Genomic DNA, 106460 nt, shown 5'->3' on the forward strand with positions numbered 1-106460 from the left:
CCCAAGGGCACCGACCTGAGCGTCCACAGTCCCGAAGACCTCGAACACGTCGCCCAGGAACTCAACGGCCGCCCACGCAAAACGCTCGACTGGGATACCCCAGCCGAGCGTCTACGTGATCTACTCACCACCTGAAACCAGGCGGTGTTGCGACGACCCCTTGAACCCAAGGACCGGCCGGGGCCCCTTCGCGCGCGGTCGTGCCCGCGGTCTAGCCGAGCGGGTGCATCCAGCCGTGGGTGTCCTCGGCGCGGCCCGTCTGCAGGTCCAGCAGGGCCTTGCGGAGCTTCATCGTGACCTCGCCGGGCTCGCCGTCGCCCTGGGTCCAGTCGGCGCGCGCGGACTTGACGGAGCCGACGGGGGTGATGACGGCGGCGGTGCCGCAGGCGAACACCTCGGTCAGGGTGCCGTTCTCGTTGTCGCGCTTCCAGTCCTCGGTGGAGATGCGCCCCTCCTCGGCCGTGTAGCCGAGGTCGCGGGCGATGGCGAGGAGCGAGTCGCGGGTGATGCCCGGCAGCAGCGAACCGGTCAGCTCGGGGGTGACGATGCGGTCGCCGTACACGAAGTACAGGTTCATGCCGCCCATTTCCTCGATCCAGCGGTGCTCGACGGCGTCCAGCCAGACCACCTGGTCGCAGCCGTGCGAGGCGGCCTGCGCCTGGGCGACGAGGGAGGCGGCGTAGTTGCCGCCGGTCTTGGCGGCGCCGGTGCCGCCCTTGACCGCGCGCACGTACTCCTCGGAGAGCCAGACGGAGACGGGCTTGACGCCGCCGGCGAAGTAGGCGCCGGCGGGCGAGGCGATGACCATGAAGAGGAACTCGTTGGCCGGGCGGACGCCGAGGCCGACCTCGGTGGCGAACATGAACGGCCGCAGGTAGAGGGAGGCCTCGCCGGAGGAGGGCACCCACGCGCTGTCCTGCTTGATGAGCGCGTCGCAGGCCGCGATGAACAGCTCGGTCGGCAGCTCCGGCATCGCCATGCGGCGGGCGGAGGCCTGGAAGCGCTCGGCGTTGGCCTCCGGGCGGAAGGTGGCGACGCTGCCGTCGGGCTGGCGGTAGGCCTTGAGCCCCTCGAAGATCGTCTGCGCGTAGTGCAGGGTCATGTTCGCCGGGTCCATGGACAGCGGTGCGTACGGGACCAGCTCTGCGTCGTGCCAGCCACGGCCCTCGGTCCACTTGATCGTCACCATGTGGTCGGTGAAGTGGCGGCCGAAGCCGGGGGCGGCCAGGATCGCTTCGCGCTCCGCGTCGGACAGCGGGTTCGAGGAGGGCTTGAGCTCGATCGTGGGCATCGTCATGAGTGCATGTCCTTCACCGGTTGTGTATGGCGGACCGCGCTCACGGCGTACAGGACGTCCGAGCTTCCCCGCATTCCGCGGTCTCGCGTTCGATTATCGCGCGCGAGCCGTCCGCGGTGAAGCGGGGAGTGTGCGGCCCAGGGGAGATGGTGGCACCCGGGGCCGCACAGGAAAAGCCGCCGGGTGCGTCGGTCGCGCGACCCGGCGGCTTCCTGGGTGGAGCTGCCGGGTCAGCCGGCTACTCGTGCGGCGATCGCGTCGCCGATCTGGTCGGTCGTGCGGAAGGTGTCGTCGCGCTCCGCGAGATCGGCGGAGACGGCGTCCTCGATACGGGCGGCCCGCTCCTCGTGGCCGAGGTGGCGCAGCAGGAGGGCGACGGAGAGGATCGTCGCGGTCGGGTCGGCCTTGCCGGTGCCGGCGATGTCCGGGGCGGAGCCGTGGACGGGCTCGAACATGGACGGGAAGGCGCCGGTCGGGTTGATGTTCCCGGAGGCGGCCAGGCCGATCCCGCCGGTCACGGCGGCGGCGAGGTCGGTGAGGATGTCGCCGAAGAGGTTGTCCGTGACGATGACGTCGAAGCGCTCGGGCTGGGTGACGAAGAAGATCGTCGCGGCGTCGACGTGCAGGTAGTCGGTGGTGACCCCGGGGTACTCCCGGGCGACCTTGTCGAAGGTGTTCTTCCACAGGTGGCCCGCGTACACGAGGACGTTGTTCTTGTGCACCAGCGTCAGCTTCTTGCGCGGGCGGGCGTTGGCCCGCTCGAAGGCGTCGCGGACGACGCGCTCGACACCGTACGCGGTGTTGACGCTGACCTCGGTGGCCACCTCGGCGGGGGTGCCGGTGCGCAGGCTGCCGCCGTTGCCGGTGTACGGACCCTCGGTGCCCTCGCGGACCACGACGAAGTCGATCTCCGGGCGGCCGGCGAGCGGGGTGGCCGTGTTCGGGAAGAGCTTCGAGGGGCGCAGGTTGATGAAGTGGTCGAAGGCGAACCGGAGTTTGAGCAGCAGGCCGCGCTCCAGCACGCCGGACGGCACCGACGGGTCGCCGATGGCGCCGAGCAGGATCGCGTCGTGCTGCTTGAGCTCCTCCAGCTCCGCGTCCGGGAGGGTCTCACCGGTGCGGTGCCAGCGGCGGGCGCCGAGGTCGTACTCCTTGGTCTCCAGCTTCACATCCTGCGGCAGGACCGCGGTAAGGACCTTGAGGCCCTGAGCCACGACTTCCTGGCCGATGCCATCACCGGGGATCACTGCGAGATTGATGCTGGTCGACATGTCGGAACCGTACTCCCTGTCCCAAGCTTCAGACATATTGCGTCCACCATGTGGACGCAATACGCCCCCGCCCGGATGGGTCCGCCGGGGTCGTCTCAGTGGCCGGTCGAGCCGCCGTTGTCGCGGCGGTCGAGGGCGCGCTGCAGGGCGGCGGCGGCGTTCTTGCGGTCGGCGTCGGCCGTGGTGGAGCGGCGGACGCGGCGGACGGAGGCGGGGGAGGTCTTCGTCATGGTGATCGACTCCTTGAGATCGCGGCACGAGGGGGCCGCACGAGGGATTCCTTCAAGGCGCCGGAAAGGGCGGGGGCGCTGCGCCGCAGGGGTTGCCTGCCGGGGGCGCGCGTCGTCGGCCGCCATTCGCCTGATCAGCGAGACGTTCGGCTCCTACAACGCTAGGGCAGGTCCCGCTGGATGTCTCCGCAATTACTCGGACTTCCTACTATCTGAGACGCGCACCCCCGTGAAAGGATCTCCTCGGGCATCCGGTTTCAGGCCTTCTCGGAGCGGAGTTCCCTGATCAGAGCCCTTACAGCGACAGTGGCAGCGGATTCCGGGGCAGTGACGTATCCCACGTGCCTCACCGGCCTCGACGGGCCCAGATCGGTGATGCCGACGCAGTCGTCCGCCTCGCGCAGCGACAGCTCGGGCATGATCGCCATGCCGAGCCCGCGCCCCACCATCGTGAGGACCATCCCGTCGTCCTCCGCCTTGACCGTGGCGCAGGGGATCCAGTCCTGGGCCCGCCACCACGCACGGGTGTACGAGCCGCAGTTCTCGTCCCAGTCCAGCAGGGGCAACGACCTCGGGTCGGCGTGGCCCGCCGGATGGACCAGGGCGTACGCCTCCTCCACCAGCACCCCGCTCAGCAGGCCCGGCGGCAGCCCGGAGCCGTCCGCGTTCAGCGTGGCGACGGCCAGGTCGGCGCGGCCGGCCGCCACCTCCCCCGCGGTGCCGGCGCCGAGCTCGCGCACCACCCGCACCTCCGGGCGGATGCCGGGGTACCGGGCCGTGAGCCGGTCAAGGGCGGGCGGCAGCAGGTGCAGGGCCGCACTGCGGAAGGCCGCGATGCGCAGCACCCCCCGCAGGGCGCCGGGGTCGACGCCGCCGGCGGCCCCCACCGCCGCCCGCACCTCGGAGCCGAGGCTCTCGTACAGCCGGAGGATCCGCCGGGCGAGGGCCACGGCCCGCTCCCCCGCGGCCGTGGGCGAGGCGCCGGCCCGCCCGCGCTCGAAGAGGACTGCGCCGAGCTTCGCCTCGCTGCCGCGCACCGAGTGCGAAACGGCCGACTGGGTGAGGCCGAGGCGTACGGCGGCGGCGGAGAAGCCGCCGGTCTCGGCGACGGCGACCAGGACCCGCAGTTCGCGCGGGGCGAGTTCGGCCGGTCCGGCTGCTGTCATGGGGGCTCCCACCTCGTCGTATGAGCAGGTTTCATGGATCTGCGGCTTACATGATCGCAACCCTCTGCCGGGCCCCGGGATTCCTCCGTACGGTCCTTCCCATGACCGAGAACACCGCTTACGCCGTGCACCAGACCGCCCGCCCCACCGGCTTTCCCACCGCCTCCGACTTCACGCTCGTCCGCACCGCGGTCCCGGAACCGGCCCCGGGCACCGCGCTGGTGCAGAACCTGCTGCTCTCCGTGGACCCGTACCACCGCGGGCTGATGGACGGCGGCGAGGGCGGCTTCGAGCTCGGCACCCCGCTGGAGGGCCGCTCGGTGGGCCGGGTGCTCGCCTCCCGCGACCCGGGGCTGCGCGAGGGCGACCTGGTCTTCCACCGCCAGGGCTGGCGAACCCACGCGCTCGTCACCCTCGGGGTCGAGGGCACCCGCCTGCTGCGCCGGTACGAAGGGGTCCCGCTGGAGGCGTACCTGAGCATCCTCGGCGGCACCGGCCTGACGGCGTACGCCGCCCTCACCCGGACCGCGGCCCTGCGCGCGGGCGAGGACCTCTTCGTCTCGGCCGCGGCGGGCGGCGTCGGCACCGCGGTCGGGCACCTCGCCCGGCTGATGGGCGCCCGCCGGATCATCGGCAGCGCGGGCTCCGCGGCGAAGGTCCGCCACCTCACCGAGGTGCTCGGCTTCGACACGGCCTTCGACTACCACGACGGGCCGGTCGGCGAGCAGCTGGCGAAGGCGGCGCCCGACGGCATCGACGTCTACGTGGACAACGTGGGCGGGGAGCACCTGGAGGGCGCGATCGGGTCGCTGCGCGAGTTCGGGCGGATCGCCTGGGTCGGCGCCATCTCCACGTACAACGGCGACCGCTCGCCCGCCGCACCGCGCAACCTCTTCGAGGTGGTGCACAAGTCGTTGCGCCTCGAAGGGGTATTGGTCAGCCACCACACCAATCTCCAGGAGGAGCTGGAAGAGTTCGTCGTCCCGCACCTGCGCAGCGGCCGCATCGGCACGGACACCACCGTTGTCCAGGGCATCGAGCGCACGGTGGAGGCTTTCCTGGGGATGCTGCACGGGGACAACACGGGCAAGATGCTGGTCCGTCTCGACAGCTGAGACCGCTCGCCCGGATGTTCACCGACTGATTGCCGCACGGCTGTGGACCTTTGGCGCGGCCGCCGCCACCCTGTCCGTCGATGTGCCGACGGGGCACGGGAGTTGGAGGCGGGGAGCCAGTGACACCGATCAGCCGCAGAGGGTTCGTGGGTATCGGCGCCGGGCTGGTGGCCGGGGCGGCCCTGCCCTCGGCCGTTCCGGCGACGGCGGCCGCGGCCGCGGCGACCGGCACGATCACCGATGTGAAGCACGTGGTGGTCCTGATGCAGGAGAACCGCAGCTTCGACCACTATTTCGGCAGGCTGAAGGGGGTCCGCGGGTTCGGCGACCGCGCGGCCGGCAACATCCCGGGCGGCTGGGGCACCTTCAACCAGCCCCACTGGGTCGGCCGCCAGTACCCGTGGAAGCTCAGCGCCACACCGCCCGCCGGCGGTGTGGACGGCGAGACCCTCGCCCAGTGCAACGGAGACCTCCCGCACAGTTGGACCTCGCAGCACGCCGCCTGGAACAAGGGCCGGATGGACGGGTGGGTGACCGGGGTCGGCAACGTCCGCACCCTGGGCTACCTGGACCGCGGCGACATCCCCTTCCACCACGCCCTCGCCGACGCGTACACGATCTGCGACGCGTACTTCTGTTCGGCGCTCAGCGCGACCGGCCCGAACCGCACCTTCCTGTGGAGCGGGAAGATCGACGCGTCCAGCAAGGACGGCGGCGAGGAGTCCGGCCTGACCTGGGAGACGTACGCGGAGGCCCTCCAGCGGGCCGGCATGAGCTGGAAGGTCTACCAGAACGCCCAGGACAACTACGGGGACAACGGTCTGGCCTATTTCAAGCGGTTCACCGACGCCCGGCCCGGCGACCCGCTGTGGGACCGCGGCATGGGCTCCGTCCCCAAGGTCACCGGCTCCACCCCGGACGACATCGCCGCCGCCCTCCGCGCCGACGTCGTCGCCGGCACCCTGCCGCAGGTCTCCTGGGTCGTGGCCAGCGAGGCCTTCTCCGAGCACCCGTACGCCCCGCCCGGGGACGGCGCGCACTTCGTGGACCTGGTCTACCGGGCGCTGGCAGCCGATCCCGAGGTCTTCGACTCCACCGTGCTGTTCCTCAACTACGACGAGAACGACGGCTTCTTCGACCACGTCGCGCCGCCCGTGGCCCCGCCGGGGACCCCGGGCGAGTACCTCGACGGCGTGCCGATCGGGCTCGGCTTCCGGGTGCCGATGCTGGTCATGTCCCCGTGGACCCGCGGCGGCTGGGTGAGCTCGGAGGTCTTCGACCACACCTCCGTCCTGCGCTTCATGGAGACGTGGACGACCGCGCTGGGCACCCCGGCCCTCTGCCCGAACATCAGCGACTGGCGCCGCAAGGTGACCGGCGACCTCACCGGCGTCTTCGACTTCGCCCGCCCGGTCCGCGGGGTCCCCTCCGGTCTTCCCGCGACCACGAAGGTGATCGGCCAGCAGACCTGCGGCCCGCTGCCCAACCCGGTCCCGCAGGACAACGCGCAGCCCTCGCAGGAGCCGGGGACCCGGCCGGCGCGGGCGCTCCCGTACCAGGTGAACGGCAACCTGGACCGGTTCGAGTTCGGCCCGGCCGGCCAGATCCTCGCCTGGTTCTCGATGGCCAACCAGGGCGCGCAGGCCAAGCGGGCCGCGCACTTCTCGATCCACCCGCACCAGCACCGGGACACGGCGCCCTGGCAGTACACGGTCGACCCGGGCACCACCGCCACCGACTGGTTCAACATCGGCCTCGGCAACGGCCTCGGCACGTACGACATCTCCATGTACGGGCCGAACCGCTTCCTGCGCCGCTTCATCGGCGACGCGTCGAAGGCGGGCCGGGCGATCGAGGTCGCGGCCCGCTTCGCGGTCGAGAAGGGCACCGGCAAGACGGCCGTCTGGTTCAAGATGACCAACACCTCCGCAGCGCCGGTCACCTTCACCATCCGGGCCAACGCCTACCGCACGGACGGCCCGTGGACGTACACCGTCCCGGCGAACTCCTCCCGCGAGGACTTCTTCAACGCGGTGGCGTACTCGGGCGGCTGGTACGACTTCACCATCCTCGCGGACGTCGACGGCACCTGGTCGCGCCGCTACACCGGCCACATCGAGACCGGCGCCCCCAGCGTCTCGGGCAGCTAGCGCTGTGGCCGGACCGGGCGATCGGGCGGAACGGGCCGGGCGGTCAGAGCACGTCCCCGTCCCGCCAGTCGAACCACAGTCCCTCGGCGGGGTCCGGCAGGGCCCCGCCCCCGGGCGTCCACACGTACGTCGAGCCCTCCTCCTCGGCGAGGCGGACCGGCCCGTCGGGCGAGAGCGCCCCGAGCCGCCCGGCCCACACCGTCCAGCCGCGGCCCGCGTACAGCGCGGCCCCCTCGTCGGAGGCGGAGAGGGCACCGAGCACGTACGCCCGGGCGATCACCTCCTCCAGCGCCGCCATGACGGCGCCGCCCAGGCCCCGCCGCCGCGCCCCGGGGCGCACGGCCACGGCCTCGACGTAGCCGCAGCGCAGCGCACGCCCGGCATGCAGCACCCGCCGCTGGACGACGCTGCCGTGCGCGAGGAGCTCCCCGCCCGGGCCGTGCGCCAGGGCGTGCATGCCGCCGAGCGCGTGCTCGAAGTCGTCCGCGCCGAAGTCCCCGTCGAAGGCTTCGCGGAGCAGTTCCCTGATCGCGTCGAGCTCGGTCTCCCCCAACTGCGAGGTGTGCGCGAGCCGTACCGGCGTATCGCTCATCCCCCCAGTCTCCGGCACAACCGCAGCAACGCGGGCGTGCTCAGGCCACCCGCGCGCAGGTACGGCTCGGGGTCGAGCCACCGCGCGGAGTCGAGGGCGAGCCGGTGCACGGTCGTCCCGAGTCCGGCGACGTACTCCTCGATCTCGGTGCTGTCGTACGAGCGCCCCCGCGCGGCGTACAGCGCACGGACCCGGGGCTCGCTCAGTCCGTGGTCGTCGGCGATCTCCTCGGGGCCCGCGCCCATCAGGCGCAGCAGCACGAGGGCGACGATGCCGGTGCGGTCGCGGCCCAGGCCGCAGTGGAAGACCACACCGCCGGGCGGGGCGTCGGCGACGGCCTCCGCGACGGCGGCGACGCGCTCGGGGAAGCGGGACAGGAAAGGCCGGAAATAGGCGGGGGTGCCGAAACCCGGCCGCCCCCACCACCGGTCCCAGAACTCCCGGTCCTCGATCCCGTCGAGCGGGATGCGGACGGTCCGCAGCCCGGCCGGGCGCGGTGCGCGGTCCGCTTCCGCCTCGCCGTCGTTGCGCAGGTCGACGACGGTGCGCACCCCGTGGTCGGCCAGTGCGGTCCAGCCGCGGGCAGTGAGCCGGTCCGGGGCGTCGGCCCGGACCGCCCGGCCCGGCGCCACCTCCCCCAGCCCGCCCAGCTCGCGGACGTTGAAACAGCCTTCCCAGTCCAGGAAACGGCCGGTGCTCGTCACCGCCAATACCCCCCTGTCGCCACACAACGGACAATCGACCGGGACGCGGACCTGGCCCGTGCGGTTCCCCGCTCGGCACACTCGCCCCATGTCACCTACCGCCCAGCAGTGGACCCCGACCCACGGCGAGCCGTACCGGCCCGTCGCCTACCGGCCCGAGCGGATGCCGAGCAGCGAATCGCTGGCACGCGCCGCCGAGTTGCGCACCCGGATGGACGAGCGGCGCACCGTGCGCCGGTTCTCCTGCGACCCGGTGCCCGAGCAGGTCGTCCGCGACGCCATTGCCTGCGCCGCGACGGCGCCGTCCGGGGCGCACCAGCAGCCGTGGACCTTCGTCCTGGTCAGGGATCCGGCGGTGCGCCGGCAGATCCGGGCCGCGGCCGAGCAGGAGGAGGAGATCTCCTACGACGGTCGCCTCGGCGACGAGTGGCTGGCGGCCCTGCGTCCCCTCGGGACGGACGCGGTCAAGACCCACCTCACCGATGCCCCCGCCCTGATCGTCGTCTTCCAGCAGCGCTACTGGCTCGGCCCCGACGGTGCGAAGCGCAAGCACTACTACGTGGACGAGTCGGTCGGCATCGCGGTCGGCATGCTCCTGACCGCCCTGCACCTGTCGGGGCTGGCCGCCCTGATCCACACGCCGAGCCCGATGCGCTTCCTGTCCCACGTACTGGGCCGCCCGGAGAACGAGAAGGCGTTCGCCGTGATCCCGGTCGGCTATCCCGCCGACGACTGCGAGGTCCCCGACCTGATCCGCAAGTCCCTGCCCCAGGTCCTGGTCGAGGTCTGAACCCGCCACGGCCCGGCGGGCGGGCCCGGAAATGGATACCGCCCCCGCTCCGGGCTTGGGGGTACCGGAGCGGGGGCGGGAGTTCAGCGGGGCGGTAGGCCCTGCCGAGGACGGTCAGCCCATGTGGGGGTAGCCGTACTCGGTCGGCGGGACCAGGGTCTCCTTGATGGAGCGGGTCGAGACCCAGCGCTGGAGGTTGCTCGCGGCGCCCGCCTTGTCGTTGGTGCCGGAGGCGCGGCCGCCGCCGAAGGGCTGCTGGCCGACGACGGCGCCGGTGGACTTGTCGTTGATGTAGAAGTTGCCCGCGGCGAAGCGGAGCTTCTCCATCGCGTCGGCGGCGGCGTAGCGGTCGCCGGCGATGATCGAGCCGGTCAGCGCGTAGGCGGACACCGACTCCATCTGGGCGAGCATCTCGTCGAACCTGTCGTCCTCGTAGACGTGCACGGCGAGGATCGGGCCGAAGTACTCGGTCGTGAAGACCTCGTTCTCCGGGTCGGTGCACTCGATGACGGTCGGGCGGACGAAGTAGCCCTCGGAGTCGTCGTAGGTGCCGCCCGCGACGATCGTGCAGGTCGGGTCGGCCTTGGCGCGGTCGATCGCGGCCTTGTTCTTCGCGAAGGAGCGCTCGTCGATGACGGCGCCGATGAAGTTGGTCAGGTCGCGGACGTCACCCATGGCGATGCCGTCGACCTCCGCCGCGAAGGCCTCCTTGAAGCCGTCGTTCCAGATGGAGGCCGGGACGTAGGCGCGGGAGGACGCCGAGCACTTCTGGCCCTGGAACTCGAAGGAGCCGCGGGTCAGGGCGGTCTTCAGGACGGCGCGGTCCGCGGAGGGGTGCGCGACGACGAAGTCCTTGCCGCCGGTCTCGCCGACCAGGCGCGGGTAGGACCGGTAGTTCTCGATGTTGTTGCCGACCGTCTTCCACAGGTACTGGAAGGTCTTGGTCGAGCCGGTGAAGTGGATGCCGGCGAGCTCGGGGTGGTTCAGGGCCACCTCGGAGACGGCGATGCCGTCGCCCGTCACCAGGTTGATGACGCCCTTCGGCAGGCCGGCCTCTTCCAGGAGCTCCATGAGGAGGACCGCGGAGTGGGTCTGCGTCGGGGACGGCTTCCAGACGACCACGTTGCCCATGAGGGCGGGGGCGGTCGGCAGGTTGCCGGCGATGGCGGTGAAGTTGAACGGGGTGATCGCGTACACGAAGCCCTCGAGCGGGCGGTGGTCGCTGCGGTTCCACACACCGGCGGAGTTCGCGACGGGCTGCTCGGCCAGGATCTGGCGGGCGAAGTGCACGTTGAAGCGCCAGAAGTCGACGAGCTCGCAGGGGGTGTCGATCTCGGCCTGCTGGGCGGTCTTCGACTGGCCCAGCATGGTGGACGCGGCCATCTTCTCTCGCCAGGGGCCGGCCAGCAGCTCGGCGGCGCGCAGGATGATCGCGGCGCGGTCGTCGAAGGACATCGCGCGCCAGGCCGGGGCGGCGGCCAGGGCGGCGTCGACGGCCTCCTGGGCGTCGGCCCGGGTGGCGTTGGCGAAGGTGCCGATCACCGACTTGTGGTCGTGCGGCTGGACCACGTCGAAGCGCTCGCCGCCGCCCATCCGCTTGACGCCGTTGATCGTCATCGGCAGGTCGATCGGGTTCTCGGACAGCTGCTTGAGCTGGGTCTCGAGACGCGCGCGCTCGGCGCTGCCGGGGGCGTACGAGTGAACCGGCTCGTTGACCGGCGCGGGGACCTGGGTCACAGCATCCATGGGTCTGGTAACTCCTTGACCTAGTTCTTGGTGATCATCGAGCGGAGGAAGAAGAGCAGGTTGGCGGGCTTCTCCGCCAGGCGGCGCATGAAGTAGCCGTACCAGTCCGTGCCGTACGCGGTGTAGACGCGCATGCGGTGGCCCTCGGCGGCGAGCCGCAGGTGCTCCTCGCTGCGGATGCCGTACAGCATCTGGAATTCGTACTCGTCCAGCTTGCGCCCGGCCGCCCAGGCGAGTTCCTGCGCGATGGCGATCAGACGCGGGTCGTGCGACCCGATCATCGGGTAGCCCTCGCCCTCCATCAGGGTCTTCAGGATGCGGACGTACGCCTTGTCGATCTCGGCCTTGTCCTGGTACGCGACCTCGGCGGGCTCCTTGTAGGCGCCCTTGACGATCCGGACGCGGCTGCCGTTGGCGGCCAGGCGCCGGGCGTCGGCCTCGGTGCGGAAGAGGTAGGCCTGGATGACGCAGCCGGTCTGCGGGAAGTCCTTCCGCAGCTCCTCGTGGATGGCGAACATCGAGTCGAGGGTGGTGTGGTCCTCGGCGTCGAGGGTGACGGTGGTGCCGATCGCGGCGGCGGCCTCGACGACCGGCCGGACGTTGGCGAGGGCGAGCTCGTGGCCGCCCTCCAGCGCCTGGCCGAACATGGAGAGCTTGACCGACATCTCGGCCCGCTCGCCCAGCTCCAGCTCCTTCAGCCGGCCGATGAGCTCCAGGTAGGCGTCACGGGCGGCGTAGGACTGCTCCACCGTGGTGATGTCCTCGCCGACGACGTCGAGGGTGACCTCGAGCCCCTTGCGCGCCAGGTCCTCGACGATCGGGATGACCTGGTCGACCGTCTCGCCGGGGATGAACCGGGTCACCACGGGCTTGGTCACCGGGGCGGCAGAGACGATTCGGCGCATCTTGTCGCTGCGCGAAGCGGCGAGGATCGCGGGACCCAGCACGGGGCACCTCCAACAGGTGGCAGAAGCAGGCGTCCGCCACCCGGTCGGATGGGCGCGGAGGCCGTCAGGAAAACGCAAGTGAAACCACCGTGAAACCTAAGGATGGACCCGATCCTCGGCCATCGACAGCTGTCACGCATCCGTGGCCGCGATCTCATACATGTGTCTGAAGACCGTGGTCTGTGGTGGGAGAATGTCCGGGTGAAAGGCGATTACCAGGACCTGGTGGACGAGATCTCCGAGCTGCTCGGCGCCCCGGCAACACTGGAGAACCGGGACTTCCGTCTGATCGCCTTCGGTGCGCACGACAGCGACGACGACCTCGCCATGGACCCGGTGCGCACCCGCTCGATCCTGACCCGCCAGTCGACGGCGGCCGTGCGGTCCTGGTTCGAGGGCTTCGGCATCGCCCGGGCCACGGGCCCGGTGCGGATCCCGGCGGCGCCGGACGCGGGCGTCTTCCGGGGCCGGATCTGCCTGCCGGTCCGCTACCGCGGGATCGTCCAGGGCTACGTGTGGCTGCTGGACCGGGAGCCCGGCCCGGGGCCGGACGCGCTGGCCGCCGCCATGGAGGTGGCCGACCGGATCGGGATCCTGCTCGCGCGGGAGGCGAAGGCCGGGGCGGACCTGTCCCGGGAGTTCCTGACGGTCCTGACGGCCGGGCGGGGCTGGCCGCAGGACATGGCGGTGGCCGCGCTGCGGACGGCACTGGGGCCCGCCGCGGAGGGGCCGCACGCGGTGGTGTGCGTGACCCCGTGGTCCGGCGAGGCCCCGACCTCGGTGCCGGGCGCGGCCGCGGTGTGCGTGGTTCCGGGGCGGGGGCCGGGCCAGGGGGCTCCCCCGGCGGGGGCCGCCGACCAGGCGCTGGCGGTACTGGTCCGGCTGCGCTCGGCGGACGTCCTCGCCCCGGCCGAGGCGGTGGCGGCCCGGCTGCTCCCGCCCGGGACCGGTCCGGGGAGCGGCGGGGGCGGTCGTACTGCCGCGGCTCCGGCCGGGGCGAGGACGGCGGCGGCTGCGCACGCGACCGCCTCCGCCGCGGCGCGGACGCCCGCACCGGAGCGGGGGGCGCAGGGTACGCGTACCGCGGGGGGCGTGGGAGCCGCGGGGGGCGTGGGAGCCGCGGGGGGCGCGGGCGCGTCCCCGGCCGCCGTGTCCGGACCGGCGGCCGGGATCGCCGAGCCGGTGGCGGCGCTGGCCCGGCTGGCCGAGGGCTGGGAGCAGGCCGCGGCGGCGGCCCGGGCGGCTGCGGCCCAGCCGCGGTTCGGGCCGGTGGCCCGGTGGTCGCAGATCGGCCCGTACCGGATGCTGTCCGCGCTGGCGGCCGCGGAGCCGGGGGAGGACCCGGCGGCACGCGCCCTGCTCGCCCCGACCCACGCGGAGTTGGCCCGCACCGCCGAGGTGTTCCTGGACTGCGCCGGGCAGGCGGGCCGGGCGGCGGCCGCGCTGGGCATCCACCGCCAGACCCTCTACTACCGGCTGTCCCGCGTGGAGCAGCTGACCGGGCTCGACCTGGACGAGGGCGAGGACCGGCTGCTGCTCCACATGGCCCTCAAGACGGCCCGCCTGCACGGCGACCGGGCCGCGCGGCCGCCCCGGCGGTGAACCCGCGCTGACGGCCCCGGCCGGTACGACGCCGGCCGCGCGGCGGGAGCTGCGGACCCCGGTCGCTCCGGCCGACGACCCGTCAGCCCTCGCCGTCGGCGCGACTCTTGGCGCCGGTTGCGTTCTTGCCGCCCCCGGCGGCCCTGGCGCCCAGCAGGCCTTCCGCCACCCGCCGCATCGCCTCGGTCAGCTCCTCCGCTGTGGGCGCGCCCTCGGGGTCGTACAGCCACTGCGTCATGACCCCGGTCAGCAGGGCCTGGTACAGCCCGCCGAGGGTGCGCACGTCGCGCTCGTCGAGCTCGTCCTCCGGGATCCCGGTGAACATCGAGGCCAGCCCCTTGCGGCCTTCCGGCTCCGAGGCCAGGAGCGTCTCGCGCAGCTCCGGCAGCGCGTCGCGGCTGAGCGCGATCTCCATGCTGGCCGCCCACATCGGGGCCGCCTGCTCGCGCCGGCCGAGGATGCCGTCCCAGACCGAGCGGAAGCGCTCCAGCGATCCGCCCTCGCCCGTGACGTCCGGCCGGAAGGCGTCGCCCCACTCCTGGGCGAGGTCGACGAACGCCTGCGTCAGCAGGGCGTCCTTGGAGCCGTAGTGGTAGCCGATCGACGCGAGGTTCGCGCCCGAAGCGTTGACGATGTCCCGCGCGGTCGTCCGCACGAAACCCTTTTCGGCCAGGCACTTCTTGGCGCCCTCAAGGAGGTCTTCACGGTGTCCCATGGGCCCACGGTAGCAAGACGATCGTCCCAGACAACCGATCCACACGAACGTCCTACACAAACGTCCATGCGGGACGGGGGAACGTGGACGCGCAGAAGGGCCCGGGGACGCCCCCGGGCCCTTCCGTAGGACTTCCCGATCAGCCGACCAGGTTCACCGAGCGGGCCGACGTGGCGCCGATCTCCTCCGCGATGTCCGTGAGCATGTCCTGCGGGACGGTGTCGTCGACGGTGAGGACGGCGAGCGCCTCGCCGTGCTCCTCCGCCCGGGCCACCTGCATGCCGGCGATGTTCAGCCCGCCCTCGCCCAGGATCCGGCCGACGGTGCCGACGACGCCGGGGCGGTCGGTGTAGCGCAGGACGACCATGTGGTCGGCGAACGCGAGGTCCACGTCGTACTCGCCGACGCCGACGATCTTCTGGAGGTGCTTGGGGCCGGCCAGCGTGCCGGACACGGCGACTTCCTGACCGTCCGACAGGGTGCCGCGCACGGTCACCACGTTGCGGTGGTCCGGGGACTCCGAGCTGGTGGTCAGGCGCACCTCGACCCCGCGCTCCTGCGCGAACAGCGGGGCGTTGACGTAGGACACGGTCTCGTCGACGACGTCCTCGAACACACCCTTGAGGGCGGACAGTTCCAGCACCTTGACGTCGTGCTGGGTGATCTCGCCGCGGACCTCGACGTCGAGGCGGACCGCGACCTCGCCCGCGAGGGCGGTGAAGATGCGGCCGAGCTTCTCGGCGAGCGGCAGGCCCGGGCGGACGTCCTCGGCGATGACACCGCCCTGGACGTTGACCGCGTCCGGTACGAGCTCGCCGGCGAGCGCGAGGCGCACCGACTTGGCGACCGCGATACCGGCCTTCTCCTGGGCCTCGTCGGTGGACGCGCCGAGGTGGGGGGTGCAGACGACCTCGTCGAGCTCGAAGAGCGGGGAGTCCGTGCAGGGCTCCTTCGCGTACACGTCGAGACCGGCGCCGGCGACGCGGCCCTCCTTCAGCGCCGCGTACAGGGCGGCCTCGTCCACGATCCCGCCGCGCGCGGCGTTGACGATGCGGACGGACGGCTTCACCTTGTGCAGGGCCTCGTCCCCGATGAGACCGATCGTCTCGGGGGTCTTCGGCAGGTGCACCGTGATGAAGTCGGCGACCTCCAGCAGCTCGTCCAGCGTCAGCATCTTGACGCCCATCTGGGCGGCGCGCGCGGGCTGCACGTACGGGTCGTACGCGACGACCTTCATGCCGAAGGCGGACATCCGCTGGGCGACCAGGACGCCGATGCGGCCGAGACCGACGACGCCGAGGGTCTTCTCGCTGAGCTCGACACCGGTGTACTTGCTGCGCTTCCACTCGCCGTTCTTCAGGGCCGTGTTGGCCTGCGGGATGTGGCGGGCGCTGGCGATGAGCAGGCCGCAGGCGAGCTCGGCGGCGGTGACGATGTTGGAGGTCGGGGCGTTCACGACCATCACGCCGGCCTTGGTGGCGGCGGCGACGTCGACGTTGTCGAGGCCGACACCGGCGCGGGCGACGACCTTCAGCTTCCGCGCGGCGGCGATGGCCTCCGCGTCGACCTTCGTCGCCGAGCGCACGAGGATGGCGTCGACGTCGGCGATCGCGGGGAGCAGCTCGGCGCGGTCGGCGCCGTTGCAGTGTCGGATCTCGAAGTCCGGGCCGAGCGCCTCGACGGTGGCGGGCGACAGCTCTTCGGCGATGAGTACGACAGGTTTCGAGCTCACGTGGGTCCTCACAAGTCCAGTGCGGACGGCCGTCCCGACGGCCGCAGGCGGTGGAGGGGGTAGCCGCGTGGAAGACGCACGACACTGTGGGCCTGACGCGTTGTGTTGAGCAGTGTAGTGGCGGATGCGGACCGGATTTCCGCCTGCGCGGAAGGATCACCCGTCCGGGGTTGGCCGGGGTGGACAAGGCGTACTGCAGGATCTCTCCCTTGCAGCGTACCGGGGATGCGGCGCGGGGCCGGGACGACGGGCGTCCCGGCCCCGCGGGCGATCAGTTGTCCTCGCTGTCGACCCAGCTCATCAGCTTGCGCAGCTTCTTGCCGGTGGTCTCCAGCAGGTGCTCCTCGTCGGCCTTCTTGTACTCGTTGTACTTGGGCAGACCGGCCTTGTACTCGGCCATCCAGGTGTTCGCGAACTCGCCGCTGCGGATCTCGTCGAGGACCTTCTTCATCTCGGCCTTGGTGGCGTCGGTGATGATGCGGGGGCCGGTGATGTAGTCGCCCCACTCGGCGGTCTCGGAGACGGACCAGCGCATCTTCTCCAGGCCGCCCTCGTACATGAGGTCGACGATGAGCTTCAGCTCGTGCAGGCACTCGAAGTACGCGATCTCCGGCTGGTAGCCGGCCTCGGTCAGGGTCTCGAAACCGGCCTTGACCAGGGCGGATGCGCCACCGCAGAGGACGGCCTGCTCACCGAACAGGTCGGTCTCGGTCTCCTCGGTGAAGGTGGTCTTGATGACGCCGGCGCGGGTGCCGCCGATGCCGGCCGCGTAGGAGAGCGCGAGGGCGAAGGCCTGGCCCGAGGCGTCCTGCTCGACGGCGGCGATGCACGGAACGCCGCGGCCCTCCTCGTACTGGCGGCGGACCAGGTGGCCCGGGCCCTTCGGGGCGACGAGGGCGACGTCCACGTTGGCCGGGGGCTTGATGAAGCCGTAGCGGACGTTGAAGCCGTGGCCGAAGAAGAGCGCGTCGCCCTCCTTCAGGTGGTCCTTGATGGACTCCTCGTAGATCTCGGCCTGGAGCGGGTCCGGCGTCAGGATCATGATGAGGTTCGCCCACTCGGCGGCCTCCGCCACGGGCAGGACCTTCAGGCCCTGCTCCTCGGCCTTGGCCTTGGACTTCGAGCCCTCCTTCAGGCCGACGACGACGTCGACGCCGGAGTCGCGCAGCGACAGCGCGTGGGCGTGGCCCTGGCTGCCGTAGCCGATGACCGCGACCTTGCGGCCCTGAATGATGGACAGGTCGGCGTCGTTCTCGTAGAACAGCTCGGCCACTGGGATATCTCCTTGGTGCGCTGGTGTTGCTCCCACCGTACGGCGGGGAACGTGGACGAAGTTTCCTGGTCTCGCCATGCGAGAGGCAAAGAGGCGCGGGCCTCCGGGCCGGTCAGGCGCTGCGCTCGAGCGCGCGCAGGCTGCGGTCCGTGATGGACCGTCCGCCGCGCCCTATGGCGATCGTGCCCGACTGGACGAGCTCCTTGATGCCGAACGGCTCCAGCATCTTGAGCATGGCGCCCAGCTTGTCGGCGCCGCCGGTCGCCTCGATGGTGACCGCCTCGGGCGAGACGTCGACCGTCTTGGCACGGAACAGCTGGACGATCTCGATGATCTGGGACCGGGTCTCGTTGTCGGCCCGGACCTTCACCAGCACGAGTTCGCGCTCGATGGCGTTGGACGGCTCCAGCTCCACGATCTTGAGCACGTTGACCAGCTTGTTCAGCTGCTTGGTCACCTGCTCCAGCGGGAGGTCCTCGACGTTCACGACGATGGTGATCCGCGAGATGTCGGGGTGTTCGGTGACGCCGACCGCGAGGGAGTCGATGTTGAACCCGCGGCGGGAGAACAGGGCGGCGATCCGGGCGAGGATGCCGGGCGTGTTCTCGACCAGGACGGAGAGCGTGTGCTTGGACATGTGAGGCGTTCTCTCTCTCGGCTCTCTCGGCTCAGTCGTCTTCGTTGTCGCCGAAGTCGGGACGGACGCCCCGGGCGGCCATGACCTCGTCGTTGGAGGTGCCGGCGGCCACCATCGGCCACACCATGGCGTCCTCGTGGACGATGAAGTCGATCACGACGGTCCGGTCGTTGATGGCGTTGGCCTCGGCGATGACCTTGTCCAGGTCCGCCGGGTCCTCGCAGCGCAGCGCCACGCAGCCCATGGCCTCGGACAGCTTGACGAAGTCCGGGACGCGGGTGCCCTTGCGGGGGGCGGTGGACTCACCGAGCTGGGAGCCGACCGTGTCGTGGCCGGTGTCGTCGGCGTGCAGCACGGTGTTGGAGTAACGCTGGTTGTAGAACAGGGTCTGCCACTGGCGGACCATGCCCAGCGCGCCGTTGTTGATGATCGCGACCTTGATCGGGATGTTGTTCAGCGCACAGGTGACCAGCTCCTGATTGGTCATCTGGAAGCAGCCGTCACCGTCGATCGCCCAGACGGTGCGCTCCGGCGCGCCCACCTTGGCACCCATCGCGGCGGGGACCGCGTAGCCCATCGTGCCGGCGCCGCCGGAGTTCAGCCAGGTGCGGGGCTCCTCGTAGTCGATGAAGTGCGAGGCCCACATCTGGTGCTGGCCGACGCCCGCCGCGAAGACGGTGTGGGCCGGGGCGAGTTCGCCGATGCGCTGGATGACCTGCTGCGGGGAGAGCATGCCGTCGGCGGGGGTCTCGTAGCCCAGCGGGTAGGTCTCGCGCCAGCGGTTGAGGTCCTTCCACCAGGCGGAGTAGTCACCGGCGTTGCCCTCGGTGTGCTCGGCCTGGATCGCCTGGATCAGGTCGGCGATGACCTCGCGGGCGTCGCCCACGATCGGGACGTCGACCTCGCGGTTCTTGCCGATCTCGGCGGGGTCGATGTCCGCGTGGATGACCTTGGCGTAGGGGGCGAAGCTGTCGAGCTTGCCGGTGACGCGGTCGTCGAAGCGGGTGCCGAGGGCGATCAGCAGGTCGGACTTCTGCAGGGCGGTGACGGCGGTGACCGAGCCGTGCATGCCGGGCATGCCGACGTGCAGCGGGTGGCTGTCGGGGAACGAGCCCAGGGCCATCAGGGTGGTGGTGACCGGGACGCCGGACAGCTCGGCGAGGACCTTCAGCTCGGCGGTCGCGCCGGACTTCATCACGCCGCCGCCGACGTACAGGACGGGGCGCTTGGCCTGGCAGATGAGCTTGGCGGCCTCGCGGATCTGCTTGGCGTGCGGCTTGGTGACCGGCCGGTAGCCGGGCAGGTCCAGGCTCGGGGGCCAGGAGAAGGTGGTCTTCGCCTGGAGCGCGTCCTTGGCGATGTCGACGAGGACGGGGCCGGGCCGGCCGGTGGCGGCGATGTGGAACGCCTCGGCGATCGTCTTCGGGATGTCCTCGGCCTTGGTGACCAGGAAGTTGTGCTTGGTGATCGGCATGGTGATGCCGACGATGTCCGCCTCCTGGAAGGCGTCGGTGCCGATCGCCTTGGAGGAGACCTGGCCGGTGATCGCGACGAGCGGGACGGAGTCCATGTGGGCGTCGGCGATCGGGGTGACCAGGTTGGTGGCGCCGGGGCCGGAGGTCGCCATGCAGACGCCCACCTTGCCGGTGGCCTGGGCGTAGCCCGTCGCGGCGTGGCCGGCGCCCTGCTCGTGCCGGACCAGGATGTGGCGGACCTTGGCGCTGTCCATCATCGGGTCGTACGCCGGGAGGATCGCTCCGCCCGGGATGCCGAAAACGGTGTCGCACCCCACTTCTTCGAGCGAGCGGATGAGGGACTGTGCACCCGTGACGTGCTCAACTGCGGCGGGCTGCGCTCCGCCGGAACGGGGCCGCGGCTGCGGATGCTGGGCCCCGGAGGCCTGCTCGGTCATCGGCATTCTCTTCTCGAAGCTGAGGGTTTTACGACGGTTCGAAGGTGTGCCAGTGCAACAAAAAACCCCTCGTGCCGGATGGCAAGCGAGGGGAGCGCGTCGGGTGCACGGAGCGGGGACAGAGAGGTCCCGGCTTCAGCCGACGCGCTTTCCAAGTACGAGAATTCGGGTGCGCATGGCACAGACCCTCCCTCCGGCGGGAGGGGGATGTCAAGTGGGTGGGACGGGCGTCTCATTATGTGAGCCTCTACGGATGGCCATCGAGCCCCCGGACGAACCACCGGCCAAGGCGGGCTGGACCGCCCCGCCCGGTACTGGGAACGTACCGCGCACGAGCGCCCGGCGCAGCCTGTACTCGTCGAGCGGGCCGGAAAACGCCAGTCCCCGGCCGTGGGTGCATCCCATGGCGCGCAGGGCCAGGACCTGCTCGGGCAGGTCAACCCCCTCGGCCACCGACCGCATGCCCAGGTCGTTCGCGATGCGCAGCAGGCCGGCGGTGATCTTGCGGAGGCGGGCGGATTCCACCACGCCTTCGACCAGGCCCCGGTCCAGCTTCAGGATGTCCACGGGCAGCCGCCGCAGCGCGCTGATGGCGGCGTAGCCGCTGCCGAAGCCGTCGAGGGCCACCAGGACGCCGAGGCGGCGCAGGGCGGCGAGGCGCCGCTCCAGCTCGTCGAAGGGGACCCTGGGGTCACTGTCGGCCAGTTCGATCACCAGGGCGCCCGGTGGCAGCCCGTGCCGGCCGAGCAGCGCTTCCACGAAGCCCGGGGACATCGCCCCGTCGGCCGCGCCCGGTGGCGCCCCCGGGTCGAGCAGCCGCTGGGCGCTCGTCCGCACGGCCACCGGGACGTCGTGTCCGGCCCGGTGCCGCTCGGCGGCCTGGCCGACGGCCTGCTCCAGCAGCCAGCGCCCGAGCTCCTCGGCGCGGGCGGGGGCGGCGGCCGCGCCAGCGCCCGCGCCTCCGGGGCCGTCCGGCCGGGAGGGCACCGGGCCGGAGCCCTCCCGGTGCTCGGCGATCCGGAAGAACTCGGCCGGGGTGAAGAGGATCCCGCGGGCGGAGCGCCAGCGGGCCAGCGCCGCCGCGGCCGTGACCTCTCCGGTCTCCAGGGAGACCACGGGCTGGTGCAAGAGGGCGAACTCGCCGTCATGGAGTGCGGTGCGCAGCCGGCCCGCCAGCTCCGCCTTCCGTACGACCTCGGCCTGCATCTGGGGGACGTACAGCTCGACCCGGTCCTTGCCGCCCGCCTTGGCCCGGTACATCGCGAGATCCGCGTTGCGCATCAGGTCCGACGGGGTGATGCCGGGGTCGGCGAAGGCCACGCCGATGCTGGCGGCGACCCGGACCTCGCTGCCGCCGATCCGGTACGGCCGCGAGAGCGTGGTGCGCAGCCGGTCCGCGATCTCGTGGACCTGGTACTCACGGGCGCTGCGGTCGCGGCTGCCGTCGCCCAGGATGAGGGCCGCGAACTCGTCGCCGCCGAGGCGGGCCGCGGTGTCCCCGGCGCGGACGGAGTCCTGGAGCCGGCGCGCGGCCTCGACCAGCAGTTCGTCGCCGGCCTGGTGGCCGATGGAGTCGTTGACCGCCTTGAATCCGTCGAGGTCGATGAAGAGCACGGCGGTGCTGTGGTCCCCGGCGCGCCGGCCGCTGAGCGCCTGGCGGACCCGGCGGGTGAACAGGGCCCGGTTGGGCAGGTCGGTCAGCGGATCGTGCTCGGCGCTGTGCTGGAGCTGTGCCTGGAGGCGGACCCGCTCGGTGACGTCGCGGCTGTTGAGGATGAGGCCGCCCTGGTGCCGGTTGACGGTGGACTCCACGTTGAGCCACTCGCCGCTGCCCGACTTGAACCGGCACTCGATGCGCGTGGTGGGCTCCTCGGCGGGAGGCGAGGCGAGGAAGCGGCGCACCTCGTGGACGACGCGGCCGAGGTCGTGCGGATGGATGAGGCTGGCGAGCTCGGTGCCGACGAGCTGCTCCGCGTCGCGGCCGTACACCCCCGCTGCGGCGGGGCTGACGTAGCGCAGCGTGCCGGTGGGGGCGGCGATCATGATGACGTCGCTGGAGCCCTGGACCAGGGAGCGGAAGTGGTTCTCCTTCTGGGCCAGCTCCTGGGTCAGCGCGATGTTGTCGAGGAGCATGATGCCCTGCCGGATGACGAGGGCGAGCACGACGGTGCAGCCGGTGAGGACGACCACCCGGTCGACCTTCCGGCCGTCGACCACGTTGTACAGGATCCCCAGGGTGCAGACGGCTGCCGCGAGGTAGGGCGTCAGGGCGGGCAGCGAGCCGGTGATGGGGCGGCTGACGGACCGCTCGGTGCGCGCGGGGCCGGGGGTGCCGGGCGCCGCGGGCAGGCGCCGGGCGCCCCAGGGCGCGTACGCGAGGAGCAGCGAGCCGGCGAACCAGCCGGCGTCGAGCAGCTGCCCGGACTGGTAGGCGGCGCTCAGCAGCGGCGAGGTGAACAGGGCGTCGCTGAGCACGGTCAGTGCGAGGGCGGCGATGGCGGTGTTGACGGCGGAGCGGTTGATCTCGGAGCGCCGGAAGTGCAGGACGAGCACCATCGAGACGAGGGCGATGTCGAGCAGCGGGTAGGCGAGGGAGAACGCGGCCTGCGGGACGCTGCCGACGGCGCCGGACTCGGTGGCGGTCCGCGCGGCGTTCGCGAGGGCCAGGCTCCAGGACAGGGTGAGCAGGGAGCCGCCGATGAGCCAGGAGTCGAGCGCGAGGCAGACCCAGCCGGCCCGGGTGACGGGCCTTTTGGCGAGCACGAGCAGGCCGACGATGGCGGGCGGGGCGAAGCACAGGAAGGCGACGTCGGCGAGCGAGGGTTTCGGCATGGGCACGGCGAGGATCACCTCGTACCAGCCCCAGATCGCGTTGCCGCAGGCGCCCATGAGGGAGGAGAAGGCGAACAGCAGCCAGGCGGGGCGCTCGCGGCTGTCGATCGTCCGTGCGTAGGTGTAGCAGGAGACGGCGGCGAGCATCGCGGCCGCGCTGAGCCCGAAGTCGCCCATGATCTCGGCGAGTTCCTCGGAGCCCCAGCCCAGGGCGGCCCCTACGGCGTAGGCGGCGCTGACGGCGGCGAGGAACAGCTGCATCGCCAGGCCCCTGCCCCCGCCCGAGGCGGCCTGCCGGATCGGCAGGGCCGCCCCCTGGGCAGTCACCGCTCCCCCTCGCCGGCTGGTTCCGGCGCACCCCATCGTCGCCCCCGGCGGCTGTGCCGCTTCGGATCCTTCGTCCATTGGCCGTGCATCGCCCGTCGCCCCCCAAAGTGTCCGATCACCCCAGCGCCAGACGTTCGTGGCGCAGCCCCTTGTTCCGGACGATACACCACTTTCGTCACTCAGGGACATAGGTGCTCTACTCTCCGTGACCACATGGGGAGTTGATGCCACTGTGCGCATCCGGACGGATGCGGAGCGTGTCGATCGGTGGGTCAGCCGGTGATCAGGACCGTGTTCTCCAGGGGCTCCCCCGCGGCGAACCGGGTGAGCTGGCGGGCCACCAGTCGCTTGGCCCGCGGCTCGAAGGCCGAGCTGCTGCCGCCGACGTGGGGCGTGATCAGGACGTTCGGAGCATGCCACAGCGGATGGCCGGCGGGCAGCGGTTCCGGGTCGGTGACGTCGAGGGCGGCGCGCAGCCGGCCCGACTGCAGTTCGGCCAGCAGGGCGGGGGTGTCCACGACGGGGCCGCGGGCCACGTTCACGAGCAGGGCGCCGTCCTTCATGCGCCGCAGGAAGTCGGCGCCGACCAGGCCGCGGGTCTCGTCGGTCAGCGGGGTGGAGAGGATCACCACGTCGGCCTGCGGGAGGAGCCGCGGCAGCTCGCCGAGCGCCTCCACCGGACCGCGCACGGTGGTGCGCGCCGAGCGTGCGACCCGTGCGATCCGCGCGCACTCGAAGACCGCGAGCCGGTCCTCGACGGCCGCGCCGATGGACCCGTAGCCGACGATGAGGACGGACTTGTCGGCGAGGGCCTCGTAGAAGCCGGAGAGCCACTGCTCGGCGTCCTGGCCGCGCACCATGCCGGGGATGCCGCGCAGGGAGGCGAGGGCCAGGGTGACCGCCAGCTCGGCGGTGCTCGCCTCGTGGACACCGCGGGCGTTGCACAGCCGGACGCCCGGGCGCAGCAGGTCGAGGCCGCCGAGGACGTGGTCGACGCCGGCGGTGAGGGTCTGCACGACCTCCACGTCGGGCATGGCCGCCAGCGGGCGCAGGGTGACCTCGTCGGACTTCATGTAGGGGGTGACGTAGAAGGCGCAGGCGGCCGGGTCGGCCGGGAAGGTCTCCTCGCCGTCCCAGTGACGGTAGCGGAAGGTGTCGGGGAGTCCTTCGACCTGCTCCGCGGGGAACGGGAGCCACACGTCCGGGGTCTTTGCAGTCATGATCACGAGGCTATGCCAAGGGATCCTGATCAACCCGTTACTTTGATGGCCGGATGTGGAGGGGGACACACGGGTGGAGCGCAGGTCTATCGGGGCGGGGGCGCTGGCGGTGGGCGCCGTCGGGCTCGGGTGCATGCCGATGAGCTGGGCGTACGCGCCCTCGCGACGCCGCGGCGAGGAGTCGGTGGCCACGGTGCACACGGCCCTGGACCTGGGGGCGAGCCTGCTCGACACGGCGGACCTGTACGGGCCCTTCACCAACGAGCTGCTGTTGGGGCGCGTGCTGCGCGAGCGCCGGTCCGAGGCGTTCGTGTCGGCCAAGGTGGGGCTGCGGGCCGGCGAGCAGCACGTGGTGGCCTGCGGGCGGCCCGAGTACCTGCGGCGGGCCTGTGACGCGTCGTTGCGGCGGCTGCGGACGGACGTGATCGACCTCTACCAGCTGCACCGGGTGGACCCGGAGGTCCCGGTGGAGGAGACCTGGGGGGCGATGGCGGAGCTGGTGGCCGCCGGGAAGGTACGGGCGCTGGGGTTCTGCGCGCTGGGTGCGGGAGCCGGGCCGGGAGCGGGGCGGCGGGGGGACCGGGAGTACCGGACGACGCTGCGCCACCTGGAGCGGGTGCAGCAGGTGTTCCCGGTCAGCGCCGTGCAGGCGGAGCTGTCCGTGTGGTCCCCGGAGGCGGCGCGGCAGCTGCTGCCGTGGTGCGCGGCGCGCGGGGTGGGCTTCCTGGCCGCGATGCCGCTGGGCAGCGGGTTCCTGACCGGGACCCTGACTCCCGGGGAGGGCTTCGAGTGGGAGGACGTCCGGGCCCGGCACCCGCGGTTCACGGCGGAGGCGATGGCGACGAACCAGGTGCTGATCGCGGGGCTGCGGCGGGTGGCCCGGCGGCACGGGCCCCCGGTGACGGCGGCGCAGGTGGCACTGGCGTGGGTGCTGGCGCAGGGACCGCAGGTGGTGCCGGTGCCGGGGGCGGACCGGGCGCACTGGGCGGCGGAGAACGTCGCGGCGGCCGGGCTGCGGCTGACGGCGGCGGACCTGGCGGAGATCGCCGGGCTGCCGGCGGCGGTGGGGGCCTGGGACTGAGCCCACTACCACTCGATCGGGTGTACGAGTGGTGGAACTTCGGGGGCCGTGCCGTCTGTTGAGACGGATGACGGGCACGATCGCGGGTGTGGCGGTCGCGGCGGACCGGAGGGGAGCAGGGCGATGCGACAGCGTGTGAAGGACGGACGCGGGCTCGGCCGGGTGTACGGCGGGTCGTACGGCGACGGACCCGGTCGCGGGGCCGGTGGCGGGGCCGGTGGCGGGGTGTTCGGGCGGGGCCGCGGGGTGCCTGGGGGTGCGCTGCTGGCGGGGTGCGCGGTCCTGCTGGCGGCGGGGTGCGCTCCGGCGGGCGGTCCCGGGGCCGCGCCGGGCAGCTCGCCGCCGCGGGCGGCGCCCAGTGCGTCCGGGTCGGGGTCGCCGGGCGGGGCGTCCGGGGCGGCGCAGCGTCCGGTGGCGCCGGCGAAGGGATCGGTGACGGTGACGGGCGAGATCGCCAAGGACCTCGCCTCGCCGTGGGGGGTGGCCGTGCTGCCCGACGGGGACCTGCTGGTCGCCTCGCGGGACAAGGGCGCGATCAGCAGGGTGGCTCCGGGCACGGGGAAGGTGACGCAGATCGGGGAGGTGCCGGGGGTGGACCCCGGCGGTGAGGGAGGCCTGCTGGGCCTCGCGGTGTCCCCGTCGTACGCCTCGGACCGGATGGTGTACGCGTACTTCACCACGGCGTCGGACAACCGGATCGCCCGCATGCGGTACGACGAGCACCGGGACCCCGGGCAGCAACTGGGCGCGCCGGACACCGTGCTGCGCGGCATCCCCAAGGGCGTGTTCCACAACGGCGGCCGGATCGCGTTCGGCCCGGACCGGATGCTGTACGCGGGGACGGGCGAGACGGGTGACCCCGGGCTCGCGCAGGACAAGAAGTCGCTGGGCGGGAAGATCCTGCGGATGACGCCGGACGGGCAGCCGGTGCACGGCAATCCCGAGGCCGACTCGGTCGTCTACTCGTACGGCCACCGCAATGTGCAGGGCCTCGCCTGGGACCAGGACAAGCGGTTGTGGGCCTCCGAGTTCGGCCAGAACACCTGGGACGAGCTGAACCTGATCGAGCCCGGCGGGAACTACGGCTGGCCCGAGGCCGAGGGCAAGGCGGGCAGACCGGGCTTCCGCGATCCGGTGGCGGTGTGGCGGCCCGACGAGGCCTCGCCGAGCGGGATCGCCTGGGCGCAGGGCTCGGTGTGGATGGCCGGACTGAAGGGTGAGCGGCTGTGGCGGATCCCGATGGCGGGGGCGGTTCCGGTGGCCGCGCCCGAGGCCTTCCTGGAGGGGAAGTACGGCCGGCTGCGCTCGGTGATCGCCCTCGGCGGTGACAGGCTGCTGCTGGTCACGAGCGAGACGGACGGGCGCGGATCGCCGCAGCCCGGCGACGACAGGATCCTGACACTGACGGTGCAGTGACGCACGGCCTCCGGGGAGGGGGCGGAAGGCGGGGTGGGCACGGTGTTCAACATGATCGAGGAGCTCTTCAACCCGGGGCGCAGGCACACGGACGAGGAGCGCAAGCGGCTGGAACTGTCGCGGACCGACGTGACCGACGGCGATCCGGGGCGCGGGCCCATAGACCTGGACTCCGGCAAGGTGCTCATACGCGTCGAGGAGGAGCCCCCGCCTCGACCGTGACCGGCCCGAACAGGCGCAGCCGGTGGGCGAGGGCGGCCGCCTCGCCGCGGCCGGCGACACCCAGCTTGGCCAGGATGTTCGAGACGTGCACGCTGGCCGTCTTCGGGGAGATGAACAGCTCCTCGGCGATCCGGCGGTTGCTGTGGCCGGCCGCGACCAGGCGCAGGACGTCGCGTTCGCGGCTGGTCAGGCCCAGTGCCTCGACCGGGTCGGTGTCCGGGGTGGCTTCGGCCGCCGGGGTGTCGGTCCCGGTGAGCGGGAGCCGGGCGCGCTGGGCGAGCAGGGACAGGTCCTCGCGCAGCCGGCGGGCGCCGAGCCGTCCGGCGGTGGCGTAGGCCTCGCGGAGCAGGGCGGCCGCGGGCTCCCGGTCGCCGCCGGTGGCCAGCACCGCCTCGGCGAGCCGGTGGCGGGCGCGGGCCAGCAGGTACGGGCGCTCCAACGGGCGGACGGCCTCCTCGACGCCGGCCCAGTCGGCGACGGTGTCCCGGGTCTCGGCGCGGAGCAGTTCGGCGCGGAGGAACTCGGCGTGCGCGGTCCACACGGGCGCGGGCGCGGCCAGGGTGCGGGCGGCTGCGCGCAGGGCCGCCAGCGCGGGCCCGCGGCCGGCGTCGGCGACAGGAAGCCCTCGGGTGTCCGCCTCGGCGGAGGCGGAGGCGAGCAGCAGCGGCCAGGCGTAGCGGTGCTGTCCGAGCGGGAAGCCGTAGTCGATCGCGGCGGTGGTCTCCGCGCGGACGTCGGCGATGCGCCCCTCCCCCGCGGCGATACCGACGGCGAGGCGGAACAGCGGTATGCGGTGCTGGGGCTGCATGTCGTGGGTTCCGAAGTGGGTGTGGGCCGCGGCGAGTCGCGCGGCCGCCTCGGTGAGTTCGCCGCGTGCGAGGGCGAGGTAGGACAGCCGGGCGGAGGCGGATCCGCGCGGTGCCGCGCTCTGGCCCACGCGCAGGGTGCGTCGGGCGGCTTCGGCGGCCTCGTCCCAGCGGCCGAGGCTGTAGAGGCTCTCCGCCATGTTGCCGCAGAGCCACGCCTCGGTGTCCAGCAGGCGTGGCTTCCTGACCAGGTCGGCCCCCTGTTCGGCCAGTTCCACGGCCTCGCGGGAACGGCCCATCCCTTCCAGCTGAGAGGAGAGGTTGATATGTGCACGTCCCATCAGCATGCCGAGGCCGAGTCGGGCGGCGCGTTCCTTGACCGCGTGCATCTCGGCGAGGCCTCGGTCGGGGTCTCCGGAGTCGGTGAGCAGGGCCCCGACGGTGATCCGGGCGTTGAGCTCGATCTCCTCGGCCCCGATCATGCGGGCGTAGGCGACGGCGCGTTCGGCGGCGTCGAGGTTGTCGGGGCCGGGGCTGTGGAGCATGCCCCAGCCCGCGGCCCGGACCAGGACTTCGGCGTGCACCTGGGACGGGGGCAGCCCCTTGACGAGCTCCTGGGCCTTGGCGAGTTCCGCCCAGCCGTCGCCGCGGGCCAGGCTGGAGACCAGCCGGGAGCGCTCGGTCCAGAACCAGGCGGCGCGCAGCGGGTCCGGGTCCTCCTCCAGCAGCCGCAGCGCCGTCTTGGTGATCTTCAGGGCGCGTTCGCGTTCGCCGCCGAAGCGGGCGGCGACGGCGGCCTCGGCGAGCAGGTCGAGCCGTCGGAGCGGGGTGGTCGCCGGGTCGCAGCCGCAGGGCGGGTAGACCTCGGTGTAGTCGGCGGGGCGGAGGTTCTCGCGGACCTCCTCCGGGGCGCTCTCCCAGAGGTCGAGGGCCCGCTCCAGCAGCCGCAGCTGCTCGGAGTAGGCGTGCCGGCGGCGGGCGGCGACCGAGGCGGCGAGCACGGCGGGCAGGGCCCGGGCGGGGTCGTTGGCGTAGTACCAGTAGCTGGCGAGCCGGATGACCCGCTCCTCGGCGCGGATCAGCGTGTCGTCGGCTTCCAGGGCCTCGGCGTAGCGCCGGTTCACACGGGCGCGCTCGCCGGGCAGCAGGTCGTCGCTGACGGCCTCGCGGACCAGCGAGTGCCGGAAGCGGTAGCCGTCCCCGTCGGTGCTGGCGAGGAGGATGTTGGCGCCGACGGCGGCCCTCAGGGCCTCGATGAGCTCGTCCTCACTGAGCCCGGCAACGGCGAGCAGCAGGGCGTATTCCACGGTGGAGCCGCCCTCGGCGACGGTGCGGACCATGCGCTGGGCATCGTCGGGCAGCACCTCGACGCGAACGAGCAGCAGGTCGCGCAGGGACTCGGTCAGGCCGGCCGGGCAGGCGCTGCCCCGGCAGGCGACGAGTTCCTCGACGAAGAAGGCGTTGCCGTCGGAGCGGTCGAACACCGAGTCCACGAAGGCCTCGTCGGGTTCCTGGGCGAGGATCCCGGCGAGTTGGCGGCGCACCTCGGCCCGGTTGAAGCGGGCCAGTTCGATGCGCTGGACGGTGCGCAGCCGGTCCAGTTCGGCGAGCAGGGGGCGCAGCGGGTGGCGCCGGTGGACGTCGTCCGCCCGGTAGGTGGCGACGAGGACCAGGCGGCCGCTGGTGAGCGTGCGGAAGAGGTAGGAGAGCAGGTGCCGGGTGGAGGTGTCGGCCCAGTGCAGGTCCTCCAGGACGAGGACGAGGGTGCGGTCGGCGGCGAGCCGCTCCAGCATGCGGGCCGTCAACTCGAAGAGCCGGGCGGTGCTTTCCTCGTCGTGGGGGCCGCGGGGGGTGTCGCCGAGTTCTGGCAGGATCCGGGCGAGTTCGTCCTCCTGGCCGGCGGCTGCTGCCGCCAACTCCCCGGGCAGCAGGCGGTGCAGGGTCCGCAGGGCCGTGGAGAACGGGGCGAAGGGAAGTCCCTCCGCCCCGATCTCGACGCACCCTCCGACGGCGACCACGGCGCCACTGCGGGCCGCCTCGCCGAGGAACTCCTCGGTGAGGCGGGTCTTGCCGACTCCGGCCTCTCCCCCGATGAGCAGCGCCTGGGGCTCCCGGCCGGCGGCGCGCCCCAATGCGTCGGTGAGGACGGCCAGTTCGTCGGCGCGGCCGACGAACACCGGGCTGACGGTTCTGCTCTCCACGCCGCCGAGCATCGCACAGGACTCCCGGCCGGCGGCACCCGATATCGCCGCGCCGCCCCCACCGTGCCGGCCGTCGTGGAGCTCCGCGCCGGTCATGCGGCGCGGGTGAAGCGGTTCCGGTTCCCCCTCACCGGCCCTTCGGGGTCCTGGCTGCGGGAGGAGGCGCGGTTCGCTTCCCTGGCCTCGCGGATCCGCCGGTACCGGTCGGCCTCGCGGATCAGGTCGGCGCTGCGGGCGGCGGCCATCTCGTACTCGAACATCTCGTTCCCCCTGGTGGCTTCTGCGGACACGTCGTCCGGTGTGATCCGAGCTTCGCGTCCCAGGGGGTGCCGGCGCATCGGGCGCATGCCGCATCTGCGGGGGCGGGGGGTCCTTAGGGCGGCGGCGGGGGGCCTCATGCAGCGCCGGGGCCCGCTCGGGCCGGGGGCCGGGCCGGGTGTGCGCGGGCGGGGAGGGCCCGGGTCAGGCGGCGGGGGCCGGGGGCCACTCGTGGGCGAGGACCGCCCAGACCTCGGTGTCCTGGCGGACCCCGCGGTGGGGTTGGTTCTGCCGCAGGACGCCCTCGCGGGTCATCCCGAGCCGTTCGGCGACGGCGAGGCTCTTCTTGTTGGCGGCGGAGGCGTACCACTCGGCGCGGTGCATGCCGCGCTCGTGGAAGGCCCAGTCGAGCAGGATGCGGCAGGCCTTGGTCACCAGGCCCCGACCGGCGGCGGCCGGCTCCAGCCAGCAGCCGACCTCGCAGGTGCCGGACCGGGTGTCGAAGGTGCGGAACAGCACGCCTCCGACGAGGGTGCCCGCGACCCGGATGCCGTAGATGCGTCCGCCGTCGGCGGCCGTCTTCTGCGCGTAGGTGGTCAGGAACCCGCGCGCCGATTCGGAGTCGGTGACGACGTCGGCCAGGACGATGTGCTCCCCGATGTACTCCCGGCCGCGGTCCATGTGGGACAGGAACTCCTCGGCGTGCCAGGGCTCCAGGGGGAACAGGTGGGCGTCGTCGGCGAGGGCTATCGAGAACATGCGGCTACGTCCTTGGGTCTCGTGCGGCGGGTTGCCGGATCACCGGGAGGGTGCGGCGGGAGCGGCGCCGTCCTCGCTCGTGGCGGCTTCGGTGCCGGTGCGCTGCGCCGGAAGTGTCGCATGCGGGAGGGAGTCCGGCGGCTCGATGCTGATCTTGGGCAGCCGGCGGTCCAGCCAGGCGGGCAGCCACCAGTTGGCGCCGCCGAGCAGGTGCATCAGCGCGGGCACGAGGAGGGTGCGCAGGACGAACGCGTCGAGTGCCACGGCCGCGGCGAGCGCGATGCCGAACATCGCGATGATCCGGTCCCCGCTGAGCACAAAGGCCAGGAACACGGAGATCATGATCACGGCGGCCGAGTTGATGACCCGACTGGTCTCGGCGAGGCCGACGCGGACGGCCCGCCGGTTGTCGCCGGTCTCCAGCCACTCCTCGTACATCCGGCTGACCAGGAAGACCTGGTAGTCCATGGAGAGCCCGAAGAGGACCGACACCATGATCACCGGCAGGAAGGGCTCGATGGGGCCGGCGCTGCCCAGGCCCATGGGCTCGCTCCCCCAGCCCCACTGGAAGACGGCGACGACGACGCCGAAGGAGGAGGCGACCGCGGCGACGTTCATGGCCGCGGCCTTGAGGGGTATGCCGATGGACCGGAAGGCCAGCAGGAGCAGGACGCAGCCGAGGGCGATGACCACTCCGACGAAGAGCGGCAGCTTGCCGACGATGACGTCGGCGAAGTCGTCGTAGCCGGCGGTCACACCGCCGACGTGGACCTTCATGGTGCTGCCGCGCGCGGCGCGCGGGATGACCTCCTCGCGCAGGTCGGCGACGAGGTCGCTGGTGGCCCGGGACTGCGGGGCCGAGTCGGGTACGACCGTCACGAAGGCGGTGTCGCCGCTGCGGTTGAAGACCGCGGGCCCGGCGGAGGCGACGCCGTCGGCCGAGCGGAGCGATGCGGCCAGGTTCTCCACGGCGAGCCGGTCGCCGGCCCCGTCGAGCCGGGCGACGACCGTGAGCGGGCCGTTCACACCGGGTCCGAAGCCGTCGGCGAGGAGGTCGTAGGCCTGCCGGGTGGTGGAGGTGCGCGGGTTGTTGCCCTGGTCGGAGGTGCCCAGGTGGAGCGAGAGGGTGGGCAGCGCCAGCCCGGCCATGACCAGGGCGGCCACCAGACCGAGGAGCTTGGGGTGCCGTTCGACGAAGGCGGACCAGCGGGCGGCGAAGCCGGTGGGCAGCTCGGGCTGCGGGCCGTGCTCGGCGAGCTTGCGGCGCTCGCGGCGCGAGAGGGCGCGCATGCCGATGTACGACAGCAGGGCGGGCAGCAGCGTCACCGACGCGGTGACGGTGAGGACCACGGTGAGGGAGGCGGCTATCGCGACGCCGTTCAGGAAGTTCAGTCGCAGGACCAGCATGCCGAGCAGGGCGATGCAGACGGTCGCGCCGGCGAAGACGACGGCCCGGCCGGTGGTGGCGACCGCCTGCTCGGCCGCCTCGTGGACGGCGAGGCCCCGTTTGAGGGCCTTGCGGTGCCGGGTGACGATGAACAGCGCGTAGTCGATGCCGACGCCGAGTCCGACGAGGGTGCCGAGCATCGGGGCGAAGTCGGCGACCGCCATGGCGTGCCCGAGCAGGGTGATGCCGAAGTAGGCGGTGCCGACGCTGACCAGGGCGGTCGCGATGGGCAGGGTGCTCGCTGCGAGGGAGCCGAAGGCGAGGAAGAGGACGAGGGCGGCGACGGCCACGCCGATGACCTCGGCGAGGTGGGCGGTGGGCGCCTCGGTCAGGCCGACGGCCCGGCCGCCGAGTTCGACCCGGAGGCCGTCCGCCTCGGTGGCCGGGTTCTTGGCGGCGTCGACCACGGCCTTCGCCTGTGCCTTGGGTACGGAGTCGGCGGGCAGGTCGAAGGTCACCACGGCGTACGCGGTGCGCCCGTCGGCGCTGATCCGGGCCGCGCTGTCGGGGCCGTGGCCGTACGGGCCGGCGACCGATCCGACGCCGGGCAGTTCGGCGATGGCGGCGAGGGCCCGGGTCATGCGTTGCTCGACACCGGGGGTGCGGGCCGTCTGGTGCTCCGGCGTCCGCCAGACCACGGTGTCGGTGTCACCGCCCTGGCCGGGGAAGCCCTGGCGCAGCAGGGCGTGGGCGCGGCTGGACTCGGTGCCGGGGACCTCGTAGTCGTTGGAGAACGCCGTTCCGGCGGTGACGGCTGCGGTGGCGGTCCCGCCGAGGGCGAGCAGCCAGATCAGGACGGCCGCCAGTCGGTGCCGCATGCACCACCGTGCGATTGCTGCCAAGGGACGTGCTCCCTGAGGGTTCGGTTCTTGACCGGGAGGCCGCCCGACGCAAGGAACGCCGGAACTCGTGAAGGCACGGCCGAGGGCCCGGGAGGGTCGCTCCGGGCTGGGGCCGAGATGGTCTGCGACGCCACGATCGCAGCGTTTCGTGATCGTTGGCCCGTTTCGTGTGCATCGTCACAACGGCGGACGGCAGCGCGCCGGCGGGTGGAGGCCCCGTCAGACGGCGGGCGGGCCGGCCGGTTCGTCGACGCGGTAGCCGGGGACGGAGGGCCAGCGGACCGTGAGGACCACCGACTCCTCCTCCGCGTACCAGGAGTGGTCGACGCCCCGGCCCCAGACCACGTAGTCCCCCTGCTCGTCGAGGACGACGCTGCGGCCCGGGAAGTCCATCCGGAAGCGGCCGCTGATGAGGACCAGGAGGGCGGTGCGCTCCTCCCCGGCCGTCCACCGGGCCCGCTCGTCGCCCTTGGGGTGGACGCCCCACTTGATCTCCACGTCCTTGCTGTGGCGCGGGTCGGCGGGGTCCTTGAAGTGGCCGAGGAGCCAGCCGCGGTCGGCGGCGGCGTCGGGGGTGGCCTTGCCGGTGTGGATGTAAACGTCGGTCACGGGGTGAGGCTAATGCAGTTGCGCGGGCCCCCAGGCCGGTGGTCGGCTGCCGCCATGGCGATGGATCATGACGAACTGGTGCGGGTGCGGTCGGAGTACGACCGGGAGCTGCGGCGTGACGCGGCGCCGGACACGGCGGCGGCCCGGGTGGAGCGGGCGGGTGCCGTGGTGCGCCAGACCACACCCGGGGAGGGCTGGAACGGGGTGCTCTGGTCGGACCTCGCCGAGGACACCGCGGATGCGGAGATCGCGGCGCAGGTGGCGTACTTCGAGGGCCTCGGCTCCGGGTTCGAGTGGAAGCTGTACGACCACGACCGGCCGGCGGACCTCGCCGAGCGGCTGCGGGCGGCGGGCTTCGTGCCGGAGCCGGCCGAGACCGTGCTGGTGGGTCGGGCGCAGGAGCTGGCCGCGCTGCCGGTCGAGCCGCCGGAGGGGATCACCCTGCGCGCGGTGGAGGACGAGGCCGGGGTGGAGCTGATGATGGACGTCCACGCGAAGGCCTTCGGCACGCACCGGCCCCGCATCCGGCAGCTGCTGCTCACGCTGCTGCGCGACGAGCCGGAGACGGTGGCGGCGGTGGTGGCGATGGCCGGGGACACTCCGGTCAGCGCGGCCCGGATGGAGATGCGCCCGGGCTGCTCGTTCGCCGGCCTGTGGGGCGGCGGCACCCTTCCCGAGTGGCGGGGCAAGGGCCTGTACCGCCTGCTGGTCGCCCACCGGGCCCGGATCGCCGCCGAGCGGGGGATCCGCTACCTCCACGTGGACGCGTCCGACGACAGCCGCCCGATCCTGCAGCGCCTGGGCTTCGATGCGCTGGGCCGCACCGTCCCGTACGCATGGGAGCCCGGACGGGACGCAGGGCCCGTATAACCGCGGCCCAACCCGCAACCCGGGACGCCTTCCCCCCTGGACGCCCTTCCCCCTGGACGCCCTTCCCCCGGGCGCCCTTCCCCGCGGGCCCGCAAAGCGAAAGGATCACTGCATGGAACGCACCGACCCTCCTCTGACCGGCGGCGAGCGGGAGACCCTGCGCGCCTACCTCGACTACCACCGCGCCACCCTCGCCCGGAAGTGCGAGGGGCTGACGGACGAGGAGCTGCGCCGCCCCTCGATGCCGCCGTCCACGTTGTCCCTGCTGGGCCTGGTCCGGCACATGGCCGAGGTGGAGCGCCACTGGTTCCGGCGCACCCTGGCCGGCGAGGACCTCCCCCACCTCTGGTCCGACCGGCACGACTTCCAGGCCGCGTACGACGCCGCCGGCGCCACCCGCGAAGAGGCCTTCGCCGCCTGGGAGGCCGAGATCGGGCACGCCCGGCGCATCGAGGTCGCCGCGGAGTCCCTCGACATGACGGCGTACGTGGCGAGCTGGCGGGAGGAGGCCTCGCTGCGCCTGGTGATGCTGCACCTGATCCACGAGTACGCCCGCCACAACGGCCACGCGGACTTCCTGCGGGAGGCCATCGACGGGGTCACCGGCGCCTGACGCCCCCGCCCGGTCGGCCCCACACCCCCCACCCCCTATAGTTAGGGCAGCCTAACCTAATCATTTGGGGAAGAGTGTGAGCCTGTGACCGACGCGGACGACTTCGAGCTGTACCGGGACGACTGGGGCATCCCGCACCTGCGCGCCCCCGACGCCCTCCGCCTGGCCTACGCCCAGGGCCGCGCCACCGCCCTGGACCGGGCCTGGCAGCTGGAGGTCGAACGGCACCGCTCCCAGGGCTCCAGCGCCGCGTTCCTCGGCCCGGAGTCCGTCGCCTGGGACCGGTTCGCCCGGCAGAGCCGCCTCGACGACACGGCCCGCCGCTGCCACGAGGCACTGGACCCGCAGACCGCGGCCTGGGTCGGGGCGTACGTCGACGGCGTCAACGACGGCCTGGCCGCCGGCGCCGCCCGCGACGAGCGCTTCGCCCGCACCGGCCACACCCCGGCGCCCTGGGAGCCGTGGGTCCCGCTCGGCATCTGGATCGCCACGCACATCCTGTTCGCCGGTTTCGCCACCAAGCTGTGGCGCGAGCGCGCGGCCCGCGCCCTCGGGCCGGAGGCCACCACCCTGTTCGCCACCGACGGCCCCGGCACCGCCGGCAGCAACGGCTGGCTCGTCCCCGGCGACCGCACCGCCACCGGCGCCGCGATCATCGCGGGCGACCCGCACCGCTTCATCGAGGACCCGGGCGTCTACCAGCAGATACGCCTGTCCTGCCCCGAGTACGACGTCCTCGGCCTCGCCGTCCCGGGCATCCCCGGCCTGGCCCACTTCGGCCACACCGGCAGCGCCGCCTGGGCGATCACCAACGCCATGGCCGACTACCAGGACCTGTACGTCGAGCAGCTGCGCACCGCCGCGGACGGCGTGTCCGTGGAGGCCCTGGGCCCCGACGGCGCCTGGGAGCCGGTCCACCGGCACACCGAGACCATCGCGGTCGCCGGGGCCGAGCCCGTCGAGGTGGAGGTCCTGGAGACCGCCCGCGGCCCGGTGGTCACCCGCGAGGAGACCGCGGACCAGACGCTCTCCCTGCGCTACCCGCCCCGCGTCCGCCGCGACCTGGGCTTCGCGGTCCTGCCGGCCCTGCTGCGGGCCCGTACCGTCGCCGACATCGACCGGGCCCTCGACGGCTGGGCCGAGCCCGTCAACGTCGTCCACGCCGCCGACACCGAGGGCGGCCTGCTGCACCGCGTCGCCGGCGCGGTCCCGCTGCGCGACCCGGCCAACCGGCTGCGCCCCGTGCCCGCGTGGGACGCCCGGCACGCCTGGCGGGGCTGGGCCGAGACCCCGGCCGAGCCGGTGCAGGGCTTCGCCGTCATGGCGAACGCGCGCGGCATCGCCTCGCCGCTGGGCGTGGAGTTCGCGCCGCCGCACCGCGCCGACCGGATCCGTGCGCTGCTGTCCGGCTCGGCGGACTGGTCCCCCGGCGCGATGGCGGACGTACACCGGGACACCCACCTGGCCTCGGCCGAGCCGCTGCTGGCCCTGCTGCCCGGGCTGGAGGGGCTGTCGCCGGCCGCGCAGGCGCTGCGCACCCGGCTGCTGGCCTGGGACCGGCACATGGAGGCGCAGAGCACGGACGCGACGGTCTTCTCCGCGCTGCGGACGGCCACCGTGCGCCGTCTCGCCGCCGACCCCGCCCTCGCCGCCCTGGCGGGCGCACCGACCGGCCCCGAGGTGTTCCACCCCTGGCTGTACCTGGTGCCGCGGGTCGGTTACGCCCTCGAAGGGCTGCTGGCCACGGACCTGCTGCCGGACCTGGACCGGGTGGGGCACGTACGGGCCGCGCTGGAGGAGACGGCCGCGGCCGGCGCCCCCGACGTCCCGTGGTCGCAGGTGCACCGCCTCGTCCCCTGGTCGGCGCTCCCGGACCCGGACGCCGAGTGGCCGGGCCTCGGCGGCGACCACGACTGCGTGAACGCCACCTCCTCCGTCCCCGGCTTCACCGATCTGACCGCCCGGGCGTCCGCGGCCCGCTACGTCTGGGACCTCGGCCGCCGCGAGGACAGCCTGTGGGCGGTCCCGCTCGGCGCGGACGGCGTCGCCGGCGCCCCCCACCACCGCGACCAGCTCCCGCTGTGGGCGCGGTGCGAGCTCGCCCCCGTCGTCACCGACTGGGCCCGCCTGACCCGGGAGTCCGTGTGACCGGCCCCGCCGCCGGGGCGCGGCAGCCCGTGTTCACCCGTGCCGTCGAGGGCTTCGGCACGGTGACCCTGTCCCCGGTCGACCCGGCCGCCGACGCCGCGCTGATCCACAGCTGGGTGAGACAGGAGCGAGCCCGCTTCTGGGGCATGACCGGGGCGGGCCCGGACCTGGTCCGGGAGATCTACGAGGACGTCGACCGGCGCACCACGCACCACGCGTTCCTCGCCCGCCGCGACGGGGTGCCCGTCGGGCTCTTCCAGACGTACGAGTGCGCCGCGGACCGGGTCTCCGAGTGCTACGAGGCCCAGCCCGGCGACACCGGTGTGCACGTGCTGCTCGCCCCGGCCGGGGCCGGCGCCGGGGCGGAGCACGGCTTCAGCGCGGTGCTGATCGGACTCTTCCTGGCGTTCGTGCGCTCGGACGGCTCCACGCGCCGGATCGTCGCGGAGCCGGACGCCCGCAACACCAAGGCGATCGCCCGACTGGAGCGCAGCGGCTTCACCCTCGGCCCGGAGGTCGAGCTGCCGGAGATCGACCTGCCCGAGGTCCACCTCCCGGCGAAGCGGGCCCGACTGGCCTTCCTCACCGGGCCCCTGCCGGAAAGCCGGTGACCAGGACCGGTCCGCCGGTCCGACCCGGCCGGTGACCGCCCGCGCGGGCGGAACGCCGAACGGCCCGCCCCCCTCGCGGGGTGCGGGCCGTTCGGCGTTCGTGAGCTGCGGGAGCCGGTAAGCCGCCCGGGCGGCCCGGCAGCCGGGCGGCTCCTACTCGGAGACGCCCAGCTTCTCCAGGATGAGCTCCTTGACGCGGGCCGCGTCGGCCTGGCCGCGGGTGGCCTTCATGACCGCGCCGACCAGGGCGCCGACGGCGGCGACCTTGCCGCCGCGGATCTTGTCGGCGATGGCCGCGTTGCCGGCGATGGCCTCGTCCACGGCGGTGCCGAGCGCGCCCTCGTCGGAGACGACCTTCAGGCCGCGCTTCTCGACGACCTCGTCCGGGGTGCCCTCGCCGGCGAGGACGCCCTCGATGACCTGGCGGGCCAGCTTGTCGTTGAGCGAGCCGTCCGCGACCAGGGCCGCCACCCGGGCCACCTGGGCCGGGGTGATCGGCAGCTCGTCGACGACGACGCCCTGCTCGTTGGCGTTGCGGGCCAGCTCGCCCATCCACCACTTGCGGGCCGCGGTCGAGTCGGCGCCCTCCTCGATGGTGGCGACGATGGAGTCCACCGCGCCCGCGTTGAGGATCGACTGCATGTCGTGCTCGCTCACACCCCACTCCTCGCGGAGGCGGTTGCGGCGCACGCGCGGCATCTCGGGCAGGGCCGCGCGCAGCTCCTCGACCCACGCGCGGGCCGGGGCCACGGGGACGAGGTCGGGCTCCGGGAAGTACCGGTAGTCCTCGGCGTTGTCCTTGATGCGGCCGGAGGTGGTGGAGCCGTCCTCCTCGTGGAAGTGACGGGTCTCCTGCACGATCGTGCCGCCGGAGGACAGCACGGCCGCGTGGCGCTGGATCTCGAAGCGCGCCGCGCGCTCGACGGAGCGCAGCGAGTTGACGTTCTTCGTCTCCGAGCGGGTGCCGAACTCCTTCGTCCCGTTCGGGCGCAGCGACAGGTTCACGTCGCAGCGCATCTGGCCCTTGTCCATCCGGGCCTCGGAGACGCCGAGGGCCTTGATGACCTCGCGGAGCTCGGCCACGTACGCCTTGGCGACCTCGGGGGCCCGCTCGCCCGCGCCCTCGATGGGCTTGGTGACGATCTCGATGAGCGGGATGCCGGCGCGGTTGTAGTCCAGCAGGGAGTGGGAGGCGCCGTGGATACGGCCGGTGGCACCGCCGACGTGCAGCGACTTGCCGGTGTCCTCCTCCATGTGGGCGCGCTCGATCTCCACGCGGAAGACCTCGCCGTCCTCCAGCTGGACGTCCAGGTAGCCGTTGAAGGCGATGGGCTCGTCGTACTGGGAGGTCTGGAAGTTCTTCGGCATGTCCGGATAGAAGTAGTTCTTCCGGGCGAAGCGGCACCACTCGGCGATCTCGCAGTTCAGGGCGAGACCGATCTTGATCGCGGACTCGACGCCGGTCGCGTTGACGACCGGGAGCGAGCCGGGCAGGCCGAGACAGGTGGGGCAGGTCTGCGAGTTGGGCTCGGCGCCCAGCTCGGTGGAGCAGCCGCAGAACATCTTGGTCCTGGTGCCGAGCTCGACATGGACCTCCAGGCCCATGACGGGGTCGTACGACGCGAGGGCGTCCTCGTACGACAGCAGTTCGGTGACGGTCACAGTGAAACTTCCCTCTCAGCCCAGCAGGACGTCGTCGTCGCCGAGGCGCTTCAGCTCGCGGTACAGGATGGCGAGCCCGGTGACGATGGCGGCGGCGGACACGACGGCGTCGACCAGCTGGAGCGTGTCGTGCTCGGTGCGGGCCCTCTTGGCCTGCTTGATCACGCTGATGGCGCCGAAAGCGGTGGTCGCGATCGACAGGTAGGTGCCGGACTTCGACTTCTTGAAGCCCTTGGCCTTGGACAGTGCGCTCACAGGGACGGAGCCTCCTCAAGCAGGGGGTGGCCCCAGCGCTCGACGAAGGCGGCCTCGACGGCGGCACCGACCTTGTACAGCCGGTCGTCCTTCATCGCCGGGGCGATGATCTGCAGTCCGACCGGGAGTCCGTCCTCCGGCGCCAGGCCGCAGGGGAGCGACATGGCGGCGTTGCCGGCCAGGTTGGTCGGGATGGTGCACAGGTCCGCGAGGTACATGGCGAGCGGGTCGTCGGTGCGCTCGCCGATCGCGAAGGCGGTGGTCGGGGTCGTCGGGGAGACGATCACGTCGACCTGTTCGAAGGCCTTGTCGAAGTCCCGGCTGATGAGGGTGCGGACCTTCTGGGCCGAGCCGTAGTAGGCGTCGTAGTAGCCGGAGCTGAGGGCGTACGTGCCGAGGATGACGCGGCGCTTGACCTCGTCGCCGAAGCCGGCGTCGCGGGTGAGCGCGGTGACCTCCTCGGCGGACTTGGTGCCGTCGTCGCCGACGCGCAGGCCGTAGCGCATGGCGTCGAAGCGGGCCAGGTTCGAGGAGCACTCGGACGGCGCGATCAGGTAGTACGCGGCCATCGCGAGGTCGAAGGACGGGCAGTCCAGCTCGACGATCTCGGCGCCGAGCTCCTTGAGCAGCTCGACGGACTCGTCGAAGCGCTGCACGACGCCGGCCTGGTAGCCCTCGCCCCGGAACTGCTTGACGACGCCGACGCGCATGCCGGCGACGGAGCCGTTGCGGGCCGCCTCGACCACCGGCGGGACCGGCGCGTCGACGGAGGTGGAGTCCAGCGGGTCGTGGCCGGCGATGACCTCGTGCAGCAGCGCCGCGTCCAGGACCGTACGGGCGCACGGGCCGCCCTGGTCGAGGGAGGAGGAGAAGGCGACCATGCCGTAGCGGGAGACGCCGCCGTAGGTGGGCTTCACGCCGACGGTGCCGGTGACGGCGGCGGGCTGGCGGATGGAGCCGCCCGTGTCGGTGCCGATGGCCAGGGGCGCCTGGAAGGCGGCCAGCGCGGCCGCGGAGCCGCCGCCGGAGCCGCCGGGGATGCGGGTGAGGTCCCACGGGTTGCCGGTGGGGCCGTAGGCGCTGTTCTCGGTGGAGGAGCCCATGGCGAACTCGTCCATGTTGGTCTTGCCGAGGATGACGACGTCGGCTTCCTTCAGCTTGCGCGTCAGGGTGGCGTCGTACGGCGGGATCCAACCTTCGAGGATCTTCGAACCGACGGTGGTCGGGACCCCGACGGTGGTGAAGATGTCCTTGAGGGCGAGCGGGACGCCGGCCAGCGGGCCGAGCTCCTCGCCGCGCTCGCGCTTGGCGTCGACGGCGCGGGCCTGGGCCAGGGCGCCCTCGCGGTCGACGTGGAGGAAGGCGTGGACCTTCTCGTCGGTCGCGTCGATGCGGGCCAGGTGGGCCTCGGTGACCTCGACGGCCGTGAGCTCGCCCGAGGCGATCTTCTCGGCGGTCTGGGCGGCCGTGAGCTTGATGATGTGGGTGTCAGCCATGGTGATTAGTCCTCCCCCAGGATCTGCGGCACCTTGAAACGCTGCTGCTCCTGGGCGGGGGCGCCGGAGAGCGCCTGCGCGGGGGTGAGCGACGGTCGGACCTCGTCCGCGCGCATGACGTTCGTCAGCGGCAGCGGGTGCGAGGTCGGCGGCACGTCTTGGTCGGCGACCTCGGACACGCGGGCTACCGCGCCGATGATGTCGTCGAGCTGTCCGGCGAAGTGATCGAGCTCTTCGTCGGACAGTTCCATACGTGCCAGCCGAGCGAGGTGGGCGACCTCCTCGCGCGAAATGCCAGGCATGCAGCGATCCTCTGGGGGTGGTGAGTGAGTGGTTTCCTGCCCAATCCTATGGGGCCGGGCCCCTGAGCCACGAAACCGTTTCCACCCGGGAGGGCCGCGGGTCCCGGCGGGGCGGCCGTCCCGCCGGAACTACGGGGCCGGGGACTCCGCCGTGGCCGGAGCCGACGACAGCTCCCGGGTGATGTCCGCGGGCCGGCGCCAGCCGCGCTCGCCGCGGGCCAGCAGCCAGGCCGTGGCCTCCTGCGGGGGCATGGCGGCTGCGACCAGCCAGCCCTGGACGGCGTCGCAGCCCAGATCCCGCAGCCGCTCCCAGGTCTCGTCGTCCTCCACGCCCTCGGCCACCACGAGCAGGCCCAGGGAGTGCGCGAGGTCCACGGTGCAGCGGACGATCTCCGCGTCCTGGGCGTCGACCGCGAGCCGCGCCACGAAGGAGCGGTCGATCTTCAGCTCGCTCACCGGCAGCCGGCGCAGGTGGACCAGGGAGGAGTAGCCGGTGCCGAAGTCGTCCAGGGACATCTTCACGCCGTGGCCGGTCAGCCCCGCCATGGTGTCCGCGGCCCGCTGGGGGTCCTCCAGCAGCACGTGTTCCGTTATCTCCAGCTGGAGGCCGCTCGCCGGGACGCCGTGCCGGGCGAGGCGGGCCGCGACGGCGCCGGCGAAGCCGGGGGTGTGGACGTCGCGCGGCGAGACGTTGACCGCCACCGGGACCTTCAGACCCTGCTTGCGCCACCGGGCGACCTGGGCGAGGGCGGTCTCCAGCACGTACTCGGTGAGGTGGGGCATCAAACCCGAGGTCTCGGCGATCGCGATGAACTCGTCCGGGGAGACGCGTCCGCGCTCGGGGTGCACCCAGCGCACCAGTGCCTCCAGCCCGGCCACCTGCCCGTCGAAGCGGACCTTGGGCTGGTAGTGGAGCTCCACCTCGCCGGCGTCCAGGGCCCGGCGCAGGTCGCCGAGGAGGCCGAGCCGGTCGGGGGTGTTGCTGTCGCGCTTGGACTCGTACACCTCCACGCCCGTGCGGTCGCGCTTGGCCTGGTACATGGCGACGTCGGCACGCCGCAGCAGCCCCTCCGCGTCCAGCGCGTGGTCGGGGAAGACGGCGAGGCCGGCACTGGCCTCCAGGACGAGGGTGAGGCCGTCCAGGTCGAGCGGCGAACTGAGCTCGGCGACCAGGTGGCGGGCGACCCGCTGGGCGCTGGTGGTGGAGTCGGCGACGGGCAGGAGGACGGCGAACTCGTCGCCGCCGAGGCGTGCGGCCTCGGCCTCCTCGGGCAGGGCCTGCCGCAGCCGGTCGGCGATCTGGAGCAGCAGCCGGTCGCCGGCGAGGTGACCGAGGGTGTCGTTGACCGCCCGGAACCGGTCCAGGTCGATCAGCACCAGGGCCGAGCGCGTGCCCAGGCGTTCTGCCTCGTCCAGTGCGGACCAGGCCCGCTCCAGCAGCCACTGCCGGTTCGGCAGCCCGGTCAGCGGGTCCCGCAGCTGTTCCTCGGCCCGCGCCCGGGCGATCCACAGGGTGGAGTCCAGGGCGATCAGCGGTACGGCGAACAGCGGCAGGAGCACCGGCTGCGCGATCGCCACCACGCAGATCAGCGGGGCGATGCCGAGCAGCGCGACGGCCACTAAGGCCTGACGGATCAGGGCCGTGCGGGCGGCGGTGCGCAGGCCCCCGCCGCGCGGCGTCAGCGCGAGCCACAGCAGCAGCCGGCTCGCCAGCAGGTAGGCCACGGCGACCAGGACGACCTCGGGGGCGGCCGCCAGCCCCCAGTCGGTGGGCCGCCAGGGCGATTCCACGGTCGGCGCCTGTCCGAAGGCGGCGAGGACGAGGGCCCCCGCGCCGATCCCGAGGATGTCGGCGGCGCCGTGCAGCAGCCCCTGTCGCCAGCGGTGCCGGCGCGCGGCCCCGACCAGGGTGACCACGGCGAGGGAGACCAGCCCGGCGGGCACCCAGCCGTAGAGGAGGAGCACGCCGAGGGTGAGGGCCGCGCCGGATCCGGTGCCGCCCCACCAGCGGTCCCGGCCGAGGGCGACGAGGTGGCCCACGATGATGCCGGTCAGCAGCGCGAGCGCCCAGCCGACCGTGCCGCCGGGGAACAGGGCGTGACGGTCGGTCAGCGTGGCGGCGATGCCCGCCACGAGGACCACGGCGGCCAGGCCCACGACGGTGAAGGGCAGCACGGTGCGCTGCTTCGCCCCGGCCGCTCCCGCTCCGGTGTCGAGCGGGCGCCCGTCCCGTGTCCTGGCACGCAGGACTCCGGGCCGTCCCGTCCGCATGGGCGGGATCTCCCCGCCGAAATCAGGTGACGGGTCGGCGCTTTCGGTGGGTTTCATGCCCGTCCCTCTCACAGCCGGCACTGCCGATGCCACGCGATGGCCCCGATGTCATGCCATCACGGCTGGAATCGCATCACGCAGCCGTGCACGACAGGCGCACCCCTCAACAGTAGGACGCGAGAGGCTCCCAGGGGCACCGGTCGGCGGCGGTTGCCCGAATGCGCCCCAGCCATCCTCATCAGTACGGTATCCGCCGAACAGGTGAGTTTGGACCAGGACCCCCGGGTCGCCCATCCGATGATCTGACAGCCAACTGCCCCGGGAACAGCCCTGTACCAGCCGTTTACCACCGTCTGTTGCGCCGGGCGTGCGCCCGCTCGTACGGCCGCACGCCACGCATCCGTCCGCCTTTCCCGGTTCCCCGGGCGGGGCTGTCCGGCCGTGCTATTCCGCCGCGGCGGCGCCGTCCAGCGGGAGGGCCGCCCCGCGCGCCGCGTCGGGGCCCTGCTCCAGCAGCACCGCGAAGCCCGCCTCGTCGAGAATGGCCAGCTTCAGCTGCACCGCCTTGTCGTACTTCGAGCCGGGGTTGTCGCCGACCACGACGAAGTCGGTCTTCTTGGAGACCGATCCGGTCACCTTGGCGCCCCGGCTCTGCAGGGCGTCCTTGGCGCCGTCCCGGGTGTGGTCCTGCAGGGTGCCGGTGACGACGACGGTGAGGCCCTCCAGGGGGCGCGGCCCCTCCTCCTCGCCGGAACCTTCCTCCTCCATCCGGACGCCGGCCGCCCGCCACTTGCGCAGGATCTCCTGGTGCCAGTCGACGGCGAACCACTCCTTGAGGGAGGCGGCGATGATCGGGCCGACCCCCTCGGTCGCGGCGAGCTCCTCCTCGGTGGCCCGCTCGATCCGCTCGACGGAGCGGAACTCGCGGGCCAGCGCCTCGGCGGCCACCGGGCCGACGTGACGGATCGACAGGCCGTTGATGACGCGGGCGAGCGGGCGGTCCTTGGCCGCGGCGATGTTCTCCAGCATCGCCAGGGTGTTCTTCTTCGGTTCGCCCTTCTGGTTGGCGAAGACCGTGACGATCTTCTCCTCGCCGGTCTTCGGGTCGCGTCTGGGCAGCCCGCTGTCGGGGTCGAGGACGTACGCCTTGATGGGCAGCAGCTGCTCGATCGTCAGGTCGAACAGGTCGCCCTCGTCGACCACCGGCGGCTCGGCCGGCTCCAGCGGCCGGGTGAGGGCGGCCGCGGCCACCGCGCCGAAGTTCTCGATGTCCAGGCACTGGCGGCCGCCCAGGTAGAACAGCCGCTCGCGCAGCTGCGCCGGGCAGGTCTGTCCGTTCGGGCAGCGGAGGTCGATGTCGCCCTCCTTCATCGGGCGCAGCGGGGTACCGCACTCGGGGCATTCGGCGGGCATCACGAACTCCCGCTCGGTGCCGTCGCGCAGGTCGACCACGGGGCCGAGGATCTCCGGGATGACGTCCCCGGCCTTGCGCAGCACCACCGTGTCCCCGATGAGGACGCCCTTGGCCTTGACCACGTCCTGGTTGTGCAGGGTGGCGAACTCGACCTCGGAGCCGGCCACCGTCACCGGCTCCACCTGGGCGTACGGGGTCACGCGCCCGGTGCGGCCGACGCCGACCTTGATGTCCACCAGCTTGGTGTTGACCTCTTCCGGCGCGTACTTCCAGGCGATGGCCCAGCGCGGGGCGCGTGCCGTGGAGCCCAGTCGGCCCTGCAGCGGGATCTCGTCGAGTTTGACGACGACGCCGTCGATCTCGTGCTCCACGGAGTGCCGGTTCTCACCGAACCGGGCGATGAACGCCTGGACTTCCTTCAGGCTGCCCACGACCTCGTTGTGCCGGGCGGTGGGCAGCCCCCACTCGTGCAGCAGGGCGTACGCCTCGGACAGCCGGCCGATCTCGAAGCCCTCGCGGGCGCCGAGGCCGTGCACCACCATGTGCAGCGGGCGGGTGGCGGTGACCTTCGGGTCCTTCTGGCGCAGCGAACCGGCGGCGGCGTTGCGCGGGTTGGCGAAGGGCTTGTCCCCGGCCGCGACCAGCCGGGCGTTGAGCTCCTCGAACTTCTCCATGGGGAAGAAGACCTCGCCGCGGATCTCCACCAGCGCCGGGATCCGGTCGCCCTTGAGCCGGTCCGGGATCTCCGCGATGGTCCGCACGTTCGGGGTGATGTCCTCGCCGGTGCGGCCGTCGCCTCGGGTGGCGGCCCGGGTGAGGCGCCCGTGCTCGTACGTGAGGTTGACGGCGAGGCCGTCGACCTTGAGCTCGCACAGGTAGTGGAACTGCGAGGAGCCCACGTCGCGGGCGACCCGGTCGGCCCAGGCCGAGAGCTCCGCGTCGTCGAAGGCGTTGTCGAGGGACATCATGCGCTCGCGGTGCTCGACGGAGGCGAAGTCCGTCTCGTACGACCCGGCCACCTTCTGGGTCGGCGAGTCGGGCGTGCGCAGCTCCGGGTACTGCTCCTCCAGCGCCTCCAGGGAACGCAGCAGCTGGTCGAACTCGGCGTCGCTGATGACCGGCTGGTCCTTCACGTAGTACCGGAAGCGGTGCTCCTCGACCTGCTCGGCGAGCAGCTGGTGCTGCTCGCGCACCTCCGCCGGTACCGCCGCGTCCTGCTGTTCGGCTGCCATGCCGTGTCCTCCCGTGCCCCGTCTCGGTCCGTCACTCAGGGTTGTCGGCGAGCGATCTCGCCGCCCTGACGCAGTGCGCCTGCACCGCGCGGGCGTAGGCGGGCGAGGCGCCCGCCAGACCGCACGCCGGGGTGACCACGACGGACTCCGCCAGAGTCCCCGGAGCCAGCCCCAGCCTGCGCCAGAGCTTCCTGACACCCATGACGCTACCGCCCGGGTCCGACAACGGGGCATCGGTCCCCGGCACCACTCCGGCGAAGAGTTTCATGCCGCTCTCGACGGCTTCGCCGAGGGCGTCGTCCTCGCGCTCCGTGAGCAGGGAGAAATCGAACGAGACCCCGGCGGCGCCGGCGCGCCGGAGCATGTCGAAGGGGACCTCGGGCGCGCAGGAGTGCACGACCACCTCCCCGTCGTGCACGGCGAACAGCTCGCGCAGGGTCCCCTCGACCACCTGCCGGTCCACGGCCCGGTAGGTGCGGTACCCGCTGGCCGTGCGCACGCGGCCGCGCAGCACCGCGGTCAGCGACGGCTCGTCGAACTGGAGGACGATCTCGGCGCCGGGGATCCGCTTGCGCACCTCGGCGAGGTGTCCGCGCAGCCCCTCGGCGAGCGAGGCGGCCAGGTCGCGGCAGGCGCCGGCGTCCCGGACCACAGCCTCGCCGCTGTGCAGCTCCAGGGCGGCGGCCAGCGTCCACGGGCCGACGGCCTGGACCTTGAGCTTGCCCTCGTAGCCCTGGGTGAACTCCTCCAGGGCGTCCAGGTCCTCGCCGAGCCAGGACCGGGAGCGCCGGGTGTCGCGGCCGGGCCGGTCGCTGAGCCGCCAGCCGCTGGGCTCGACGTGCGCGTACAGGTCCACGAGCAGCCCGAGCGAGCGGCCGATCATGTCGGCGCCGGGCCCGCGGGCGGGCAGCTCGGCCAGGTACGGGAAGTCCTCGAAGGAGCCGGTGGCGGTCTTGGCGGCCTCGCGGGCGTCGCCGCCGGGCAGGGAGCCGACGCCGGTGGCGCTCGCGGTCACCGGCCGGGCCTCACGGTCAGGTCGTTGACCTCGGCGTCACGGGGCAGGTCGAGGGCCATCAGGATCGTGGTCGCCACGGACTCCGGGTCGATCCAGGCGGACGGGTCGTACTCCTTGCCCTCCTGGGAGTGCACCTTGGCCTGCATCGCGGTGGCGGTGCGGCCCGGGTAGACGGAGGTGACGCGGATGCCGTTGGCCCGCTCCTCGGCGCGCAGCGAGTCGGCGAGCGCCTTGAGGCCGTGCTTGGAGGCGGCGTACGCGCTCCAGTCGGCGTGGGCGGTCAGGCCGGCGCCGGAGTTCACGAAGACGACGGTGGCCTTGGAGACGCGCAGGGTCGGCAGCAGCAGCCGGGTGACCTCCGCGGGGGCGACCAGGTTCACGTTGAGCTGCTCGTGCCAGGTCTTGGGGCCGAGCTCCCCCACCGGCCCGAGGTCGACGATCCCGGCGATGTGCAGCAGGGAGTCGATCCGGTCGGGGACGGTCTGGTGGGAGAAGGCCCAGGACAGCCGGTCGGGGTCGGCGAGGTCCCCGACGAGCGTGCGGGCGCCGGGGTAGCGCTCGACGAGCTGCCGGGCCCGGCCGGCGTCGCGGGCGAGCAGGACCAGGTCGTCGCCGCGGGCGTGCAGCCGGTCCGCGACGGCGGCGCCGATGCCGGCACCGGCCCCGGTGATCAGATGAGTAGCCATACCGCCCATGCTCGCACCCCGAAGCCCCACCCCCGCTCCCCGGCCCGCACGCCGGGGCACGGCGGCGTCACAGGCCGGCGGACTCGCGGAGCTTCGCGGCGGTGCGGGTGGCGTCGTAGGTGGGCGGGACGCCCTCGGCGAGGAAGATGTCGGCTTCGATGTGGCGGGTGCGCAGGGGGAGGATCTCCTGGTAGGCCTCCGAGGCGTACCAGGCGCGGGCGTGCTCCATGTCCGGGAAGGCGATGATCACGAGGCCGCTGGTGAAGGAACCCTCCAGGACTTCGACCGGGCCGCCGCCGTGGACGAGGAAGCGGCCCCCGAAGGGGTCCATCGTGGCCTGGATGGTCTCGATGTAGCGGAGGATGTCCTCGTTCATCGTCTCGGGGCGGATGTGGCCGATGGCGTAGGCGGTCATGGTGTTCCCCCAACTTCCTGCAGCCGGCTGTTGGGGTCATCGTCGCAAGGGGTGGGCGGGCGCGTCGATTACCTGTGGGGTCATGCCGCGGCGGCGGCCGGGCGGAACGCGCGGCGGTAGGCGATCGGTGAGGTGCCGAGCGAGCTGCGCATGTGCTGGCGCAGGGAGTTGGCGGAGCCGAAGCCGGAGCGGTGCGCGACGAGGTCCACGGGCAGGTCGCTGGATTCCAGCAACTGGCGTGCCAGGTCGAGGCGTTGTGCGGTCAGCCATTGCACCGGGGTCATGCCGACCTCGTCGCGGAAACGCCGGGTGAAGGTGCGCAGGCTCATCCGCGCCTGCTCGGCGAGCTGGCCCAGGGTGAGCGGCTCGTCGAGGTGCTCCATGGCCCAGGCGCGGGCCTCGGTGGTGGTGGCGACGGTGGGTTCCGGGACGGGCCGGTCGATGTACTGGGCCTGGCCGCCGTCGCGCCACGGCGGTACGACGCACAGCCGGGCGGCGCGGTTGGCGACCGCGGTGCCGTGGTCGGCGCGCACCAGGTAGAGGCACAGGTCGATGCCGGCGGCGACGCCGGCCGAGGTGAGGACGTCGCCGTCGTCGACGAAGAGGACGTCCTCGTCGAGCCTGACCCGGGGAAAGGCCCGCCGGAACTCCGGCGCGTGCACCCAGTGGGTGGTGGCGGTGCGCCCGTCGAGCAGCCCGGCGGCGGCGAGGACCTCGGAGCCGGTGCAGATGGAGACGGTCCGGGTGCCGGGGCGGATCCCGGCCAGCGCCTCGGCGAGCGGCTGCGGCAGCGGCTCGCCGCGCAGCAGGCCGGGCATGCCGTGGGTGGGCGGGACGATCACGGTGTCGGCGGCGGCGAGGGCCTCGGGCCCGGCGGTGACGCCGATGGTGAAGCCGGCGTCACTGGCCACGGGACGGCCGTCGGCGGTGCAGACGGTGACCTCGTACAGGGGGCTGCCGTCCTCGGTGACGGCGTTCCCGAAGACCCGCGAGGGCATTCCGAGCTCGAAGGGGGCGACGCCCTCCAGGGCGAGTACGGCTACACGGTGCATGGCCAGATTCTGTCACATGGTGGCCATCCGGCCACCACCACGAGGGTCCGCGGCGGTCCAAGCTGGTGGCACGGCCGGGAAAACCGGCACAGATCATCAGCAAGGAGACATTCATGCGTGCCGTCGTCGTCAGCGAGTGGGGCGGTCCCGAGGTCCTCACCGAGGTCGAGACGGCCCGGCCGGAGCCGGGCCTGAACGAGATCCTGGTGCGGGTCCACGCGGCCGGCGTGAACCCGGTGGACTGGAAGACCCGGGCCAGCGGCGCCCTGATCGGCTGGGGCGAGGTCCCGATCGTGGGCTGGGACGTCTCGGGCACCGTCGAGGCGGTCGGTCCGGGCGTGACGCTGTACCGCCCGGGCGACGAGGTGTACGGCATGCCGCACTTCCCGCGGCAGGCGGGCGGGTACGCCGAGTACGTGGCCGCCCCGGCCCGGCACTTCGCCCGCAAGCCGGCCTCGCTGGACCACGTCGAGGCGGCCGCGCTGCCGCTGGCGGCGCTGACCGCGTGGCAGGCCCTGGTGGACGGCGCGGACGTCCGGCCGGGCGAGCGCGTCCTGGTCCACGCGGCGGCCGGCGGCGTCGGCCACCTCGCCGTGCAGATCGCCAAGGCCCGCGGGGCGTACGTGATCGGCACCGCGAGCGCCGCCAAGCACGGGGTGCTGCGCGAGCTGGGCGCCGACGAGGTCGTCGACTACCGGTCGCAGGACTTCGCCGAGGTCGTCGCGGACGTGGACGTGGTGCTCGACACCCTGGGCGGCGAGGTCGCGCAGCGGTCGCTGGAGGTGCTGAAGCCGGGCGGGCGCCTGGTGTCCCTGCCGGGGCCGGACGACGTCCCGGCCGGGGCCGCGGAGCGCGGGGTGCACGCGGCCTGGACGCTGGTCGAGCCGGACCGCAAGGGCCTGGAGGAGATCGCCGCCCTGGCCGACCGGGGGCTGCTCAGGCCGCTGGTCGAGACGGTGCTGCCGCTGGAGCTGGCCGCGAAGGCCCACGAGATCGGCGAGCAGGGCCGCACCACCGGCAAGATCGTCCTGACGGTGGCCTGACGGCTCCCTCCGGCCCGCCGGGCCTAACGGGGCCCGGCGGCCTGCCGGGGCTGCCGGGCCCGAGGGCTCAGACGGACGCGGCGGCGGTCCGGGTGGTCGTCGCGATGGTGGCGGAGCCGACGACGCGGGTGCCGTCGTACAGCACGATCGCCTGACCGGGGGCCACGCCGCGGACCGGCTCGGTGAAGCGCACCCGCAGCTCGCCGTCCACCACCTCGGCGAAGACCTCGGTCTCGCCGCCGTGGGCGCGCAGCTGCGCGGTGTACGTGCCCGGGGCGGCGGGCGTGGAGCCGCACCAGCGGGGGCGGATCGCGGTGAGGGCTCCGACGTCGAGGGACTCGGCGGGGCCGACGGTGACCGTGTTGTTCACCGGGGAGATGTCGAGGACGTAGCGCGGCTTGCCGTCGGGGGCCGGGTGGCCGATGCGCAGGCCCTTGCGCTGGCCGATGGTGAAGCCGAACGCACCGTCGTGGCTGCCGACCTTGGCGCCGGACTCGTCGACGATGTCGCCCTCGGCCTTGCCGAGGCGCTTCGCGAGGAAGCCCTGGGTGTCGCCGTCGGCGATGAAGCAGATGTCGTGGCTGTCGGGCTTCTTCGCGACGGCGAGGCCGCGGCGCTCCGCCTCGGCGCGGATCTCCTCCTTGGTGGTGATCGTGTCACCGAGCGGGAAGAGGGCGTGGGCGAGCTGCTGCTCGTCGAGGACGCCGAGGACGTACGACTGGTCCTTGGCCATGTCGGAGGCGCGGTGCAGCTCACGGGAGCCGTCCTCGTTGACCACGATCGTCGCGTAGTGGCCGGTGCAGACGGCGTCGAAACCGAGGGCGAGGGCCTTGTCCAGCAGCGCCGCGAACTTGATCTTCTCGTTGCAGCGCAGGCAGGGGTTCGGGGTGCGCCCGGCCTCGTACTCGGCGATGAAGTCCTCGACGACGTCCTCACGGAAGCGCTCGGCGAGGTCCCAGCAGTAGAACGGGATGCCGATGACGTCGGCGGCACGGCGGGCGTCGCGGGAGTCCTCGATGGTGCAGCAGCCGCGCGCGCCGGTCCGGAAGGACTGCGGGTTCGCGGAAAGTGCCAGGTGGACCCCGGTCACGTCGTGCCCGGCTTCGACCGCGCGGGCTGCGGCGACGGCGGAGTCCACGCCGCCGGACATGGCGGCCAGGACGCGGAGGGGACGGGCGGTGCGCTGCGGGTTCTCAGTCATAGCGCCTTCCAGAGTACGGGGGAACCGTCCGGGGTCACAGCGCGTTGTCGGGTGCAGGGGGTGGATCACATGGCGGACAAGGGTGCGACGACGGGGGCGGCGGCCGGGGCGCGGAAGAGCAGGACCCGCCGGGCGGTGCTGTTCGGGGGCCTCGGGCTCCTCGCGGTGGCGGGGGTGGCCGGGGCCGACGAGGCGCGGCGGCTGTGGTGGCTGCTGCCCGGGGTGTCCAAGCCGCGCAAGGAGGGCGAGCTGGACTACGCGGGCGCGGGCTGGACCGCGGCCTCGCCGGCGAACTGGCGGCTGGCGGACCGGCCGGACGACTACCGGGTGGACCGCATCGTGGTGCATGTGACGCAGGGCGGCTTCGCGTCCTCGGTGGACGCCTTCAAGAACCCGTGGCACCGGGCCTCGGCGCACTACATAGTCCGCCAGGACGGCCATGTCGAGCAGATGGTGCGGGAGCTGGACGTCGCCTTCCACTCCGGGAACCGCTCGATGAACGAGCGCAGCATCGGCATCGAGCACGTGGGCTTCGTGGAGCGGCCGCAGGACTTCACCGACGCGATGTACGCGGCCTCGGCCCGTCTGGCCGCCGACATCTGCCGGAGGTACCGAATACCCGCCGACCGCAAGCACGTCCTGGCGCACTCCGAGGTGCCGGGCACCGACCACACGGACCCGGGGCCGCACTGGGACTGGGAGAAGTACCTGCGCCTGGTGCGGGCCGAGCTCGACCGGAACGGCTCCGGCTGAGCCGGGCGGCCGGGCCGGGGCTGCGGAGCCCGCCCGTCCGGCCTACGCTGATCTTGTGGCCTGCCCCGCGTCGGAGGTGAGGCGATGTCCAGGCTCGCGATGGTCGTGGCGGCGGCCGGCACCCTGCTGGTGGGGACGGCCGCGTCGGACGGGAACGGCATCGAGGCGAAGCCCGCCCACGTGATCGCGGAGACGGGCCGGCAGTCGCTCCTCACGGCCCGCTCCCTGCACTGGCAGGGGCAGACCAAGGACGCGAGCGGCACGTACGCCGTGGACTTCCGCCTCGACCGGGACGGCAACTGCGTCGGCACCGTCGAAGTGGTCCCGAAGGGGGGCCGCCTGGAGATCATCAAGCGCGGGCAGGACGTCTGGATGAAACCGGACGCGACGTTCATGAAGGTCCAGGTCCCGGAGGAGACCGGCAGGGCGACGAGCGAGGCGCTGCGGGGCCGGTGGATGCACGGCCGCGCCGACGACTCCTCGCTGCGCGAGTTCTCCGCCGCCTGCAACGTCTCCCACCTCCAGCGCTCGTACATGCCGGAGCCGTTCGCCGAGGACGATGTGGAGAAGGGCGCGAAGGCCATCGTCAAGGGCACGCCCGCGATCGCGGTCACCGGCCGCTCCGGGGGCGACTGGGCCACGTTCTACGTCGCCACCGAGGGCAGGCCCTATCTGCTGCGGATCGAGGGGCAGATCGGCGGCGTGCAGGGCGAGGCCGACTTCTCCGGGTACGACGAGCCGGTCCCGTCCAAGACGCCGCCGCCGGCCGAGACCCTCGACGTGTCCGAGCTGCGGCAGCCGGAAGGTACCGCCTAGTGCTGCCGTGACCGCGCTGGTGCTCCGGTCACCGAACTAGCTCAGGCCGGCCGTGCGGGCGCGCTCCACCGCCGGGCCGATGGCCGCGGCCAGGGCGGCGACGTCCTGCGCGGTGGAGGTGTGGCCGAGGGAGAAGCGCAGGGTGCCGCGGGCGAGCTGCGGGTCGGTGCCGGTGGCGAGGAGGACGTGGCTGGGTTGGGCCACGCCCGCGGTGCAGGCGGATCCGGTGGAGCACTCGATGCCCTGGGCGTCCAGCAGGAGCAGCAGGGAGTCGCCCTCGCAGCCGGGGAAGCTGAAGTGGGCGTTGGCCGGGAGCCGGTTGTCGGGGTCCCCGCCGAGGACGGCGTCGGGTACGGCCGCGAGCACGGCGCGGACCAGGTCGTCCCGCAGCTGCCCGACCTCGGCGGCGAACCGCTCGCGCCGCTCGGCGGCGAGGACGGCGGCCACCGAGAAGGCGGCGATGGCGGGGACGTCGAGGGTGCCGGAGCGGACGTGCCGCTCCTGGCCGCCGCCGTGCAGGACGGGCACGGGGGTCTGGTCGCGGCCGAGGAGCAGTGCGCCGATGCCGTACGGGCCGCCGATCTTGTGGCCGCTGACGGTCATCGCGGCGAGCCCGCTGTCGCCGAAGCGGACGTCGAGCTGACCCACGGCCTGCACCGCGTCGGAGTGCAGCGGAACACCGAATTCGCGGGCCACGGCGGCCAGTTCGTGCACCGGCATGACGGTGCCGATCTCGTTGTTGGCCCACATCACGGTGGCGAGGGCGACGTCCTCGGGGTTGCGGGCGATGGCCGCGCGCAGGTCTGCGGGGTCGATGCGGCCGTAGCGGTCCACCGGGAGGTATTCGACCCGTGCGCCCTCGTGCTCGGCGAGCCAGTGGACGGCGTCGAGGACGGCGTGGTGCTCGACGGGGCTCGCGAGCACCCGGGTGCGGGCGGGGTCCTGGCTGCGGCGGGCCCAGTACAGGCCCTTGACGGCGAGGTTGTCGGCCTCGGTGCCGCCGGCGGTGAAGACCACCTCGCTGGGGCGGGCGCCGAGCGCCTCGGCGAGTGCCTCGCGGGCCTCCTCGACGGTGCGGCGGGCACGGCGGCCGGCGGCGTGCAGGGAGGACGCGTTCCCCGTGACGGCGAACTGCGCGGTCATCGCCGCAGCGGCCTCCGGGAGCATCGGGGTGGTGGCGGCGTGGTCGAGGTAGGCCATGATCCCCTGATTCTACGAGCCCCCCGGCGCCCGCAGCCCACGGCGCCCCTGCCTCCTCGACCGCCGCTCCACCGCCCGCGGGACCGGCACGCCCCCGGGCCCGCGGACGGCCCGCCCCCAGCCGCGTGGAAACGGCCCGGCCCCGACCCCCGCGAAGGGGGCCGGGGCCGGAAGCCGTACGGGGCCGGGGCGCGGTGTCACGGCACAGCCGGGCAGCCGAGCAGTCGGGGCGGCCGGGCAGCCGAGCAGCCCTGCAGCCGTGCGCCGCCTGCCGCGGAACCGGCCGTGCCGACGGGTCAGGGGCGCGGGGCGCGGGCCAGCTGGCGGGACTGTGCCACCAGCCGGTCCTCGGAGTCCCAGATCTCGGCGTCCTCCTCCAGGAAGCCGCCGGCCAGGTTCCGCGTGGTGATCGCGACCCGCAGCGGGCCGGGCGCCGGCCGGCGGCGGATGTGCGTGGTCAGCTCCACGGTCGGGCTCCAGCCCATCAGGCCCAGGTCGAAGCAGGTCGGCGGGAGGGCGTCGACCGCGAGCAGCAGGGAGAGCGGGTCCGCGTCGCGGCCGTCGGCCAGCTCGAACCAGGCCCGCATCTCGCCCCTGCCGGAGGGTGCGCCGAGCGCCCAGCCGGCGGTCGCCGGGTCCAGGCGCAGCCGGAGCCGGTCGACGATCGCGGTGCTGCCGGGGATGGGGGCCGGGCCGGCCTCCGGGCCGAGGCAGGCCTCGTACGGCGGGATCGCCGGCGGCAGGGCCGTGGTGCGGACGTCGTCCGGGAGCGAGGCGAGGTCGCCGTAGGAGGCGACGACGCGGATCCGCTCGACCTCGGCGCCGTTCTCGTCGAACTGGAACAGGGAGGCCTGGCCGGTGGACAGGGTCCGGCCGATCCGGACGACCTCGGTGCGGATCACCGCGGGGCCGGGCTCGGAGGAGGTGAGGTAGTGGGCGGAGACGGTGAAGGGGTCCGGGTGCGGCAGGGCCGCCGACAGGGCCCGGCCGACCAGGGCCAGCAGATAGCCGCCGTTGACGGCGGTGATGATCGTCCAGCCGGCGGAGAGCTCCGCGTCGTACACCCCGGGCTCGCCCGCGCGCGCGGTGATGGTGGTGTCGCGGTCGAACTCGCTGTCGCCGATGGAGGCCTGGGCCGCTGCGTATGCCATGGAATTGAGCCTACAACGCGAAGCTACTAAGCGGTAGCTTTTCAGAGTGACGTGCAGGTTACGGCTCTTCGGCGACCGAGGAACGGCGGTTCCAGGCCAGCGGGGCCCGCCAGTGGAACTGCATGGCGAGCAGCCGCAGCAGGAAGGTGGTGACGATGGCGACGGCCGTCGTCAGCGCGTTGAGGGCGCCGAGGCCGATGGAGATGGCCACCATCGCGGCGCCGACGGTGGCGGGCACGGCGTACATCTCGCGGTCGCGCAGCAGCGAGGGCACCTCGTTGGCGAGGACGTCGCGCAGGACGCCGCCGCCGACGGCCGTGGCCAGGCCCAGCGCGGCGGACGCGGTCAGCCCCAGGCCGTACTCGTACGCCTTCGTCGTGCCGGTGACGCAGAAGAGGGCGAGGCCGGCGGCGTCGAAGACGTTGATGGCGCGGTTGATCCGCTGCACCTCGGGGTGCAGGAAGAAGACGAAGGCCGCGGCGATCAGCGGGGTGACGAAGAAGCTGAGCTCGCCGAAGGCGGCCGGCGGGACGGCGCCGATGACCAGGTCGCGGAAGAGGCCGCCGCCCAGCGCCGTGACCTCGGCGAGGACGGCGATGCCGAAGACGTCGAAGTTCTTGCGTACGGCGAGCAGGGCGCCCGCGGTGGCGAAGACGAAGATGCCCGCGAGGTCCAGGGCGTGCTGGACGTCGGGCGGGAAGAGATCGTGGAGCACCGCCCCATTGTCACTGGGAATCACCGGTGGCCCGGTCACCGACCGCTACTCGGTGACCGGACCACCGGACGTATCGTGCCCAGGCGGGCCCGGACCTAGTCCGCGACCTTGACCAGCGCCTCCGCGGCCCCCGGCAGGGCGGGGTCGCCCGGCGCCTGGTCGGGTGCGTTCTCGGGGTGGTGGCAGGCCACCTGGTGGCCGGTGGCCGGCGCGACCATCGGCGGCTCCTTCGCGGCGCAGATCTGCGTGGCCTTCCAGCAGCGGGTGTGGAAGCGGCAGCCGCTCGGCGGGGAGATCGGCGAGGGCACGTCGCCCTTGAGCAGGATGCGACCGCTCTTCGCACCGCGCCGGCGCGGGTCCGGCACCGGCACGGCTGACAGCAGCGCCTTGGTGTAGGGGTGCATCGGGCTGGTGTAGAGCGAGGTCCGGTCGGCCAACTCCACGATCTTGCCGAGGTACATCACCGCGATGCGGTCCGAGACGTGCCGGATGACCGACAGGTCGTGCGCGATGATCACGTACGTGAGGCCCAGTTCCTCCTGGAGGTCGTCCAGCAGGTTCACCACCTGGGCCTGGATCGACACGTCCAGCGCCGAGACCGGCTCGTCGGCGACGACCAGCTTCGGCTTCAGGGCCAGGGCCCGGGCGATGCCGATGCGCTGGCGCTGGCCGCCGGAGAACTCGTGCGGGTAGCGGTTGTAGTGCTCGGGGTTGAGGCCCACCAGCGACAGCAGCCGCTGCACCTCCGCCTTGAGCCCGCCCTCCGGCTCCACGCCCTGGAGCTTGAAGGGGGCGCTGACGATCGTGCCGACCGTGTGCCGCGGGTTCAGGGAGCCGTACGGGTCCTGGAAGATCATCTGGACGTCGCGGCGCAGCGGGCGCATCCCGGCGACCCCGAGGTGCGTGATGTCCCGCCCCTCGAACTCGACCCTGCCGCCCGTCGGCTCCAGCAGCCGGGTGATCAGCCGGCCCATGGTCGACTTGCCGCAGCCGGACTCGCCGACCACGCCGAGCGTCTCACCGCGCCGGACCTCGAAGTCGATCCCGTCGACGGCCTTGACCGCGCCGACCTGGCGGCGCAGCAGCCCCTTGTTGATGGGGAAGTGCTTGACCAGGCCGGTCACCTTGAGCAGCGGCTCGCCGGCCGGTGCCTGCGCGTCCGCGGCGGGCTCGCCCGCCTTCTTCTTCATGTCGGTCACAGCTTCGGCGCAATCTCTTCGGTCCAGATCCGGGTCCGCTCCTCCTGCGACATGTGGCAGGCGGACCAGTGCCCGCCGCCGTCCTCGGTCAGCTCGGGCCGCCGGGTGCGGGTGATGCCGCCCTTGGGGACGTCGGCGTACGGGCAGCGCGGGTTGAAGGCGCAGCCGCTCGGGATGTTGATGAGGCTGGGCGGCGAGCCCTTGACCGGGATGAGGCGCTCGGTCTGCTCGCGGTCGATGCGCGGCATGGAGCCGAGCAGCCCCCAGGTGTAGGGGTGGCGGGGCTCGTAGAAGACCTTGTCGGCGGTGCCGCGCTCGACGCACCGGCCTCCGTACATCACGAGGATGTCGTCGGCCATCTCGGCGACCACGCCCAGGTCGTGCGTGATCATGATGACGGCGGAGCCGAACTCCCGCTGCAGGTCGCGGATCAGGTCGAGGATCTGCGCCTGGACGGTGACGTCCAGGGCGGTGGTCGGCTCGTCCGCGATCAGCAGCTCGGGGTTGTTGACCAGCGCCATCGCGATCATCGCGCGCTGGCGCATGCCGCCGGAGAACTCGTGCGGGTAGGCGTCCACGCGCCGGTGGGGCTCGGGGATGCCGACCCGGTCGAGCATCTCGACGGCGCGCCGCCGGGCGGCCTTCTTGTCCACGTCGTGGTGGGTGCGGTAGGCCTCGACGATCTGCTTGCCGACCGTGTAGTAGGGGTGCATCGCGGACAGCGGGTCCTGGAAGACCATCGCCATCTTGCGCCCGCGCAGCTTGCGCACGTGGTCGGCGTCGGCCTTGACGAGGTCCTCGCCGTCGAGGACGACCTCGCCGGAGATGTGCGGGCGGCTGCGCGCGTTGCCGGTGCGGTGCAGGCCCATGATGGCGAGCGAGGTCACCGACTTGCCTGAGCCGGACTCGCCGACGATGCCGAGGGTCTTGCCGCGCTCCAGGTCGAAGGAGAGCCCGTCCACCGACTTGACCAGACCGTCGTCGGTCGGGAAGTGGACCTTGAGGTCGCGTACGGAGAGGAAGGCGCCGCTGCCGCGGGGGCCGGCCTGCTCGGGGACGAACGCGGGACCTTCGGCGAGCGTCTCGCCGGAGCCGGAGCCGGGTCCGGGTCCGGCGGCCGCGCGGGAAGTGGGGTGGTTCTCGGTCACGTCAGCCTCACGCGCGGGTCGATGACGGCGTACAGCAGGTCCACGATCAGGTTGGCCATCACCACGAAGAGCGCGGCGAGCAGGGTGACTCCCATGATCACGGGGAGGTCGCCCTGACCGATGGCGGCGACGGCCGCCGTCCCGAGCCCCTGGAAGTTGAAGGTGGTCTCGGTGAGCACCGCGCCGCCGAGGAGCCCGCCGAGGTCGAGGCCGAACATCGTGACGATCGGGGTGAGGGTGGAGCGCAGGGCGTGCTTGCGGATGACCACGCCCTCCTTGAGGCCCTTGGCCCGGGCGGTGCGGATGTAGTCCTCGCCGAGGACCTCCAGCATCGTGGCGCGCGTGATGCGGGCGTACGTGGCGGCGAACAGGAAGGCGAGGGTGACCCACGGCAGGATCAGGGCGTTCAGCCAGGCCCCGGGATCCTCCGTGAGGGGCTTGTAGTTGGACACGTCCAGCCAGCCGAGGCTGTAGACGAAGATCGCGGGGGCCACCATGCCGGTGAAGAAGATGGGGAGGGAGACGCCGGCGAGGGCGCCGACCATGACGGTGCGGTCGATGGCGGTCCGGCGTTTGAGCGCCGAGATCACACCGGTCGCCACGCCGGCGAGCACCCAGATGACCGCCGCGCCGAGGGCGAGCGAGAGGGTGACCGGCATGCGGTCCACCATGGTGTCCCACACGGGCGCCTCGGTCTTGAACGAGTAGCCGAAGCACGGCGCGTCGCAGTGGGTGACCTCGGTGCCGCCGTCGTAGTCGCGGCCGACGAAGATGCCCTTGACGAAGGTCAGGTACTGCTCGGAGATGGGCTTGTCGAAGCCCATCTTCACGCGGATGCCCGCCAGGGCGGTCTCGTTGGTCTCGCGGCCGGCGTACATGAGGGCCGGATCGCTGCCCGTGATCTTCGGGACCGCGAAGAAGATGCCGAAGGTGACCACGGAGACCACCAGCAGCGTGGCGACGACGTTGAACAGTCGCCGTATGAGGTAGACGAGCACTGCAGTCGGCCGCCCGGGGCGGGCGGCTGCCGTCCCTCGTGGGGACGGCAGCCGCCGCCTGCGGCCTTCACCTGCCCTTCGGACTAGCGCATGTGCGGTGAAGGCACTTGCCTGTTGTTACGTGGCGACTGGCCTACGGGATCACTTGCCGACGCCGATGACGGCGAGGTCGATCTTGCCGAGGGAGTCGTTGAAGTAGACGTTCGTCAGCCGCGGGTTGTGGTAGACGAAGGCCTTGTCGAAATTGATGGGAAGGTAGAGCGCCTTCTCCATGACCTTCTTGTTGATCTCCGTGTAGAACGGGGCGGCGGCTTCCGGCGTGGCGGCCGCGGCGGCCTTGTCGAACAGGCCGTTGACCTCGGGGTCGTTCAGCTCGGTGTAGTTGTTGTTGGCGTTCGGCTGGATGAACGAGCCGTCGACCAGCGGCTGGAGGAAGCCCGAGCCGGAGTTGTAGTCGGCGCCCCAGCCCATGACGATGATGCCGTAACCCTTCTTCTTCACGTTCTCGGGCGAACCGATCGTGGAGGAGGAGAGCTTGCCGTCGTACTGGTCGATGGTGGCCTTGATGCCGACCTTGGCGAGCGAGGCCTGGAGGGACTCGGCCGTCTTCACCTCGGGGGCGCGGTTGTTGCGGACCGCGATGACGGTCTCGAAGCCGTCCGGCTTGCCGCAGGCCTTGAGGGCCTCCTTGGCCTTGGCCTCCTGCGGCTGGCCCTTGGTCAGGCCGAACGGGTCGTAGGACTTGTCGGAGCCGGGGATGCCGGGCGGCAGCATGTTGGCGCCGAGGTCACCGCTGGTCGGGCCGCCGCGGGCGGTCTGCAGGGACTTCGGGTCGGCCGCGTAGATGACGGCCTTGCGGCACTCGATGTTGTCGAACGGCGCGACGGTCTGCGGGAAGGCGAAGTAGCGGATGTAGCCCGTGAACGGGTTGTCCGCGTTCTGCTTGAGCTTCTCGTCCTTGAGGATCTTGTTCTTCGCGGCCTGCTGCACACCGGTGCCGTCGACGGCGAGGTCGATGTCGCCGGACAGCAGACGGGCGTCCATGTCGTCCGGGTTGGTGGTGACCGTGAAGGTGACCTTGTCCGGCAGGCCCGTGCGGATCGGGTCCGTCTTCGGGTCCCAGTTCTCGTTGCGGACGAAGGTCGCGCCCTTGCTGGCGGTGAAGCTCTCCACCTTGTACGGGCCGGTGGAGACCGGCTTGTTGGTGTAGGTGGCGCCGGTGTCCTTGCCCGCCGGGACCGGCGAGGAGGACGGCATGGCCAGCAGGTAGCTGAAGTCGGAGTTGGCGCTCGCCAGGTTGAAGACGATCGTCTTGTCGTCCGGCGTCTCGACGGACTTCAGACCCATCTTGTTGGGGTCGGTGTCCTTGTACGGGCCGGGGTACTTCTGGCCCTGGTCGAGCAGGTCGATCAGGTAGGTGGGACCGCCGGACAGCACGTCCTGCGCGAAGACGCGCTCGACGCCGTACTTGATGTCCTTCGAGGTGATCGGCGTGCCGTCCTCGAACTTCACGCCGTCCTTGATCTTGAGGGTGTACGTCTTGCCCTCGTTGCTGAGCACGGGCAGGGCCTCGGCGAGGTCCGGGACCAGCTTGGTGCCCGCCTCGCCCGGCTTGCTGTCGTACGCCAGCAGCTGGCGGACGTAGAGCCGCTGCATGTTCCACACGAAGCCGTAGTAGGCACGCGCCGGGTCGAGGTAGTCGACGTCCTGCGGCGACCAGAGCTTGAGCTCGCCGCCCTTCTCGGTGGACGGGTTCACGATGCCGGTGGTGGCGGCGTTGAAGGCGGCGCCGCCGGCGCCCTTGCCCTCGGTCTTCTTGTCGCCGTCGTTGCCGCCGCACGCGGCGGTCAGCGACAGCGCGGCGATCACGGCGGTGATCGCGAGGGCCTGCTTTCTGCGGATCACGTTGGTCCAACCTCCAGAGGTGGGTGAATCGGTGGAGCGGTTCAGCTGCCCTTGGGGTCGAGTGCGTCACGCAGCCCGTCCCCGAAGAGGTTGAACGCCAGGACGGTGATGAAGATCGTCATACCCGGGACCACCATGTACATGGGGTCGTCCTGGTAGATGGGGACGGCGTCGGAGAGCATCTTTCCCCAGGACGCGGTCGGCGGCTTGACGCCGGCGCCGAGGAAGCTGAGGGCCGCCTCCGTCAGGATGTTGGTCGGAATGATCAGCGTCGCGTAGACCAGGATCGGCGCGACCAGGTTGGGCAGCAGCTCCTTGACCAGGATGTAGCCGCGGCCGGCGCCGAGGCTGCGCGCCGCCTCCACGTACTCGCGTTCGCGCAGCGAGATCGTCTGGCCGCGGACGATACGGCCGATGTACGGCCATCCGAAGAAGCCGATCACAACGATCAGCACGCCCATCCGGACGCCCGAACCCTCGAACCCCCAGAGGGAGTTGGGGACGACCGAGACCAGTGCGATGGTGAACAGCAGCTGCGGGAAGGCCAGCAGCAGGTCCATCAGGCGGCTGATGACGCCGTCCACCCAGCCGCCGAGGAACCCGGCGAGGGCGCCGAGCAGGCTGCCGATGGCGACCGAGACGAAGGCGGCCAGGAAGGCGACGACCAGCGAGATGCGGGCGCCGTAGACGATCCGGCTGAACACGTCGCGCCCGTTGGTGGGTTCGACGCCCAGCAGGAAGTCGGAGCTGATGCCGCCCCAGGAACCGAGCGGCGTGCCGAGGTCCGGGTCGATCATGTCCTCGTGGAACTCGTTGGGCGGGTGGCCCAGCAGGCTCACGATCTGCGGTGCGAACACCGCCACGAGGATCAGGAGGATCACGACCACGCCGCCGGTGAGCGCGACCTTGTCGCGCTTGAGCCGCATCCAGGCGATACGGCCGGGCGAGCGGCCTTCGATGGCCTTCGCAGGGACGTCGGCTACGGCCACGGGTGCGGTTGGTTCCGCGCTCGCGTCGTGCAGTGGTGCCGTCATCGTGGTGGGACCCCTCTCGGCCGACGGGTTGCCGGCCCATGCCCGCCGCTGTGGCGGCGTTGGTGCGGAGTGGCGCTCTTGTGCGTGGTGACACGCAGGACTGAAAAAGGTGCGGAAGGTGCAGGAAGTACAGGAAGTGCGGAAGGTGCAGGAAGTGCGGGAGGTGCAGTGGTGCTCGGTGCGTTTTCGGGCATGCCCGGCCACGCTCGGAGCGGTGCTGCTGCGGTGCGGATGAGGTGCGGGTGCCGTGCGGAAAGCCGTGCGGAAGTACGCGAGAAGCGGTGCGGAACGACAAGCGACGTGCAGGGAGCCGAACCGTTTCCGCGGGGACCCGGCGGCTCTTGGGTGGGGAGTCTTCATCGGCGCCGCGATCAGCCGCCAGACCCGCAGATGAATGGATGCGCAACCGTGATGTGAGGGTCGGGTTCCCGTTATCCGGACTGCGGAGTCGGCTCAGCGGAGCAACACCGTCCGTTCGGTGCACAATCGGACAACGCGCCCAACTCGCGGTAGGTGTAGGTCTTTTGGGTACGCATCAGCGAAGAAATCCGGACAAGAAGAAGGCCGCGGGGAACGGTGCGTTCCCCGCGGCCGGAGTGTCGTGCGGCGCGGTCGTCTCAGCTGCCGGTCAGTAGGCCGGGGCCTGCCCCTCGCGGTCGTAGAACGGGCGCGTCTGTGACCGGAGCCACATCGCGACGGGGTCGTGCTCGTCGGCCAGCGCCACCGTGCACACGGGCACCCCCTCGGGCACCGCGCCGACGGACTGGCGCATCATCTCCCGTACGGACTGCAGCGCGGGCGCGGAGGCGTCGTACAGGTCGAGCCCGACGGCGAGGTACGGCGACCCCAGGGCGGGCTGCACCCAGGCGCGGCGCAGCGACCGGACGGCCGGCGTGCGGTGCGCGTGCTGGGTCAGCAGCCCGTAGAACTGCGGGAGCTCCAGCGCGGGCTCGGACAGCCGCAGCGGACCCGCCGGCATCCGGTCCAGGCCGGTGGCGATCCGGCGCAGGTCGGCCCAGGGAATGCCGAGACCGCCGCCCTGGGCGTGCGGATTGAGCCACAGGCCCCAGCGGTCGGGGTACAGGGCGCGGGCGATGTCCCGGCCGGTGACCACCTCGTAGCCGCGGTTCCAGCCGCTGGCGGCCAGTTCCTGCGGGGAGGTCACACAGGGCGCGTAGCCGAGGCCCTCCAGCTCCATGCCGCCGTACTGGGCGTCCGGTGAGCCGGGGCTGCCCTGCCAGAGCAGCATCCACAGCCGGCCCTCGGCGAGGGCCTGCAGAAGTGACTCGTAGGTCTCGTAGCGCCCGGGAGTCACTTGACGCATGATGTGCTCGACCTGCCCGGCCGCGGCAGTGCCTGACGCACTCACCGGTACCCCTCCTCGTCCGCACGCGTGTCCAGGCCACCCGTGCGGCCAGGAGATGTCACCAGCTTAAGCGTCACTAGGGCACGTAGAAGGGGCGTACGCGCGTAACGATGAAGTCGACCACCGGGTCCTCGGCCGAGTCCAGCAGGACCAGCTGCACCGGCCAGGGCGAAGGAACCCGGGTCAGGGCCCGGGCGAGGGCCTCGCGCGGGGCGTCCTGCGCGGCCGGATCCCGTCTCGACAGGCGGACACCGATGCAGAGCTCCGGGTCCCCGCCCTCGACGCTGGCGAGGCAGCGGTGCGCGGCCACGACCAGGCCGGTGGTCCGGAACTCCTCGGCCGCCGCGGCCAGGAAGTCCACCGGGTCGTCCTGCCAGTCGGGCTCGAAGAGGCGGACGCGGCCACCGCTGGCGGGCCCGTCGAGCTCGGTCCGGCCGATCCGGCACAGCTGGGCGACGGCGGGCGGGGGCAGCGGCACGCCGACGGCGCCCTCCGGGTTGACGGCGATGCCCAGCTGCGGGGGCAGGCCGCGGGCGAACTCGACGGCGGGGGCCACGGCGAAGTCCATGGCGGGGCCGACGCAGGCGCGGAACTGGGCCTCGGAGCTGTAGACGGGGACGTACGCCGCCCCGTCGATCTCCATGGTGGGCAGGGTCAGGGAGGGGCTGTCCGGGCCGCCCCCGCCGGGCAGCGGGACCCACACCCGGCTCCGGCCCAGCACCTCGACGATCCTCGGGCCGGCGTCGGGCACGCCCAGGGCCGCTCCGAGCACCTGCTCCAGCTCGTTCTCCGGCCAACCGCCGCCGTGCATCTCCGCCTCCGCTTGTCGCGCCGTGTACCGGCGAGCGTAGCCGCCCGGGCCGGGCCCCCGAACCGGGCCCGCCCCGCCCCGCCCCGCCAGAGTTCAGGCCCCGCCGGCCTCCGCGGGCCGGAAGGCTATACGGGTGAGCCGCGCGGCCGCGGCCCGGTCCAGCAGCACCACGGAGGCGCAACCCGCCGGCAGCGGGCCCGACTCCGCGGCCCGCACCAGCCGGCGCACCGCGGCCCGGTGCCGGGCGAAGGCGTACGCCGACACGCCGCGGCCCCGCGCCGCCTGGCCGGACAGGGCCTCGTGCGGGGTGGCGTCCAGGATCACCAGGTGCAGGCCCCGCCCGCGGCGCCGCGCGGTCGCCGCCAGCAGCCCGCGCACCCAGCGCTGCGTTCCGCAGTCGTGGACGACGACCGAGGCACCGGAGCGCAGGACCGACCACAGCCCCCAGTAGTGCGCGATCCGCACCAGCGGGCGGTAGACGGCGTACGGCAGGGTCGCGGGCATGCGCCGCTCCCAGCGCTCGCGCACGTCCTGGGAGTCGATGCCGCCGCCCTCGGCGGCCCGCTTGATCAGCGTGCTCTTGCCACCGCCGGGCAGGCCGGACACCACGACGATGTCCCCCTCGGAGAAGCCGAGCCGGCACGGCCCGAGGTCGCCCCGACCGCGCAGGTCGCGCACCGGTCCGTGGTGCTCGCGGGCCCGCTGGGCGGGCACCCCGTCCGCGGTCCCGGCGGTCGCCAGAACTCCGAATCTCCGCACAAGATCGCCTCCCCCGTGTCGGGCCTCGAAGACCCCATGCCCACTGAGTGTAAAGAGACGGTAATTCCCAGGGACCGGTTCCGGCCGCCCTGTCCGACCACCGGACACCGCGGGCCGGGGCGGCGAATGAGCGAATGACACAGTCTTTCGGTCCCACCCACCCGATTCGCGCAGCGGCGTGCAATGATGTGCGCCATCTGGACCAACTGCATACCGGCCGCTTGAATCCGCGCGGGAGAGTCCCGGCAGGCCGCGAGGCCTCGTCCGGGCGCCGAAGGAGCAAGTACCTCCCTTGAATCTCTCAGGCCCCGTACCGCGTGGATGAGGCAGATCTGAAAAGCGAGCCGCGCCCTTACCGTCCCCCGCGACGGACCGGGGCGTGCTCCACCCAAGGTGCAAGTCGGCGTTCCCGTTCCCGCGGGACTCTCGGCGAACCTCTCAGGTTCCGATGACAGATGGGGAGGAACGTCCTCGTCATGTCATGCCCTGGGACCCGGGAGCCACACCCATGAGCACTGCCCCCCGCCTGACCGCCCTCGATGCGCTGCACCGCTCGCTCGGTGCGACCATGACCGACTTCGCGGGCTGGGACATGCCGCTGCGGTACGGCAGCGAGCGCGACGAACACAACGCCGTGCGCACCAAGGCCGGCCTCTTCGACCTCTCCCACATGGGCGAGATCACCGTGACCGGTCCGCAGGCCGTGCAGCTCCTGGACTACGCCCTGGTCGGCAACATCTCCACCGTCGGCGTCGGTCGCGCCCGCTACACGCACATCTGCCAGGAGGACGGCGGGATCCTCGACGACCTGATCGTCTACCGCCTGGCCGAGACCGAGTACATGGTCGTCGCCAACGCCTCCAACGCCCAGGTCGTCCTGGACGCCCTCACCGGGCGTGCCGACGGCTTCGACGCCGAGGTCCGCGACGACCGCGACGCGTACGCGCTGATCGCCGTCCAGGGCCCGGAGTCCCCCGGCATCCTGGCCTCGCTCACCGACGCCGACCTGGACAACCTGAAGTACTACGCCGGCCTGCCGGGCACGGTCGCGGGCGTCCCCGCCCTGATCGCGCGGACGGGCTACACCGGCGAGGACGGCTTCGAGCTGTTCGTCTCCCCCGAGCACGCCGTCAAGCTGTGGCAGGCGCTGACCGAGGCGGGCGCGGGCGCCGGCCTGGTGCCCTGCGGCCTGTCCTGCCGCGACACGCTGCGCCTGGAGGCGGGCATGCCGCTGTACGGGCACGAGCTGACCACCGCCCTGACCCCGTTCGACGCGGGTCTGGGCCGGGTCGTGAAGTTCGAGAAGGAGGGCGACTTCGTGGGCCGCGCCGCCTTGGAGGCCGCCGCCGAGCGCGCCGCCACCAAGCCGCCGCGCAAGCTGGTCGGGCTGGTCGCCGAGGGCCGCCGCGTCCCGCGCGCCGGGTTCCCGGTCGTGGCCGGCGGGGAGGTCATCGGCGAGGTCACCTCCGGCGCCCCGTCCCCGACGCTGGGCAAGCCGATCGCGATGGCGTACGTGGACGCGGCCCACGCCGCGCCCGGCACCTCCGGCGTCGGCGTGGACATCCGCGGTACGCATGAGCCGTACGAGGTCGTCGCCCTGCCCTTCTACAAGCGGCAGAAGTAGCGCCCGTGCGGCGGCGGCCGCCGGCCGCCGTCCGACGCGTCTCACCACGCAAGACCACTGTTCGTTCGCACTCCCCCGCATCCAGGAGAATCAGGTCATGAGCAACCCCCAGCAGCTGCGTTTCAGCAAGGAGCACGAGTGGCTGTCGGCCGCCGAGGACGGCGTCGCCACGGTCGGCATCACGGAGTTCGCGGCCAACGCGCTCGGTGACGTCGTCTACGCCCAGCTCCCCGCGGTCGGCGACACCGTGTCCGCGGGCGAGACCTGCGGCGAGCTGGAGTCGACCAAGTCGGTCAGCGACCTGTACTCCCCCGTCACCGGCGAGGTCGTCGAGGCGAACCAGGACGTCGTGGACGACCCGAGCCTCGTGAACAGCGCTCCGTTCGAGGGCGGCTGGCTGTTCAAGGTCCGCGTCTCGGAGGAGCCGGCCGACCTGCTCTCCGCCGACGAGTACGACCAGCTCACCGCCGGTAAGTAACTGACCACAGGGGATCCTGATGTCCGTTCTGAACACCCCTCTGCACGAACTCGACCCGGACGTCGCCGCCGCCGTCGACGCCGAGCTCGTGCGCCAGCAGTCCACCCTGGAAATGATCGCGTCGGAGAACTTCGCTCCGGTCGCCGTCATGGAGGCCCAGGGCTCGGTCCTGACCAACAAGTACGCCGAGGGCTACCCGGGCCGCCGCTACTACGGCGGCTGCGAGCACGTCGACGTCGTCGAGCAGATCGCGATCGACCGGATCAAGGCGCTGTTCGGCGCCGAGGCCGCGAACGTCCAGCCGCACTCGGGTGCGCAGGCCAACGCCGCCGCGATGTTCGCGCTGCTGAAGCCGGGCGACACGATCATGGGCCTGAACCTGGCCCACGGCGGTCACCTGACCCACGGCATGAAGATCAACTTCTCCGGCAAGCTCTACAACGTGGTCCCGTACCACGTCGGCGAGGACGGCCAGGTCGACATGGCCGAGGTCGAGCGCCTCGCCAAGGAGACCAAGCCGCAGCTGATCGTCGCCGGCTGGTCGGCGTACCCGCGCCAGCTGGACTTCGCCGCCTTCCGCCGGATCGCGGACGAGGTCGGCGCGTACCTGATGGTCGACATGGCCCACTTCGCGGGCCTGGTCGCCGCGGGCCTGCACCCGAACCCGGTGCCGCACGCCCACGTCGTGACCACCACCACGCACAAGACCCTGGGCGGTCCGCGCGGTGGCGTGATCCTCTCCACCCAGGAGCTGGCCAAGAAGATCAACTCCGCGGTCTTCCCCGGCCAGCAGGGCGGTCCGCTGGAGCACGTGATCGCCGCCAAGGCGGTCTCCTTCAAGGTCGCGGCCTCGCCCGAGTTCAAGGAGCGCCAGGAGCGCACCCTGACCGGCGCGCGGATCATCGCCGAGCGCCTGGTCCAGGACGACGTCAAGGCCGTGGGCGTGGACGTGCTCACCGGCGGCACCGACGTGCACCTGGTCCTGGTGGACCTGCGCAACTCGGAGCTGGACGGCCAGCAGGCCGAGGACCGCCTCCACGAGATCGGCATCACGGTCAACCGCAACGCCATCCCGAACGACCCGCGGCCCCCGATGGTCACCTCGGGCCTGCGGATCGGCACGCCGGCCCTGGCCACCCGCGGTTTCGGCGCCGAGGACTTCACCGAGGTCGCCGACATCATCGCGGAGGCCCTGAAGCCGGCGTACGACGGCGAGGCCCTCAAGGCGCGCGTCTCGGCGCTCGCCGCGAAGTTCCCGCTGTACCCGTCGCTGTAGGCCACGGCTCGAAAGGCCCGGCCTTGTGTCACACAGGGCCGGGCCTTTCTCATGGCCCGGGGTCGCGGTCCGGTGCGTCGGGACCGCGACAGCCCCCGTACAGGCCGGCGTAACCACCGCACCCACGAACTGACGTACGCTGATGAACCGGGCACGGGCGCCCACGAGGTGATCTTTGCCCGCATTCCCCTGCAAGATCCGCCCCCTCCGTCGGCCGCCTCGACACGCTGCGAGACCGGCAGGACGGTCCGCTCCCCGCCACCGCGGGGGTGAAAAACTCCCAGGAGTCCGCCACCGTGGCCATTTCGGTTTTCGATCTCTTCTCGATCGGCATCGGTCCGTCCAGCTCGCACACCGTGGGTCCGATGCGCGCCGCCCGCATGTTCGTCGCGCGGCTGAAGAAGGACGGTGTGCTCGCGCAGACCGCCTCCGTCCGGGCGGAGCTGTACGGCTCGCTCGGTGCGACCGGCCATGGCCACGGCACCCCGAAGGCGGTGCTGCTCGGCCTGGAGGGGCACTCCCCGCGCACCGTGGACGTGGAGACCGCCGACGACGAGGTGGAGCGGATCCGCAAGACGGGCCGGCTGCGCCTGCTCGGCACGGAGATAGGGAGCGCGCACGAGATCGCGTTCGACGAGCCGAGCCAGCTGATCCTGCACCGCCGCCGGGCCCTGCCGTACCACGCGAACGGCATGACCCTCTTCGCGTACGACGCCTCGGGCGCCCCGCTGCTGGAGAAGACGTACTACTCGGTCGGCGGCGGCTTCGTGGTGGACGAGGACGCGGTCGGCGAGGACCGGATCAAGCTCGACGACACGGTGCTGAAGTACCCCTTCCGCTCCGGTGACGAGATGCTGCGCCTGGCGAAGGAGACCGGCCTGTCGATCTCCTCGCTGATGCTGGAGAACGAGAAGGCCTGGCGCACGGAGGAGGAGATCCGCGAGGGTCTGCTGGAGATCTGGCGGGTCATGCAGGCCTGCGTCTCGCGCGGCATGTCCCGCGAGGGCATCCTCCCCGGCGGCCTGCGGGTCAAGCGCCGCGCGGCGGCCACGGCGCGCCAGCTGCGCACCGAGGGCGACCCGCTGCTGCACCGCAGCGAGTGGACGACGATCTACGCGATGGCGGTGAACGAGGAGAACGCGGCGGGCGGCCGCGTCGTCACGGCCCCCACGAACGGCGCCGCGGGCGTCCTCCCGGCCGTCCTGCACTACTACGTGAACTTCGTGCCCGGCGCGGACGAGGACGGCGTGGTCCGCTTCCTGCTCGCCGCGGGCGCGATCGGCATGCTGTTCAAGGAGAACGCCTCGATCTCCGGCGCCGAGGTCGGCTGCCAGGGCGAGGTCGGCTCCGCCTGCTCGATGGCGGCGGGCGCCCTGGCCGAGGTCCTGGGCGGCACCCCGGAGCAGGTCGAGAACGCGGCCGAGATCGGCATGGAGCACAACCTGGGCCTGACCTGCGACCCGGTCGGCGGCCTGGTCCAGATCCCGTGCATCGAGCGCAACGGCATGGCGGCGGTCAAGGCGGTCACGGCCGCGAGGATGGCCATGCGCGGCGACGGCAGCCACAAGGTCTCCCTGGACAAGGTCATCAAGACCATGAAGGAGACCGGCGCCGACATGAAGGTCAAGTACAAGGAGACGGCCCGCGGCGGCCTCGCCGTCAACGTCATCGAGTGCTGACCTGACCCGGTCTCCGTACGGACGGGACCCCGGGCGCCGCGGCGCCCGGGGTCCCGTGCGTTGCCCGGCGGCCACTCGCCCGACCTGCGGCAACCGCCCGGATTTTCCCGGACGTCGAGGTTTGGCGTGGATTGATCACGCTTCAGGGCGAACCGTGGGGGCTGGGGGTGGTACGGGATGATCCCGGTGCGCAAGGGTGATCACGTGACGTCGCGGCCACACCCCGGCGGCCGGCCAACCGCCGTGGACCGCAGCCCTTTCTCGTACGGAGGACCTCACCCTCACCATGGCAAGCACCCGTAGCGCCCGCGCGATCGCCGCGCTCGCCGCGCTCCCCCTCGCCGCCCTGCTCTGCTCGGGCACCGCCCAGGCCGACAGCGGGGCCGGGGCGGGGATCTCGTCGAACGCGGCCGCCGCCGAGATCTTCGGCAGCGGCGTCTTCGGTTCGAACGCCGGCAACTCCTCGACCACCCAGCAGGTCGCCACCGGCTCCGGGGCGACCAACCAGAGCAACGGCGTCCAGCTGGGCGGAACCGACTCCGCGACCGTCGGACAGAGCAACGGGAACGTTCCGCTCGTCGTCGCGCCCGTCCCGGTCGAGCCCGTTCCGTAGCCGCCCGGTGACCCTGCGGGCCCGCCCTCCGGCCGGAGGGCGGGCCCTTCCCGTTCCTGTGCGAGGACGGGTCCGGGGACCCCCGGACCCGGGACTTTCGACCCGGTGGTGCGGGCCCGGAGGTGGACTAGCTTCACGAGTGTCCCCCGTCACACCCCGAAGAGAGGGGAACCGGCCGTGGCCGTCATCGAGCACCGCGTCCTCCCCATCCGCCTGGAGGCCGCCCCCGAGCCCGTCCCGCTGCAGGCGGCCTTCACGTACCGCTGCGACCGGCCCTGGGAGCTCGCCCTGGACTTCCAGGGGGCGGGCCGGCACCTGGCGCGCTGGGTGTTCTCCCGGGACCTCCTGCTCGACGGGGAGGCCTGCGCCACCGGCGCGGGCGACATCCGGGTCTGGCCCCGCCGGCGCCGCAGCGAGCCGCGGGTGTACCTGGCCTTCAGCAACGGGGAGCAGAGCTGCGTGGTCTCCGCCCGGGCCAAGGACGTCCGGGCGCTGTGCCGGCGACTGGTGGAGCTGGTGCCCCGGGGCGAGGAGCAGCGGCACTACGACCTCGACGCGGAGCTGGACGGCCTCCTGATCCGGTGACGCGTCGGCCGCGCGTCGGCGAGGTGCCGGTTCGGGCGATTTCGACGGAATAAGAAATTTAGTCGATTTTGCCGCAACCATCGACGCGCAGCGGGTGTCTCCGGCAGTGACACAGGTCCCCGTCTCTTGAGAACCAGGGGGGACGTCATGAACCACCTCCGCCGCCGGCAGACCGTGGCCCTTGCCACGGGGGCCCTCCTCACCGCCGGAATCGCCCTCGCCGCGCCCGCCTCCACCGCCCCGGCCCCGGCCGCCGCGGCCTCCGGGCGCGCCACCGTCCCGCTCGTCGTGAACGCCCGCTGGGCCGGGCACTGCGCGTACGACCGGATCGTCGTCGACCTGCGGGGACGCGTCCCCGACGTCGAGGTCACCCGCGTCCCGCGGCTGTACCGGGACGGGTCCGGCGAGCCCGTCCCGCTGGCCGGGAAGCACTTCCTCCAGATCCGTCTGCACCCCGCCGACGCACACCTGCGCTCCGGCGAGAGCACCTACCGCGGGCCGAAGCTCGCCACGATCGACCTGCCCGCCCTGAAGGGCTTCGCCATGACGGGCGACTTCGAGGGGTACGTCACCTTCGGCGCCGCCTTCGACAGCAAGCCGTCGTACACCTCGTTCACCCTGCGCTCGCCCGACCGGTTCGTGCTGGACGTCGCGCACCGCAACGTGTGCTGCGGCTGAGCCGAGCCCCCGTACGGCCGGACGGCCCTGCGACCGTCCGGTCGTACGGCCCGGGCCGTCAGCGGTGCTCGGGGTTGGGGAAGTCGAAGCGGCAGCCGGCGTCCCAGGCCGAGCGCTGGTTGCCGTGGGCGGGGATGCCGCCGGAGTGCTTGAGCAGGGCCGCCAGGTGCATCAGGTTCCACGACATGAACGTCGTGTTCCGGTTGGTGAAGTCGTTCTCCGGTCCGCCCGAGCCCGGGTCAAGGTACGAGGGGCCCGGACCGGCCTCGCCGATCCAGCCGGCGTCGGCCTGCGGTGGGATCGCGTACCCGAGGTGCTGGAGGCTGTAGAGGACGTTCATGGCGCAGTGCTTCACGCCGTCCTCGTTGCCGGTGATCAGCGCACCGCCGACGCGCCCGTAGTAGGCGTACTGGCCGTGCTCGTTCAGGATCGAGGAGCAGGCGTAGAGCCGCTCGACGACCTGCTTCATGACGGAGCTGTTGTCGCCGAGCCAGATCGGCCCGCACAGGACGAGGATGTCGGCGTCCATGATCTGGCTGTACAGGACCGGCCACTGGTCGGTTTCCCAGCCGTGCTCGGTCATGTCCGGCCAGACTCCGGTGGCGATGTCGTGGTCGACGGCGCGGATCAGGGAGGTCCGGGCGCCGGCCGCCTCCATGACGGCCCGGCTGCGCGCGATCAGGCCCTCCGTGTTGCTGGTCTCGGGCGAGCGTTTGAGCGTGCAGTTGACGTAGACGGCGGTCAGGTCGGAGTAGTCGAACGCCCCGGCGTCCGTCCCCCGCTGCGGGTGCGCGGTGTCGTGTTCGGCGGCCACCCTCCCAGCCTGCGGGGACGCCGGCCCCGCGGCGAACGGAAGGCGCCCGTCCGGGGTGGTCACTCCCGGCCCCTCGCGGCCGGACGCTCCGGCCACCCCTCCCGACCGCACCCCGCACACGCCCCGGCGGCGCCGGTTGGAGCGCATGAACGGAAGAGCGCCCCAGCACGCGCCGGTCCCTCCAGACGGCCGACCCGAGCCGGAACTTCCGCGCCCCTGCCGCCGTTTCGCCCGCCCGCCCCCAGCACACCGGTACGCCGCCGACCCTAAGCGGAATCCCCGGGCCCAACAGGCGGGCCGGAGCCGGGTTGTTACGGGTCCACGGGGCCGATTAGGGTCATCAGGCCTTGGTGTACGGGAAACCGGTGCAAGACCGGTGCGGCCCTCGCCACTGTGAACGGGAAGTCCGGCTCCACTCCTGCGGGAAAGCCACTGGGCAGCGCGGGTAGGGACCCGCACCGCCCGGGAAGGCGGAGCCAGGGCATCAGTACCCGTGAGCCAGGAGACCGGCCAGGGCGCGTTGTCCATCCACGAGGTGCTGGAGAGGTCTCCCACTCATGCATATAGCCGAGGGGTTCCTGCCCCCTTTGCACGCGGCCGCCTGGGGCGCCGCGTCCGCTCCCTTCGTCGTCCACGGGGTGCGCGCCCTCACCCGCGAGGTGAAGGCCAACCCCGAGAGCACCCTCCTGCTCGGCGCGTCCGGCGCGTTCACCTTCGTCCTGTCCGCACTGAAGATCCCGTCGGTGACGGGCAGCTGCTCGCACCCCACCGGGACCGGGCTCGGCGCGATCCTGTTCCGGCCGCCCATCATGGCGGTGCTCGGCACGATCACCCTCCTCTTCCAGGCGCTGCTGCTCGCGCACGGCGGACTGACCACGCTCGGCGCCAACGTCTTCTCCATGGCCATCGCCGGACCCTGGTCGGGGTACTGCGCCTACCTGCTGCTGCGGCGCTTCAACGCCCCGCTGATGGTGTCCGTGTTCTTCGGCGCCTTCTTCGCCGACCTCGTCACCTACTGCGTGACCTCGGTCCAGCTGGCGCTGGCCTTCCCGGACCCGGGCACGGGCTTCCTCGGCGCGCTCGCGAAGTTCGGCGGCATCTTCGCCGTCACGCAGATCCCGCTCGCCGTGAGCGAGGGCCTGCTGACCGTCCTCGTGATGCGGCTGCTGATGCAGTCGAGCAAGTCCGACCTGGTCCGGCTGGGCGTCGCGAAGCTCACCGGCCGCTCCGAGCAGAAGACGGCGGTGTGACGCGATGAACCCGAGCCGGAACACGAAGATCAACGTTCTGCTGCTGCTCCTGGTGGCGGCGCTGGCCGTCCTGCCCCTCGCCCTGGGCCTCGGCGAGGGCAAGGAGGAGCCCTTCGCGGGCGCCGACGCGCAGGCGGAGGCGGCCATCACCGAACTGAAGCCGGACTACGAGCCCTGGTTCTCCCCGCTGTACGAGCCCCCGTCCGGGGAGGTCGAGTCGGCCCTGTTCGCCCTCCAGGCGGCCCTGGGCGCGGGCGTGCTCGCGTACTACTTCGGCGTCCGCCGGGGCCGCCGCCAAGGCGCGGCCGCCGCGGCGGCGGGCGGCGACGCCCCGGCTCCCACCGCGGAGTCGTAGCCGGTGCTGCCGATCGACGTGGCCGCGCACAGCAGTCGCTGGCGGGGCCGCCACCCGCTGGAGAAGGCGCTGCTCGGGCTGGGTCTGACGGTCAGCGCCCTGTGCCTGCCGCCCTGGCCCGGCGGACCGCTCGTGGCCGCCGCGACCCTCGCCGTGCTCCTCGGGCCGGCCGGGGTCGCCGGGCGGCAGCTGTGGCGGGCCTTCCGGATCCCGCTCGGTTTCTGCTTCACCGGGGCGCTGCCGCTGCTCGTCGCGCTCGGCGGCCCGGCGGGTCCGGTCTCGCTGGCCCCGCACGGGCCGCGGCTCGCCGCCGAACTGCTGCTGCGCACGTCCGCGGCCTCGCTCGGGGTGCTGCTGTTCGCGTTCACCACGCCGGTGTCGGACGTGCTGCCGCGGCTGGTCCGGGCCGGGGTGCCGGCGCCGGTGGTGGACGTGGCCCTGGTCATGTACCGCATCGGCTTCCTGCTGCTCGACTCCCTCGCCCAGGTGCGGCGCGCGCAGGCGGCCCGCCTGGGGAACGCGGGCCGGGCGGCGGCGTGGCGTTCGGTGGCCGGGCTCGCCGCCACCTCGTTCGTACGGGCCTTCGACCGCGCGGCGCGGCTCCAGTCGGGCCTCGCCGGGCGCGGCTACGACGGTGCACTGCGGGTGCTCGTCCCCGAGGCGACGCTGTCGTGGCGCTTCCTGGCGGCCTCGGCGGCCCTGCTCGCGGCCGTGGCCGCGCTGACTCTCACCCTGAAAGGGCTGTACCTGTGAACCCGTTGGTGGAACTGGCCGGGGCCGGCTACGCGTACGAGGACGGCCCGGCGGTGCTGACCGGCGTGGACTTCGCGATCGCCGAGGGCCGGGCGCTGGTCCTGCTCGGCCGCAACGGCAGCGGCAAGACCACGCTGATGCGGCTGCTCAGCGGGGGCCTGCGGCCCGGCTCGGGCGAACTGCGGCTGGACGGGGCGCCCGTCGCCCACGACCGGGCGGGCCTGACCCGGCTGCGGACGGCGGTCCAGCTGGTGGTCCAGGACCCCGACGACCAGCTGTTCGCCGCCTCGGTGGAGCAGGACGTGTCCTTCGGCCCGATGAACCTCGGCCTGCCCGCCGCGGAGGTACGGGCCCGGGTGGACTCCGCGCTGGCCGCGCTCGACATCACCGCGCTGCGGGACCGCCCCACGCACCTGCTCTCGTACGGGCAGCGCAAGCGCGCGGCGATCGCGGGCGCGGTGGCGATGGCCCCGCGGGTGCTGATCCTCGACGAGCCGACGGCCGGACTCGACCCGGACGGGCAGGAGCGGCTGCTCGACACCCTGGCGGGGCTGCGCTCGCGCGGCACCACCGTGGTGATGGCCACGCACGACGTCGAGCTGGCGGTGCGCTGGGCCGACGACGCGGCCGTCCTGACCCCGGCGGGCATCCGCTTCGGCCCGGCCGGGAAGCTGCTCGCCGAACCGGAGCTGCTCGCCGCGGCGGGCCTGCGCCAGGCCTGGTCGCCGGCGGTGGCGGCGTTCCTGCGGGCGCGGGACCTGCTGGAGCCGGACGCGGCGGGCCCCGGTACCCCCGAGGCCCTGGCCGCCTGGCACTAGGGCGGTCACGGCGCCGGTGCCCGGCACCAGTCCCCGGCGCCGGAGTGCGGCGAACCTAGGATGACGGCATGTCGCTGCCGCACGCCATCCTCACCGCCCTGCTCGAGAAGCCCTCGTCCGGGCTGGAACTGACCCGGCGGTTCGACAAGTCGATCGGGTACTTCTGGTCCGCGACGCACCAGCAGATCTACCGCGAGCTGGGCCGGCTGGAGGAGGCCGGGCTGATCCGGGCCCTGCCGAGCGAGGTGCCGGTGCGGGGTCAGAAGAAGGAGTACGAGGTCCTGCCCGCCGGCGGCGCGGAGCTCGCGCGGTGGATCGGCGAGAGCCAGGACCCGAAGGCCATCCGGGACCCCCTGCTGCTGCGGGTCCGGGCCGCGGGCGTGGCCGGGGTGCAGGGGCTGGCCGCGGAGCTGCGGCGCCATCTGGAGCTGCACCGGCGGCAGCTGGCGCTGTACGGGGCGATCGAGGAGAAGGACTTCCCCCCGGAGCGGGACTCCGACGAGGACCGGCTGCGCCGGCTCGTGCTGCACGGCGGGATCGGCCTGGAGACGTTCTGGCTGCGCTGGCTGGAGGAGGCCCTGGCCGAGGTCGAGGACATCGCCCGGCCGGGCGGAGCCGCGGACGCCGCCTCGGATGCCGCCGCGGGCGCCCCGGGCGAACCGGGCGGCGCGCCGTAGGACGCGGCCGCGCGGGCCGGTCCGGCGGGCAGGCCGCAGCCCCCGTACCGCCGGCGGGGCGGTACGGGGGCTGCGGTGCGGGGCCCTACTTGTTCAGGGAGGCCCAGAACTCGTCGAAGCTCATCAGGCCGTCGCCGTTCGTGTCCTTGGCGGCGATCACGGAGTCCGCGACCGGGCCCGTGACGAACGGGTCGCCCATCTCCGCCATGGCGTGACGGAACTCGTCGGCCGTGACGAAGCCGTCGCCGTCCGCGTCGAACCTGCCGAACGTCGCCCGTGCGCTCTCGATGTCGGCCACTGGGATCCACCCCTTCTTGGTGCTCGTTGACCGGCTCAGGGTAGCGCCAGTCGGGAACGACCGCCGCTACCGGGTCCCGTTCAGGCGGCAGAAAGAAATTCAATTACCGTTCCGTAGCGCGGAAGCGGCAATTTCCGGCCGAGAAATCCTGCTCGGGCTTGTCACGTTCCGGGGTCACCGCATAACGTACCGACATTGCCGCCACACCAGGAGCGCAGGGCTCCCAGGGACATGCGGCAACAAGGGCGATCACACAGGTGACGATCACAGCAGACGCATCATTCGAAGTTCTGCCCTTCACCCGCGCGTGCCGCCATATCTGGGATGAGGGCGACCATGTGCTCATCGGAGTGAGTCCTGGCAACAGCTACTTCAGCTCCGAGCGCATCAACAGCCTCGCCCGGTGGGCGGTACCCCGCTTCGCGCAGGTCGACTTCGTGTACGCGGACCTCCATGTCGACCGCATGTTCGCTGCTTTCGGCCACAGCCGGGATCATGCGCAGAAGCGGGCCGCGAAGGAGATCAAGGCGGTCCGCCGGCGGATCGTCAAGGGCGTCGAGGAATCAGGGCACCCGCATGCGGGGGTCCGCGTGCGGGCACTGTCCGAGTTCGATTGCAACCCCGTCTACCAACTTCTGCACCGGCGCGTCCGCCATTTCCTCGAAACCGACGACGAATTCCGCAAGGGCTGCGAGGAGATGGCCCTCCATTTCGTCGGACCGAAGTTGCCGGAAGGTGAATCCATCACGGCCGGACAGTTGCAGGTCTGTTTCGACTACCTGGCGGCGGAGCTGCCGTTCTTCGTGGACACCCCGAGCATTCTCGACGTGCCGTCGTCCGTGGCTGCGTACCACGTCCGGATGCCGCTGACGGACGTCCTCTACGGGCGCGGCGGGGGACTGCGCGCGACCCGCAACCAGGCCTACGCCGTCGTCCGGCCGGAGGCCGCCGGTGCGACCCGCCCCGCCCCCGCGCCCGGCGGCCCGCACCCGGCCGCGGACCACGCACCGATCGAAGGGACCGCCGATGAGCGTCGAGCAGCGTGAGGCCGGCGCGGACACGCTCGGCCGGGACGCGCCCCTCCTCGACTTCCCGCTGTCGCGGCGCGGCGACGTGCTGCCGCAGGAGTGCGCCCGGCTGCGGGAGAAGGCCCCCGTCGCCCGGGTCCGCACGCTCACCGGGGACCTGGCCTGGCTGGTCAGCAGCTATGCGCTGGCCAAGCAGGTGCTGGAGGACGAGCGGTTCAGCCTGAAGGACACCGCGGGTCCCGGGGTACCCCGCCAGTACGCGCTGACGATCCCGCCCGAGGTCGTGAACAACATGGGCAACATCAACAGCGCCGGGCTGCGCACCGCCGTGATGAAGTCCCTGAACCCGCGACAGCAGGGCCTGCAGGACTGGTTGCGGGCCACGGCGGGCGCGCTCGTCGACGGGCTCGTCGCCGAGGGCGGGCCCGTCGACCTGCGGGCGGGGTTCGCCGACCCCTTCTCGGCGGCCCTGCACTGCCGGGTGCTGGGGGTGCCGTTCGAGGACTGGCGGCGCCTGATGTCGGGGCTCGACGTCGCGTTCATGACCGCACGCGCGCCGTTCCCCGACTCGGCACTCAACTGGTACAAGGACGTCGGCTACTTCACCGACCGGCTGGGCGCCCAGCTCGCGCTGCCGGCCGAGCAGCGTACGGGGCTGCTCGGCCGGTTCGCGGAGCTCAGGGAGGCCGACCCGGACTCGGCGCACCTGACCGACGAGATGTTCGCGACGGTCGCCGTCTCGCTGTTCGGGGCCGGCGCCGTGTCCACGTCGGCCTTCCTGGTCCTGGCCGTCCTCGCGCTGCTCCAGCGGCCCGAGCTCATCGACCACCTGCGCGGCCATCCGGAGCGCACGGGGAAGGCGGTCGACGAGTTGCTGCGCTGGAACCTGTCCGTCGGCGACGGCCTGCCGCGCATCGCGCTGGCGGACGTACGGGTCGGCGACGTGCTGGTCCGGGAGGGCGAGCTCGTCCTCGTCCTGCTGGAGGGGGCCAACTTCGACCCGGAGGCCTTCGCGCGCCCGGACGAGCTGGACCTGGAGCGGGAGAGCGCCAACGTCCACCTGGCGTTCGGGGCCGGCCGGCACTACTGCCCGGCCTCGGCCCTGGGTCGGGCCCACGCCGAGATCGCGCTGGAGGTGCTCGTGGAGCGGCTGCCCGGTCTGCGGCTCGCGGTGCCCGCGGAGAACCTGGTGTGGCGTACGGGCTTCATCAAGCGGCTGCCGGAACGGCTCCCGGTCGCCTGGTGAGGATGCGGCGGCGTCCCGGGAGGCTGTGCGGGCTCCCGGGGCGCCGGCGCGCGGGGGCGTCAGCGGAAGACGCCGGTGTGGCCGAGGGAGTAGCGGCCCGGCTGCGGGTAGACGGCCAGACCGTGCGGGCCGCCGCCCACTGGGATCCGCGCGAGCTGCTTGCCGGTGGTCGTGTCGATCGCGTAGACCTCGCCGTGGTAGCGGCCGGACAGCCACAGCACCTTGCCGTCGGCGGAGACGCCGCCCATGTCGGGGCTGCCGCCGTTGGGCAGCTGCCACTTCTTGGTGAGCCGGTTCTGCTTGAAGTCGAAGACCGAGATGGTGCCCTCGCCGCGGTTGGAGATGTACATCTCGCGGGAGTCGCGGCTGACGTACAGGCCGTGGCAGCCCTTGCCGGTGGGCAGCAGCTGGGGGGTGCCGAACTTCTGGCCGCCGACCACCCACACGCCGTGCGCCATCATGTCGGCGACGTAGAACGTCCTGCCGTCCGGGGAGATCTTGACGTCCTGCGGCATGGCGCCCTCGAAGGGCAGCTTCTGCTGGCCGATGACCTCCATCTTCTCGGTGTCGACCTTGAGGAGTTCGCCGGAGAACTCGCAGCTGACGATGAAGAAGCGGCCGTCCGCTGAGAAGTCCGCGTGGTTGACGCCGTAGCAGGTCGTGGGGACGGTCTTGACCCGGTTCATGGTGTGCGCGTCGCGGAAGACGATCTCCTTGTCCATCGAGGCCATGACCACCGCGTACTTGCCGTTCGGCGTGAAGTACAGGTTGTACGGGTCGTGCACCTCGACCGGCTCGCCGGCCTCGCCGGTGGCGGGGTTGATGGGGGTGAGGGTGTGCCCGCGGTTGTTGTTGACCCACAGGGTCTTCATGTCCCACGACGGGACCACGTGCTGGGGCTGGACCCCGACCGGGATGGTGTCGATGACCTTGTACGTCGCGGGGTCGATGACGGACACCGTGTTGGAGGTGGTGTTCGGCACGTAGACCCGGGACGGGAAGTCCTTGACCACTGGGGAGAGCTGGTTCGGCCGGTCGGCCGCGTACACGTCGTTGGGGTCGAGGAGCGGCGGCATGCCGGGGAGGCCGGGCGGGACCGCCGGGACGGCCTTGACGGGCGGCTGGGCCGCGGCCTTGGAGCCGAGCGCCTCGGCGGGGCGCTTGCCGCCGGCCGATCCGCAGCCGGCCAGGGCGGCGAGGACCAGACCGGCCAGGAGCACGGTGGCCTTCCGGGGAAGGCGGGTGGTCGTCATGGGGTCAGCAGCTCCGTGGTGGTCACCGCGCGCAGTTCGCGGCGCGCGAGTTCTTCGAGGAGGGGCGGCATCGCGTCGACCGTGTCCGCGTAGCCGAAGTGCAGGCTCACCACCGATCCGCTGCGGATCGTCCCGGTGACGGTGCGGATGACGGCCGCCGCGCCGGGCGAGGTGAAGTCGAGGGAGTCCACGTCGTACGAGAGGACGTGCGGGTAGCCCGCGCGTCGGGCCAGCTTCCGGACGAGGGCGGTGGCGTGCTGCGTCTGCGAGGGGCGGAACCAGGTGCCGATGGAACCGGTGAGGCGTTTGAGCCGCTGCGCGCAGCCGGTGATCTCGGCGTAGGCCTCGGCCTCGGACATGGCGTTGATGGCGAGGTGGCGCTGGGTGTGGTTGCCGAGCTCGTGGCCGCCGTCCAGGACCCGGCGGGCGATGTCCGGGTGGGTGTCGAGCCAGGCGCCGATCGCCAGGACGGTGACCCGGGCGCCCGCGCGTTCGGCCTCGGCGAGCACGGACCGGGCGGTGGCGGGGTCCCCGTTGCCGTGGAAGGTGAGGGCGACCCGGGGCCGGTCCCGGGGGCCGTGCACGATCTCCTCGGGCTGTCCGGGGAAGCGGCGCGGGGCCCGGGCGGGGGCGGCGCCGGGCGGCCGGCCGGGGACGGCCTGCGCCGGTTCTGCCGCGGGGGCGTGCGGGGCGGGGGCCGGGCCGCCCGGCGCGGTGCCGCACGCGGTGGCGAGGGCGGCGGCCGCGGCCGCCGCGCCGGCGCGGAGGGCGGACCGGCGGTCCGGGTAGCAGGGCACGCGCCCATTTAAGAGGGAAATCTCCCTGAAGGTAACGATTGACCCCATTCGATACCCCCGACCGAAGTGCAGCCGTTCGGCGGTCGAGACATCCCGGGATCAAGGAATCACACGGATGAGCGGATACTTATTCACTAATTACGAGGCAGGTGGCCGACCTCGCCTAGGATTTAGATGCAAACTCTTGAGATTTGCACACTTATGTCCAAGTTGGGACTTTTGGCATTCGGCCCCCCGTCTGCCATAGTCGGAGGCACGGCTTCCCCATTGACCCGAGCGAAGTCGCCCCGCCGAGGATCACACCCCCTTCGATCCTCGGCGCACCCATGAAGCCCCCACCACGCCCCACCACGGCGCATGGGGGCTTCAGGCGTTCCACGGACCGGCTCAGCGGTCGGCCACCCGCATCTCGAACCAGGTGATCTTGCCGCGGGGCAGCAGGTCGGCACCCCAGCGGTCGGAGAGCTTGTCGACGAGGAAGAGGCCCCGGCCGGTGGTGTCCAGCTCGTGGACCGGCATCAGGCAGGGCAGCCCGCGCGAGGGGTCGCGCACCTCGACCCGGATCCAGCCGCGCCGCCGGTGCATCCGTAAGCCGAAGGAGCGGGCACCGGTGTGCCGCACCGCGTTGCCGACGAGCTCGGAGACGAGCAGGACGGTGTGCTCGGACACCTGCGGCGAGAAGCCCCAGAAGCGGATCACCACGTACTGGGTGAGCCGGCGGGCCGTTCCGGCCGATTCCGGCATGGACGGCAGCGTCACTTCCGCCTCAGCCGGATTTCCGTACGACTCCAGTGCCCTGAGGCCCTGCTCGTCGTCCAGAGCCGCCGTCGGCCGCACGGGGGAAGCGCTGTTGCGCTGCCGCGGCTGTTCCACACCCTCCAGGCCCGCCATGAACCCATCATGGACGGCCGGTGTACCCGCACGGGCCGTTCCGCAGGAAAACGCCCCTCGCAGGGGCGGACCCCAAGACCCTGCCCTGGCATATGCGTTGGGCAATCGGACTCCGGCACAACCACCCTGATCTGCGGCGACGCACAACACGTCGGCGACCATCCGGAGCGGATCGCCGGCCCTCCTTAACCCTGCTTTAAGGCAGGGCTAATCCACCCCCACGGAGGACCGGCGATAACCGGACACGCCTCAGAGGAACTTGGCCTTGCCCGGGCCCTCCTCGACGAAGCTGCGCATGCCGCGCTCGCGGTCCTCGGTCGCGAACAGGCCCGCGAACCAGTTGCGTTCGATGGTCAGGCCGGTGTCGATGTCCGCCTCCAGACCGGCGTCCACGCACTCCTTGGCGGCGCGCAGCGCGATCGCCGGCCCCTGGGCCAGCTTCGCGGCCCAGGCGTGCGCCTGCTCGTACACCTCGGCGGCGGGCACGACACGGTCCACGAGACCGAGGGAGAGCGCCTCGTCGGCCTTGACCATCCGGCCGGTGAAGATGAGGTCCTTGGCCTTGGAGGGACCGATGAGCCGGGACAGCCGCTGGGTGCCGCCGGCGCCCGGGATCAGGCCGAGCAGGATCTCCGGCTGGCCGAGCTTCGCGTTGTCGGCGGCGATGCGGTAGTCGGCGCACAGGGCCAGCTCGCAGCCGCCGCCCAGGGCGTAGCCGGTGACGGCCGCGACGACCGGCTTGGGGATCCGGGCCACGGCGGTGAAGGCGTCCTGCAGGGCGCGGGACCGGGCGACCATCGCCGCGTGGTCCATCGTCTGCATCTCCTTGATGTCCGCGCCGGCGGCGAACACCTTCTCACCGCCGTAGATGATCACGGCGCGGACGTCGGACCGGTCGGTGGCCTCCACGGCCAGCTCGCGCAGCCGGTCCTGGGTGGCGATGTCCAGGGCGTTCATCGGCGGCCGGTCCAGGCGGATGGTGCCGACGCCTTCGGAGACTTCGAGAGAGAGGGTCATACGGGGAAGGTTAGCCCCGGTTAACAGAAGTGGCCCGGTGCTGTGGGTCACAGCACCGGGCCGCTTCGGGGCCGCTCTGACTACGCGGCGGCGGGGACTACTTGATCCACTCCGCCCAGTCCATGTTCCAGCCGTTGAGGCCGTTGTCCGGGGCGATCTGCTTGTCCTTGGAGTTCTTCACGACGACCACGTCGCCGATCAGCGACTCGTCGAAGAACCAGGCGGCGGGCTGGTTGCCGTCACCGGCGCCGCGGACGTCCTTCAGGCCCACGCAGCCGTGGCTGACGTTCTCCGAACCGAAGGTGCTCGACGGGGCCCAGTAGTTGCCGTGGACGAAGGTGCCCGAGTTGGACAGGCGCATCGCGTGCGGCACGTCGGAGATGTCGTACTCGCCGCCGAAGCCGACGGTCGCGCCGTTCATCCGGGTCACCTTGTACTTCTCGCTGATGACCATCTGCCCGTTGTAGGTGGTCGTCGACGGGGCGCCCGCGGTGATCGGGATGTTCTTGATGACCTGGCCGTCGCGGACCACCTGCATGGTGTGCTCGCTCGCGTCGACCGTGGTGACCTGCGAGCGACCGATGGTGAAGGTGACCGTACGGGTCTGCTTGCCGTAGACGCCGGGCCGGCCCTCGACACCGTCGAGCGCGATCTTCACGGTGACCTTCGTGCCCGCGGCCCAGTACTTCTCCGGGCGGAAGTCGAGGCGGTCGTTGCCGAACCAGTGGCCCTCGACCGGGACCGACGGCTCGGCCGTGACGGTGATGGCCTTCTCCACGGCCTCGGTGTTGGTGATGCCGCGGGTGAAGTTGAACGACACCGGCATGCCCACGCCGACGGTCTGGCCGTCCTCCGGCGTGTAGTGGCCGACGAACGTGTTCTTCGGGGTGAGGGTGGTGAAGGTGGTGTCCTTGGCGGACTCCCGGCCCGCCTCGTCCTTGGCGACGGCGTGCACCTTGTACTCGGTGGCCGCCGCCAGGTGGCGCGCCGGCTCCCAGCTCGACCCGTCGGCGCCGAGCTTGCCCTCCACCGCATTGCCCTTGGTGTCGGCGACGGTCACCGTGGTGAGCTTGCCGCCGGTGCTCGTGATCTTCAGGACACCGCTGGTCTCGACTTCCTTGGAGCCGTCGTCCGGCTTGACGCTGACGACGGCCTTCGACGCCTCGTTGCCGGCCTTGCCTCCCCCGGCGGCGCCGCCGCCGTTGCCGGCCCCCGAGCCGCCGCCCGAGCCGCCGCCGCTGCACGCACTGGTGAACAGCAGTGCCGCTCCCAGCAGGAGGGCCGGCAGGCCGGAGCGGCGGGCGCGGCCGCGTATCGGCTGCAGGTTCACTCTTCTCTTCTCCCCATGTCCCCCGCGCGCGGACGGTCGCGCGCATGTCGACAGGAAATCACATGGAGATATCACGAAGAGAAACGGTCATGTCACCGTTCCGTCCCAAGAAGCGTGGTACGGCGCGCCGGCGCGGTCAGTGGGGCCACCCGAGCTCCGGAACGTCCAGGCCGGGCAGTCCGCCCTGGACCCCGTCCCACTCCCTGCCGGCCGGCTGCTCCCCGCCCTCGTCCTCGCCGCCGTCCGCGTCCTCCTTGCCCGGGTGCTCCTTCGCCTCGTCCTCGTGCTCGGGCTCGTCCTTGACGGGGTGCTCCTCGTCCCTGCCCTTCTCCCCCTTGTCCTTGCCCTTCTCCCCCTTGTCCTTGTCCTTGTCCTTGTCGCCGTCCTCGTCCTTGCCCTGGTGGTCGCGGTCGTTGTGCAGCGTCACCTCCAGCGTCCCGCCGGGGGTGTTCGCGTCCAGCCGCAGCGGCCCGGTGACCCGGTTCGGCGGGAGGGCGTAGTCCTCGGGCGCGGCCGTCTCCCTCAGGTAGTACGAGCCTTCCTCCAGCCCCTCGAAGTCGCAGGTGCCCTCGGTGTCCGTCGCGCAGCCCGGGTGGGCGAGGAGGTCCGCGGTGCCGCCCTTGGTCTGCAGGCCCTCGGTGCCGTTCGTCTCGCGCCAGAGCTCGAACACGACACCGCGCAGCGGCTGCCCGCTCTTGCGGTCCTTCTTCAGCAGCCGGATCCGGTGCCCGCTCACCTCCTGGTCGTTGGGCACGGTCACGGTGACCCCGGCGGCGGCGTTCTGCTCGGTGAGGACGACGGTGGCCACGGGCTGCTCGGGCAGCTCGTAGCCGTTCGGGGGCACGGTCTCGCGCCAGTGGTACGTGCCGACCGGGACCACCCCCTCGCAGAGGCCCTCGGCGTCGGTCACGCAGGAGCCGCGGACGAGCTCGTCGCGGGCGGTGCCGTCGACCTGGAGGCCCGCGACGCCGTTCGCCTCCCGCCACAGCTGGAAGGTCGCCCCGGAGAGGAAGGTGCCGCGGGGGCCGTCGACCTTGCGGACGGCGACCCTGCCGGTGACCGGGACCGGCTCGTCGCATGCGGGCAGGTCCCCGTTGAAGGGGTACGCGTGGAACTCCTGGCCGCCGCCCCCGCTCCGGGAGCTGGTGTGCGTGACGGAGCCGGTGGTGAAGAAGCGGCCGTTGATGCCGGGGAGGGTGACCGTGGTCGTCGAGGACTGCTGGCCCATCAGGAAACTGCCCTGGAACTGGCCCGTACCGGTCAGGTTCACCGTCGTGGCGTCCGGGAAGTTCCACAGCAGCCGTCCGCGGTACGCGTTGAGCGGGTCGGTGTCGGCGATGCCGCCGCTGTAGGTGTTGACGGTGCGGGTGGTGCCGAGGACGTTGACCAGGACGGTGGCCCCGGCCGGGATCCGGGTGAAGCGGACGCCCTGCTGGGCGCCGGTGCTGCCCGTCAGGTCGGCGTCGACGTTGAAGACCTGGAGGGGCGAGGTGTCGTCGCCGGTGAAGAGGGTCTCGTGGCCGTTGTTGGCGACGGTCCCGGTGGCCGGTCGCAGGTTCCGGCCGTCCGGCCGGGCGTAGCAGCGGCTGGCTGCGGTGAGCCGGTCGCGCAGGCCGGCGTACGGGCGGACGGCCGCGGTGTCCCGGACGCGGGTGCCGCTGACGACGCCGGTGAGGGTGCCCGCGTGGCGGACGACGCCGGTGTCGGCGAGCAGGCGCTCGCCGTCGGCCAGGGTGACGTTGCCGCCGGTGGTGAGGAAGTCCGCGCCGGCGGGGGGCGGGACGAGGGATCCGGCGCCGACGACGCCCACGTTGTAGCGGCTGTCCAAGCCGGCGGCCTTGTCCTGGTCGAAGCTGCCGAGGACGACGATCCGGCCCTCGGCCTCGGAGGCGCGTCCACGGACGAGGAAGTCGCCGCCGACGAAGACGTTGATGCCGTCGTCCCGGCCCTTGAAGACCCCGTCGCTGCCGATCGGCGGGTACGGGTCGGGGCAGGCGCTGCCGACGCAGGGGCCGAGGCCCCCGGGCAGCGGTGCCCTGAGGGCTGCCGCGGCCGGAGCAGTGGTGCCGGGACCGGCCGCCGCGGCGGGACCGGCCGCGAGCGCGGTGGCGGGCACCCCCGCGGCCAGGACGGCTCCGATCGCGAGCCCGAGGGCCCAGTTCCTTGCTGCCATGACGCTCCGTCTCCGTCGCCTGCGCTGATGTGCCCTGACAGGCTGGGGGCAGGAGGCGTGCGGGGCGCGCGGGGACACTCCCCCGCTACGGCATTCCGATCACACGGATCACCCGTGCGGGCAGCGCCGGGCGCCGGTGCGGCGGCGCCGGGCCTGGATGGCACCGTGCGTGGATGCCGTGCGGCGGCGCCGTGCGGGGGTGCGGGCCGAGCCGGGTCAGGCGATGGCGGAGCCGGCCACCCAGTCGGCCCAGGACATGTTCCAGCCGCCCAGTCCGTTGTTCGGGGCGACCGTCTTGTCCGTCGAGTTGACGACCTCCACCACGTCCCCGATCAGGGTCCGGTCGAAGAACCAGCCGGCGGGTGTGTCCGACCCGCCGCCCTTGTCGTCGCGGAGCCCGATGCAGCCGTGGCTGACGTTGGTGGCACCGAAGGTGTCGGGGCTGGCCCAGTAGTTGCCGTGCAGGAAGGTCCCGGACGTGGTCAGCCGCAGGGCGTGCGGGACGTCGGGGATGTCGTACTCGCCGCCGAAGCCGACGGTCTGGCCGTTCATGCGGGTGACGTCGTACATCTCGGTCACCACCATCTTCCCGTTGTAGGTGGTGTTCTCGGGCGAGCCCGCGGTGATCGGGACCGTGGACAGGACCTGCCCCTCGCGCCGGACCACCATGGTGTGCGCGGCCGCGTCCACGGTGGAGACCTGGGAGCGGCCCACGGTGAACGAGACGGTCTTGTCCTGGACGCCGTACGCGCCGGGGGCGCCCTGGACGTCGCGCAGCCGCATCCGGACGGAGACCTCGGTCCCCGGCTTCCAGTAGTGCTGGGGCCGGAAGTCGAGGCGGTCGCGGCCGAACCAGTGGCCGACGACCTCGACGGCCGGGTCGGCGGTGACGGTGATGGCCCGCTCCACCTCGGCCCGGTTCTCGATGGGCCGGCTGAAGTTGAACGAGACGATCATGCCGACGCCGACGGTGGAGCGGTTCTCGGGCTTGAAGTAGCCGATGAACCGCTCCCCGGGGACGTAGGTGGTGAACGTGGTGTGCCGGGCCTGGCGGCGGTCGTGACCGTCGCGGGCGACCGCGTCGACGGTGTACTTGGCGGCGAGGGCGAGCTTCCCGGCCCTCGGGTCGGGGCTCCAGCTCAGGCCGTCGGGGGCGATGCTGCCGGGGACCCGCTCCTCCTGGGCGTCCTCCACCTTGGTGACCACGACCCGCTCCAGGCGCCCTTCGGGCACCCTCACGGTCAGCGGGCCGTCGGCCGACACCCCCTTGGCGTTGTCCTCCGGAGTGATCCGAATGGCCTCCTCCGCCGACCGGGGTTTACCGGGCAGCTGGATCTCGACCGGTGAGCGGCCCTCCCCGGTGCATCCGGCCAGGCCGCCCAGCACGCACGTCCACGCCGCGAGGGCGGCCCAGCCCGCCCCCGCCCGCCTCGTCACAAGTCTCACGAACCCTCCAACGACCGGGCCTCCCGGGGGAAACGTGGCCACGGGCCACGTTCCGGGGGGAACTGTCCGGGCAGAACAGTGGGAAGGACCAGACGGGGGCGGGACCGGGCCGGGACGCCCGGGCCGCACAGCCCTGCCCCCGCCGGTACCCAGGAGCCGTGGAGGCGGGCAGTGTCGAGCGCAGCCGAGCAAGAGGCGGTGGATGCCGCCGCCGTGGGGGCAGTCGAGGCCCCGGTCGTCGTCGTCGCGCAGGGCCGGGAGCCGGGGCGGCGGGCCGCGCCGCCCGAGGGCCCCCCGGTGTGGCCGGGGTCCTCGCACCCGTTGGGGGCGCGGTTCCGGGCCGGACCGGACGGGAAGGCCGGCACCAACTTCGCGCTGTGGGCGCAGGGCGCGGAGGCCGTGGAGGTGTGCCTGTTCGACGCCGACGGGGCCGAGACCCGGTGCGCGCTGACCGAGCTGACGCACGAGATCTGGCACGGCTTCCTGCCGGGGGTGCGGCCCGGGCAGCGGTACGGCTTCCGGGTGCACGGCCGCTGGGACCCGTGGACGGGCGCCCGGTTCAATCCGGCGAAGCTGCTGCTGGACCCGTACGCGCGGGCCGTCGACGGCGGCGCGGGGAACGACTACGGCGCGCTGCCGCCGGAGGTGTACGGGCACGTCCGGGACTGGCCGCAGCAGTACATCGCGGACACCGTGCGCGACGACCGGGACTCGGCGCCGTACGTGCCCAAGGGGGTGGTGGTCCACGATGACGACGACTGGTCGGACGACGTCCGGCCGAAGACCCCGTGGGCCGACTCGGTCATCTACGAGCTGCACGTGCGCGGCTTCACCATGACCCACCCGGACGTCCCGCCGGAGCTGCGCGGCACGTACGCGGGCCTGGCCCATCCCGCGGCGATCGAACACCTGACCAGGCTCGGGGTGACCGCGGTGGAGCTGCTGCCCGTGCACCAGTTCGCGCACGAGGACCACCTGCTGCGCCGGGGGCTGCGCAACTACTGGGGCTACAACTCGATCGGCTACTTCGCCCCGCACGCCGGGTACTCCTCGTCCGGCACGGCCGGGCAGCAGGTCGGCGAGTTCAAGCGGATGGTGCGGGCGCTGCACGCGGCGGGGATCGAGGTCATCCTCGACGTGGTCTACAACCACACGGCGGAGGCCGGGGAGCTGGGCCCGACCCTGTCGCTGCGCGGCATCGACAACCGCGGCTACTACCGGCTCCAGTCCGACCAGCGCCGCTACGCCGACTACACCGGCTGCGGGAACACCCTGCACGCGGGCCGCCCCCACGTCCTGCGCCTGATCACGGACTCGCTGCGCTACTGGGTCACGGAGATGGGCGTGGACGGCTTCCGCTTCGATCTGGCGGCGGCGCTGGCCCGGTCGATGCACGACGTGGACATGCTCTCGCCGTTCCTCGCGGTGATCGCCCAGGACCCGGTCCTGCGGCGGGTGAAGCTGATCGCCGAGCCGTGGGACGTGGGCTCGGGCGGCTACCAGGTGGGGGCCTTCCCACCGCTGTGGACGGAGTGGAACGACCGCTACCGGGATGCCGTGCGGGACTTCTGGCGGGGCGCGCTGCCCGACGTACGGGACCTGGGGTACCGGCTGTCGGGGTCGAGCGACCTGTACGCGTGGGGCGGGCGGCGGCCGTACGCCTCGGTGAACTTCGTGACCGCCCACGACGGTTTCACCCTGCGCGACCTGGTGTCGTACGAGCGCAAGCACAACGAGGCGAACGGCGAGGCGGGCCGGGACGGCACCAACGACAACCGCTCGTGGAACTGCGGTGCGGAGGGCGAGACGCACGACGCCCGGATCCGCCGGCTGCGGCGGCGGCAGCTGCGCAACCTGCTGACGACGCTGCTGCTGTCCACGGGGGTGCCGATGCTGGTGGCGGGCGACGAGTTCGGGCGGACCCAGGGCGGCAACAACAACGCGTACTGCCAGGACAACGAGACGGGCTGGGTGGACTGGTCGCTGCTGGAGGATCCGGCCTGGCAGGAGCTGTGCACGCTGACCGAGCGGCTGGTGGAGCTGCGCCGGCGACACCCGGTGCTGCGCCGGAAGGCGTTCTTCTCGGGCCGGGCGCAGGGCGCGGACGGGCTGCGGGACCTGGCCTGGTTCACCCCGGCGGGCGTCGAGATGACGGAGCGGGACTGGTACGCGCCGACCGCCGCCCTGGGCATGTACCTGTCCGGGCGGGACATCCCGGGGCGGGACGAGCGGGGGCGGCAGGTCGGCGACGACAGCTTCCTCGCGCTGCTGCACGCCGGGGACCGGCCGCTGTCGTGGGTGCTGCCGGGGCCTCCGTGGGCGCGGGAGTACGAGCTGCTGCTGGACACCGCGCGGGAGGAGCAGGCCGTACCGCCGGGCAGCCGGCACCGCGGCGGTCAGACGCTCACGGTGCCGGCACGGTCGGTGCTGTTGCTGCGGGTGGCGGACTGAGGCACTACTGAGGCACTGCGGACCGCGGGCCCGGGGGTGGCTGCGGCTCGGCAGGGGTTCAGGCGGCAGTGGTCAGCGGCTCGGCGGGGGTCTTCAGGCGGGCCACCCGCAGCCAGCCGGCCGCGGCCTTGAGCGCGGAGCCCGCCGCCAGCCCCCAGGCCGCCCCGGCGACGCCGAAGGCCGCGTACCCGCCGAGCAGGAGGGCCACCGACAGCAGGGAGAACACCACCTGGAGGGAGAGCGTGGCCTTCGGCCGGAGCACCCGCAGGGTGAGGAGGGCGCAGGTGCCGAGCCCCATCACCGCGTACTGGGCCCCGGTCGCCGGCAGCAGCGCGGCCGCGGCCCCCCAGGTGTCGCCGAGCAGCTGGCGCCCCGCGCCGTCGGGCAGTGCGTACAGCACGGCCGCCCAGCCGGCGCCGAGCACCGCGAGCGAGGCACCCGTCAGCAGGGTCAGCCGGACCACGCCCCGCTTGCCGGAAGCCCGGCCCACGACCGGCGGTCCGAACGCGTTGGCCGAGTTGAACAGCACGTTCAGCGGTCCGAACAGGGTGGTGGCGCCGCGCAGTGCGCCCACCGCGAGCGGGGTCGCGAACACGCCGAGGCCCAGCACCGCGAGCTGGCTGGAGCCGTTGCCGACGGCGAACTCCACCACGAAGCGCTGCCCGAGGTGGCCGCGCCGCAGGTAGGGGCGCAGGTCCGCCCGCACCCCGCGCACGAAGGGGCGGAGCAGCAGCAGGCCGAGGCCCAGCGCGGGGAGCGCGGAGAGCCCCCACACCAGCACCAGCCGCCCCGGCGAGGACCCTTCGGGCTGGGCGAGCAGCGCGGCCACGACGCACACCAGGCGCAGCGCGTCCGCGGCGAGGGCCCGTTCGGGGGTGCGCAGCGCGGAGAAGCAGTACCGCAGGCCGTCCTGGACGAGGACCAGCGGCAGGACCAGGCCGAGGGCGAGGAAGGCCCACCCGACGGAACCGGGCAGTACCAGGCCGGCGGCGGCCAGCACCGCCCCGGCGGCGGCCGCGGCGGCCGCGGTGAACCCGATCGCCGAGCGGCACACCGCGCCGAGCCGGCCGGCGTCCTTCTCCAGCACCACGGTCTGGCCGACGTAGGCCATGTTCAGCCCGAGGAGCACGCTGAACGCCACGTACACCATCGAGAAGTCGGCGAAGCCGGCCGCCGAGGACAGCCGGGCCGCCAGCACCAGCACGAGGATGTTGGTGGCGCTGGAGGCGGCCTGGTCCAGGACGGAGGAGACGGCGGCGAGGCCCCGTCGGCTCACCTCTTGCCCGTGCGGACGGTGCGCAGGGCCACGGTGTCGGTCCCGTCGCCCGGAATGTGCTGGTCCTGCCCGGTCGACTGCCGGGTGAGCGGCTCCGGTCGGGGCTGCGGCCGGGCCGCGGGCGCCGGGGCGGGGGCCGGGGCGGGGGAGCCGCCCTTGGACTTGCCGCCGCGGCCCCGCTTCTCGACCGGCAGCGGGGCGTGCACGACGGCGCCGAGCACGGTGCCGCCGGCGCCGGTGATCAGCTCGCGGATCCGGGACAGGTCGCTGCGGTGCACGGCGCGCGGGTCGCAGACGACGAGGACGCCGTCGACGCGGTCGACGAGGGCGAGGGCGTCGGCGTACGACAGGACGGGCGGGGCGAGCACGACGACCGTGGAGTTCGGGGAGTCGGCCTCGGAGATCAGCCGGGTGGCGCGCGGGGAGGTGAGCGCGCGGGCCACGTTGCGGACCCGGTCGCCCGGGATCAGGTCGAAGGCGCCGGACTCGCCCGCGTCGACGACGAGCTGGCGTCCGTCGGGCCAGTCGGAGTCGCCTTGGGCGGCGGTGCCCGGCTGCTGGCTCCAGCGCGGCCGGCTGCCCGCGTCGGTGGGCAGTTGGCTGGCCAGGACCGGGGTGCGCAGGTCGGCTTCGATGAGCAGGACGTCCTTGCCGGTCTCCGCGAAGGAGGCGGCCAGGTTCACGGCCACGGCAGCGGCGATCTCGCTGCTGCCGCGCGGGGCGACGACGAGGAGGCGGCGCCGGTCGGCGAAGCGGGAGTCGTAGGCGAGCCGGAAGGCCACCTGGCGGAACTCCTCCGCGAGGCGGGGGTCCTCCTCGCCGGCCGCGAGCAGGGGCCCGCCGGCGCTCTTGTCCCGCGGCAGGGAGCCGAGGACGGGGGCGCGCAGGGCCCGTGCGACATCGCCCTCGGAGCGGGGCGCCGGGTCGAAGACGAGCCGGACCCAGGCGGCGAGCAGGCCGAGCGCGAGGCCCACGGCCGCGCCGAGGGCGAGGGACATGGGGATGCCCGGCCCGTCGCCGTCGCTGGGCGGGGTGGCTGCGCTGGTGACCCGGCCGGGGGTCATGTCCAGGGCCTGGAGCTTGGCGATGTTGCTGTTGAGGGTGTTGACCTTGCCCTGCAGGTCGGTCTTGGAGGAGTACGCGGCGTCGCGGGCCGGGCCGGACGGCATGCCGTTGATCTGCTTGACGAGTTCGTCGAGTTGCTTGGCGACGGGGTCGCGCTGCTCCTGGTAGCCCTTGACCATCTTGTCGCGGGTCACGTCGAGCGATTCCTGCCGCTTGAGCAGGTAGGCGTCGGTCATCGCGTTGGCGCGCTTCGCGGCCTCCTTCGGGGAGGAGGCGGTGTAGGTGAAGCGCAGCACCATGGTCTGCGGCGGGTTGGTCACCTGCAGGCCGCTGCGCAGCCCGGCGAAGTCCTTGGCGGTCACGCCGAGCTTCTTGGCGGCCTCGTTGGCGATGGAGCTGGAGAGCGCGACCTGGCGCTCCGAGCCGATGTTGATCGCCTTGTCGGGGGCGAGGCTCGGGTTGAACGGGTCGTCGGTGGGGGCGCGCAGCACCACGTCGGTGGTCGCCACGTACGTGTCGGCTGTGGAGATGCCGAGGTAGACGCCGCCCAGCAGTCCGATGCCCAACCCCGCGCCGATGAGCCGTCGGTAGCGCAGGAGCTGGCGGAACTGGTCCCGGAGGAGGTCGGGTTCGTCCTCGGCCGGGACCGCTGCGGGGCGGTTCGTCTCGATCACGACTGCGGACCCCCAAGTGCTTCGTCTATCAGTGCGTCGATGCGGGCCAGGCCCGCGTCGCGGCTCAGGTGGGCCGCCACGTGGCGGGGCCCGGCCGCCCCCAGTGCGTCCGCGCCCCCGGGGTCCTCGGCCAGGACCCGTACGGCCTTCAGCAGGGCCTCGGGGTCCTCCGGCGGTACGAGCACCCCTGCGCCCGAACGTTCCACCTCCTGGGCGGTGCCGCCCTCCGCCGCCACGGAGGCGACGACGGGCCGGCCGGCCTGGAAGTAGGAGGTCAGTTTGGACGGCACGCTCATGTCGAGCACGGCCGCATGCTGTGTGACGGCGAGTACGTCCGCCGCCGCGAGGATATCCGGGAACTCTCCGTCGGCGGCAGGGGGGATGATGTCCAGGTTCGGGACGTCGGCCGACAGGGCCTCCAGGGCGGGACGCTGGCTGCCGTCGCCCATCAGCACGAACCGGACGTTCGGGTCCAGCCGGGCCGCGCCGACGAGGACTTCCAGGCCCTGCTTGAGGCCCATGTTGCCGGAGTGCAGCACGACGGTCTGGTCGGGCGCCCAGCCGAGGTGGTGGCGGGTCTCGCCGCGCGGCTTGGTCGGCTGGGGCACATGGGACCAGTTGGGCACCAGGCGGATCTTCTTCGGGTCCACGCCCATGCCGACGACCCGGTCGACGAAGGTCTCGTGGATGACGCCGACGAGGGTGGCCCGCTTCAGGGCGTAGGCCTCGGCGCGCCCGGCGAGGGCGGCCGCCTTGTCCCCGCCGCTGATGCCGCTCTGCGCGGCGGCGGCGCCCATCAGGTCCTGGACGACCGGGACGAACGGGACCTTCCACTTGGCGGCGAGGCGGGCGGCGAGCACGCCGCCGGCCAGGCTCGGCATCTGGGCCATGACCGCGTGCGGGCGGGGCATCCGGGGCGGGGCGGCGGCACCGTGGAGAAGAATCGATCCTTCGAACAGGGCGCGCTTCACGGCTGTTTGCACGGCGGGCACCGTGTGCGCACGCCGGTGCACAGTGACACCCGCGCGCCGTTCCGTGCGCTGGAACGCGCCCCTGTACTCCGGTTCGAGCGACCACGACGGGTAGTGCGGCATGCCGGCGAGGACGTGCGTTTCGTGGCCGAGACCCGCCCAGTGCTCCGCGATCTGGGTGGCGTACGGACCGATACCCGCGTGCTCGGGAGCGTAATTGGTGGAAACCAGCAGCAGGCGCCGGTGACCGGATGTGGACACGTGAGGTCCCCTTCTCCCCAGGATGATGCGCACGTCACCCTATTCGTTCACCGGCACGCCGCGGAACGTGCACGCTATTGTCTGCTAATCCACCACACCGGGGGGTGTGGTTGCTGGGGGGTAACTCATGACGGAGCGGGACATGTCCGAACTTGGCGCCGGCGCGCGCAGACCGTATCGAGTGGGCTACGCGCCGGGCGCATACGACCTCTTCCACATCGGACACCTCAACATCCTTCGCCACGCCCGGAGTCAGTGCGACTACCTGGTGGCCGGGGTGGTCTCCGACGAGATGGCCGAGCGGGCCAAGGGGCGCCGCCCGATGATCCCGCTGGTGGAGCGGCTGGAGATCGTACGCAGCGTCAAGTACGTGGACGCCGCGTTCGTCGAGACGGTTCCGGACAAGGTGGAGACCTGGAAGCAGGTCCGCTTCGACGTGCTCTTCAAGGGCGACGACTGGCGGGGCACCCCCAAGGGCGACAAGCTGGAGCGGGACTTCGCGGCCGTCGGCGTCGACGTCGTGTACTTCCCCTACACGGTGCACACGTCCAGCACCCAGCTGCGCCGGGCCCTGGACGCGCTCGCCGAACCGCCCGCGGACTCCGTCACCGCGGAACGGCGCTGAGCTCGCGGAACCACTTCGCGAGGAACGCCAGCAGGAACAACACCGCGACGGCGCCCAGTGCGGCGTAGGCCCAGCGGAACGACCCCCCGCCGCCGAGCAGCAGGAAGACCAGGCAGAACACCCCGTAGTCCACGGGCAGCAGGGCCACCGCGCGCAGCGTCGAAGGAGCGGCGGCCGGGCTGCCGGGGGCCGGCTTGGGCTTGAGCTTCTCGGTCAGCAGCCCGCCGAAGAAGGTGACGACCGCGGCGAACTGGAAGCCGAGCGGCACCAGCAGCCAGCCCGCGCCGCCCGTCCCGTACGCCTCGGGGAAGCGGTAGAAGGCGATCAGCACGCAGGTGTGCAGTGCCGTCAGCTTGGCGCAGTCCACGACGTGGTCAAGCCATTCGCCGGCCGCACTGCCCCCGCCCCGCAGCCGGGCGAGCTGCCCGTCCGCGGAGTCGAAGGCGAAACCGACGGCCAGGGCCGCCCAGACGGCGACCCCCAGCCCCCACGAGGGCGCGGACAGGGCCACGGCGGCCACGGCGGCGAAGCTGAAGGCGGCGCTGACCAGCGTCACCTGGTTCGGAGTCAGTCCGAGGACGTAGGAGGTGGCCGCCAGGTACCGGCCCGCGGGCCGGTTGACGAACCGTGAGTAGAGCGAGACCCCCTTCGCCGACTTCTGCGCCCCGCGCAGCTCCCGCAGCGCGGCTCCGAAACGTGACATGCGTACCCCTGATCCCGGCGGCGGCACACGCGCACGGGTGAGGCACGTGTGTACGAAGGCCACATCATCGCAGGGCGAGTTCGGACTCCCGCTCCGCCGGCCGGCGGCGGATGTCCGGAAGCAGCAGTACTCCGAGGTTCGCGGCGGCGGTCAGCACGGCGGCGACCAGCAGCGGCGCCGCGGTCCCCGTGACCCCGGCCAGCGGGGCGGCCACCGCCAGGCCCAGCGGGCGGGCGGCGAACGAGATGAGGGTGTCGAAGGAGCCGACCCGGCCCAGCGCCTCCAGCGGGATGCGGCGCTGCAACTCGGTCTCCCACAGGGGGCTGAGCACCCCCAGCCCGAACATGGCGAGGCAGTAGGCCGCAGCCGTTACCGCCGTCGGCAGCCGCAGCGCGAGGGCGGCGAGCGGCAGGGCCTGCACGGCGGCTCCGACGGCCACGCCGTGCAGCGGACTGCGGATCGGCAGCCGGCCGGCCGCCCAGACCCCGGCGAGCACCCCGGCCGTGCCCGCCTGGGCGATGACCACCCAGGAGCCGGCGCCGCCCAGGCTCTCCACGGCGATCAGCGGCCCGAGGGTGAGCAGCAGCCCCGCCGCGAGGTGCCAGACCCCGTGGGCGAGGACGTTGGCCAGGAACCAGGGGTGGCGCCGGGCCTCGGCCCAGCCGCCCCGCAGTTCGGCGGCGAAGCCGGCCCGGCCGGCGGGAGAGGCGGCAGGAGCGGCGGCCGGGCGCAGTCCGCCGAGGGTGAGCGCGGAGGCGGCGAACAGGGCGGCGGTGAGCAGGGAGGACCAGCCGGCGCCGAGGGTCAGCATCATGCCGCCGGCCGCGGCGGGCCCGGCGATCTGGGCGAGCCCGCCGGCCACCGCCAGCCGGGAGTTGACGCGCAGCCGGTCCGCGGCCGGGACGACGGCGGCGACGAGGGTGCGGACGGAGGGGTTGCCGAAGGCGACGCCGACGCCGGTGACGGCGGCGAGCGCGGCGAGCCAGCCGATCCGGACGGGGCCGGCCAGCAGCAGGAGCCCGGTGGCCGCCTGGGCGGCGGCGCGGACCAGGTCGGCGGCGAGCACGACCCGCCGGGCGGGGTGGCGGTCGGCGACGACGCCGGCGACGGGCAGCAGGAGCAGCATCGGCAGCAGCTCGCTGGCGAGCACGATGCCGAGGTCCCCGGCCGAACCGGTCGGTACGACGGCCAGGGTGAGGGTGGTGGGGATGAGGGCGGTGGCGAGGGCCGCGGCGGTACGGCCGGTGAGGAGCCGCCGCGTGATCGGCGAGGTCATGGGGGCGAGAGTATTTCGTCGGCGAATTATTCGTCAACGAAATACATGGGCGGGGGTGCGATACTTCCGGCATGGACGCAGTGGACTCCGAGGACTCAGTCGACCGCCACATCGCCCGGTGGAGCGGCAAAGTGCCCTTCGACGTGCCCACCGAAGAGGTCATCACCCGGATCCAGCTGCTGGCCAAGCACGTCAAGTACGGCAAGGAGCGGGCCCTGGCCGAGACCGGCCTGCAGGAGTTCGAGTTCGAGACCATGCACCGGCTCGCCTCCCGCGGCGAGCCCTGGCGGGCCCCCTCCGCCGAGCTCGCCGCCGAACTCCTGCTCTCCCCCGCCGGGATGACCGGCCGCCTCGACAGCCTGGAACGGTCCGGGCTGATCCGCCGGGTGCGGGCCACGGGCGACCGCCGCCGGGTCGACGTCGAGCTGACCGACGCCGGACACCGGCGGTGGCGCGAGGCCATGCGCTGGCGGGGCATCGCCGAGGCGGAGATGATCGAGCCGCTGGACGACGCGGAACGCGCCGCCCTCTCCGCGCTCCTGAAGCGGATGCTGCTGCACGTCGAGGCGAAGTAGAGCGCCCACCGCCCGACCGGCGTACGGCCCCCCGCCCGACCGGCCCGCCCTCCCGTGGGCCCGCCGCTCAGCGCAGGGTGGTGGACTTGTCCGAGCGGTACGTCGCCACGAGCGCCAGGCACAGCCCCGCGATCGCCACCCGGCCCGAAGCCTGCAGCAGCGGCCCGCGCAGCAGGATGAACGAGTACCCGGCGACCAGCGGGACGACCACCGAGATCAGGCTCCCCGAGGGCGCCCGGCGGGTGGCCCGCTTCGCGTAGCGCCGGTCCACGCGCGCGGCCGCGTACCCCATGCCCAGCAGCCCGGCGCCCATGCCGAGGGGGCCGAAGTCGAGCCACAGCTCCGCCCAGATCGGGGAGGAGAGGTTCGTGTTGACCGTACCCATCCACTGGCCGACCATCACGCCGGTGTCCCGCGGCTTGCCCGGCCAGACCGAGCGCGGCACCGCGAAGAACACCGACCCCGCGAGCTGCTGGCCGTAGAAGTGGCCGGGCCCGGACTCGGAGAAGGTGATCGTGTTGGCGAACATGCCGATCTGGTCGTAGTCCTTGAGGGCCATCGGCTCCAGGAACGAGGTGGTCTCGACCGGCTTGTAGTTCTTCTCGTCGTACCGGAAGCGGTCCGCGAAGGGGAAGACGAGCAGCGCCACCACCACCGCCATCGACAGGGCGACCCGGTACATCGCGGCGCTCACCGGGAAGACGGTGAAGAGCAGCGCGAACATGACGGTCAGGAACCAGTAGCGGGGGTTCGAGATCGGGTTGTTGACGACCAGGTTCAGCACGCACAGCGCCCCCCAGGTCACGATGATCGAGACCTTCCGGCGGGCGTACTGCGAGGTGATCAGCCAGCGCGTGTACAGCAACAGGGCGAGCAGCGCCGGCACGGTCCCGAAGCCGCGCAGGAACGCCTGGCCGGCCTGACCGTCGCCGTTGGAGACGCCCGCCTCCTCGATGCCCGCGATGATCTCCTGTCGGCTGGAGAAGAACACCGCCGGGCCGCCGAGCTTGAGGATGAAGGCGCCGCTGCACAAGAAGGCCAGCACGGTGAGCAGTTGGAGGCGGCGCCGGTGCGCCATCACGGTGCGGCGCTCCTTGCGGGAGCCGCCCGCCCGCCCCGCGGGCCGGTGACGGGCCAGCAGGACGCCGACGTCGAACGCGGTGCAGCCGAGCAGGACCAGACCGATGGCCAGGGTGAGGTCGGAGCGGGGGCCGACCACCGGGGTCGGTACCCGGCCCAGGACCGCCTGGGCCAGGGGGGCCACCCCCATCGCCATGTACACGAACAGCCAGAAGGAGCCCTGGAGCAGCTTGCGGCGGCTGGTCAGCACCATCGCCGAAAGTCGGGCGCCCGCGTACATGGTGAGCAGGAGTTGGAGCCAGAAGGCCGCGTCGCGCTGACCGTCGCCGGGCTGGCTGGCGACGAACAGCGGCAGGAAGACGGTGAAGCCGAGGATGAGCGGGACGGACAGCGCGCGGGAGAGCAGCGTCCGGGGGCTGGTGATGCGGCCCCAACGGTTCGCGTCGGCCTCGTCGAAGGGGTTGCGCGCCTCCGGCCGGAACGCCGCGAGGAGGGGGTTGCGCGTCTCCGTTGCCACTGCTGCCCCCACCCCATGTGCCTGGTCCGCGCGCAGTCTAGTCTGAGCGGGCCGCGCCGGGGAGGCGCGGCCGGGGTGGAACGACGAGGGGCAAGCGTTGCGTGATCTTCCTTCCTTCACGCTGGCCGGGTACGACAAGGGGCGCGGGCTGCTGACCCAGGCGCTCTGGTTCGCCGTGATGAACACGCTGTTCATGGCGTGGTTCTGCCCCGCCCGGCTGCGGGTGGCCCTGCTGCGCGCGTTCGGCGCGCGGATCGGCGAGGGCGTCCTCATCCGCCACCGGGTGCGCGTGTTGTGGCCGTGGAAGCTCACCGTCGGCGACCACACCTGGATCGGCGAGGGGGCCTGGCTGCTCAACCTGGAGCCGGTCACCATCGGGTCGAACGTGTGCGTCTCGCAGGAGGCCATGCTGTGCACGGGCTCCCACGACCACCGCGCCACCGACTTCCGCTACCGCAACGCGCCCGTCACCGTCGAGGACGGCGCCTGGGTGGCGGTACGGGCGACCGTGCTCGCCGGGGTCACCGTCGGCCGCTGCGCGGTGGCGGGCGCCGGATCGGTGGTCCACCAGGACCTCCCCGCGCTGACCCTGCAGACCTCGGACGGGCGGCGCCGCCCGGTGGAGGAGCCCAAGTGAGAGTCCTGCACGCCGTTACGCTGCATTCCCCGTCGCACGCCTTCGGCGGGCCGGTGCGGGTCGCGCTCAACCTCGCCCGGGGGCTGCGGGCCCGCGGCCACGAAGCCGGTCTGGTGGCCCTCGGCGAGGGCTTCGGCGACCCCTGGCCCACCGCGGTCGAGGGCGTCCCCGCGCGGCTGTTCCCGGCCCGCCGGCTGCTGCCGCTCGGCTTCAGCGGCATCACCTCGCCGGCCCTGCTGGCCTCGGCCGGGCGCCTCGTGCGCGACGCCGACCTGGTCCACGTCCACCTGGCCCGGGACCTGGTCACCCTGCCGGTGGCCCTGGCCGCGCTGCGCGCCGGGCGGCCCCTGGTCCTGCAGACCCACGGCATGGTGGACCCGAGCGGCCGGCTCCTCGCCAAGGTGCTGGACGCGCTGGCCGTGCGCCGGGTGCTGCGCGGCGCCGACGCGGTGCTGTACCTCACCCCGTACGAGCGCGAGGGGCTCGACGCGGTCGTGGGCGGGCCGCTGCCCGGTGCGGTCCGGCTGGTCAACGGCACCCCGGCGCAGGACGCCCGCCCGGCTCCGAGCGGGCCGCCGCGCGTCCTGTACTCGGCCCGCCTCCAGGCCCGCAAGCGGCCGGTGGACTTCGTCGACGCCGCCCCGGCCGTCCTGGCCGCGCACCCGGACGCGGAGTTCGTGGTCGCGGGTCCCGACGAGGGCGAGCGCGCCGCGGTCCTCGCCCGGATCGCGGAGCTGGGCCTGTCGGACCGGTTCACCGTGCCGGGGGCGCTGTCGGGTGCCGAGGTGCAGGCGGAGCTGCGGCGGGCCCACGTGTACGTGCTGCCTTCGGTGGACGAGCCGTTCCCGATGTCGGTGCTGGAGGCCCTCGCGGTGGGCGTCCCGAGCGTGGTGACCCACTCCAACGGGCTGGCCAAGGACGTCGCGGCGGCCGGAGCCGGTCTCGCGGTCGAGCCGGGCCCGGCGGGCGTGGCCGCGGCGGTGCTGTCCCTGTTGGACCCGGCGGCGAACGCGGCCGCCTCCCGGGCGGCACGGAGCCTGGCCGCGGGGTCCTTCTCCATGGACGCGGTCCTCGACACCCTGCTGCCCGTCTACGGGGCCGCGCTGCGCCGCTGAACCGCCGGCCGTTGTCGGTGGCCCGTCCTAGCCTGGGCCCATGGGGATCTACGTGGTGGACGTGGCAGCGGCCGACTGGGTGGACGGGGAGGTCTACGGGCCCCTCGGCGCCGCCCTCGACGCGGAGTTGGCGCGGCGGGGGCTGGGAGCCTTCACTCCGGCGGCCGCAGCACCGGAGCCGGAACCCGTGCCGGAACGTGCCGGGCTGCCGGGCCTGTTCGGCCGGCGGAACCGTGCGGGGCGGCCCGCGGGCCCGCCCGACCGGTTCGAGGAGAAGGTGAACCGGCCGTACGACGGCCTGGAGGCGTTGTGCCGGGCGCAGCCCGCCGCATGGCGGTGCGAGGAGGCCCTGCTCGACTGGGACGTGCTGGTGCCGGTGGACTTCCCCGGCGTCATCGAACTGCCGGTCTCGGCGGAGCTGGGGGGCGACGGGGCCCGGGTCCGCAGTGCGCACCGCGCCGCCGAGGCGGGCCGGCGGCTGGCCGGGGTGCTGGGGCTGCCGGAGAGCGTGCCGCGGGACGGCGGGAACCTCGCGCTGACGGGCTGGTTCGCCGACCTGGACGTGCGGAGGGCCGCCGCGGACGGTGCCGGCCCCTGGCTGGAACAGCTGGACGCGGCCTACTTCACCGCGCTGTACCTGGGGGCGGCGGAGCACGCGCTGCGCCGCGGCTGCGCCATCGGCTACAGCTGACAGCCGGCTCCCCGCCCCCGACAATGGGCGGATGATCATCGATGAGGGCGGGGACCCGGCGACCCGGCAGGCATGGACGGCGCTCGGCGGTGCACCCGGGCTGAGCGGGCGGGTGGGGTACCGGGGCGCCGGGGCTCTGGGCGCGGCCCGGCTGCCGGTGCGCGAACTGGCGCGGGCGAGCGTGGGGGTGTGCTCGCTGGCCGCGGCCGAGCTGGCGGCCGTACGGGCGGGAAGGGCGGTGGCGGACCTGCCCGGCCTGGTGGTCGACGAGGGGGCGGTGTCGACGGCGTTCACGAGTGAGCGGCACCTTCGGGTCGACGGGCGGGCCCCGGTGTCCTTCGCGCCGCTGTCCGGGTTCTGGCGCGCCGCCGACGGATGGCTGCGCACGCACGCCAACTATCCGCACCACCGGGCCGCACTGGAACGCGTCCTCGGCTCCGGCTCCGGGTCCGGCGGGCTGACTCCGGAGCGGCTGCGGGCGGAGCTGGCCGGGCGGAGGGCCGTCGAGGTGCAGGAGGCCGTGTACGCGGCGGGCGGGCTGGCGGTGGCCGTGACCCAGGGGTTCGGGGCGCCGCAACCGCTGGTGGAGGTGCAGGGGACCGGTGGGCGCGGGCGGGAGCTCGGGGCCGGCCGGCTGCCCGCCTCCGGGGTGCGGGTGCTCGACCTGACCCGGGTGATCGCCGGGCCGGTGGCCACCCGCACGCTCGGGCTGCTCGGCGCCGACGTGCTGCGGATCGACCCGCCCGGGATGCCCGAGGCGGACGACGCCCACGCCGACACCGGCTTCGGGAAGCGGTCGGCCCGCCTGGACCTCGCCGACCGGGCGGACCGGGAGGTCTTCGGGGAACTGCTGGCGGAGGCCGACGTGGTGGTCGCGGGGTACCGGCCCGGGGCCCTCGACCGGTACGGCCTGGCCGCCGGGGAACTGGCGGCGCGCCGGCCGGGGCTGGTGGTGGCCCAGGTGTGCGCCTGGGGGTGGCACGGCCCGTGGGCGGGGCGCCGGGGCTTCGACTCGCTGGTCCAGGCGGGGTACGGGATCGCCGCGGCCGAGGCGGGCCCCGACGGGGCGCCGGGGGTGCTGCCCGCACAGGCGCTGGACCACGGGACGGGGTACCTGCTGGCCGCCGGGGTGCTGCGCGCGCTGGCGGAGGGCGGCGGGCGGGTGCTGCGGTTCTCGCTGGCCGGGACGGCCTCCTGGCTGGTCCGGGAGGTGCCGCGGCAGCCGGCCACCCCGGTCGGGCCCGCGCCCGCCGACACCGGGCCGGCGGCGTACGGACCCGGGGCGCCCGGGCCCGAGCCCTGGCTGCGGGAGACCCCGTCGGCGTACGGCAGGCTGCGGTACGCGGCGCCGCCGCTGGCCGCGGGTCCGGGCGACTGGCCCGCGGGCCCCTCGCGCTGGGGAACGGACCCGGCCCGCTGGCTCCCGGCCGGCGACCTGCCGTAGCGGCCGGGTCCCGGCGGCGGGCTGCCCGGGCCGCGCACGACCGGACACGACCGCGCCCCCGCGGGTCCGGTGCTCCGGGTCCGCGGGGGCGCTGGTGGTGGTGCGGGGTTACGCGGGGATCCAGGCGTAGCAGCCGGTGGAGGTGAACTCCGCCGCGCCCGCCGGGACCGAGGCCGTGATCTTGTCTCCCGGCTTCGGGGCGGTCTCCGGGCCGGAGGCCACCACCGCACCGTCCTTGCCCTTGACCTGCCAGGTGCAGGCGGCGCCCTGGGTGGTCAGCGCCCGGTAGGTGCCCTGTGCGGGCGCCGGGCGGGTGCCGTCCGGGAAGCCCTTCTCGGCGGCGGCCAGGATCGGCTTCTGCTCAGGGCACAGGTGGGTGATGGCGTTCGTCGCGTCGGGGACCTCGCCGGCGATGACGGCTCCGGTCGCCGCGTCCTTGTCGCGCTTGGCGGTGCGCGCCACCCGCTGGCAGGACTCCTGCCCGGTCTGGAGGAAGGCTGCCGGGTCCATCTTCTCCGGCACCCGACCGCTGAGGTACGTCTTCTCCTTGTCCGTGAAGCTGCCCGTCTTCGGGGTGAGCTTCGCGTCCGGGAGGACGGGACCCGTCGGCTTCGCCCCGGGCGACGGGGGCGTGCCGGTGGCATCCGCCGGGTCCGGGACCGACGAGGCGGCCGGCGGCTTGGGCTTGGCCGCCTCGGCGGACCCGCCGTCGCCGCCGGAGCTGCAGGCGGTCAGGGTCAGGGCTGCGGCCAGCAGAACAGCAGCCGCGGCGGAGCGTCGGTACATCAGGAGGGCTCCTGTACTTGCCGGTCGTTCGGGGAGACAGAGCGAGCGCGGGGCCCGGCGTCGACGGCCGGACCCCGCGCTCCCCCGTGCGGTTACTTCGGGCCGAAGGTGAGGATCAGCTGCGGAGCGGCGTCCGCGGCGGTCGACTCCTTGGACCACAGCCACAACGGGTCGGTGCCCGTGCTGGTCAGCGCCACGCCGTAGCTGGTGCCGAGCGCCGAGGTGACGGCGGCGGTGTCCAGCGTGGCGCTCTGCAGGGCCGAGCCGTCCGGGATGGCGGCGAAGGTGCCCAGCGGGGTGGTGCCCACGGCGGGCCTGGTGGTGTACGAGGTGGTGTCGCCGCTCCAGGTGCCGGTGACCGGGACCACGGAGACGGTGTCGGCGGTGCCGGCTCCGGCCTGGGTCGAGGTCTTGACCTGGAGGACGGCGGACTTCAGGACCTGCCCGGCCGGCGCGGCCGGCACGTTGAAGCGCAGGTAGGTCTGGTACAGCGGGTTGCCGCGGACGGCCAGCGAGGTGGCGGCGCCGTTGGCGGCGCTCGGGGCGCCCTGGTTGACGTAGGTGTCCTCGGTCGCGGTGACCTTGGAGACCGTGTCGGACGGGGCCTTCGCCAGGTCGAAGTGGTTCTTGACCTGGGCCTCGGTGAGCGCCTTCGGGTAGACGGCCGTCTCGTCGATCTGGCCGGCGAAGAAGTTGCTCGTGGGGCGGTTCGGCCAGCCGGACAGGTTGTCGCCGCCCACGTGCCAGTAGCCCGCGTACGAGAGGGAGTCCGTGACGTTCAGGGTGCCCTTGTTCTGGCCGTCGACGTACAGGGCCATGCCGGACGGGCCCTGGGTGGCGACCACGTGGTGCCACTTGTTGTCGTTGTACGTGTCGAACAGGCCGGTGGTGATGGTCTTCGACGAGCCGCTGTACACGCCGAACGCCAGGCGGCCGGTGTTGGTCATGTAGATGTGCTTGTCGAACGTACCGCTGCTGCGCGTGGTGTTGTTGCCGAAGCCGACGAGCTTGCCGCCGCGCGTGCTGTTCGTCTTGAACCAGGTCTCGATGGTGAAGGCGCTCGACACGGTCTGGCGGCGGTCGCTGTGGACCAGCTGGCTGGTGCCGTTGAAGCCCATCGCGGTGCTCGCGCCGCTGGTCGCGCCCGGCGTCTGGCGCAGGGCCGGGGCGTTGACCTGGACGCCGCTGGTGTTG

Annotated in this window: 94 protein-coding genes, 1 pseudogene and 2 riboswitches; of the genes and pseudogenes, 36 read left to right on the forward strand and 59 right to left on the reverse strand. The window is 72.8% G+C overall.

Features of this window, described 5'->3' with window-relative positions:
- A pseudogene (locus ACZ4VL_RS14955) lies at positions 1 to 135 on the forward strand (IS30 family transposase); the annotation flags it as partial.
- A 76-nt stretch (positions 136 to 211) separates the two neighbouring features.
- Here the strand turns inward: ACZ4VL_RS14955 and ACZ4VL_RS14960 are convergent.
- The 4 genes from ACZ4VL_RS14960 to ACZ4VL_RS14975 all read right to left on the reverse strand — a co-directional run bounded on the left by ACZ4VL_RS14960 (position 212) and on the right by ACZ4VL_RS14975 (position 3964).
- On the reverse strand, positions 212 to 1297 hold the full coding sequence (locus ACZ4VL_RS14960) for a branched-chain amino acid aminotransferase (protein WP_404233607.1): 1086 nt from the start codon (positions 1295 to 1297) through the stop codon (positions 212 to 214).
- Between the two features lie 230 nt (positions 1298 to 1527).
- Positions 1528 to 2568, reverse strand: coding sequence for a 3-isopropylmalate dehydrogenase (locus tag ACZ4VL_RS14965; RefSeq protein WP_468199747.1), 1041 nt, complete (start codon positions 2566 to 2568; stop codon positions 1528 to 1530).
- 95 nt (positions 2569 to 2663) lie between these two features.
- Complete coding sequence (locus ACZ4VL_RS14970) at positions 2664 to 2798, reverse strand: hypothetical protein (protein ID WP_468199748.1); 135 nt, start codon at positions 2796 to 2798, stop codon at positions 2664 to 2666.
- Positions 2799 to 3055: 257 nt separating this feature from the next.
- The gene (locus tag ACZ4VL_RS14975; protein WP_468199749.1) at positions 3056 to 3964 is read right to left on the reverse strand and encodes a LysR family transcriptional regulator; all 909 of its coding nucleotides are present in this window, start codon (positions 3962 to 3964) and stop codon (positions 3056 to 3058) included.
- Positions 3965 to 4065: 101 nt separating this feature from the next.
- On the opposite strand from ACZ4VL_RS14975, the gene ACZ4VL_RS14980 reads away from it, so the two are divergent.
- Complete coding sequence (locus ACZ4VL_RS14980) at positions 4066 to 5079, forward strand: NADP-dependent oxidoreductase (protein WP_468199750.1); 1014 nt, start codon at positions 4066 to 4068, stop codon at positions 5077 to 5079.
- A gap of 119 nt (positions 5080 to 5198) precedes the next feature.
- A complete protein-coding gene (locus ACZ4VL_RS14985; RefSeq protein WP_468199752.1) occupies positions 5199 to 7229 on the forward strand; it encodes a phosphocholine-specific phospholipase C in 2031 nt (676 codons plus the stop codon).
- A 43-nt stretch (positions 7230 to 7272) separates the two neighbouring features.
- Here the strand turns inward: ACZ4VL_RS14985 and ACZ4VL_RS14990 are convergent, their stop codons facing one another.
- Both ACZ4VL_RS14990 and ACZ4VL_RS14995 read right to left on the reverse strand, forming a co-directional pair.
- Positions 7273 to 7821, reverse strand: a complete 549-nt coding sequence (locus tag ACZ4VL_RS14990) for a GNAT family N-acetyltransferase (protein WP_468199753.1) — start codon at positions 7819 to 7821, stop codon at positions 7273 to 7275.
- Entirely contained in the window at positions 7818 to 8525 is a 708-nt protein-coding gene (locus tag ACZ4VL_RS14995; RefSeq protein WP_468199754.1) for a tyrosine-protein phosphatase, read from the reverse strand. Before ACZ4VL_RS14995 ends, ACZ4VL_RS14990 begins: the two co-directional genes overlap by 4 nt.
- Positions 8526 to 8613: 88 nt before the next feature.
- Between ACZ4VL_RS14995 and ACZ4VL_RS15000 the strand changes: the two genes are divergently transcribed.
- Positions 8614 to 9315, forward strand: a complete 702-nt coding sequence (locus ACZ4VL_RS15000; RefSeq protein ID WP_468199755.1) for a nitroreductase family protein — start codon at positions 8614 to 8616, stop codon at positions 9313 to 9315.
- Between the two features lie 114 nt (positions 9316 to 9429).
- Here the strand turns inward: ACZ4VL_RS15000 and pruA are convergent, their stop codons facing one another.
- Positions 9430 to 11061, reverse strand: a complete 1632-nt coding sequence (pruA, locus tag ACZ4VL_RS15005; protein ID WP_468199756.1) for an L-glutamate gamma-semialdehyde dehydrogenase — start codon at positions 11059 to 11061, stop codon at positions 9430 to 9432.
- 20 nt (positions 11062 to 11081) lie between these two features.
- Positions 11082 to 12008 (reverse strand): proline dehydrogenase family protein, encoded by a 927-nt coding sequence (locus ACZ4VL_RS15010; RefSeq protein WP_468199757.1) that lies wholly within the window; start codon positions 12006 to 12008, stop codon positions 11082 to 11084.
- A 201-nt stretch (positions 12009 to 12209) separates the two neighbouring features.
- On the opposite strand from ACZ4VL_RS15010, the gene ACZ4VL_RS15015 reads away from it, so the two are divergent.
- On the forward strand, positions 12210 to 13610 hold the full coding sequence (locus ACZ4VL_RS15015) for a PucR family transcriptional regulator (protein ID WP_468199758.1): 1401 nt from the start codon (positions 12210 to 12212) through the stop codon (positions 13608 to 13610).
- Between the two features lie 82 nt (positions 13611 to 13692).
- On the opposite strand, the gene ACZ4VL_RS15020 is transcribed toward ACZ4VL_RS15015, so the two are convergent.
- The 7 genes from ACZ4VL_RS15020 to ACZ4VL_RS15050 form a co-directional block, all read right to left on the reverse strand.
- Positions 13693 to 14325 carry a TetR/AcrR family transcriptional regulator gene (locus tag ACZ4VL_RS15020; RefSeq protein ID WP_468199759.1) on the reverse strand — a complete coding sequence of 211 codons (633 nt, stop codon included), beginning with the start codon at positions 14323 to 14325 and terminating at the stop codon, positions 13693 to 13695.
- A 139-nt stretch (positions 14326 to 14464) separates the two neighbouring features.
- Positions 14465 to 16057, reverse strand: a complete 1593-nt coding sequence (serA, locus tag ACZ4VL_RS15025; protein ID WP_468199761.1) for a phosphoglycerate dehydrogenase — start codon at positions 16055 to 16057, stop codon at positions 14465 to 14467.
- Positions 16058 to 16328: 271 nt separating this feature from the next.
- Positions 16329 to 17330: a ketol-acid reductoisomerase gene (gene ilvC, locus ACZ4VL_RS15030; protein WP_404233632.1), complete on the reverse strand. Its 1002-nt coding sequence runs from the start codon at positions 17328 to 17330 to the stop codon at positions 16329 to 16331.
- A gap of 112 nt (positions 17331 to 17442) precedes the next feature.
- Positions 17443 to 17967, reverse strand: coding sequence for an acetolactate synthase small subunit (gene ilvN, locus ACZ4VL_RS15035; protein WP_189809055.1), 525 nt, complete (start codon positions 17965 to 17967; stop codon positions 17443 to 17445).
- A 31-nt stretch (positions 17968 to 17998) separates the two neighbouring features.
- Positions 17999 to 19885, reverse strand: coding sequence for an acetolactate synthase large subunit (locus ACZ4VL_RS15040; protein ID WP_468199763.1), 1887 nt, complete (start codon positions 19883 to 19885; stop codon positions 17999 to 18001).
- A 204-nt stretch (positions 19886 to 20089) separates the two neighbouring features.
- Complete coding sequence (locus tag ACZ4VL_RS15045) at positions 20090 to 23038, reverse strand: putative bifunctional diguanylate cyclase/phosphodiesterase (RefSeq protein ID WP_468199765.1); 2949 nt, start codon at positions 23036 to 23038, stop codon at positions 20090 to 20092.
- 272 nt (positions 23039 to 23310) lie between these two features.
- Positions 23311 to 24258 (reverse strand): 2-hydroxyacid dehydrogenase, encoded by a 948-nt coding sequence (locus ACZ4VL_RS15050; RefSeq protein ID WP_468199766.1) that lies wholly within the window; start codon positions 24256 to 24258, stop codon positions 23311 to 23313.
- 73 nt (positions 24259 to 24331) lie between these two features.
- On the opposite strand from ACZ4VL_RS15050, the gene ACZ4VL_RS15055 reads away from it, so the two are divergent.
- From ACZ4VL_RS15055 to ACZ4VL_RS15065, 3 genes are all read left to right on the forward strand, one after another.
- Positions 24332 to 25339: an aldo/keto reductase gene (locus tag ACZ4VL_RS15055; RefSeq protein ID WP_468199767.1), complete on the forward strand. Its 1008-nt coding sequence runs from the start codon at positions 24332 to 24334 to the stop codon at positions 25337 to 25339.
- Positions 25340 to 25462: 123 nt separating this feature from the next.
- Complete coding sequence (locus ACZ4VL_RS15060; protein WP_468199768.1) at positions 25463 to 26755, forward strand: PQQ-dependent sugar dehydrogenase; 1293 nt, start codon at positions 25463 to 25465, stop codon at positions 26753 to 26755.
- 51 nt (positions 26756 to 26806) lie between these two features.
- Positions 26807 to 26977, forward strand: a complete 171-nt coding sequence (locus ACZ4VL_RS15065; RefSeq protein WP_468199769.1) for a DUF6191 domain-containing protein — start codon at positions 26807 to 26809, stop codon at positions 26975 to 26977.
- On the opposite strand, the gene ACZ4VL_RS15070 is transcribed toward ACZ4VL_RS15065, so the two are convergent.
- The 5 genes from ACZ4VL_RS15070 to ACZ4VL_RS15090 all read right to left on the reverse strand — a co-directional run bounded on the left by ACZ4VL_RS15070 (position 26940) and on the right by ACZ4VL_RS15090 (position 33899).
- Positions 26940 to 29996, reverse strand: a complete 3057-nt coding sequence (locus ACZ4VL_RS15070; RefSeq protein ID WP_468199860.1) for a helix-turn-helix transcriptional regulator — start codon at positions 29994 to 29996, stop codon at positions 26940 to 26942. The genes ACZ4VL_RS15065 and ACZ4VL_RS15070 overlap by 38 nt on opposite strands.
- Positions 29997 to 30076: 80 nt before the next feature.
- Positions 30077 to 30274: a hypothetical protein gene (locus tag ACZ4VL_RS15075; protein ID WP_468199770.1), complete on the reverse strand. Its 198-nt coding sequence runs from the start codon at positions 30272 to 30274 to the stop codon at positions 30077 to 30079.
- A 172-nt stretch (positions 30275 to 30446) separates the two neighbouring features.
- Positions 30447 to 31001 (reverse strand): GNAT family N-acetyltransferase, encoded by a 555-nt coding sequence (locus ACZ4VL_RS15080; protein WP_468199771.1) that lies wholly within the window; start codon positions 30999 to 31001, stop codon positions 30447 to 30449.
- Positions 31002 to 31040: 39 nt separating this feature from the next.
- Positions 31041 to 33290: an MMPL family transporter gene (locus ACZ4VL_RS15085; RefSeq protein WP_468199772.1), complete on the reverse strand. Its 2250-nt coding sequence runs from the start codon at positions 33288 to 33290 to the stop codon at positions 31041 to 31043.
- A gap of 219 nt (positions 33291 to 33509) precedes the next feature.
- Positions 33510 to 33899 (reverse strand): cupin domain-containing protein, encoded by a 390-nt coding sequence (locus tag ACZ4VL_RS15090; RefSeq protein ID WP_468199773.1) that lies wholly within the window; start codon positions 33897 to 33899, stop codon positions 33510 to 33512.
- 60 nt (positions 33900 to 33959) lie between these two features.
- On the opposite strand from ACZ4VL_RS15090, the gene ACZ4VL_RS15095 reads away from it, so the two are divergent.
- The 4 genes from ACZ4VL_RS15095 (at position 33960) to ACZ4VL_RS15110 (ending at position 38141) form a co-directional block, all read left to right on the forward strand.
- A complete protein-coding gene (locus ACZ4VL_RS15095) occupies positions 33960 to 34769 on the forward strand; it encodes a GNAT family N-acetyltransferase (protein WP_468199862.1) in 810 nt (269 codons plus the stop codon).
- Positions 34770 to 34881: 112 nt separating this feature from the next.
- Positions 34882 to 35382 carry a DinB family protein gene (locus ACZ4VL_RS15100; RefSeq protein ID WP_468199775.1) on the forward strand — a complete coding sequence of 167 codons (501 nt, stop codon included), beginning with the start codon at positions 34882 to 34884 and terminating at the stop codon, positions 35380 to 35382.
- 84 nt (positions 35383 to 35466) lie between these two features.
- Positions 35467 to 37530, forward strand: a complete 2064-nt coding sequence (locus ACZ4VL_RS15105; RefSeq protein WP_468199776.1) for a penicillin acylase family protein — start codon at positions 35467 to 35469, stop codon at positions 37528 to 37530.
- Entirely contained in the window at positions 37527 to 38141 is a 615-nt protein-coding gene (locus ACZ4VL_RS15110; protein WP_468199777.1) for a GNAT family N-acetyltransferase, read from the forward strand. Before ACZ4VL_RS15105 ends, ACZ4VL_RS15110 begins: the two co-directional genes overlap by 4 nt.
- A gap of 153 nt (positions 38142 to 38294) precedes the next feature.
- On the opposite strand, the gene gatB is transcribed toward ACZ4VL_RS15110, so the two are convergent.
- The 10 genes from gatB to ACZ4VL_RS15160 form a co-directional block, all read right to left on the reverse strand.
- Entirely contained in the window at positions 38295 to 39746 is a 1452-nt protein-coding gene (gatB, locus tag ACZ4VL_RS15115) for an Asp-tRNA(Asn)/Glu-tRNA(Gln) amidotransferase subunit GatB (RefSeq protein WP_468199863.1), read from the reverse strand.
- A gap of 72 nt (positions 39747 to 39818) precedes the next feature.
- On the reverse strand, positions 39819 to 40058 hold the full coding sequence (locus ACZ4VL_RS15120; RefSeq protein WP_361088682.1) for a hypothetical protein: 240 nt from the start codon (positions 40056 to 40058) through the stop codon (positions 39819 to 39821).
- Positions 40055 to 41554, reverse strand: a complete 1500-nt coding sequence (gatA, locus tag ACZ4VL_RS15125) for an Asp-tRNA(Asn)/Glu-tRNA(Gln) amidotransferase subunit GatA (protein WP_468199778.1) — start codon at positions 41552 to 41554, stop codon at positions 40055 to 40057. The genes ACZ4VL_RS15120 and gatA overlap by 4 nt, the downstream gene beginning before the upstream one ends.
- Positions 41555 to 41559: 5 nt before the next feature.
- On the reverse strand, positions 41560 to 41856 hold the full coding sequence (gatC, locus tag ACZ4VL_RS15130; RefSeq protein WP_179177790.1) for an Asp-tRNA(Asn)/Glu-tRNA(Gln) amidotransferase subunit GatC: 297 nt from the start codon (positions 41854 to 41856) through the stop codon (positions 41560 to 41562).
- A gap of 129 nt (positions 41857 to 41985) precedes the next feature.
- Positions 41986 to 44184, reverse strand: a complete 2199-nt coding sequence (locus ACZ4VL_RS15135) for a putative bifunctional diguanylate cyclase/phosphodiesterase (protein ID WP_468199779.1) — start codon at positions 44182 to 44184, stop codon at positions 41986 to 41988.
- 387 nt (positions 44185 to 44571) lie between these two features.
- On the reverse strand, positions 44572 to 46773 hold the full coding sequence (gene ligA / locus ACZ4VL_RS15140) for an NAD-dependent DNA ligase LigA (RefSeq protein ID WP_468199780.1): 2202 nt from the start codon (positions 46771 to 46773) through the stop codon (positions 44572 to 44574).
- Between the two features lie 31 nt (positions 46774 to 46804).
- On the reverse strand, positions 46805 to 47788 hold the full coding sequence (locus ACZ4VL_RS15145; protein ID WP_468199782.1) for a methionine synthase: 984 nt from the start codon (positions 47786 to 47788) through the stop codon (positions 46805 to 46807).
- Positions 47785 to 48474, reverse strand: coding sequence for an SDR family oxidoreductase (locus ACZ4VL_RS15150; RefSeq protein ID WP_468199783.1), 690 nt, complete (start codon positions 48472 to 48474; stop codon positions 47785 to 47787). Before ACZ4VL_RS15150 ends, ACZ4VL_RS15145 begins: the two co-directional genes overlap by 4 nt.
- Before the next feature lie 67 nt (positions 48475 to 48541).
- Positions 48542 to 48889: a DUF1330 domain-containing protein gene (locus ACZ4VL_RS15155; protein ID WP_468199785.1), complete on the reverse strand. Its 348-nt coding sequence runs from the start codon at positions 48887 to 48889 to the stop codon at positions 48542 to 48544.
- An 80-nt stretch (positions 48890 to 48969) separates the two neighbouring features.
- Complete coding sequence (locus ACZ4VL_RS15160; protein WP_468199786.1) at positions 48970 to 49941, reverse strand: GlxA family transcriptional regulator; 972 nt, start codon at positions 49939 to 49941, stop codon at positions 48970 to 48972.
- 113 nt (positions 49942 to 50054) lie between these two features.
- Between ACZ4VL_RS15160 and ACZ4VL_RS15165 the strand changes: the two genes are divergently transcribed.
- Complete coding sequence (locus ACZ4VL_RS15165; RefSeq protein WP_468199787.1) at positions 50055 to 50984, forward strand: NADP-dependent oxidoreductase; 930 nt, start codon at positions 50055 to 50057, stop codon at positions 50982 to 50984.
- Between the two features lie 67 nt (positions 50985 to 51051).
- Here ACZ4VL_RS15165 and mnmA read toward each other — a convergent pair whose 3' ends face one another.
- Entirely contained in the window at positions 51052 to 52185 is a 1134-nt protein-coding gene (gene mnmA / locus ACZ4VL_RS15170; RefSeq protein ID WP_468199788.1) for a tRNA 2-thiouridine(34) synthase MnmA, read from the reverse strand.
- Between the two features lie 69 nt (positions 52186 to 52254).
- Here mnmA and ACZ4VL_RS15175 point away from each other — a divergent pair, with 69 nt between their 5' ends.
- On the forward strand, positions 52255 to 52938 hold the full coding sequence (locus tag ACZ4VL_RS15175; RefSeq protein ID WP_468199790.1) for an N-acetylmuramoyl-L-alanine amidase: 684 nt from the start codon (positions 52255 to 52257) through the stop codon (positions 52936 to 52938).
- An 84-nt stretch (positions 52939 to 53022) separates the two neighbouring features.
- Positions 53023 to 53754 carry a hypothetical protein gene (locus ACZ4VL_RS15180; protein ID WP_468199791.1) on the forward strand — a complete coding sequence of 244 codons (732 nt, stop codon included), beginning with the start codon at positions 53023 to 53025 and terminating at the stop codon, positions 53752 to 53754.
- A 36-nt stretch (positions 53755 to 53790) separates the two neighbouring features.
- Here the strand turns inward: ACZ4VL_RS15180 and ACZ4VL_RS15185 are convergent, their stop codons facing one another.
- From ACZ4VL_RS15185 to ACZ4VL_RS15235, 11 genes are all read right to left on the reverse strand, one after another.
- Positions 53791 to 54954, reverse strand: coding sequence for a cysteine desulfurase family protein (locus tag ACZ4VL_RS15185; protein ID WP_468199792.1), 1164 nt, complete (start codon positions 54952 to 54954; stop codon positions 53791 to 53793).
- A 296-nt stretch (positions 54955 to 55250) separates the two neighbouring features.
- Positions 55251 to 56105, reverse strand: coding sequence for a thioesterase family protein (locus ACZ4VL_RS15190; protein WP_468199793.1), 855 nt, complete (start codon positions 56103 to 56105; stop codon positions 55251 to 55253).
- 58 nt (positions 56106 to 56163) lie between these two features.
- Entirely contained in the window at positions 56164 to 56820 is a 657-nt protein-coding gene (locus tag ACZ4VL_RS15195; RefSeq protein ID WP_468199794.1) for a trimeric intracellular cation channel family protein, read from the reverse strand.
- 95 nt (positions 56821 to 56915) lie between these two features.
- The gene (locus ACZ4VL_RS15200) at positions 56916 to 58010 is read right to left on the reverse strand and encodes an ABC transporter ATP-binding protein (RefSeq protein ID WP_468199795.1); all 1095 of its coding nucleotides are present in this window, start codon (positions 58008 to 58010) and stop codon (positions 56916 to 56918) included.
- A 5-nt stretch (positions 58011 to 58015) separates the two neighbouring features.
- Positions 58016 to 59167, reverse strand: coding sequence for an ABC transporter ATP-binding protein (locus ACZ4VL_RS15205; RefSeq protein ID WP_468199797.1), 1152 nt, complete (start codon positions 59165 to 59167; stop codon positions 58016 to 58018).
- Positions 59164 to 60165: an ABC transporter permease gene (locus ACZ4VL_RS15210; protein ID WP_468199798.1), complete on the reverse strand. Its 1002-nt coding sequence runs from the start codon at positions 60163 to 60165 to the stop codon at positions 59164 to 59166. Before ACZ4VL_RS15210 ends, ACZ4VL_RS15205 begins: the two co-directional genes overlap by 4 nt.
- Positions 60166 to 60306: 141 nt before the next feature.
- Entirely contained in the window at positions 60307 to 62070 is a 1764-nt protein-coding gene (locus ACZ4VL_RS15215) for an ABC transporter substrate-binding protein (RefSeq protein WP_468199800.1), read from the reverse strand.
- Positions 62071 to 62111: 41 nt separating this feature from the next.
- Positions 62112 to 63104, reverse strand: a complete 993-nt coding sequence (locus tag ACZ4VL_RS15220) for an ABC transporter permease (protein WP_468199801.1) — start codon at positions 63102 to 63104, stop codon at positions 62112 to 62114.
- 628 nt (positions 63105 to 63732) lie between these two features.
- Positions 63733 to 64473, reverse strand: a complete 741-nt coding sequence (locus ACZ4VL_RS15225) for an enhanced serine sensitivity protein SseB C-terminal domain-containing protein (RefSeq protein ID WP_385846367.1) — start codon at positions 64471 to 64473, stop codon at positions 63733 to 63735.
- Positions 64474 to 64546: 73 nt separating this feature from the next.
- Positions 64547 to 65281, reverse strand: coding sequence for an enhanced serine sensitivity protein SseB (locus ACZ4VL_RS15230; RefSeq protein ID WP_468199803.1), 735 nt, complete (start codon positions 65279 to 65281; stop codon positions 64547 to 64549).
- A 93-nt stretch (positions 65282 to 65374) separates the two neighbouring features.
- The gene (locus ACZ4VL_RS15235; protein ID WP_468199805.1) at positions 65375 to 66040 is read right to left on the reverse strand and encodes an AAA family ATPase; all 666 of its coding nucleotides are present in this window, start codon (positions 66038 to 66040) and stop codon (positions 65375 to 65377) included.
- Positions 66041 to 66262: 222 nt separating this feature from the next.
- A riboswitch (glycine riboswitch) is annotated at positions 66263 to 66366 on the forward strand.
- Between the two features lie 182 nt (positions 66367 to 66548).
- Between ACZ4VL_RS15235 and gcvT the strand changes: the two genes are divergently transcribed.
- From gcvT to ACZ4VL_RS15270, 7 genes are all read left to right on the forward strand, one after another.
- Entirely contained in the window at positions 66549 to 67664 is a 1116-nt protein-coding gene (gene gcvT, locus ACZ4VL_RS15240; RefSeq protein ID WP_468199807.1) for a glycine cleavage system aminomethyltransferase GcvT, read from the forward strand.
- Positions 67665 to 67761: 97 nt separating this feature from the next.
- Positions 67762 to 68142 carry a glycine cleavage system protein GcvH gene (gene gcvH, locus ACZ4VL_RS15245; protein WP_468199808.1) on the forward strand — a complete coding sequence of 127 codons (381 nt, stop codon included), beginning with the start codon at positions 67762 to 67764 and terminating at the stop codon, positions 68140 to 68142.
- A 19-nt stretch (positions 68143 to 68161) separates the two neighbouring features.
- Complete coding sequence (glyA, locus tag ACZ4VL_RS15250; RefSeq protein WP_468199810.1) at positions 68162 to 69418, forward strand: serine hydroxymethyltransferase; 1257 nt, start codon at positions 68162 to 68164, stop codon at positions 69416 to 69418.
- A 296-nt stretch (positions 69419 to 69714) separates the two neighbouring features.
- A complete protein-coding gene (locus ACZ4VL_RS15255; RefSeq protein ID WP_468199812.1) occupies positions 69715 to 71097 on the forward strand; it encodes an L-serine ammonia-lyase in 1383 nt (460 codons plus the stop codon).
- A gap of 286 nt (positions 71098 to 71383) precedes the next feature.
- On the forward strand, positions 71384 to 71710 hold the full coding sequence (locus ACZ4VL_RS15260) for a hypothetical protein (RefSeq protein WP_468199813.1): 327 nt from the start codon (positions 71384 to 71386) through the stop codon (positions 71708 to 71710).
- Positions 71711 to 71887: 177 nt separating this feature from the next.
- The gene (locus tag ACZ4VL_RS15265) at positions 71888 to 72295 is read left to right on the forward strand and encodes an SsgA family sporulation/cell division regulator (protein WP_468199815.1); all 408 of its coding nucleotides are present in this window, start codon (positions 71888 to 71890) and stop codon (positions 72293 to 72295) included.
- A 147-nt stretch (positions 72296 to 72442) separates the two neighbouring features.
- Complete coding sequence (locus tag ACZ4VL_RS15270) at positions 72443 to 72973, forward strand: AMIN-like domain-containing (lipo)protein (protein ID WP_468199817.1); 531 nt, start codon at positions 72443 to 72445, stop codon at positions 72971 to 72973.
- A gap of 58 nt (positions 72974 to 73031) precedes the next feature.
- Here ACZ4VL_RS15270 and ACZ4VL_RS15275 read toward each other — a convergent pair whose 3' ends face one another.
- On the reverse strand, positions 73032 to 73787 hold the full coding sequence (locus ACZ4VL_RS15275) for a flavodoxin family protein (RefSeq protein ID WP_468199818.1): 756 nt from the start codon (positions 73785 to 73787) through the stop codon (positions 73032 to 73034).
- Positions 73788 to 74118: 331 nt separating this feature from the next.
- A riboswitch (cobalamin riboswitch) is annotated at positions 74119 to 74316 on the forward strand.
- Between the two features lie 28 nt (positions 74317 to 74344).
- On the opposite strand from ACZ4VL_RS15275, the gene ACZ4VL_RS15280 reads away from it, so the two are divergent.
- The 5 genes from ACZ4VL_RS15280 to ACZ4VL_RS15300 all read left to right on the forward strand — a co-directional run bounded on the left by ACZ4VL_RS15280 (position 74345) and on the right by ACZ4VL_RS15300 (position 77640).
- A complete protein-coding gene (locus ACZ4VL_RS15280; RefSeq protein WP_468199820.1) occupies positions 74345 to 75037 on the forward strand; it encodes an energy-coupling factor ABC transporter permease in 693 nt (230 codons plus the stop codon).
- 4 nt (positions 75038 to 75041) lie between these two features.
- Positions 75042 to 75392 (forward strand): energy-coupling factor ABC transporter substrate-binding protein, encoded by a 351-nt coding sequence (locus ACZ4VL_RS15285; RefSeq protein ID WP_468199821.1) that lies wholly within the window; start codon positions 75042 to 75044, stop codon positions 75390 to 75392.
- 3 nt (positions 75393 to 75395) lie between these two features.
- The gene (cbiQ, locus tag ACZ4VL_RS15290) at positions 75396 to 76145 is read left to right on the forward strand and encodes a cobalt ECF transporter T component CbiQ (protein ID WP_468199822.1); all 750 of its coding nucleotides are present in this window, start codon (positions 75396 to 75398) and stop codon (positions 76143 to 76145) included.
- Positions 76142 to 76963 (forward strand): energy-coupling factor ABC transporter ATP-binding protein, encoded by an 822-nt coding sequence (locus ACZ4VL_RS15295; RefSeq protein ID WP_468199824.1) that lies wholly within the window; start codon positions 76142 to 76144, stop codon positions 76961 to 76963. The genes cbiQ and ACZ4VL_RS15295 overlap by 4 nt, the downstream gene beginning before the upstream one ends.
- A gap of 68 nt (positions 76964 to 77031) precedes the next feature.
- Entirely contained in the window at positions 77032 to 77640 is a 609-nt protein-coding gene (locus ACZ4VL_RS15300) for a PadR family transcriptional regulator (RefSeq protein ID WP_468199826.1), read from the forward strand.
- An 85-nt stretch (positions 77641 to 77725) separates the two neighbouring features.
- Here ACZ4VL_RS15300 and ACZ4VL_RS15305 read toward each other — a convergent pair whose 3' ends face one another.
- The gene (locus ACZ4VL_RS15305) at positions 77726 to 77938 is read right to left on the reverse strand and encodes an EF-hand domain-containing protein (protein ID WP_361088748.1); all 213 of its coding nucleotides are present in this window, start codon (positions 77936 to 77938) and stop codon (positions 77726 to 77728) included.
- A gap of 257 nt (positions 77939 to 78195) precedes the next feature.
- Here ACZ4VL_RS15305 and ACZ4VL_RS15310 point away from each other — a divergent pair, with 257 nt between their 5' ends.
- Both ACZ4VL_RS15310 and ACZ4VL_RS15315 read left to right on the forward strand, forming a co-directional pair.
- A complete protein-coding gene (locus ACZ4VL_RS15310) occupies positions 78196 to 78984 on the forward strand; it encodes a tRNA-dependent cyclodipeptide synthase (RefSeq protein ID WP_468199828.1) in 789 nt (262 codons plus the stop codon).
- A complete protein-coding gene (locus tag ACZ4VL_RS15315) occupies positions 78965 to 80212 on the forward strand; it encodes a cytochrome P450 (RefSeq protein ID WP_468199829.1) in 1248 nt (415 codons plus the stop codon). Before ACZ4VL_RS15310 ends, ACZ4VL_RS15315 begins: the two co-directional genes overlap by 20 nt.
- Before the next feature lie 59 nt (positions 80213 to 80271).
- On the opposite strand, the gene ACZ4VL_RS15320 is transcribed toward ACZ4VL_RS15315, so the two are convergent.
- The 7 genes from ACZ4VL_RS15320 to ACZ4VL_RS15350 form a co-directional block, all read right to left on the reverse strand.
- The gene (locus tag ACZ4VL_RS15320) at positions 80272 to 81465 is read right to left on the reverse strand and encodes a YncE family protein (RefSeq protein WP_468199831.1); all 1194 of its coding nucleotides are present in this window, start codon (positions 81463 to 81465) and stop codon (positions 80272 to 80274) included.
- Positions 81462 to 82262, reverse strand: a complete 801-nt coding sequence (locus ACZ4VL_RS15325) for a polysaccharide deacetylase family protein (RefSeq protein ID WP_468199833.1) — start codon at positions 82260 to 82262, stop codon at positions 81462 to 81464. The genes ACZ4VL_RS15320 and ACZ4VL_RS15325 overlap by 4 nt, the downstream gene beginning before the upstream one ends.
- 387 nt (positions 82263 to 82649) lie before the next feature.
- Positions 82650 to 83153, reverse strand: coding sequence for an ATP-binding protein (locus ACZ4VL_RS15330; protein ID WP_468199835.1), 504 nt, complete (start codon positions 83151 to 83153; stop codon positions 82650 to 82652).
- A gap of 249 nt (positions 83154 to 83402) precedes the next feature.
- The gene (locus ACZ4VL_RS15335) at positions 83403 to 84170 is read right to left on the reverse strand and encodes an enoyl-CoA hydratase/isomerase family protein (RefSeq protein ID WP_468199836.1); all 768 of its coding nucleotides are present in this window, start codon (positions 84168 to 84170) and stop codon (positions 83403 to 83405) included.
- Positions 84171 to 84267: 97 nt separating this feature from the next.
- Complete coding sequence (locus ACZ4VL_RS15340) at positions 84268 to 85494, reverse strand: L,D-transpeptidase (protein ID WP_468199865.1); 1227 nt, start codon at positions 85492 to 85494, stop codon at positions 84268 to 84270.
- A gap of 142 nt (positions 85495 to 85636) precedes the next feature.
- The gene (locus ACZ4VL_RS15345; RefSeq protein ID WP_468199838.1) at positions 85637 to 87673 is read right to left on the reverse strand and encodes a choice-of-anchor A family protein; all 2037 of its coding nucleotides are present in this window, start codon (positions 87671 to 87673) and stop codon (positions 85637 to 85639) included.
- Positions 87674 to 87889: 216 nt separating this feature from the next.
- On the reverse strand, positions 87890 to 89110 hold the full coding sequence (locus tag ACZ4VL_RS15350) for a L,D-transpeptidase (protein ID WP_468199866.1): 1221 nt from the start codon (positions 89108 to 89110) through the stop codon (positions 87890 to 87892).
- A 180-nt stretch (positions 89111 to 89290) separates the two neighbouring features.
- On the opposite strand from ACZ4VL_RS15350, the gene glgX reads away from it, so the two are divergent.
- A complete protein-coding gene (glgX, locus tag ACZ4VL_RS15355) occupies positions 89291 to 91570 on the forward strand; it encodes a glycogen debranching protein GlgX (RefSeq protein WP_468199839.1) in 2280 nt (759 codons plus the stop codon).
- A gap of 58 nt (positions 91571 to 91628) precedes the next feature.
- Here the strand turns inward: glgX and ACZ4VL_RS15360 are convergent, their stop codons facing one another.
- The 3 genes from ACZ4VL_RS15360 to ACZ4VL_RS15370 are packed head-to-tail and all read right to left on the reverse strand — an operon-like array spanning position 91629 to position 95787.
- Positions 91629 to 92846 carry an MATE family efflux transporter gene (locus ACZ4VL_RS15360; RefSeq protein ID WP_468199840.1) on the reverse strand — a complete coding sequence of 406 codons (1218 nt, stop codon included), beginning with the start codon at positions 92844 to 92846 and terminating at the stop codon, positions 91629 to 91631.
- Positions 92843 to 94585 (reverse strand): lipopolysaccharide biosynthesis protein, encoded by a 1743-nt coding sequence (locus ACZ4VL_RS15365; RefSeq protein WP_468199841.1) that lies wholly within the window; start codon positions 94583 to 94585, stop codon positions 92843 to 92845. Before ACZ4VL_RS15365 ends, ACZ4VL_RS15360 begins: the two co-directional genes overlap by 4 nt.
- Positions 94582 to 95787, reverse strand: coding sequence for a glycosyltransferase (locus tag ACZ4VL_RS15370; RefSeq protein ID WP_468199868.1), 1206 nt, complete (start codon positions 95785 to 95787; stop codon positions 94582 to 94584). The genes ACZ4VL_RS15365 and ACZ4VL_RS15370 overlap by 4 nt, the downstream gene beginning before the upstream one ends.
- A gap of 172 nt (positions 95788 to 95959) precedes the next feature.
- On the opposite strand from ACZ4VL_RS15370, the gene ACZ4VL_RS15375 reads away from it, so the two are divergent.
- Positions 95960 to 96442 (forward strand): FAD synthase family protein, encoded by a 483-nt coding sequence (locus ACZ4VL_RS15375; RefSeq protein WP_468199843.1) that lies wholly within the window; start codon positions 95960 to 95962, stop codon positions 96440 to 96442.
- On the opposite strand, the gene ACZ4VL_RS15380 is transcribed toward ACZ4VL_RS15375, so the two are convergent.
- Positions 96423 to 97145 (reverse strand): CDP-alcohol phosphatidyltransferase family protein, encoded by a 723-nt coding sequence (locus ACZ4VL_RS15380; RefSeq protein WP_468199844.1) that lies wholly within the window; start codon positions 97143 to 97145, stop codon positions 96423 to 96425. The genes ACZ4VL_RS15375 and ACZ4VL_RS15380 overlap by 20 nt on opposite strands.
- A gap of 64 nt (positions 97146 to 97209) precedes the next feature.
- Positions 97210 to 98421 carry an MFS transporter gene (locus ACZ4VL_RS15385; protein WP_468199846.1) on the reverse strand — a complete coding sequence of 404 codons (1212 nt, stop codon included), beginning with the start codon at positions 98419 to 98421 and terminating at the stop codon, positions 97210 to 97212.
- 71 nt (positions 98422 to 98492) lie between these two features.
- Between ACZ4VL_RS15385 and ACZ4VL_RS15390 the strand changes: the two genes are divergently transcribed.
- Positions 98493 to 98996: a MarR family winged helix-turn-helix transcriptional regulator gene (locus tag ACZ4VL_RS15390; protein WP_468199847.1), complete on the forward strand. Its 504-nt coding sequence runs from the start codon at positions 98493 to 98495 to the stop codon at positions 98994 to 98996.
- A gap of 67 nt (positions 98997 to 99063) precedes the next feature.
- On the opposite strand, the gene ACZ4VL_RS15395 is transcribed toward ACZ4VL_RS15390, so the two are convergent.
- Positions 99064 to 100593 carry a hypothetical protein gene (locus ACZ4VL_RS15395; RefSeq protein WP_468199849.1) on the reverse strand — a complete coding sequence of 510 codons (1530 nt, stop codon included), beginning with the start codon at positions 100591 to 100593 and terminating at the stop codon, positions 99064 to 99066.
- A 97-nt stretch (positions 100594 to 100690) separates the two neighbouring features.
- Here ACZ4VL_RS15395 and ACZ4VL_RS15400 point away from each other — a divergent pair, with 97 nt between their 5' ends.
- Genes ACZ4VL_RS15400 through ACZ4VL_RS15415 form a run of 4 tightly spaced genes read left to right on the forward strand, consistent with a single transcriptional unit; the run spans position 100691 to position 104480 of the window.
- Positions 100691 to 101230: a WcaF family extracellular polysaccharide biosynthesis acetyltransferase gene (locus ACZ4VL_RS15400; RefSeq protein ID WP_468199850.1), complete on the forward strand. Its 540-nt coding sequence runs from the start codon at positions 100691 to 100693 to the stop codon at positions 101228 to 101230.
- Positions 101227 to 102345 carry a glycosyltransferase gene (locus tag ACZ4VL_RS15405; RefSeq protein ID WP_468199851.1) on the forward strand — a complete coding sequence of 373 codons (1119 nt, stop codon included), beginning with the start codon at positions 101227 to 101229 and terminating at the stop codon, positions 102343 to 102345. Before ACZ4VL_RS15400 ends, ACZ4VL_RS15405 begins: the two co-directional genes overlap by 4 nt.
- Positions 102346 to 102385: 40 nt before the next feature.
- Positions 102386 to 103036 carry a hypothetical protein gene (locus ACZ4VL_RS15410; RefSeq protein WP_468199852.1) on the forward strand — a complete coding sequence of 217 codons (651 nt, stop codon included), beginning with the start codon at positions 102386 to 102388 and terminating at the stop codon, positions 103034 to 103036.
- A 31-nt stretch (positions 103037 to 103067) separates the two neighbouring features.
- On the forward strand, positions 103068 to 104480 hold the full coding sequence (locus tag ACZ4VL_RS15415; RefSeq protein ID WP_468199854.1) for a CoA transferase: 1413 nt from the start codon (positions 103068 to 103070) through the stop codon (positions 104478 to 104480).
- A gap of 108 nt (positions 104481 to 104588) precedes the next feature.
- Here the strand turns inward: ACZ4VL_RS15415 and ACZ4VL_RS15420 are convergent, their stop codons facing one another.
- The gene (locus ACZ4VL_RS15420) at positions 104589 to 105266 is read right to left on the reverse strand and encodes a hypothetical protein (protein ID WP_468199856.1); all 678 of its coding nucleotides are present in this window, start codon (positions 105264 to 105266) and stop codon (positions 104589 to 104591) included.
- A gap of 92 nt (positions 105267 to 105358) precedes the next feature.
- Positions 105359 to 106460: LamG-like jellyroll fold domain-containing protein (locus ACZ4VL_RS15425; RefSeq protein ID WP_468199858.1), on the reverse strand; the 1102-nt coding region annotated here is incomplete at its 5' end.

It is taken from the genome of Streptomyces sp. NPDC029014 (genome assembly GCF_055564695.1).

Excerpts from the sequence above, each read along its gene's own strand:
- ACZ4VL_RS14960 (WP_404233607.1), bottom strand. The coding sequence starts at position 1,297 with ATGACGATGCCCACGATCGAGCTCAAGCCCTCCTCGAACCCGCTGTCC.
- ACZ4VL_RS14965 (WP_468199747.1), bottom strand. The coding sequence starts at position 2,568 with ATGTCGACCAGCATCAATCTCGCAGTGATCCCCGGTGATGGCATCGGC.
- ACZ4VL_RS14970 (WP_468199748.1), bottom strand. The coding sequence starts at position 2,798 with ATGACGAAGACCTCCCCCGCCTCCGTCCGCCGCGTCCGCCGCTCCACC.
- ACZ4VL_RS14975 (WP_468199749.1), bottom strand. The coding sequence starts at position 3,964 with ATGACAGCAGCCGGACCGGCCGAACTCGCCCCGCGCGAACTGCGGGTC.
- ACZ4VL_RS14980 (WP_468199750.1), top strand. The coding sequence starts at position 4,066 with ATGACCGAGAACACCGCTTACGCCGTGCACCAGACCGCCCGCCCCACC.
- ACZ4VL_RS14990 (WP_468199753.1), bottom strand. The coding sequence starts at position 7,821 with ATGAGCGATACGCCGGTACGGCTCGCGCACACCTCGCAGTTGGGGGAG.
- ACZ4VL_RS15000 (WP_468199755.1), top strand. The coding sequence starts at position 8,614 with ATGTCACCTACCGCCCAGCAGTGGACCCCGACCCACGGCGAGCCGTAC.
- pruA (WP_468199756.1), bottom strand. The coding sequence starts at position 11,061 with ATGGATGCTGTGACCCAGGTCCCCGCGCCGGTCAACGAGCCGGTTCAC.
- ACZ4VL_RS15020 (WP_468199759.1), bottom strand. The coding sequence starts at position 14,325 with ATGGGACACCGTGAAGACCTCCTTGAGGGCGCCAAGAAGTGCCTGGCC.
- ilvN (WP_189809055.1), bottom strand. The coding sequence starts at position 17,967 with ATGTCCAAGCACACGCTCTCCGTCCTGGTCGAGAACACGCCCGGCATC.
- ACZ4VL_RS15040 (WP_468199763.1), bottom strand. The coding sequence starts at position 19,885 with ATGCCGATGACCGAGCAGGCCTCCGGGGCCCAGCATCCGCAGCCGCGG.
- ACZ4VL_RS15050 (WP_468199766.1), bottom strand. The coding sequence starts at position 24,258 with ATGACTGCAAAGACCCCGGACGTGTGGCTCCCGTTCCCCGCGGAGCAG.
- ACZ4VL_RS15060 (WP_468199768.1), top strand. The coding sequence starts at position 25,463 with ATGCGACAGCGTGTGAAGGACGGACGCGGGCTCGGCCGGGTGTACGGC.
- ACZ4VL_RS15065 (WP_468199769.1), top strand. The coding sequence starts at position 26,807 with ATGATCGAGGAGCTCTTCAACCCGGGGCGCAGGCACACGGACGAGGAG.
- ACZ4VL_RS15070 (WP_468199860.1), bottom strand. The coding sequence starts at position 29,996 with ATGCTCGGCGGCGTGGAGAGCAGAACCGTCAGCCCGGTGTTCGTCGGC.
- ACZ4VL_RS15080 (WP_468199771.1), bottom strand. The coding sequence starts at position 31,001 with ATGTTCTCGATAGCCCTCGCCGACGACGCCCACCTGTTCCCCCTGGAG.
- ACZ4VL_RS15095 (WP_468199862.1), top strand. The coding sequence starts at position 33,960 with ATGGATCATGACGAACTGGTGCGGGTGCGGTCGGAGTACGACCGGGAG.
- ACZ4VL_RS15100 (WP_468199775.1), top strand. The coding sequence starts at position 34,882 with ATGGAACGCACCGACCCTCCTCTGACCGGCGGCGAGCGGGAGACCCTG.
- gatB (WP_468199863.1), bottom strand. The coding sequence starts at position 39,746 with ATGGGCCTGGAGGTCCATGTCGAGCTCGGCACCAGGACCAAGATGTTC.
- gatA (WP_468199778.1), bottom strand. The coding sequence starts at position 41,554 with ATGGCTGACACCCACATCATCAAGCTCACGGCCGCCCAGACCGCCGAG.
- gatC (WP_179177790.1), bottom strand. The coding sequence starts at position 41,856 with ATGCCTGGCATTTCGCGCGAGGAGGTCGCCCACCTCGCTCGGCTGGCA.
- ACZ4VL_RS15135 (WP_468199779.1), bottom strand. The coding sequence starts at position 44,184 with ATGAAACCCACCGAAAGCGCCGACCCGTCACCTGATTTCGGCGGGGAG.
- ligA (WP_468199780.1), bottom strand. The coding sequence starts at position 46,773 with ATGGCAGCCGAACAGCAGGACGCGGCGGTACCGGCGGAGGTGCGCGAG.
- ACZ4VL_RS15150 (WP_468199783.1), bottom strand. The coding sequence starts at position 48,474 with ATGGCTACTCATCTGATCACCGGGGCCGGTGCCGGCATCGGCGCCGCC.
- ACZ4VL_RS15155 (WP_468199785.1), bottom strand. The coding sequence starts at position 48,889 with ATGACCGCCTACGCCATCGGCCACATCCGCCCCGAGACGATGAACGAG.
- ACZ4VL_RS15160 (WP_468199786.1), bottom strand. The coding sequence starts at position 49,941 with ATGCACCGTGTAGCCGTACTCGCCCTGGAGGGCGTCGCCCCCTTCGAG.
- ACZ4VL_RS15165 (WP_468199787.1), top strand. The coding sequence starts at position 50,055 with ATGCGTGCCGTCGTCGTCAGCGAGTGGGGCGGTCCCGAGGTCCTCACC.
- mnmA (WP_468199788.1), bottom strand. The coding sequence starts at position 52,185 with ATGACTGAGAACCCGCAGCGCACCGCCCGTCCCCTCCGCGTCCTGGCC.
- ACZ4VL_RS15175 (WP_468199790.1), top strand. The coding sequence starts at position 52,255 with ATGGCGGACAAGGGTGCGACGACGGGGGCGGCGGCCGGGGCGCGGAAG.
- ACZ4VL_RS15180 (WP_468199791.1), top strand. The coding sequence starts at position 53,023 with ATGTCCAGGCTCGCGATGGTCGTGGCGGCGGCCGGCACCCTGCTGGTG.
- ACZ4VL_RS15185 (WP_468199792.1), bottom strand. The coding sequence starts at position 54,954 with ATGGCCTACCTCGACCACGCCGCCACCACCCCGATGCTCCCGGAGGCC.
- ACZ4VL_RS15190 (WP_468199793.1), bottom strand. The coding sequence starts at position 56,105 with ATGGCATACGCAGCGGCCCAGGCCTCCATCGGCGACAGCGAGTTCGAC.
- ACZ4VL_RS15200 (WP_468199795.1), bottom strand. The coding sequence starts at position 58,010 with ATGAAGAAGAAGGCGGGCGAGCCCGCCGCGGACGCGCAGGCACCGGCC.
- ACZ4VL_RS15220 (WP_468199801.1), bottom strand. The coding sequence starts at position 63,104 with ATGACGGCACCACTGCACGACGCGAGCGCGGAACCAACCGCACCCGTG.
- ACZ4VL_RS15230 (WP_468199803.1), bottom strand. The coding sequence starts at position 65,281 with ATGCACGGCGGCGGTTGGCCGGAGAACGAGCTGGAGCAGGTGCTCGGA.
- gcvT (WP_468199807.1), top strand. The coding sequence starts at position 66,549 with ATGAGCACTGCCCCCCGCCTGACCGCCCTCGATGCGCTGCACCGCTCG.
- gcvH (WP_468199808.1), top strand. The coding sequence starts at position 67,762 with ATGAGCAACCCCCAGCAGCTGCGTTTCAGCAAGGAGCACGAGTGGCTG.
- glyA (WP_468199810.1), top strand. The coding sequence starts at position 68,162 with ATGTCCGTTCTGAACACCCCTCTGCACGAACTCGACCCGGACGTCGCC.
- ACZ4VL_RS15260 (WP_468199813.1), top strand. The coding sequence starts at position 71,384 with ATGGCAAGCACCCGTAGCGCCCGCGCGATCGCCGCGCTCGCCGCGCTC.
- ACZ4VL_RS15270 (WP_468199817.1), top strand. The coding sequence starts at position 72,443 with ATGAACCACCTCCGCCGCCGGCAGACCGTGGCCCTTGCCACGGGGGCC.
- ACZ4VL_RS15280 (WP_468199820.1), top strand. The coding sequence starts at position 74,345 with ATGCATATAGCCGAGGGGTTCCTGCCCCCTTTGCACGCGGCCGCCTGG.
- ACZ4VL_RS15285 (WP_468199821.1), top strand. The coding sequence starts at position 75,042 with ATGAACCCGAGCCGGAACACGAAGATCAACGTTCTGCTGCTGCTCCTG.
- ACZ4VL_RS15300 (WP_468199826.1), top strand. The coding sequence starts at position 77,032 with ATGTCGCTGCCGCACGCCATCCTCACCGCCCTGCTCGAGAAGCCCTCG.
- ACZ4VL_RS15315 (WP_468199829.1), top strand. The coding sequence starts at position 78,965 with ATGAGCGTCGAGCAGCGTGAGGCCGGCGCGGACACGCTCGGCCGGGAC.
- ACZ4VL_RS15320 (WP_468199831.1), bottom strand. The coding sequence starts at position 81,465 with ATGACGACCACCCGCCTTCCCCGGAAGGCCACCGTGCTCCTGGCCGGT.
- ACZ4VL_RS15330 (WP_468199835.1), bottom strand. The coding sequence starts at position 83,153 with ATGGCGGGCCTGGAGGGTGTGGAACAGCCGCGGCAGCGCAACAGCGCT.
- ACZ4VL_RS15335 (WP_468199836.1), bottom strand. The coding sequence starts at position 84,170 with ATGACCCTCTCTCTCGAAGTCTCCGAAGGCGTCGGCACCATCCGCCTG.
- ACZ4VL_RS15345 (WP_468199838.1), bottom strand. The coding sequence starts at position 87,673 with ATGGCAGCAAGGAACTGGGCCCTCGGGCTCGCGATCGGAGCCGTCCTG.
- ACZ4VL_RS15375 (WP_468199843.1), top strand. The coding sequence starts at position 95,960 with ATGTCCGAACTTGGCGCCGGCGCGCGCAGACCGTATCGAGTGGGCTAC.
- ACZ4VL_RS15380 (WP_468199844.1), bottom strand. The coding sequence starts at position 97,145 with ATGTCACGTTTCGGAGCCGCGCTGCGGGAGCTGCGCGGGGCGCAGAAG.
- ACZ4VL_RS15385 (WP_468199846.1), bottom strand. The coding sequence starts at position 98,421 with ATGACCTCGCCGATCACGCGGCGGCTCCTCACCGGCCGTACCGCCGCG.
- ACZ4VL_RS15390 (WP_468199847.1), top strand. The coding sequence starts at position 98,493 with ATGGACGCAGTGGACTCCGAGGACTCAGTCGACCGCCACATCGCCCGG.
- ACZ4VL_RS15410 (WP_468199852.1), top strand. The coding sequence starts at position 102,386 with ATGGGGATCTACGTGGTGGACGTGGCAGCGGCCGACTGGGTGGACGGG.
- ACZ4VL_RS15415 (WP_468199854.1), top strand. The coding sequence starts at position 103,068 with ATGATCATCGATGAGGGCGGGGACCCGGCGACCCGGCAGGCATGGACG.
- ACZ4VL_RS15420 (WP_468199856.1), bottom strand. The coding sequence starts at position 105,266 with ATGTACCGACGCTCCGCCGCGGCTGCTGTTCTGCTGGCCGCAGCCCTG.